The 111,809-nt window shown below is 66.7% G+C and carries 105 protein-coding genes and 1 other RNA gene (1 of these 106 running past the window's edge); 43 read left to right on the top strand and 63 right to left on the bottom strand.

Going from position 1 to position 111,809, the window contains the following annotated elements; all coding sequences use genetic code 11:
• The 10 genes from ACSQ3P_RS27035 to rimP form a co-directional block, all read right to left on the bottom strand.
• On the bottom strand, positions 1–2,320 hold the 5' portion of the coding sequence (locus ACSQ3P_RS27035) for a methyl-accepting chemotaxis protein (protein ID WP_436168548.1). 203 nt of this gene lie to the left of the window's left edge; only the first 2,320 of its 2,523 coding nucleotides appear in the window; its start codon is at positions 2,318–2,320; the stop codon falls past the left edge of the window.
• Between the two features lie 204 nt (positions 2,321–2,524).
• Positions 2,525–3,367, bottom strand: coding sequence for a carbohydrate ABC transporter permease (locus tag ACSQ3P_RS27030; RefSeq protein ID WP_436168547.1), 843 nt, complete (start codon positions 3,365–3,367; stop codon positions 2,525–2,527).
• Positions 3,364–4,287: a carbohydrate ABC transporter permease gene (locus tag ACSQ3P_RS27025; RefSeq protein WP_436168546.1), complete on the bottom strand. Its 924-nt coding sequence runs from the start codon at positions 4,285–4,287 to the stop codon at positions 3,364–3,366. The genes ACSQ3P_RS27030 and ACSQ3P_RS27025 overlap by 4 nt, the downstream gene beginning before the upstream one ends.
• A 7-nt stretch (positions 4,288–4,294) precedes the next feature.
• Positions 4,295–5,551 carry an extracellular solute-binding protein gene (locus ACSQ3P_RS27020; RefSeq protein ID WP_436168545.1) on the bottom strand — a complete coding sequence of 419 codons (1,257 nt, stop codon included), beginning with the start codon at positions 5,549–5,551 and terminating at the stop codon, positions 4,295–4,297.
• Positions 5,552–5,744: 193 nt separating this feature from the next.
• A complete protein-coding gene (gene truB / locus ACSQ3P_RS27015) occupies positions 5,745–6,704 on the bottom strand; it encodes a tRNA pseudouridine(55) synthase TruB (RefSeq protein WP_436168544.1) in 960 nt (319 codons plus the stop codon).
• Positions 6,697–7,146, bottom strand: a complete 450-nt coding sequence (rbfA, locus tag ACSQ3P_RS27010; protein WP_436168543.1) for a 30S ribosome-binding factor RbfA — start codon at positions 7,144–7,146, stop codon at positions 6,697–6,699. Before rbfA ends, truB begins: the two co-directional genes overlap by 8 nt.
• A 155-nt stretch (positions 7,147–7,301) precedes the next feature.
• Positions 7,302–10,163, bottom strand: coding sequence for a translation initiation factor IF-2 (infB, locus tag ACSQ3P_RS27005; RefSeq protein WP_436168542.1), 2,862 nt, complete (start codon positions 10,161–10,163; stop codon positions 7,302–7,304).
• Positions 10,160–10,870 carry an RNA-binding protein gene (locus tag ACSQ3P_RS27000; RefSeq protein ID WP_436168541.1) on the bottom strand — a complete coding sequence of 237 codons (711 nt, stop codon included), beginning with the start codon at positions 10,868–10,870 and terminating at the stop codon, positions 10,160–10,162. The genes infB and ACSQ3P_RS27000 overlap by 4 nt, the downstream gene beginning before the upstream one ends.
• A 32-nt stretch (positions 10,871–10,902) precedes the next feature.
• On the bottom strand, positions 10,903–12,498 hold the full coding sequence (nusA, locus tag ACSQ3P_RS26995; protein ID WP_436168540.1) for a transcription termination factor NusA: 1,596 nt from the start codon (positions 12,496–12,498) through the stop codon (positions 10,903–10,905).
• Between the two features lie 5 nt (positions 12,499–12,503).
• Positions 12,504–13,187, bottom strand: coding sequence for a ribosome maturation factor RimP (rimP, locus tag ACSQ3P_RS26990; RefSeq protein ID WP_436168539.1), 684 nt, complete (start codon positions 13,185–13,187; stop codon positions 12,504–12,506).
• Between the two features lie 371 nt (positions 13,188–13,558).
• Here rimP and ACSQ3P_RS26985 point away from each other — a divergent pair, with 371 nt between their 5' ends.
• Positions 13,559–14,647, top strand: a complete 1,089-nt coding sequence (locus ACSQ3P_RS26985) for a DUF2336 domain-containing protein (protein ID WP_436168538.1) — start codon at positions 13,559–13,561, stop codon at positions 14,645–14,647.
• Here the strand turns inward: ACSQ3P_RS26985 and trmB are convergent.
• From trmB to hslV, 17 genes are all read right to left on the bottom strand, one after another.
• Positions 14,622–15,314 (bottom strand): tRNA (guanine(46)-N(7))-methyltransferase TrmB, encoded by a 693-nt coding sequence (gene trmB / locus ACSQ3P_RS26980; RefSeq protein WP_436168537.1) that lies wholly within the window; start codon positions 15,312–15,314, stop codon positions 14,622–14,624. The two genes, ACSQ3P_RS26985 and trmB, sit on opposite strands and share 26 nt — an antisense overlap.
• 264 nt (positions 15,315–15,578) lie before the next feature.
• Positions 15,579–16,784 (bottom strand): methionine adenosyltransferase, encoded by a 1,206-nt coding sequence (gene metK, locus ACSQ3P_RS26975; protein WP_436168536.1) that lies wholly within the window; start codon positions 16,782–16,784, stop codon positions 15,579–15,581.
• Positions 16,785–16,945: 161 nt separating this feature from the next.
• The gene (locus tag ACSQ3P_RS26970; protein ID WP_092172562.1) at positions 16,946–17,359 is read right to left on the bottom strand and encodes a helix-turn-helix domain-containing protein; all 414 of its coding nucleotides are present in this window, start codon (positions 17,357–17,359) and stop codon (positions 16,946–16,948) included.
• 131 nt (positions 17,360–17,490) lie between these two features.
• On the bottom strand, positions 17,491–19,086 hold the full coding sequence (lnt, locus tag ACSQ3P_RS26965) for an apolipoprotein N-acyltransferase (protein WP_436168535.1): 1,596 nt from the start codon (positions 19,084–19,086) through the stop codon (positions 17,491–17,493).
• A complete protein-coding gene (locus tag ACSQ3P_RS26960; RefSeq protein ID WP_436168639.1) occupies positions 19,086–20,078 on the bottom strand; it encodes a hemolysin family protein in 993 nt (330 codons plus the stop codon). The genes lnt and ACSQ3P_RS26960 overlap by 1 nt, the downstream gene beginning before the upstream one ends.
• Positions 20,072–20,641 (bottom strand): rRNA maturation RNase YbeY, encoded by a 570-nt coding sequence (gene ybeY, locus ACSQ3P_RS26955; RefSeq protein ID WP_436168534.1) that lies wholly within the window; start codon positions 20,639–20,641, stop codon positions 20,072–20,074. The genes ACSQ3P_RS26960 and ybeY overlap by 7 nt, the downstream gene beginning before the upstream one ends.
• On the bottom strand, positions 20,638–21,726 hold the full coding sequence (locus ACSQ3P_RS26950; protein ID WP_436168638.1) for a PhoH family protein: 1,089 nt from the start codon (positions 21,724–21,726) through the stop codon (positions 20,638–20,640). Before ACSQ3P_RS26950 ends, ybeY begins: the two co-directional genes overlap by 4 nt.
• A 249-nt stretch (positions 21,727–21,975) precedes the next feature.
• A complete protein-coding gene (gene miaB, locus ACSQ3P_RS26945) occupies positions 21,976–23,346 on the bottom strand; it encodes a tRNA (N6-isopentenyl adenosine(37)-C2)-methylthiotransferase MiaB (protein ID WP_436168533.1) in 1,371 nt (456 codons plus the stop codon).
• 125 nt (positions 23,347–23,471) lie between these two features.
• Positions 23,472–24,275 carry a lysophospholipid acyltransferase family protein gene (locus ACSQ3P_RS26940; RefSeq protein ID WP_436168532.1) on the bottom strand — a complete coding sequence of 268 codons (804 nt, stop codon included), beginning with the start codon at positions 24,273–24,275 and terminating at the stop codon, positions 23,472–23,474.
• A 16-nt stretch (positions 24,276–24,291) separates the two neighbouring features.
• Complete coding sequence (locus tag ACSQ3P_RS26935; protein ID WP_436168531.1) at positions 24,292–24,804, bottom strand: GNAT family N-acetyltransferase; 513 nt, start codon at positions 24,802–24,804, stop codon at positions 24,292–24,294.
• 26 nt (positions 24,805–24,830) lie between these two features.
• Entirely contained in the window at positions 24,831–25,514 is a 684-nt protein-coding gene (gene tsaB, locus ACSQ3P_RS26930; RefSeq protein WP_436168530.1) for a tRNA (adenosine(37)-N6)-threonylcarbamoyltransferase complex dimerization subunit type 1 TsaB, read from the bottom strand.
• Positions 25,515–25,648: 134 nt separating this feature from the next.
• On the bottom strand, positions 25,649–26,209 hold the full coding sequence (locus ACSQ3P_RS26925; protein ID WP_069689120.1) for a NifU family protein: 561 nt from the start codon (positions 26,207–26,209) through the stop codon (positions 25,649–25,651).
• 133 nt (positions 26,210–26,342) lie between these two features.
• On the bottom strand, positions 26,343–26,837 hold the full coding sequence (locus ACSQ3P_RS26920; protein WP_069689121.1) for a universal stress protein: 495 nt from the start codon (positions 26,835–26,837) through the stop codon (positions 26,343–26,345).
• Positions 26,838–27,038: 201 nt separating this feature from the next.
• Positions 27,039–28,085, bottom strand: a complete 1,047-nt coding sequence (gene trpS, locus ACSQ3P_RS26915) for a tryptophan--tRNA ligase (protein ID WP_436168637.1) — start codon at positions 28,083–28,085, stop codon at positions 27,039–27,041.
• A gap of 47 nt (positions 28,086–28,132) precedes the next feature.
• On the bottom strand, positions 28,133–29,734 hold the full coding sequence (gene murJ, locus ACSQ3P_RS26910; protein ID WP_436168529.1) for a murein biosynthesis integral membrane protein MurJ: 1,602 nt from the start codon (positions 29,732–29,734) through the stop codon (positions 28,133–28,135).
• On the bottom strand, positions 29,734–31,044 hold the full coding sequence (gene hslU / locus ACSQ3P_RS26905; protein ID WP_436168528.1) for an ATP-dependent protease ATPase subunit HslU: 1,311 nt from the start codon (positions 31,042–31,044) through the stop codon (positions 29,734–29,736). Before hslU ends, murJ begins: the two co-directional genes overlap by 1 nt.
• A 22-nt stretch (positions 31,045–31,066) precedes the next feature.
• A complete protein-coding gene (hslV, locus tag ACSQ3P_RS26900; protein ID WP_436168527.1) occupies positions 31,067–31,636 on the bottom strand; it encodes an ATP-dependent protease subunit HslV in 570 nt (189 codons plus the stop codon).
• Between the two features lie 42 nt (positions 31,637–31,678).
• Between hslV and ACSQ3P_RS26895 the strand changes: the two genes are divergently transcribed.
• The 5 genes from ACSQ3P_RS26895 to hisA all read left to right on the top strand — a co-directional run bounded on the left by ACSQ3P_RS26895 (position 31,679) and on the right by hisA (position 34,726).
• Complete coding sequence (locus ACSQ3P_RS26895) at positions 31,679–32,134, top strand: hypothetical protein (protein WP_436168526.1); 456 nt, start codon at positions 31,679–31,681, stop codon at positions 32,132–32,134.
• A 112-nt stretch (positions 32,135–32,246) separates the two neighbouring features.
• Complete coding sequence (hisB, locus tag ACSQ3P_RS26890) at positions 32,247–32,834, top strand: imidazoleglycerol-phosphate dehydratase HisB (protein ID WP_436168525.1); 588 nt, start codon at positions 32,247–32,249, stop codon at positions 32,832–32,834.
• Positions 32,835–32,844: 10 nt separating this feature from the next.
• Entirely contained in the window at positions 32,845–33,330 is a 486-nt protein-coding gene (locus tag ACSQ3P_RS26885) for a DUF2628 domain-containing protein (RefSeq protein ID WP_436168524.1), read from the top strand.
• Positions 33,327–33,983, top strand: coding sequence for an imidazole glycerol phosphate synthase subunit HisH (gene hisH, locus ACSQ3P_RS26880; RefSeq protein ID WP_436168523.1), 657 nt, complete (start codon positions 33,327–33,329; stop codon positions 33,981–33,983). Before ACSQ3P_RS26885 ends, hisH begins: the two co-directional genes overlap by 4 nt.
• Positions 33,971–34,726, top strand: coding sequence for a 1-(5-phosphoribosyl)-5-[(5-phosphoribosylamino)methylideneamino]imidazole-4-carboxamide isomerase (gene hisA / locus ACSQ3P_RS26875; protein ID WP_436168522.1), 756 nt, complete (start codon positions 33,971–33,973; stop codon positions 34,724–34,726). The genes hisH and hisA overlap by 13 nt, the downstream gene beginning before the upstream one ends.
• Before the next feature lie 27 nt (positions 34,727–34,753).
• Here hisA and ACSQ3P_RS26870 read toward each other — a convergent pair whose 3' ends face one another.
• Positions 34,754–35,605, bottom strand: coding sequence for a transporter substrate-binding domain-containing protein (locus ACSQ3P_RS26870; protein WP_436168521.1), 852 nt, complete (start codon positions 35,603–35,605; stop codon positions 34,754–34,756).
• A 152-nt stretch (positions 35,606–35,757) separates the two neighbouring features.
• On the opposite strand from ACSQ3P_RS26870, the gene hisF reads away from it, so the two are divergent.
• The 7 genes from hisF to ACSQ3P_RS26835 all read left to right on the top strand — a co-directional run bounded on the left by hisF (position 35,758) and on the right by ACSQ3P_RS26835 (position 41,051).
• Positions 35,758–36,522, top strand: coding sequence for an imidazole glycerol phosphate synthase subunit HisF (gene hisF / locus ACSQ3P_RS26865; protein WP_310155466.1), 765 nt, complete (start codon positions 35,758–35,760; stop codon positions 36,520–36,522).
• A 4-nt stretch (positions 36,523–36,526) separates the two neighbouring features.
• Positions 36,527–36,847, top strand: coding sequence for a phosphoribosyl-ATP diphosphatase (locus ACSQ3P_RS26860; protein ID WP_069689130.1), 321 nt, complete (start codon positions 36,527–36,529; stop codon positions 36,845–36,847).
• A 54-nt stretch (positions 36,848–36,901) separates the two neighbouring features.
• On the top strand, positions 36,902–37,876 hold the full coding sequence (coaA, locus tag ACSQ3P_RS26855) for a type I pantothenate kinase (protein WP_436168520.1): 975 nt from the start codon (positions 36,902–36,904) through the stop codon (positions 37,874–37,876).
• 7 nt (positions 37,877–37,883) lie between these two features.
• Entirely contained in the window at positions 37,884–38,411 is a 528-nt protein-coding gene (locus ACSQ3P_RS26850) for a DUF1697 domain-containing protein (protein ID WP_436168519.1), read from the top strand.
• A 143-nt stretch (positions 38,412–38,554) separates the two neighbouring features.
• Positions 38,555–39,010 (top strand): YqaA family protein, encoded by a 456-nt coding sequence (locus tag ACSQ3P_RS26845; protein WP_436168518.1) that lies wholly within the window; start codon positions 38,555–38,557, stop codon positions 39,008–39,010.
• 157 nt (positions 39,011–39,167) lie between these two features.
• Positions 39,168–39,518, top strand: a complete 351-nt coding sequence (locus ACSQ3P_RS26840; RefSeq protein WP_092172631.1) for a RidA family protein — start codon at positions 39,168–39,170, stop codon at positions 39,516–39,518.
• 210 nt (positions 39,519–39,728) lie between these two features.
• Complete coding sequence (locus ACSQ3P_RS26835) at positions 39,729–41,051, top strand: hypothetical protein (RefSeq protein WP_436168517.1); 1,323 nt, start codon at positions 39,729–39,731, stop codon at positions 41,049–41,051.
• Between the two features lies 1 nt (position 41,052).
• On the opposite strand, the gene ACSQ3P_RS26830 is transcribed toward ACSQ3P_RS26835, so the two are convergent.
• Positions 41,053–42,204, bottom strand: coding sequence for an aminotransferase (locus ACSQ3P_RS26830; protein WP_436168636.1), 1,152 nt, complete (start codon positions 42,202–42,204; stop codon positions 41,053–41,055).
• Between the two features lie 369 nt (positions 42,205–42,573).
• On the opposite strand from ACSQ3P_RS26830, the gene ACSQ3P_RS26825 reads away from it, so the two are divergent.
• The 3 genes from ACSQ3P_RS26825 to ACSQ3P_RS26815 all read left to right on the top strand — a co-directional run bounded on the left by ACSQ3P_RS26825 (position 42,574) and on the right by ACSQ3P_RS26815 (position 46,847).
• Positions 42,574–44,052, top strand: coding sequence for a cobyric acid synthase (locus ACSQ3P_RS26825; protein ID WP_436168516.1), 1,479 nt, complete (start codon positions 42,574–42,576; stop codon positions 44,050–44,052).
• A 176-nt stretch (positions 44,053–44,228) separates the two neighbouring features.
• Positions 44,229–44,825, top strand: coding sequence for a TetR/AcrR family transcriptional regulator (locus ACSQ3P_RS26820; RefSeq protein ID WP_436168515.1), 597 nt, complete (start codon positions 44,229–44,231; stop codon positions 44,823–44,825).
• A gap of 60 nt (positions 44,826–44,885) precedes the next feature.
• Complete coding sequence (locus ACSQ3P_RS26815) at positions 44,886–46,847, top strand: SDR family NAD(P)-dependent oxidoreductase (RefSeq protein WP_436168514.1); 1,962 nt, start codon at positions 44,886–44,888, stop codon at positions 46,845–46,847.
• On the opposite strand, the gene ACSQ3P_RS26810 is transcribed toward ACSQ3P_RS26815, so the two are convergent.
• Both ACSQ3P_RS26810 and ACSQ3P_RS26805 read right to left on the bottom strand, forming a co-directional pair.
• Entirely contained in the window at positions 46,774–47,700 is a 927-nt protein-coding gene (locus tag ACSQ3P_RS26810) for an NAD-dependent epimerase/dehydratase family protein (RefSeq protein ID WP_436168513.1), read from the bottom strand. The genes ACSQ3P_RS26815 and ACSQ3P_RS26810 overlap by 74 nt on opposite strands.
• On the bottom strand, positions 47,693–48,718 hold the full coding sequence (locus ACSQ3P_RS26805; RefSeq protein WP_436168512.1) for an MraY family glycosyltransferase: 1,026 nt from the start codon (positions 48,716–48,718) through the stop codon (positions 47,693–47,695). Before ACSQ3P_RS26805 ends, ACSQ3P_RS26810 begins: the two co-directional genes overlap by 8 nt.
• 308 nt (positions 48,719–49,026) lie before the next feature.
• On the opposite strand from ACSQ3P_RS26805, the gene ACSQ3P_RS26800 reads away from it, so the two are divergent.
• Entirely contained in the window at positions 49,027–49,488 is a 462-nt protein-coding gene (locus ACSQ3P_RS26800; protein WP_436168511.1) for an MmcB family DNA repair protein, read from the top strand.
• Here ACSQ3P_RS26800 and ACSQ3P_RS26795 read toward each other — a convergent pair.
• Positions 49,485–50,459, bottom strand: a complete 975-nt coding sequence (locus tag ACSQ3P_RS26795) for a LysR family transcriptional regulator (protein ID WP_436168510.1) — start codon at positions 50,457–50,459, stop codon at positions 49,485–49,487. The genes ACSQ3P_RS26800 and ACSQ3P_RS26795 overlap by 4 nt on opposite strands.
• A gap of 99 nt (positions 50,460–50,558) precedes the next feature.
• Here ACSQ3P_RS26795 and ACSQ3P_RS26790 point away from each other — a divergent pair, with 99 nt between their 5' ends.
• Together ACSQ3P_RS26790 and ACSQ3P_RS26785 are read left to right on the top strand one after the other, a co-directional pair.
• Positions 50,559–51,728: an MFS transporter gene (locus ACSQ3P_RS26790; RefSeq protein WP_436168509.1), complete on the top strand. Its 1,170-nt coding sequence runs from the start codon at positions 50,559–50,561 to the stop codon at positions 51,726–51,728.
• Positions 51,729–51,745: 17 nt separating this feature from the next.
• Positions 51,746–52,780: an aldo/keto reductase gene (locus ACSQ3P_RS26785; RefSeq protein ID WP_436168508.1), complete on the top strand. Its 1,035-nt coding sequence runs from the start codon at positions 51,746–51,748 to the stop codon at positions 52,778–52,780.
• A gap of 24 nt (positions 52,781–52,804) precedes the next feature.
• Here ACSQ3P_RS26785 and ACSQ3P_RS26780 read toward each other — a convergent pair whose 3' ends face one another.
• Together ACSQ3P_RS26780 and ACSQ3P_RS26775 are read right to left on the bottom strand one after the other, a co-directional pair.
• Positions 52,805–53,371, bottom strand: coding sequence for an ActR/PrrA/RegA family redox response regulator transcription factor (locus ACSQ3P_RS26780; RefSeq protein ID WP_436168507.1), 567 nt, complete (start codon positions 53,369–53,371; stop codon positions 52,805–52,807).
• An 81-nt stretch (positions 53,372–53,452) separates the two neighbouring features.
• Complete coding sequence (locus ACSQ3P_RS26775; protein ID WP_436168506.1) at positions 53,453–54,805, bottom strand: ActS/PrrB/RegB family redox-sensitive histidine kinase; 1,353 nt, start codon at positions 54,803–54,805, stop codon at positions 53,453–53,455.
• A 190-nt stretch (positions 54,806–54,995) separates the two neighbouring features.
• Here ACSQ3P_RS26775 and ACSQ3P_RS26770 point away from each other — a divergent pair, with 190 nt between their 5' ends.
• A complete protein-coding gene (locus ACSQ3P_RS26770) occupies positions 54,996–56,297 on the top strand; it encodes a polyhydroxyalkanoate depolymerase (protein ID WP_436168505.1) in 1,302 nt (433 codons plus the stop codon).
• Positions 56,298–56,318: 21 nt separating this feature from the next.
• Here the strand turns inward: ACSQ3P_RS26770 and ACSQ3P_RS26765 are convergent, their stop codons facing one another.
• Both ACSQ3P_RS26765 and ACSQ3P_RS26760 read right to left on the bottom strand, forming a co-directional pair.
• Positions 56,319–56,717, bottom strand: coding sequence for a type II toxin-antitoxin system VapC family toxin (locus tag ACSQ3P_RS26765; RefSeq protein ID WP_436168504.1), 399 nt, complete (start codon positions 56,715–56,717; stop codon positions 56,319–56,321).
• Positions 56,717–56,956, bottom strand: a complete 240-nt coding sequence (locus tag ACSQ3P_RS26760; RefSeq protein WP_436168503.1) for a type II toxin-antitoxin system VapB family antitoxin — start codon at positions 56,954–56,956, stop codon at positions 56,717–56,719. The genes ACSQ3P_RS26765 and ACSQ3P_RS26760 overlap by 1 nt, the downstream gene beginning before the upstream one ends.
• 247 nt (positions 56,957–57,203) lie before the next feature.
• Between ACSQ3P_RS26760 and ACSQ3P_RS26755 the strand changes: the two genes are divergently transcribed.
• The 3 genes from ACSQ3P_RS26755 to ACSQ3P_RS26745 all read left to right on the top strand — a co-directional run bounded on the left by ACSQ3P_RS26755 (position 57,204) and on the right by ACSQ3P_RS26745 (position 59,939).
• Positions 57,204–57,944 (top strand): M48 family metallopeptidase, encoded by a 741-nt coding sequence (locus tag ACSQ3P_RS26755; RefSeq protein ID WP_436168502.1) that lies wholly within the window; start codon positions 57,204–57,206, stop codon positions 57,942–57,944.
• Position 57,945: 1 nt separating this feature from the next.
• A complete protein-coding gene (locus tag ACSQ3P_RS26750; RefSeq protein ID WP_436168501.1) occupies positions 57,946–58,671 on the top strand; it encodes a hypothetical protein in 726 nt (241 codons plus the stop codon).
• 71 nt (positions 58,672–58,742) lie between these two features.
• A complete protein-coding gene (locus tag ACSQ3P_RS26745) occupies positions 58,743–59,939 on the top strand; it encodes a multidrug effflux MFS transporter (protein WP_436168500.1) in 1,197 nt (398 codons plus the stop codon).
• A 7-nt stretch (positions 59,940–59,946) separates the two neighbouring features.
• Here ACSQ3P_RS26745 and ACSQ3P_RS26740 read toward each other — a convergent pair whose 3' ends face one another.
• Positions 59,947–62,106, bottom strand: a complete 2,160-nt coding sequence (locus ACSQ3P_RS26740) for a transglycosylase domain-containing protein (RefSeq protein WP_436168499.1) — start codon at positions 62,104–62,106, stop codon at positions 59,947–59,949.
• Between the two features lie 312 nt (positions 62,107–62,418).
• Between ACSQ3P_RS26740 and ACSQ3P_RS26735 the strand changes: the two genes are divergently transcribed.
• A complete protein-coding gene (locus ACSQ3P_RS26735) occupies positions 62,419–62,817 on the top strand; it encodes a DoxX family protein (RefSeq protein ID WP_436168498.1) in 399 nt (132 codons plus the stop codon).
• 88 nt (positions 62,818–62,905) lie between these two features.
• Here the strand turns inward: ACSQ3P_RS26735 and trxA are convergent, their stop codons facing one another.
• From trxA to ahcY, 7 genes are all read right to left on the bottom strand, one after another.
• Positions 62,906–63,226, bottom strand: coding sequence for a thioredoxin (trxA, locus tag ACSQ3P_RS26730; protein WP_069689150.1), 321 nt, complete (start codon positions 63,224–63,226; stop codon positions 62,906–62,908).
• Positions 63,227–63,334: 108 nt separating this feature from the next.
• Entirely contained in the window at positions 63,335–66,817 is a 3,483-nt protein-coding gene (gene addA / locus ACSQ3P_RS26725) for a double-strand break repair helicase AddA (RefSeq protein WP_436168497.1), read from the bottom strand.
• Positions 66,814–69,921, bottom strand: a complete 3,108-nt coding sequence (addB, locus tag ACSQ3P_RS26720; protein ID WP_436168496.1) for a double-strand break repair protein AddB — start codon at positions 69,919–69,921, stop codon at positions 66,814–66,816. Before addB ends, addA begins: the two co-directional genes overlap by 4 nt.
• Entirely contained in the window at positions 69,914–70,657 is a 744-nt protein-coding gene (locus ACSQ3P_RS26715) for a nucleotidyltransferase family protein (RefSeq protein WP_436168495.1), read from the bottom strand. The genes addB and ACSQ3P_RS26715 overlap by 8 nt, the downstream gene beginning before the upstream one ends.
• Before the next feature lie 84 nt (positions 70,658–70,741).
• A complete protein-coding gene (gene tsaE, locus ACSQ3P_RS26710) occupies positions 70,742–72,286 on the bottom strand; it encodes a tRNA (adenosine(37)-N6)-threonylcarbamoyltransferase complex ATPase subunit type 1 TsaE (RefSeq protein WP_436168494.1) in 1,545 nt (514 codons plus the stop codon).
• On the bottom strand, positions 72,283–74,763 hold the full coding sequence (locus ACSQ3P_RS26705) for an ATP-binding protein (protein ID WP_436168493.1): 2,481 nt from the start codon (positions 74,761–74,763) through the stop codon (positions 72,283–72,285). The genes tsaE and ACSQ3P_RS26705 overlap by 4 nt, the downstream gene beginning before the upstream one ends.
• Positions 74,764–75,166: 403 nt before the next feature.
• Positions 75,167–76,567: an adenosylhomocysteinase gene (gene ahcY, locus ACSQ3P_RS26700; RefSeq protein ID WP_069689155.1), complete on the bottom strand. Its 1,401-nt coding sequence runs from the start codon at positions 76,565–76,567 to the stop codon at positions 75,167–75,169.
• Between the two features lie 228 nt (positions 76,568–76,795).
• Between ahcY and ACSQ3P_RS26695 the strand changes: the two genes are divergently transcribed.
• Positions 76,796–78,145 (top strand): hydantoinase/carbamoylase family amidase, encoded by a 1,350-nt coding sequence (locus ACSQ3P_RS26695; RefSeq protein ID WP_436168492.1) that lies wholly within the window; start codon positions 76,796–76,798, stop codon positions 78,143–78,145.
• Positions 78,146–78,152: 7 nt separating this feature from the next.
• Here ACSQ3P_RS26695 and ACSQ3P_RS26690 read toward each other — a convergent pair whose 3' ends face one another.
• The 5 genes from ACSQ3P_RS26690 to ACSQ3P_RS26670 form a co-directional block, all read right to left on the bottom strand.
• Positions 78,153–78,500, bottom strand: a complete 348-nt coding sequence (locus tag ACSQ3P_RS26690) for an HPr family phosphocarrier protein (protein ID WP_436168491.1) — start codon at positions 78,498–78,500, stop codon at positions 78,153–78,155.
• 11 nt (positions 78,501–78,511) lie between these two features.
• Complete coding sequence (locus tag ACSQ3P_RS26685; protein WP_069689157.1) at positions 78,512–78,913, bottom strand: PTS sugar transporter subunit IIA; 402 nt, start codon at positions 78,911–78,913, stop codon at positions 78,512–78,514.
• A gap of 110 nt (positions 78,914–79,023) precedes the next feature.
• Positions 79,024–79,515 (bottom strand): HPr kinase/phosphorylase, encoded by a 492-nt coding sequence (locus ACSQ3P_RS26680; RefSeq protein ID WP_436168490.1) that lies wholly within the window; start codon positions 79,513–79,515, stop codon positions 79,024–79,026.
• A gap of 5 nt (positions 79,516–79,520) precedes the next feature.
• On the bottom strand, positions 79,521–81,320 hold the full coding sequence (locus ACSQ3P_RS26675; protein ID WP_436168489.1) for a stimulus-sensing domain-containing protein: 1,800 nt from the start codon (positions 81,318–81,320) through the stop codon (positions 79,521–79,523).
• A gap of 183 nt (positions 81,321–81,503) precedes the next feature.
• Complete coding sequence (locus ACSQ3P_RS26670) at positions 81,504–82,205, bottom strand: response regulator transcription factor (protein ID WP_069689160.1); 702 nt, start codon at positions 82,203–82,205, stop codon at positions 81,504–81,506.
• Positions 82,206–82,345: 140 nt separating this feature from the next.
• Here ACSQ3P_RS26670 and ACSQ3P_RS26665 point away from each other — a divergent pair, with 140 nt between their 5' ends.
• The 3 genes from ACSQ3P_RS26665 (at position 82,346) to ACSQ3P_RS26655 (ending at position 86,064) form a co-directional block, all read left to right on the top strand.
• Positions 82,346–83,197 carry a HugZ family protein gene (locus tag ACSQ3P_RS26665; protein ID WP_436168488.1) on the top strand — a complete coding sequence of 284 codons (852 nt, stop codon included), beginning with the start codon at positions 82,346–82,348 and terminating at the stop codon, positions 83,195–83,197.
• A gap of 184 nt (positions 83,198–83,381) precedes the next feature.
• A complete protein-coding gene (locus ACSQ3P_RS26660) occupies positions 83,382–85,016 on the top strand; it encodes a phosphoenolpyruvate carboxykinase (RefSeq protein ID WP_436168487.1) in 1,635 nt (544 codons plus the stop codon).
• 37 nt (positions 85,017–85,053) lie between these two features.
• Positions 85,054–86,064 (top strand): Lnb N-terminal periplasmic domain-containing protein, encoded by a 1,011-nt coding sequence (locus ACSQ3P_RS26655; RefSeq protein WP_436168486.1) that lies wholly within the window; start codon positions 85,054–85,056, stop codon positions 86,062–86,064.
• Between the two features lie 229 nt (positions 86,065–86,293).
• On the opposite strand, the gene ACSQ3P_RS26650 is transcribed toward ACSQ3P_RS26655, so the two are convergent.
• A complete protein-coding gene (locus tag ACSQ3P_RS26650; protein WP_436168485.1) occupies positions 86,294–87,067 on the bottom strand; it encodes an enoyl-CoA hydratase in 774 nt (257 codons plus the stop codon).
• A 177-nt stretch (positions 87,068–87,244) separates the two neighbouring features.
• Between ACSQ3P_RS26650 and ACSQ3P_RS26645 the strand changes: the two genes are divergently transcribed.
• A complete protein-coding gene (locus tag ACSQ3P_RS26645; RefSeq protein ID WP_436168484.1) occupies positions 87,245–87,670 on the top strand; it encodes a GFA family protein in 426 nt (141 codons plus the stop codon).
• On the opposite strand, the gene mutM is transcribed toward ACSQ3P_RS26645, so the two are convergent.
• The gene (gene mutM, locus ACSQ3P_RS26640; protein ID WP_436168483.1) at positions 87,671–88,561 is read right to left on the bottom strand and encodes a bifunctional DNA-formamidopyrimidine glycosylase/DNA-(apurinic or apyrimidinic site) lyase; all 891 of its coding nucleotides are present in this window, start codon (positions 88,559–88,561) and stop codon (positions 87,671–87,673) included.
• A gap of 97 nt (positions 88,562–88,658) precedes the next feature.
• On the opposite strand from mutM, the gene ubiE reads away from it, so the two are divergent.
• Together ubiE and ubiB are read left to right on the top strand one after the other, a co-directional pair.
• Positions 88,659–89,420 carry a bifunctional demethylmenaquinone methyltransferase/2-methoxy-6-polyprenyl-1,4-benzoquinol methylase UbiE gene (gene ubiE, locus ACSQ3P_RS26635; protein WP_436168482.1) on the top strand — a complete coding sequence of 254 codons (762 nt, stop codon included), beginning with the start codon at positions 88,659–88,661 and terminating at the stop codon, positions 89,418–89,420.
• A gap of 136 nt (positions 89,421–89,556) precedes the next feature.
• Positions 89,557–91,113, top strand: coding sequence for a 2-polyprenylphenol 6-hydroxylase (gene ubiB / locus ACSQ3P_RS26630; RefSeq protein WP_436168635.1), 1,557 nt, complete (start codon positions 89,557–89,559; stop codon positions 91,111–91,113).
• A 178-nt stretch (positions 91,114–91,291) separates the two neighbouring features.
• Here the strand turns inward: ubiB and ACSQ3P_RS26625 are convergent, their stop codons facing one another.
• The 4 genes from ACSQ3P_RS26625 to ACSQ3P_RS26610 form a co-directional block, all read right to left on the bottom strand.
• Positions 91,292–91,723 (bottom strand): VOC family protein, encoded by a 432-nt coding sequence (locus ACSQ3P_RS26625; protein ID WP_436168481.1) that lies wholly within the window; start codon positions 91,721–91,723, stop codon positions 91,292–91,294.
• Positions 91,724–91,761: 38 nt separating this feature from the next.
• Entirely contained in the window at positions 91,762–92,244 is a 483-nt protein-coding gene (locus ACSQ3P_RS26620) for a DUF1579 domain-containing protein (protein ID WP_436168480.1), read from the bottom strand.
• Positions 92,245–92,306: 62 nt separating this feature from the next.
• Positions 92,307–92,867, bottom strand: coding sequence for an SRPBCC family protein (locus tag ACSQ3P_RS26615; RefSeq protein ID WP_436168479.1), 561 nt, complete (start codon positions 92,865–92,867; stop codon positions 92,307–92,309).
• Positions 92,868–92,963: 96 nt separating this feature from the next.
• Positions 92,964–93,311, bottom strand: coding sequence for an ArsR/SmtB family transcription factor (locus tag ACSQ3P_RS26610; RefSeq protein ID WP_436168478.1), 348 nt, complete (start codon positions 93,309–93,311; stop codon positions 92,964–92,966).
• A gap of 168 nt (positions 93,312–93,479) precedes the next feature.
• Here ACSQ3P_RS26610 and ACSQ3P_RS26605 point away from each other — a divergent pair, with 168 nt between their 5' ends.
• The 6 genes from ACSQ3P_RS26605 (at position 93,480) to ACSQ3P_RS26580 (ending at position 99,007) form a co-directional block, all read left to right on the top strand.
• A complete protein-coding gene (locus ACSQ3P_RS26605) occupies positions 93,480–94,934 on the top strand; it encodes an AMP nucleosidase (protein ID WP_436168477.1) in 1,455 nt (484 codons plus the stop codon).
• A gap of 329 nt (positions 94,935–95,263) precedes the next feature.
• Positions 95,264–96,544 carry a phosphopantothenoylcysteine decarboxylase domain-containing protein gene (locus tag ACSQ3P_RS26600; protein WP_436168476.1) on the top strand — a complete coding sequence of 427 codons (1,281 nt, stop codon included), beginning with the start codon at positions 95,264–95,266 and terminating at the stop codon, positions 96,542–96,544.
• 2 nt (positions 96,545–96,546) lie between these two features.
• Positions 96,547–97,038: a dUTP diphosphatase gene (dut, locus tag ACSQ3P_RS26595; protein WP_436168475.1), complete on the top strand. Its 492-nt coding sequence runs from the start codon at positions 96,547–96,549 to the stop codon at positions 97,036–97,038.
• The gene (locus ACSQ3P_RS26590) at positions 97,035–97,487 is read left to right on the top strand and encodes an RrF2 family transcriptional regulator (RefSeq protein WP_436168474.1); all 453 of its coding nucleotides are present in this window, start codon (positions 97,035–97,037) and stop codon (positions 97,485–97,487) included. Before dut ends, ACSQ3P_RS26590 begins: the two co-directional genes overlap by 4 nt.
• An 84-nt stretch (positions 97,488–97,571) precedes the next feature.
• Complete coding sequence (cysK, locus tag ACSQ3P_RS26585; protein WP_310155616.1) at positions 97,572–98,558, top strand: cysteine synthase A; 987 nt, start codon at positions 97,572–97,574, stop codon at positions 98,556–98,558.
• Positions 98,555–99,007, top strand: a complete 453-nt coding sequence (locus ACSQ3P_RS26580) for a GNAT family N-acetyltransferase (RefSeq protein WP_436168473.1) — start codon at positions 98,555–98,557, stop codon at positions 99,005–99,007. The genes cysK and ACSQ3P_RS26580 overlap by 4 nt, the downstream gene beginning before the upstream one ends.
• A 113-nt stretch (positions 99,008–99,120) precedes the next feature.
• Here the strand turns inward: ACSQ3P_RS26580 and ACSQ3P_RS26575 are convergent, their stop codons facing one another.
• From ACSQ3P_RS26575 to ACSQ3P_RS26565, 3 genes are read right to left on the bottom strand one after another with little or no spacing between them, the layout of a single operon-like run.
• Complete coding sequence (locus ACSQ3P_RS26575; RefSeq protein ID WP_436168472.1) at positions 99,121–100,086, bottom strand: VOC family protein; 966 nt, start codon at positions 100,084–100,086, stop codon at positions 99,121–99,123.
• A 29-nt stretch (positions 100,087–100,115) separates the two neighbouring features.
• Positions 100,116–101,357 (bottom strand): NAD(P)/FAD-dependent oxidoreductase, encoded by a 1,242-nt coding sequence (locus tag ACSQ3P_RS26570; RefSeq protein WP_436168471.1) that lies wholly within the window; start codon positions 101,355–101,357, stop codon positions 100,116–100,118.
• Positions 101,358–101,362: 5 nt separating this feature from the next.
• Complete coding sequence (locus ACSQ3P_RS26565) at positions 101,363–102,412, bottom strand: YihY/virulence factor BrkB family protein (protein WP_436168470.1); 1,050 nt, start codon at positions 102,410–102,412, stop codon at positions 101,363–101,365.
• A 286-nt stretch (positions 102,413–102,698) separates the two neighbouring features.
• On the opposite strand from ACSQ3P_RS26565, the gene ACSQ3P_RS26560 reads away from it, so the two are divergent.
• A complete protein-coding gene (locus tag ACSQ3P_RS26560; RefSeq protein ID WP_436168469.1) occupies positions 102,699–103,394 on the top strand; it encodes an outer membrane protein in 696 nt (231 codons plus the stop codon).
• Positions 103,395–103,416: 22 nt separating this feature from the next.
• Here the strand turns inward: ACSQ3P_RS26560 and recR are convergent, their stop codons facing one another.
• From recR to ffs, 4 genes are all read right to left on the bottom strand, one after another.
• Positions 103,417–104,022: a recombination mediator RecR gene (recR, locus tag ACSQ3P_RS26555; RefSeq protein ID WP_310155637.1), complete on the bottom strand. Its 606-nt coding sequence runs from the start codon at positions 104,020–104,022 to the stop codon at positions 103,417–103,419.
• Between the two features lie 13 nt (positions 104,023–104,035).
• Positions 104,036–104,356 carry a YbaB/EbfC family nucleoid-associated protein gene (locus ACSQ3P_RS26550; protein WP_092172811.1) on the bottom strand — a complete coding sequence of 107 codons (321 nt, stop codon included), beginning with the start codon at positions 104,354–104,356 and terminating at the stop codon, positions 104,036–104,038.
• Between the two features lie 52 nt (positions 104,357–104,408).
• Positions 104,409–106,259 (bottom strand): DNA polymerase III subunit gamma/tau, encoded by a 1,851-nt coding sequence (locus ACSQ3P_RS26545; RefSeq protein ID WP_436168468.1) that lies wholly within the window; start codon positions 106,257–106,259, stop codon positions 104,409–104,411.
• Between the two features lie 119 nt (positions 106,260–106,378).
• Positions 106,379–106,475, bottom strand: an RNA gene (ffs, locus tag ACSQ3P_RS26540) — signal recognition particle sRNA small type.
• Positions 106,476–106,778: 303 nt separating this feature from the next.
• Between ffs and rpmH the strand changes: the two genes are divergently transcribed.
• From rpmH to yihA, 5 genes are all read left to right on the top strand, one after another.
• Entirely contained in the window at positions 106,779–106,913 is a 135-nt protein-coding gene (gene rpmH, locus ACSQ3P_RS26535; RefSeq protein ID WP_067253664.1) for a 50S ribosomal protein L34, read from the top strand.
• A 55-nt stretch (positions 106,914–106,968) separates the two neighbouring features.
• A complete protein-coding gene (rnpA, locus tag ACSQ3P_RS26530; RefSeq protein WP_436168467.1) occupies positions 106,969–107,397 on the top strand; it encodes a ribonuclease P protein component in 429 nt (142 codons plus the stop codon).
• Between the two features lie 38 nt (positions 107,398–107,435).
• Positions 107,436–109,322 (top strand): membrane protein insertase YidC, encoded by a 1,887-nt coding sequence (gene yidC, locus ACSQ3P_RS26525; RefSeq protein ID WP_436168634.1) that lies wholly within the window; start codon positions 107,436–107,438, stop codon positions 109,320–109,322.
• A 78-nt stretch (positions 109,323–109,400) separates the two neighbouring features.
• Positions 109,401–110,033, top strand: coding sequence for a CatB-related O-acetyltransferase (locus tag ACSQ3P_RS26520; protein WP_436168466.1), 633 nt, complete (start codon positions 109,401–109,403; stop codon positions 110,031–110,033).
• 26 nt (positions 110,034–110,059) lie between these two features.
• Positions 110,060–110,725, top strand: a complete 666-nt coding sequence (yihA, locus tag ACSQ3P_RS26515) for a ribosome biogenesis GTP-binding protein YihA/YsxC (RefSeq protein ID WP_069689186.1) — start codon at positions 110,060–110,062, stop codon at positions 110,723–110,725.
• 24 nt (positions 110,726–110,749) lie between these two features.
• On the opposite strand, the gene ACSQ3P_RS26510 is transcribed toward yihA, so the two are convergent.
• Positions 110,750–111,490 carry a hypothetical protein gene (locus ACSQ3P_RS26510; RefSeq protein ID WP_436168465.1) on the bottom strand — a complete coding sequence of 247 codons (741 nt, stop codon included), beginning with the start codon at positions 111,488–111,490 and terminating at the stop codon, positions 110,750–110,752.
• Positions 111,491–111,809: the final 319 nt, after the last annotated feature.

Genomic DNA, 111,809 nt, shown 5'->3' with positions numbered 1-111,809 from the left:
CGCCCTCAGGCCCCGTCCTGAAGGCGGCGACGAGGTCGTTGAGCTGGACGATGCGGCCCGAGAGCGAACCGGCCGAGGCCGCGCTCTGTTCGGCGAGCGCCGCATTGGCCTGCGTCATCTCGTCGAGATGGGCGACAGCCTGGCTCATCTCGTCGATGCCGTTGGCCTGCTCGCCCGAGGCCGCCGAGATCTCGGCGATGGTGGCCGCGACCTTTTGCGAGGCGGCCAGGATCTGGGTCAGGGCGTCGCCGGCCTGGCGGACCAGCGTGACGCCCGCGCCGACCTCCATGTTGGAGGAGGAGATCAGCCCGGAGATGTCCTTGGCGGCAGCACCCGAGCGCTGCGCCAGGGTGCGCACCTCCGAGGCCACCACGGCAAAGCCCTTGCCGGCATCGCCGGCGCGCGCCGCCTCCACCGCTGCGTTCAACGCCAGGAGATTGGTCTGGAAGGCGATGTCGTCGATCACCCGGATGATGTCGGAGATCTTCTGCGAGGCGCTCTCGATGCGCGCCATTGCAGCGACCGCTTCGGTCGCGATCGTGCCGCCCGACTGCGCCGCCTGCATCGCCTCGGTCGCGATCGCGGCGGCGTTCTTCGAGGCCTGGGCCGAGGCCTTCACCGAGGCTGCGAGCTCCTCGGTCGTGGCGGCGGTCTCCTCCAGCGAGGAGGCCTGCTCTTCCGTGCGCTTCGACAGGTCATCGGCGCCCATGGTGATCTCGCGGGCGGCCAAGCCCACATCCGCAGAGGTCGTCTGGATCGTGCGCACCGTCGAGGACAGGCGATCCACCGTCTCGTTGATCGCGCCCTTGAGCTCGGCGAACTTGCCGCGATAGGCGGTCTCGATCCGGGAGGTCAGGTCGCCGCCCGCCACCGCCTGCAAAGCGGCCGCGAATTCGGATGTGGCGCTGTCGACCACGGCATTGATCTCGTTGATGCCGGCGACGAGCTTCTGCATCTGCTCGTCGGCATGCTCGATCTGCAGCCGCGCCGAGAAATCCCCCGACGCCGCAGCTGCGACCACATCGCCGACATCGGAGACCACAGCCTCCATCGACTGCGCCCGCGCCAGGCGAGCCGCCGAGGCTGCGCGCTCCGATTGCTCGAGCTCGCGCATCTTGACCAGATTTTCCTGGAAGACCGACAAGGCGCTCGCCATCGCCCCGATCTCGTCCTTATGGCTGATCCGCGGCAGCGCGACATCGAGATCGCCCTTCGCCAGCTGCGTCATCGCCGTCGTCATCTGCGCGAGCGGAGTGGTGACGCGCGAGCGCACCACGACATATCCGAAGATGGCGATCAGCAGGCTGACGAGCAGAACGGCGCCATATTTCAGGAGTTCGGCAAAGGCCTGATCTGCGGTTGCATTCGCTCCCGCAATGGCCTGGTCCAGCGCCGTGCTGGCGACGGCCGCGATGGTTTCGAGCGCGGGCACGATCTCGCCGCGCCATTGGTCGACCGACATGCTGGGCTTGCTGCCGGAGGTCGCTTGCGCGACGAGCTTTTCGCGCATCTCCCTGACCGGGCCGGAGAAATAGGTGGCTTGGCCCTTGACGATGGCGGCCTTGATCACCGGGTCGGTCTGGGCGGTGTCGGCCATGTCGCGCAGGGCTTGCCAGCTTGCCAGCGCGCTGGCGTCATTGTTCAACAGGATGCGCGTCTCCTTCGCATCGAAGGGTCGCTGCTGCGCTGTGATCGTGCTGACCATGACGCCGGATGTGCCGGCATAGGTGCGTGTCACCCAGGAGAGCGCGCGAGCGACCACGAGTTCGGTCAGAGCCGGATTGAGCGCGCGAATCTCGCTGTCGACGGCCAATGACGTCTTGTCGAGGCTGACCAGCAGCTTCTCGCCGACAGTGAGGATGCGCTCGGGCATCTGCTTGTCGCGGCCCTCGACCGGCAGTTTGAGCTCGCTCTCGACACTCTCGCGCAGCTTGCGGTTCTCGTCATAGATGGCGGCGAGGTCGCGCTGGAACGGGGCGAGAGCCGGGCGGTTCGAAGCGGTCAGTACCGAATTCGCCTGTGCGATGGCGTCGTCGACTTGCTTGCGCCGCTGCTGGTAGGTGGCGATCGAGGACTGGTTCTTGTCGCTCGGCAGGATGACGGCGCTCTGCATCGAGGCGCGCTCGAGCCGGAAGGCGCCCAGCGCATCGAACAGGTTCCGGTTCAATCCCGCCAGCCCGACAACCTGCTGGGACACGCCGTAGCGCTTGTAGGAGGACCAGATTTCCTGGAGCGTCAGGCCGCCGGTCGTCAGCGCCATCGCGCAGATCAGGCCGATCAGGATATGCCTGATCGACAGGTTCGAAGTCGACAATGTCATGCGCGGCCCCAGCTCGCCCCGGCCGCGCGCGCTTTCTGCCGCACGGCAACTGGATCAAATTGCCGCAGAAGCCTTGAAATTGTGTTTACGCTTGATTTACCAACCTATGCGTGCAGGTGATTCCAAACGAATTCACAGGTTGAAGACGTAGTGTGGCACCAGCTCGCCGTTGTCGACCGAGCCCGTCGCGATCAGCACGCCGGCCTATTTCACGACGCCCTGCGTCATCCCGGCGATGAATTGGCGCGATAGCACGATGTAGACCAGCGTGATCGGCAGCGCCGCGATGGTGAGCCCGGCGAACAGCATGCCCCAGTCGGTCGCGTATTCGCCGATGAATGTGGTCAGGCCCTGTGGCAGCGTCTTGCGCGCATCGCTCTGGATGAAGATCAGCGGGAAGAAAAAATCGTTCCAGACCGGCACGGCGTTGTGGATGCCCGCGATCACCAGGGGCGGCTTGCACAAGGGCAGCATGACCGACCACATGATGCGCGGCTCGGAAGCACCGTCGATGCGGGCGGCGTCCTCGAGTTCGCCCGGTAAGGTGCGCAGGAAGCCCGTCATGATGAAGACGGTCGATGGCAGCCCCATCGCGACATAGATCAGGATCAGCGAGAGCCGTGAATCGATCAGCCCGAGCCCGTTCATCTGGACGAAGAGCGGGATGATCGCGAGTTTCAGGGGCAGCATCAGCCCGGCGAGGAAGATCAGGAAGATCGGCGTCGCCAGCGCAAACCGGTAGCGTGCGATCGCATAGGCCGCCATCGTCCCCAGTATCAGGATCAGCGCGACCGAGACGCCCGTGACCAGGATCGAATTGCCGAGATAGCGCAGGAAATTGGCTTCCTCGACGATACGGACGAAATTGTCGACATTGCTGAAATCGGGCGGCGCGAAGGGCCTGGCGAAGATCTCCGCCGTCGGCTTGAAGGCGGCGAACACCATGATCACGATCGGGTAGAGCATCAACGCCGAGTTCAGGATCAGCACGAGCTGGACCATGCCGGCGCTGGCAAGATCGCCGGGACGAGCGAGCCAGCGCGTCACAGCACGATCTCGCGTCGGCGCAGACGGATCGTTGCCGCCGTCGCGACGGCCGCCATGAACAGGAAGAGCAGTGTCGCCAAGGCCGAACCATGGCCAAAATCCTGAACGCTGGCACTCTGGTTGCCGAAGGCGAGGCGGTAGAACACGAGGCCGAGCACATCTGTCGAACCGAAGGGCGAACCTTCGAGACCGGTCATCAGATAGGGCAGCTCGAACCAGTTGAAGGCGCCGATGAAGAGCAGGGTGAAGGTCACCGTCGCGCTTGGCGCCGCCAGCGGCCAGACGATGCGGCGCAGAACCTGGATCTGGCTCGCTCCATCGAGTTCGGCGCTTTCCAGGACTTCGCGCGGAATGCGCTGCATGCCCGCAAGGAAGACCAGCGTCGGGAAGCCGATCCAGTGCCAGGCATTGGCGAAGATCAGGGCGGCAAGCGCGGTGCGGCTGTCGCCCAGCCAAGGCAGAGCGAGGTTGCCCAGCCCGGCCGCGTTCAGCGCGCCGTTCACCGCGCCGAAATTCGGATGAAGCAGCAGCTTCCACAGGAAGGCGACGATCACGCTCGACAGGATGACCGGCAAGAAGACCGCGACCCGGTGAAAGCGAAAGCCGAAGGGCTCGCGGTGCAAGAACCAGGCGAGCAGGAAACCGCCGCCGTTCTGGACCACGAGCAGGGCCGCCAGCACGATCAGGTTGTGCCCGAAGGCGCGCATGATCGGCTGCGCGTAATGCGGCTTCGTGAACAGGTCGACGAAATTTTCAAGCCCGACGAAGGCCTCGCGCGACAGGCCATGCCAGGAGAAGAAGGCGTAAGAGAACGCTGACAGGATCGGATAGACCACGAACACCGCCATCACCGCCAGAGGCGGCGTGACGAGGAACGTCACCCAGACCCGGTGGCGGGTGGCCGAACCCATATCCGGCATGACTCAGCTATTTCTTGAACGGCGCATAATAGGTCGCGATGCCCTTGGTGATCTCGGCGCCGACTTCGGCGGGCGTCGTCTGCCCGGCGAGCATCTTCTGCACGCCTGCTTGCAACAGCACCGAGCCGGAGGGCTCCTGGTAGCGGAAATGCACCAGCATGAGGTACGACATCGCGCTTTCGTTGAGCTTCATCACCTGCTGCACCGCCGGTGCGTCAGCTTTGACGCCCTTGATCGGCGAGACGTTCTGCAGGGTGCCGCTCAGCATCGTCCCGAACTCTGGCGTGCCGAGCCAGCGCACCAGCTTCAGCGCCGCCTCCTTCTTGTCTGTCCTGGCGTTCACGGCATAGCCGCCATCGTAGAAAACGGCGACAAGCGACGGCTCGCCAGTCTTGGCGGGCGGGGAGGCGAAGACGCCAAGCTTGAGGCGTGGATTCTGTTTCTGAAAGGCCGCGACCTCGTAGGAGCCGCCGGCAAACATCGCCGCGCTGCCGGCGGCGAAGAGCTGCTGCGACGAGGCGTAATCGATGCCGGAGAAATTCGGCGCGAAATAGTCCTTGAGCTCGTTCAACTTGGTCAGCGCGCCGACGAAGCGCGGATCGGTGAAATCCGCCTTGCCCGAAAGCAGGTCGGCCTCGAACCCCTTGCCGAGCAGGGATGAGAGCAGCGCCTGAACGATGGTCTCGTTCTGCCAGGCTGTGGCGGTGCCGTTGGCGAACGGCGTCACACCCTTGGCCTTGAGCGCCTTGCACAGGGCCACGAGTTCGTCCCAGCTTCCAGGCGGGGTGACGCCGTGTTTGGCGAAGAGTTCGGTGTTGTAGACCACGAGCATGGTCTGCGAGGCGAAGGGCAGCGCGTAGACCTTGCCGTCGGCACGCAGGCTCTCGGCCGCCAACGCCGAATCGGGGAAATTGGCGGTTTCGGGCGCGTTGGCCTTGTCGAGCGCCATCAGATAACCGGGCTTGGCGATGCTCTCGAGATTGCCATAGGCCCGCACCTGCATCACATCGGGCCCACGCCCTCCCGCCAGCGCCGTCGACAGGATGGTCTGGTAGTTGGCGGGCTCGAAGCCCTCGAATCTGACCTTGATGCCGGGATTGGCTTTTTCGAACGCCTGGAAGAACGTCTGATAGGCTGCGCGATCCTCCTGACGCCAGGTCCAGAAGGTCAGCTCCGTCTGCGCGGCGGCGATGCCGGAGAATCCGCCGACAAGTGCGACAGCGGCCCCGGCGGCGATGCTGAGGCGGCGAGTGATCGCGATCATGGTTTTCGTCCCCTGACGTCGGGCCGCATCTGGTCGCGCAGCGCCGGCTCTATGGTCTCTAACAGGTCTGCCCGCTCCAATCTATTTTGGCCGCTCGGCCGATGCAATCGCGATTCAGAGTGGAGTGCAATAAGACCAGTTCGAGACCACAGGCGCCGCCAGGAATGCAACGCCGCCAGAAAATGACCGGAAACTACAGGTTGAAGACGCGATGCGGCACCAGCTCGCCATTGTCGATCGAGCCGGTCGCGATCAGCACGCCGCCCGAGGTCGCGTAGACGGCCTGCGCTTCGACCGGTGCGTCGCGCCCGCGCAGCAGCACGCTCTGGCCGCGCTTCAGGCGCAACGCCGCGTCGCGATGGACGACGATCTCAGGAATCAGCGACAGCGCGGTCTTCACCGGCAGGAGCGCGGCGGTCGCCGCCTCCGGGCTCTCACGCAGGCTCTCGACGCTGGCAGCATCTGCGACGCTGAACGGGCCGACACGGGTGCGCCGGAGATGGGCGACATGCCCCAGGCAGCCGAGCGCCAGGCCGAGATCGCGTGCGATCGCTCGCACATAAGTGCCCTTGCCGCATTCGGCCTCGAAGGTCGTGGTCTCGGCGCTGTGGCTGACGATGCGCAGCGCATCGATCTCGACGGGCCGCGCCTGCAGCGTCACCTCCTCGCCCTCCCGGGCGAGATCATAGGCACGCTCGCCAGCGATCTTGATGGCGGAGTATTTCGGCGGCACCTGCTGGATCGTGCCGGTGAAGCGCGGCAGCAGCGCGGTGATCGCGGCTTCCTCCGGACGGGTTTCCGAGGTGGCGATGACCTTACCCTCGGTATCGTCGGTGTCGGTCTGAGTGCCCCAGGCGACGGTGAACTGATAGGCCTTGCGCCCGTCCATGACGAAGGGAACGGTCTTGGTCGCTTCGCCCAGCGCGATCGGCAGCAGGCCCGAGGCGAGCGGATCGAGCGTACCGGCATGGCCGGCCTTCTTGGCGGAGAAAGCACGCTTCACCACGCTGACGGCATGGGTCGAGGTCATGCCGACGGGCTTGTCGAGCACGACCCAGCCATGCACGTCGCGCTTTTTCGGGCGCGGCGCGAAGCTGCGAGCTTCATCCTGCGCCGGCAGGGCGGCGTCTTCGGCAGCGGCGACCTCACTCATCGTCCTGCCCTCCCTCGTCCTGGTTCGGGTGGTCCTGCTGGATCCGCAGCGGCTGCTTCAGGATGTCCCGGCGCACCTTGTCGGAATAAAGCAGCGCATCGACGCGCTCGGCCTCGGCGAAGCTCTCATCCTGCAGGAAGCGGACATCGGGCGCATATTTCAGGTTCACGCGATGGGCGATCTCGCCGCGGATATAGCGCTTATGATCGGTCAGCGCCTTGAGCACCGGCTTCACGTCGCCGCCGCCGAGCGGCATGATGAAGCAGGTCGCGAGCTTCAGATCGGTTGAAAGGCGCACCTCGGGCACGGTGATGACGTGCTTGGCGAGTACATCGTCGTGGATGTCGCCGCGCGCGAGCAACTCGGCGATGGCATGGCGGATCAATTCGCCGATGCGCAACTGCCGCTGCGAGGGGCCGGAAGGTTTTGCTGGTCTTGCCATGGTTCTCGTTCTCCGGGATCGGACCGGATTAAACGTCATGGCCGGGCTTGACCCGGCCATCTCTTGAAGGATGAGGCGCTGGATGGCGCTCTTTTCGTCACGAGATGGTCGGGACAAGCCCGGCCATGACGCGCTTCCTTGGGGAAGCGGACGCTTTACAGCGTCCGCTTGATCTCCTCGACGCGGTAGCACTCGATGACGTCGCCCGGGCGCATGTCCTGGTAGTTCTCGAAGGACATGCCGCATTCCTGGCCGGCCACGACTTCCTTGGCGTCGTCCTTGAAGCGCTTGAGCTGGGCGAGCTTGCCCTCGTGAACCACGACATTGTCGCGGATCAGGCGGACATTGGCGCCGCGCTCGATCGTGCCGTCGGTGACGCGGCAGCCGGCGATCTTGCCGACCTTCGAGACCGCGAAGATCTCGAGGATCTGGGCATTGCCGAGCATGGTTTCGCGCAGGGTCGGAGCGAGCAGGCCCGACATCGCAGCCTTAACGTCATCCACGAGGTTGTAGATGATGTTGTAGTAGCGGATTTCGACGCCGGCCCGTTCGGCCGCCTCGCGCGCTTCCTTATGGGCGCGCACGTTGAAGCCGATCACGGCAGCGCCCGAAGCCTGGGCCAGCGTGATGTCGGATTCGGTGATACCGCCGACGCCCGACTGCAGCACGCGGGCGCGCACCTCGTCGTTGCCGACCTTCTCAAGCGTGCCGACGATGGCCTCGACCGAGCCCTGCACGTCGCCCTTGACGACGAGCGGGAACTCCTTGCGGCCGGCGCCTTCCTTGAGGTCGCGCATCATGTCGGCGAGCGAACGGCCCGCCGCCGAGCCGCCGCCACGCGCGGCGATGCGGTCGCGCTTCTGGCGCTCGCGGTAATCGGTGATCTCGCGGGCGCGGGCCTCGGATTCGACCACCGCAACGCGGTCGCCGGCCTCGGGCGTGCCGTTGAAGCCGAGCACCTCGACGGGAAGCGAAGGGGGGGCTTCCTTGATATGAGCCCCGGTGTCGCCGATCAGGGCACGCACGCGGCCCCATTCCGAACCCGCCACGACGATGTCGCCGGTGCGCAGCGTGCCGCGCTGGACGAGAACGGTCGCGACCGGGCCACGGCCGCGATCGAGCTTGGCCTCGATCACGGTGCCTTCGGCCGGCCGGTCGGGATTGGCCTTGAGATCGAGCAGTTCGGCCTGCAGCGCGATCGCCTCGAGCAGCTTGTCGAGATTCTTGCCGGTCTTGGCCGAGACCTCGATTTCCAGCGTCTCGCCGCCCAGCGTCTCGACCTGGATCTCGTATTGCAGCAGCTCGGAGCGGACCCGCTCGGGGCTGGCGTCGGCCTTGTCGATCTTGTTGATCGCCACGATCAGCGGCACGCCGGCCGCCTTGGCGTGATTGATGGCCTCGACCGTCTGCGGCATGACGCCGTCATCGGCCGCGACCACGAGCACGACGACGTCGGTGACCTTGGCGCCGCGGGCGCGCATCGCCGTGAAGGCGGCGTGACCGGGCGTGTCGATGAAGGTGACCTGTGCGCCCGACGGCGTCTTCACCTGATAGGCGCCGATATGCTGGGTGATGCCGCCGGCTTCGCCGGTGACGACATGCGTCTGGCGGATCGCGTCGAGCAGCGAGGTCTTGCCGTGGTCGACATGGCCCATGATGGTGACGACGGCCGGGCGTGGGAGAAGCGTGTCCTCGGGATCAGCTATGTCGAACAGGCCGCCTTCGACGTCGGAATCGGCGACGCGCTTGACGGTGTGACCCATTTCCTCGGCGACGAGCTGGGCCGTGTCGGCGTCGATCACATCGGTGATCTTGTGCATCGCGCCCTGCTTCATCAGCAGGCGGATGACATCGACGCCACGCTCGGTCATGCGGTTGGCGAGTTCCTGGATGGTGATCGTCTCGGGAACGATCACCTCGCGCATCACGCGCTCCTTGGCGACGTCCGAGGCGCGGTGCCCGGTCATGCGCTGGACACGACGACGGAAGGCCGCGACCGAGCGCGTGCGCTCGTCATCGCCGCCGGTTGCGGTCGACAGCGTCAGGCGGCCACGCGGCTTCTCGCCGACCTTGGGAGTTTTTGGCGCGGGCACGGGTGCGCCACGCGGCGGACCGCCGGCAAAGCCGCCGGGACGACGGAACGCGGGACGCGCCTCGGCGTCATCGGGACGGCTGCGCGGCGCTGCCGTGGAGGGCGCCTGGCGCGTGGGCCGGGTGATGGCTGGCTCGGCCGGTGCAGTCGTATCGACCGGGCGCGGCGGGCGCGGGGTGTCGAGGCGCGGCGGACGCGAATCCAGACGGGGCGGGCGAGCACCGATATCGCGCATCGGTGTACGCGGGGCGAAATCGGGACGCGGCCCGGAAGGAGCCGGACGGGGCGCCTGGGCGTAAGCAGGCGCCGGGGCTGCCGGCGCAGCCGCCGGGCTGTCGCCTTGCGGAGCGGGCGCGGCGTCACGCGGCGGCTGGGGGGCTGCCGGACGCGGAGCCTGCTGCTCGTCATGCATGCGCTGGCGGGCAGCGCTTTCGGCGCGACGCTTGTGATCGTCTTCCTGGCGGCGACGCTCTTCTTCCTCACGCTGGCGGGCGAGGGCGGCTTCGCGCTCCTGGCGTTCGCGTTCGATCACGGCGGCGCGCTGACGCGCTTCATCCTCGGCGATGCGGCGCGCTTCCGCTTCACGGTCGCGCGAGTCGGAGAGTGCGCGCTGGCGCGCGTCCTTCTCGTCTTCCGAGAGCGTGCGCAGCAGCATGCTGCCGGCGGGCCGCGTGACGGGAGTAGGCGCCGGAGGAACCGGGCGCGGCGCAGCCTGCTGGACCTGAGGCTGAGGGGCGCGCGCGATCGGCGCCTCCTTGATCTCGGGGCCGCCTGCGCGTCGCTTGACCTCGACGACGACCTGCTTCGAGCGCCCATGCGAGAAGCTCTGCCGGACAGTGCTCTGTTCGACAGGACGCTTCAACGTCAGGGTCTTCGGGGGGCTGACCGTCAAGGTCTTATCGCCCGGGGTCTTGGTATCGCTCATTCCGCGTTCGGTCCTGCCGGTTCGGTCGTTTGTTCGTCTAAGGGGTCGGAGTGCGCCGGGTGGTCAGGCTCCGTCGCACCGACATCGTCCGTCCTGTAGCGGACGAGCCGACGCCAGCGGAAGAGGAAACCCTCGGCCGCCGGACCCGGAGCAAGCGCCGCATGTATCACATGTGCCCGCCCCAACGCCAATTCCAAATCCGTTGCCGCAAAAATTGCGACGACGGGTGTCTTTCGTGCCTTCAGGCCAGCGCCTTCACGGGCAATTTCGGCCCGCTTCATAGCTTGTCCGATCTTGCGGCGGCCATCCTCGGCGCCGTCGCTGGCTTCGATCACCGCTGCACAGCGGCCAGATCCGATCACGGCCTCGACCTTGGCGAAGCCGCTCGAGACCAGCCCGGCCTTGTTGGCCATCGCCAGGGCCTGCAGCGCATCGCGCAGCATCAGGCTATCGATCATCGCGACCAGATCGGCCGGCACGGTGATCTTCGCCTTGAGCGATCGCTCGAAGGCCTTGCGCTTCACCGCCTCGGTGACGGTCTTGGCGCTCAGGCTCGTCCAGACGCCTCGTCCCGGCAGCTTGCGCCGCAGGTCTGGCGTCAGGACCCCGTCGGGCCCGACCACGAAGCGGATCAGGTCGTCGGGCGATTTCACCGCCCGGCTCACGACGCAGCTGCGCTCTGGGCCGTCCTTCCGCGTCTCGCTCATCGAGACAGCCCGTTGCATCTGCGCGATCCGGCTCAGGCCTCGGCCGATTCTTCCGCGGCGTCCGCCTCGGTCTCTTCGGCAGGGGCCTCGATCCAGCCGGCCTTGACGCGCGCGGCCATGATCATGGCCTCGGCATCCTGGCGGGACAGATCATAGCCGTCGAGATAGCCGGCATGGCGGGTGGTTTCGCCATCCTTGCGCTCGGTCCAGCCAACCAGATCATCGGTGGCGCAGCCGGCGAGGTCCTCGACGTTCTTCACGTCGTTCTCGCCGAGCGCAACCATCATGGAGGTGGTGATGCCCTCGACCTCGCGCAAGTCGTCGGAGACGCCGAGCGCGCGGCGCTTCTCGTCGAACTCGGCTTCGATCGTGGCGAGATACTCCTGCGCGCGCGCCTGGATCTCGGCGGCGGTGTCCTCGTCGAAGCCTTCGATCGCGGCGAGCTCGGAGGGCTCGACATAGGCGACCTCCTCGACCGTGCGGAAGCCTTCCGAAGCCAGGAGCTGGCCGACCGTCTCGTCGACGTTCAGCGCGTTCATGAAGATCTCGGTGCGCTGCAGGAACTCCTTCTGGCGGCGCTCGGATTCCTCGGCCTCGGTCAGGATGTCGATGTCCCAGCCGGTGAGCTGCGAGGCGAGGCGGACGTTCTGGCCGCGACGGCCGATGGCGAGCGAGAGCTGCTCGTCGGGCACCACGACCTCGATCTTGTCGGCCTCCTCGTCGAGCACGACCTTGGCGACTTCCGCCGGCTGCAGGGCGTTGACGACGAAGGTCGCGATATCGGGCGACCACGGGATGATGTCGATCTTCTCGCCCTGGAGCTCGCCGACGACGGCCTGGACGCGCGAGCCGCGCATGCCGACGCAGGCGCCGACCGGGTCGATCGAGGAATCACGGCTGATCACGGCGATCTTGGCGCGGGAACCGGGGTCGCGAGCGACGGCCTTCACCTCGACGATGCCGTCATAGATCTCCGGCACTTCCTGGCCGAAGAGCTTGGCCATGAACTGCGGATGGGTGCGCGACAGGAAGATCTGCGGGCCGCGCGGCTCGCGGCGCACGTCGTAGACATAGGCGCGGGCACGGTCGCCGACCTTGAAGGTCTCGCGCGGGATCATCTCGTCGCGGCGGATGATCGCCTCGCCACGGCCGAGATCGACGAAGACATTGCCGTATTCGACGCGCTTGACCGCGCCGTTGACGATCTCGCCGATGCGATCCTTGTATTCGTCGTACTGACGGTCACGCTCGGCCTCGCGCACCTTCTGCACGATGACCTGCTTGGCCGATTGCGCGGCGATGCGGCCGAAATCGAAGGGCGGCAGCGGATCGGCGATGACGTCGCCGACCTGGGCTGCCGGATTATGGCGCTTGGCCTCGTCGACGGTGATTTCGGTCGCGCCGTTCTCGACGAGGTCGACGACCTGGAGATGGCGGGCCAGCCGGAGCTCGCCGGTCTTGGTGTTGATCTCGGCATGAACGTCGGTCTCGGCGCCGTAGCGCGAGCGCGCGGCCTTGGCGATCGCATCCTGCATCGCATCGACGACGATCTGCCGGTCGATCGATTTCTCGCGGGCGACCGCGTCGGCGATCTGCAGCAGTTCGAGCCTGTTGGCGCTGACGACCATGGCGCTCACTCCTCTTCCGTTGTGTCCTGCGGAGCCTGTCCGGGCTTCTTGCCCGGGCGCGGACCCAGCGATTTTCCCATGCCCTTCTTCGGGCTGGCGATCTCTTCGGCCGGCGGCATCTCGGGCGGCAGGCCCGATTTGCCGCGGCGCAGCGATTCCGTCACGAGCGCGTCGGTCAGCACGAGGCGGGCCTCGGCGATCAGCGACATCGGAATGGCGACGTCGCGCTCCTCTTCCGATTTCGCATCGTCGCGAGCGAGCAGGGCATTGCCGCCAGCCACGCCGCGCAAGATGCCGCGGAAGCGCTTGCGGCCGGCGACGACAGCTTCTGTATCGATCTTGGCGAGATGCCCGGCCCAGCGCGCGAAATCGCTCGCCCGCACCAGCGGCCGGTCGATTCCCGGCGAAGACACCTCAAGATGATAGGCGACCTGCACGGGATCATCAACGTCGAGCGCCGGCGAGACGGCCTGGCTGACGGCCTCGCAGCCCTCGACATTCATGGTGCCGTCGGGCCGCTCGGCCATGATCTGGACCGTGCAGCCGTTCTGGCCGGTAACGCGCACGCGCACCAACCTGTAGCCGAGATCGATGATCGCCGGCTCGACAATGGCCGCCACGCGCGCCGCCACGCCGCTTTCGACGACGAGGCGTGCCTCCTGCTCGGTGCTTGCTGTGGTCTCGTTCATACCTTGGCCGCCTGCATGGAGCTGAATGTCATCGGGCTCCAAACCAACTCATTGGACCATGACGTCGCCCGAAAACCGGTTTCCGCTCTATCGCTGACGCGGGTCTTCGGTGCGGCATCATGCTCTGGCCCCGGCAGGGCTTCGGCCAATAAAAAAGAGCGGGCCGGCAGGCCCGCTCTTGATCATCGGCTGATACCGAAACCAGAGCTGTTAGACGCTATTTAGTCTGGCTCGCCAACGCATGCAAGGTCTGGATCGATTGCGGGCCGGGATCGATCGATCCAGGAAGTCGCGCTTTCTCCGTTCACGCTAACCGGCTGGTCATTCTTCTTGCCGATAGTGCGGCCGCAGACGTTGCGTGAGGATGCTGCATGAGTTCGGTGAGTGCGCTGTTGCGCGATCTTGAAGCGACGATGACGCGTGGGTCGACTGACGACCGCACTCAGATTCTGGCTCGCCTGACCGACCTTTTCCTCAGCACTGCTGCGGGCATGGAAGAGGACCAGGTCAGCATTTTCGACGTGGTGATCGGCCGGCTTTCGCGCGCCATCGAGGTCCGGGCCCGTATCGAATTGTCGGAGCGGCTCGCTCCCATTCCCAATGCGCCGAGCGGCGTCGTGCGCCAGCTCGCGCTCGACGACATCGCCGTCGCCAGACCGGTGCTGATCGCCTCAAAACGTCTCACCGACCAGGATCTGGTCGCTGTCTCCGCTGCCAAGGGTCGCGATCACATGCTCGCCATCACCGAGCGGCCCGATCTCGGCGAGCCGGTTACGGATTTCCTGATTCTGCGCGGTGGCCGCGTCGTCACCCATGCGGTGGCGGCAAACCAGACCGCGCGCTTCTCACGTCATGGCATGGGCGTGCTGGTGATGCGGGCCGTCCAGGACGATGCGCTCCAGGCGACTTTGGGCTCGCGCAGCGACATTCCGGCCGAATTGCTCGATCAGCTCCTGGTCGCCGCCAAGAATTCGGCGCGCCGCCGCCTCACGGCGACGCTGGAGCCCTCGCTTGCCGGCGCGGTCGACATGGCCGTCGAGCGCGGTGCTCAGGCGATCGTCGCCGAGGCGCAGATGAGTGACGGCTACGCCAAGATCAACGCGGCCCTGATCGAGATCAACCGGCTCCACGAAGCCGGCCAGCTCGACGAGGCCAAGCTGGTCGAATTCGCGGCTGCGGGCGCCTTGGAGCATGCGATGTGCGCCGTTGCGGCGCTGGCGCAGCTTGGCCTGCCGGCGACCGAGCAGATCATCTTGGGTACGGACCGTGACGCCGTGCTCCTGGTCGGCCGTGCTCTCGGCTGGTCCTGGGAGACCACGCGCGCGCTGATCGGCCTGCGCAAGGATCTCGGCAAGTCGGAGGTCGCGATCGAGCGCGCCCGTCAGAGCTTCCGCACCTTGAACACGACGACCGCCCAGCGCGTGCTCGGCTTCCTCAGGATGCGCGACGCACAGCCGTAAGGTAGCTCGGCACGCGGCCCGCCGCGACGGCCTTCGCCTCGTAGCGCGTGCGGATCCAGCCGGGATAAGGCTTGCGCCAATCATCGGCGCGCTCATCCGTCCAGTCGAAATCGGGCGAGCGGGCGAGCCGCGCCAGCGTCCAGCCGACATAATCGTCGATGTCGCTGGCGAAGCGGAAGCGCCCGCCCGGGCGCAGACAGTGGGCGAACAGGCCAAGTGTGCGTTCGGAGACGAAACGCCGCTTGCGCTGGCGCCGCTTCGGCCAGGGATCGGGATAGAGCAGGTCGATCGCATCGAGCCCACCGGCCGGCAGGCGCGGCAGCATCAGCGCAGCGTCGCCGTCCCAAAGCCGGATATTGGTCAGCCCTTCCCGCTCGATGACGGCGAGGAACTTCGCCATCCCGTTGATGAAGGGCTCGACGCCGATGAAGCCGATCTGAGGGCTCTCGCGCATCCGCGACAGCAGATGCTCGCCGCCGCCGAAGCCGATCTCGAGCCGAACCGCCGTCACGGGCTGCGGAAACAGCGCCGCCAGATCGGTGATCTCGCCATCAGGCAGGCGCAGACGCGGCAATACGCCCTCGATCATCGCATTCTGGCCTTCGCGCAGGGCCTTGCCTTTGCGACGGCCGAAGAAGGCGCGGTCAGGATCGAAATCGTCGGTCATCATCATGTCTTTGGTACAAAGAGGTTCTTCAAAGGAAATACGGCGTCATTCCGGGCGCAGCCCCCGGGTCCGATCCTTGATCGGCTCAAGGATAAACTCCGCGTAGACCCGGAATCCATCATCGAGCGCGGCCTTCGATGGATTCCGGATCTACGCCGCTAGCGCGGCTTGTCCGGAATGACGGCGCGTTTCTAGCGCGATCTATCAAAAGAAAAAGGCCGGAGCCAAGGCTCCGGCCTGATGCAATTCAGTCGAAACCGTCGCTCAGGCGACGGCCTTCTTCAGCGCATCGACCAGATCGGTCTTCTCCCAGGAGAAGCTGCCGTCGCGGCCGGCCTTGCGGCCGAAATGGCCGTAAGCGGCGGACTTGGCATAGATCGGCTTGTTCAACGCAAGATGCGTGCGGATGCCGCGCGGGGTCAGGTCCATGACCTCGCCCAGAACAGCCTCCAGCTTCGCCTCGTCGACTTTACCGGTGCCGTGCAGGTCGACATAGATCGAGAGCGGCTTGGCGACGCCGATGGCGTAGGAGAGCTGGATCGTGCAGCGATCTGCGAGCCTGGCGGCGACGACGTTCTTGGCCAGATAGCGCGCGGCATAGGCCGCCGAACGGTCGACCTTGGTCGGGTCCTTGCCCGAGAAAGCGCCGCCGCCATGGGGAGCGGCTCCGCCATAGGTGTCGACGATGATCTTGCGGCCGGTCAGGCCGGCGTCGCCGTCGGGGCCGCCGATGACGAACTTGCCGGTCGGGTTGACGTGCCAGACGGTCTCCTTGGAGATCCAGCCTTCGGGCAGCGTCTCGCGGATATAGGGCTCGACGATCTTGCGGACGTCGGCCGAGGTCAGGCTCTCGTCGATATGCTGGGTCGAGAGCACGATCTGGGTGACGCCGACCGGCTTGCCGTTCTCGTACTTGACCGTGACCTGGCTCTTGGCGTCGGGACCGAGCTTGGCGGCGGAGCCTTCCTTGGCGTGGCGGGCCTTGGCCAGCACTTCGAGGATCTTGTGGGCGTAATAGATCGGCGCCGGCATCAGCTCGGGCGTCTCGCGGCAGGCATAGCCGAACATGATGCCCTGGTCGCCCGCGCCTTCATCCTTGTTGCCGTTGGCGTCGACGCCTTGAGCGATGTCGGCCGACTGGGCGTGCAGCAGCACGTCGATCTTGCACTTCTTCCAGTGGAAGCCGTCCTGCTCGTAGCCGATCGCCTTGATCGCCTTGCGCGCCGCCGACTTGACCTTGCTCTTCATCGCCTTCTCGTCGAGCGAGGTGCGGACCTCGCCGGCGATGACGACGCGGTTGGTGGTCGCCAGAGTCTCGCAGGCGACGCGCACCTGGGCCGAGTCCATGCCGGCTTTCGCCGCTTCCTTGAAGAACAGGTCGACGACCTCGTCGGAAATCCGGTCGCAGATCTTGTCGGGGTGGCCTTCACCGACGGATTCGCTGGTGAACAGGTAATTCTGGCGTGACACGGTCAGATAACCCTTCGAATGGGGTTGGCGAATGACCGGCGTGACGACACGATCGGCCCACGAAAACGGCCACCCTCTTTGCAGCGGGCGCGTTCGCCGTCAAGCCGGAAATCCGTTTTTCGGGAGCCGTGTTCGTCAGGACGAACAAAAAGAGAGCTAGATCACGCGATTCCGCTGTCTTCTTCCGCCAGCGCCTCGACGAGATCGACAATGCGCCGTCGCACCCGCCCGCTCTTGATGCGCACGAAAGCCTTTGTCAGCTGCACGCCTTCGCTGGTCGCCATGAAGTCGGAGACATAGGCTGTCGAGGCGGCATCGGAGAAGCCGCCCGCCGGCATGTCGCCGGTCGGGGCTCCGTCGAAGAAGAAGGAGACCGGCACGTCCAGCATCTTGGCGATCTGCTGCAAGCGGCTGGCGCTGATGCGGTTCGAGCCTTTTTCGTATTTCTGGACCTGCTGGAAGGTCAGTCCGAGACCCTCGCCGAGCCTCTCCTGGCTGACTCCAGCGAGCATTCGGCGCATCCGGACACGGCTTCCGACATGGCGGTCGATCGGGTTGGGCACTTTTTTGATCATGAATCGACCACCCTCGGGTCAGTTTTCTTGGAAATCTATCATCCGGCAGGCATGAATTTATTTTAGCAATTTATATGCTTCCAGCGGGAACAGCCATCCCTTTCGCAGGAAAAAAGTTCCAGATGGGATGATCAACCCGCTCGAACCCGCGCAAGCAGCAAGAACAGCGCAATGAGCCCCACTAAAGCGGCATCTCCGAATTGTGCATAGAGCGTAACGGGAGCTGCTTGCGGCAAGTTTGCATCGAGAACACCCTGTGTGCCTAGGGGCAAGCTGGCTGTGATGCGGCCATAACCATCGATCACCGCCGAGATTCCGGTATTGGCGACACGTACCAGCGGCAGCCCTTCCTCGATGGCGCGCATCCTCGCCTGGGCCAGGTGCTGGTAAGGTCCGCTGGTCTGGCCGAACCAGCCGTCATTGGTCAGGTTGAGCATCAGGCCTGGGCGCGGGCCCTGCTGCGGCATGACCTCACCGGGGAAGATCGCCTCGTAGCAGAGCAGCGGCGCGACCGCGGGCAGGCCGCGGATCGAGAGCGGAGTGTGCCGCGTGCCTGCCGCGAAGCCGCCGGGAATCGAGACGAATTCCGACAGCCCGACACTGCGGATCAAGCGTTCCAGGACCGGCGGCAGATACTCGCCGAAGGGCACGAGATGGACCTTGTCGTAGCTCGAGACGATCACACCTTCGTCGTTCACGACCTGCACCGAATTGAAGATCGGCGGCCGGCTTTCGCCGGGCAGCGCCTCGCCTGCCCGCGCCGCGCCGGTGATCAGCGTCGTGTTCGGCGGCAAGGCCGCGGCGATGCGCGCGAGCGCCTGGGGCGAGCGGCCGAGCAGGAAGGGAAAGGCCGATTCCGGCCAGATCAAATGCGTGACGTCCTGCACGCCGAGCGTCGAGGGGCTCGTCGCCCGGTCGCTGAGCGCGAGATATTCGTTCAGAATCGCCTCGCCGTTACGGGCGTTGAACTTGGCGTCCTGCGCCAGGTTCGGCTGCATCAACCGCAGCTTCACGCCGGCAACCACGGGCGCCGCCGCGTTCGGGACGTGCCAGGCGCCAAAGCCGATGAGAGCGGCAAGCGTCAAGACGGAGAGGATCGGCGCGCGCCAGCGCCTCACGCCGGCCTCGGCCGTGCCGAGGGTCGCAGGCGCCGCGCCGATCGCGACCGCCAGCAGCGTCAATCCATAGAGCCCGCCGAGCGCGGTGAATTGCGCGATGAAGCCCTGGCCGGCCAGCATCATGCCGTAGACGTTCCAGGGAAAGCCGGTCAGCACATGGCCGCGCAGCCATTCGCTGACGGTCAGCGCCACGGCGAGCATGAGGATGCGTCCCGCCCCGGCCGGCCAGAGCAGCCGTGCGCAGCCGAAGGCCACTGCCGGGAACAGGGCGAGAAAGGCCGGCAGGGCGACGACACCGAGCGGCATCGCCCAGGCGAATTTATCGGCCTCCACCAGGAAGGCCGCGCCCAGCCACCAGAGGCCGGCGAGAAAGAAGCCGAAGCCCCACCACCAGCCCGCCGCGAAGGCCGCCCTGAAGCGGCTCGACGCTGTGGCGCCGACGGCTCCGTCGATCAGCCAGACGGCGACGGTCATGGGCACGACGATCAGCGGCCAGAGATCGAGCGGGGGCAGGGCGAGCGCGCCGCTGGCGCCCGTAACGAGCGCGATCAGGCGCTTGCGCCATCCCCAGGAGAGGATGATCCCGTCGGCCAGCGCAGAGAGCCGCATCAGCCGGCTTCCGCCTGCGGCGCCGTATCGGGGGCCGCCGTGCTGCGCCGGAGAATGCTGAGCCGCTTGATTCGGCGAGGATCGGCCTCGATGATCTCGAAGGACAGGCCTTCCGGCCCCTCGATCGTCTCGCCCTGCGCCGGTACGCGGCCGGCCAGCGTCACGATCAGCCCGCCCAGCGTGTCGATCTCCTCGGCGACTTCCGTATCCGAGAGATCGATGCCGGTCGCATCCTTGAGTTCGTTGAGCGTTGCGCGCGCATCGGCGGTGAAGCGGTCCTGGCCCGTGGCGGCGATCGCGGGAGCTTCGTCGAGATCGTGCTCGTCCTCGATGTCGCCGACGACGATCTCGACGAGATCCTCCATCGAGACCAGCCCGTCCGTTCCGCCATACTCGTCGATCACGAGGGCGATATGCGTCCGTGTCGCCTGCATCTTCACGAGCAGGTCGACCGCGGGCATCGAGGGCGGGACATAGAGCACGGGGCGCAGGATCTTCGCACTCGCCAGCGTGGTCGAGAGGTCGACCGCGGCGAGATTGTGCAGCGCCGGCTCCGACAGGCCAGGGCTCGGCTCGGACTTGCCCTGTTCGGCGATGAATTCCAGGAAGTCGCGGATATGGACCATGCCGCGCGGGTCATCGAGCGAATCGTCGAAGACCGGCAGGCGCGAATGGCCCGCCGTCCGAAACAGCGCCAGCAATTCGTCCAGCGTCGCATCGGCGGGGACGGCGATGATATCGGCGCGCGGCACCATCACGTCGCCGACGCGGCGCTCGCGCAGGCTGAGCACATTGGAGAGCATCACGCGCTCCTGCGCGCTCAGATCGGCCGATTGGCCGCTGTCGCGGTCCTGCGCCAGCGCTTCGGTGATATCCTCGCGGATCGTCGCGCCGCTGCGCATGCCGAGCCGTTCGAGGAACTGGCCAAGCCAATGGGAGAGGCCACGACCGGTGGCGTCTGTCTGGGTAGATCGACTGTCGTCGCTCATGATGCTGTGGAGAGAACCGGGGTTGGGGCGAGCGGCTCTGAGTCCGCATAGGGGTCGGCGATGCCGAGCCGGGCGAGCGCCGCGATCTCGAGCGCTTCCATCCGTTCGGCCTGCGCTGGTGTTTCGTGATCCTCGCCGAGCAGGTGCAGCAGGCCGTGTATCACAAGATGGCTGACATGGTCGCCGAAATCCTTGCCCTCGTCCTGCGCCTCGCGGGCAATCGTCTCATAGGCCAGGACGATGTCGCCGAGAACCGGGCTGCCAGCGATCCGCTCAGGCGGCGCGGCCGGAAATGAGAGAACATTGGTTGGCTTGTCGAAGCCGCGCCAGTCGCGGTTGACCACGCGGATGCGCTTATCATCGGTCATCAGCAGGCTGAGCTCGGCGCCTTCGAGCGGCGTGATAGGCGCAACGGCGAGCGCGGCCTGCGTCGCATCCGCCACGCGCTGGCGCAGATCGGCAAGCTCGCGCCAGCGTTTCGCCTGGATCCTCAGCGCCAGGGTCAACTCCGGCGCGGGCCTGTCAGCATGCGGCGCCGAGCGCCGCATGCGAGGTCGGTCGTTCATCGCGGCCGCTCCCGCGACAAGGTGCGCTTCAGGCCCTCGGTATCGTCTTCGATCGGGGGCTGGGGCTCGAGTGCGCGCAGCCGCTCCTCGCGTTCCTCGCGCTCACGCCGGGCCGCGCCCTCATAGGCCATGACGATGCGGCGCACGAGATCGTGACGGACGACGTCGCCCTCCTCGAACTTGGCATAGCCGACGCCCTCGACGCCTGAGAGCAGCTTGACGGCCTCGATCAGGCCCGAGCGCTGGCCCGGCGGCAGGTCGATCTGGGTCGGGTCGCCGGTGATGATCATGCGCGAGCCCTCGCCGAGGCGGGTCAGGAACATCTTCATCTGGACCGAGGTCGCGTTCTGGGCCTCGTCGAGCAGCACGACGGCGTTGGTCAGCGTGCGTCCGCGCATGAAGGCGAGCGGCGCGATCTCGATCATGCCGGTCTGCAGGGCGCGCTCGACATGGCGGGCCTCCATGAAGTCGTTCAGCGCGTCGTAGATCGGCCGCAGGTAAGGGTCGACCTTCTCGCGCATGTCGCCGGGCAGGAAGCCGAGCCGCTCGCCGGCCTCGACAGCCGGGCGCGACAGCACCATGCGCTCGACCACACCCTGCTCGATCAGCGAGACGGCATGGCCGACGGCGAGCCAGGTCTTGCCGGTGCCGGCCGGGCCTTCGGCGAGGACGAGTTCGTTGCGCTTGAGCTGGCGCAGATAGGCGTCCTGCGCAGCATTGCGGGCGCGCACCGGTCCGCGCTTGCGCGTCACGATCGCGTCAAAAGAGGCCTTGCCGGCGTCGGCGGCCGGGAAGAAGGAGCGTTGCACATTGCTCTCCTCGATCGCGCCATCGACCTCACCGAGGGTGACGGAAGCGCCGGCCTTGGCCCGCGTATAAAGCGTCTTCAGCACGCGCCCGGCCTGTTCGGCGGTCTCGCGCGGGCCCCTGATGGTGGCGTGGTTGCCGTTGGGGCTGATCACGACGCCGAGACGCCGCTCCAGATGCGCGAGATTCTGGTCGTAATCGCCGAAGACAAGGCTCGCCAGCCGGTTGTCATCGAAGGAGAGCAGGACCTCGGTGGCGGGCAATCCGTCGCGCGTCAGGGTCTCGACGCGTGCCGGCGTCGTCTCACGCCGTGGGCCTCGTTCCGGTCTCGGGGTCACCTGGTCAGCCTGTGCCAATAGCGTCGTCTCCCTGGCGAGTGGGCCGGCCGGACAGGAGCGTGAGGCCGGGTCGTCTTGCAATGAGCCGTCTTGCAACGCGTCGTCCTGCAACATAACCGAACGCAACAATCTCAGTCTGATGACAGGCGCTGCCCTGCCTCAAGAAAATCGGGTCGAACCGGGTCGCGTTCAAGCCGCCAGTCCCTTTCTCGGAACCTCGTCCGGCCCGGCCTTGCGGCCAAACAGCGAGTTGGACCCCGCCCGCTCGATCACCACCTGAACCTTGTCGCCGATCTGATTCGACTCAGTCTCGATCTGCACAGCCTGAAGGTAGGGGGTTTTTCCCGCAAGCTGTCTGGGGTGGCGGCCCACACGTTCCAGCAGCACCTCGACGGTGCGCCCCACCATGGCGTGGTTGAAAGCCTGGCGGTGGTGCTCGATGCGCTCCTGCAGGCGCAGCAGGCGCTCGCTCATCACCTCGGGCGCGACCTGCTCGCCGAGATCGGCGGCGGGCGTGCCGGGGCGCGGCGAATATTTGAAGGAATAGCTCGAGGCGAAGCCGATCTCGTCGACGAGGCGCAGCGTGTCCTCGAAATCGCTGTCGCTCTCGCCGGGAAAGCCGACGATGAAGTCCGAGGACAAGGCGATGTCGGGTCGCGCCGCCCGGATGCGCTCGATCAGGCGGCGGTACTCGTCGGCGGTATGCTTGCGGTTCATCGCCGCCAGAATCCGGTCGGAGCCCGCCTGCACCGGCAAATGCAGGAAGGGCATCAGCTGCGGCAGGTCGCGATGGGCGGCGATCAGATCGTCGGCCATGTCGCGCGGATGGCTCGTGGTGTAGCGGATGCGGCCGATGCCGGGCACCTCGGCGACGCGCTGCATCAAGCGCGCCAGGCCCCAGACGGCACCGCCGGGGCCTTCGCCGTGATAGGCGTTGACGTTCTGGCCGATCAGCGTGACGTCCTGCACGCCCGAGGCCGCCAATCGCTCGATTTCGGTCATGATCTGCGCGACAGGCCGCGAGAATTCCGCGCCGCGCGTATAGGGCACGACGCAGAAGGCGCAGAACTTGTCGCAGCCTTCCTGCACGGTGACGAAGGCCGAGATACCGCGCTGGCGGATCGCCTTGGGCGTGGGCGCCGGCAAATGTCCGAATTTGTCGTCGATCGGCAGGTCGGTATCGACGGTGCGCCGGCTCGCGGCCTCCGCCAGCAGGGCCGGCAGGCGGTGATAGGCCTGCGGGCCGACGACGAGATCGACGGCCGGCTGCCGGCGTTGGATCTCCGCACCTTCCGCCTGCGCGACGCAGCCGGCCACGACGATCTTCGTGTGCTGTCCGTTGGCCTTCTGCGCGACCTTCAGATCGCGCAGCTTGCCGAGCTCGGTATAGACCTTCTGCACGGCGCGGTCGCGGATATGGCAGGTGTTGAGCAGGATCAGGTCCGCGCCTTCGGGCGTCGCGGTCTCCTCATAGCCTTGTTCGCTCAGGATATCGGCCATGCGCTGCCCGTCATAGACGTTCATCTGGCAGCCGAAGGACTTGATGTGGACTTTCTTCATCGTGGCGGGTCGGGTCTCCAAACCGTCTCCTTACTCCTGATTGCGTCGCGAGGAAATGACCATGCTCCAGGAGGCGCTGATCAGCAAAGCAACAACCGAGCCAGATGGCTCGTCGCCATCGCCGGTCAGGCGCCCTGCCGCCCGGTGACAGCGTCGCGCCGCGCCTGGCGGATCGCGGCCTCGGCCAGTCGCGTCGCCTCCTTGCGCGAGGTCCTGGCGCCCATAGCGATCGGCGCGCCCCAGACGAGTTCGACATCGATCGTACCCGCATCGAGCACGGCCTTGAGATGCGGCGCCAAATCCTCGTCGCCATACCAGGCGAGCGCGGTGCGCTCGGCCCGGCCGCCGGCCAGGCCGTGGAAGCCGGTATAGGTGATCGTCAGCGGATAGACCGGGATGTCGCGGCCCTCGCTTTTGCCGAGCGCCTCATGCGCCGCCCCCAGCAGGGAGGAGCGCAAGGGCAGGATGCGCGTGCCGTCGCCCGTCGTCCCCTCCGCAAAGAGCACGATCGATTCGCCAGCCGCGAGCCGCGCACCCATTTCCGCCGCCACATCGGCGGTGGCGCCGCGGCGCATCCGGTCGATGAAGACGGTGCGTTGCAGCTTTGCCAGGAAGCCGATCACCGGCCAGCCCGCGACCTCGCTCTTGGCCACGAAGGACAAGGGCCGCAAAGCCCCGATCACCGCGATGTCGAGCCAGGAGACATGGCTGGCGACGATCAGCCCCGCCGCCCCGGGCGGCGGCGGTGTGCCCCTGACGCGGCGATGCACGCCGAGGCAGCGGCAGGTGAGGCGGTGGAACAGGCGCGGAATCGTGGCGCCATGGCGGGGCCCGAGCCGCATCGCGACGAGCTGCGCCGGCAGGAGCAGGAGCGCGCACGCGGCGAGCGCGGTGAGCCTCAGGGTCGCGCCGGGGCGAAGTCCGTTCATGCGCGGGCGGCCTCGGTCACGCGAGATCGAGCCGCATCGTCACCGCGCCGGTGCGGCTGCCGTCGCTCTTGGCGTAGTAATTCTTGCGCCGGCCGACCTCACGAAAACCGAAATGGCGGTAGAGCTGTTCGGCCGGCAAGTTGCCGTCCTCGACCTCCAGATAGACATGCTGGACGCCGCTGGCGGCGAGCTGGCCGAGATGGGCGTGGAGCAGCGCCCGCCCGAGTCCGTCGCGGCGATGGGCGCGCCCCACCACGATGCTGAGGATTTCGGCCTCGTCGGCCGCCTTGCGCGAGATCACGAAGCCGGCGGGGTGGGGGCTGTTCCCCGCGAAGACGCCTTCGGAGATGATCGCGGGATCGGCGAGCAGCGCGGCGCATTCGCCGGGTTCCCAGCCACGCGCGAAGCCGCCCTGGTGGTGCAGCGCCGCGACATGGCGCGCATGGCGCACGTCGAGGCGGCCGGTACGGGCCGGGGCCGATTCGGGGTGGAGCAATCTGCGCAGCCAGTCCATGGCGCTTGATGGCACAGACTGAACCGCTGGCAAGTGCTGATTCAGCGCCGCGGCAGCCGAGCGCGATCCTGCGGCGTCGTTTCCGGCGCCTTGAGGTAGAGCGGGCGCGGCGGTGCATCCTCGGGATCGGCGATCATTCCGAGCCGCGCGACCCAGGTCACGTCGGGCGCCCTGCTCTCGTCGAGCACCAAGGCATCGAGCCCAATCGCCCAGGCTTCATTGGCGACCGCCATCGCGGCCGAACCGATCAGGCTGACGGGCCCCGCCCCGATGGCGCGGGCGGCGTCGCGGTGGTTGACCTGACGCAGCGAGACCAATGGCTTGCCTTGCGAACTTAGCGCCTGGAACCAGACCTGGCCGTGTTTGGCATCGAGTGCAGCCGCGATCACCCGCCCGGATTCGCGCCCGATCAAGGGGGCTGCGGTCGCGGCCAGCGTGGTGACGCCAATCGCCGGGATGCCGGCCGCGAGCGCAATGGCGCGGGCCGCGCTGATGCCGACACGCAGGCCGGTATAGCTGCCCGGACCGACGGTGACGGCGACGCGGTCGAGCGAGGCGAAGCCGCCCTCTACCGCCTTCATGACGCGCTCGACCAGCGGCATCAGCGCCTCGGCATGGCCGCGCTCCATCGCGATTTGCTCGATCGCCAGCGGCTCAGCCTGGCCGGCTTCCAGCACGCAGGCGGAACAGGCGCCGAGCGCGGTGTCGATCGCGAGGATGCGCATCGGTGTCTTTTGCCGTTTCTAGCTTCATAAATCGAGGAACTGCGCCGTCATCCCGGACAAGCGGCGAAGCCGCGGAGATCCGGGCTGACGGCGCGAATCGTTGTGCCGACAGTGCAAGAGCAATGGAATTCCGTTCAGACCGCCTCGACCTCGCGCACATCCGGCAGGAAGTGGCGCAGCAGGTTCTGGATGCCGTGCTTCAGCGTCGCGGTCGAGGAGGGGCAACCCGAGCAGGAACCCTTCATGGCGAGATAGACCGTGCCGTCCTTGAACCCGCGGAAGGTGATGTCGCCGCCATCGCCGGCCACCGCCGGGCGGATCCGGGTCTCGAGCAGATCCTTGATCGTCTCGACCGTCTTGGCGTCCTCGGGTGCGAAGAACTCGCCCTCTTCGATGACATCCGCTTCCGAGCCGTTCGCGAGCACCGGCGCGCCCGACATGAAATGCTCCATGATCGCGCCCAGGATGGCGGGCTTGAGATGGGGCCATTCGCCGTCGGATTTGGTCACGGTGATGAAATCGGAGCCGAGGAAGACGCCGGAGACGCCGTTCACGCCGAACAGGCGCTGGGCCAGCGGTGAGCGCTCGGCTTGCTCGGAATCACGCAGTTCGAGCGTTCCGTCCGGCATCACGGTGCGGCCGGGCAGAAATTTCAGCGTGGCGGGATTGGGTGTTGCTTCGGTCTGGATGAACATGGCTAACCTCCGGCGCCGGCAGGTCAAGGCCGCCGTTCCTGCCCCCGATATAAGCCCGGCGTTGGAATCATTCCAGCAGGAAGCGCGCGTTTCGTCATGGTCGGGCTCGTCCCGGCCATCCACGCTTCCTTCGTCACGCCAGCGCGTCGATCTCCTCATCCTCCAGAAAGCCCGGCACGATGGCGACCGGGATCGGGAAGGTGCCGGCGGATTTGCCGGCAAGCGCGCTGACGAGAGGGCCCGGGCCGTCGCGCCCTGTGCCGGCGGCGAGCACGAGCAGGGAGATGTCCTCGTCCGCTTCGATCAGCTTGACCACCTCGTCGGCCTTCACGCCGGTGCGCACGACCTTTTCGGGCTCGAGCCCGGCGAGCGTCCGCACGGCGTTCGCCGCCGCGTCGATCAGCGCCTCGGCCTGCGCCTCGGCTTCGGCCTGCATCACCTCGCCGACGCCAAGCCAGGTCTCATGCTCGGGCGGCGTGACCACGCCGAGCAGCACGATCGAGGCGCCGACGCGGGCGCAGCGCCGCGCCGCGAAGCGCACCGCCTTGGCGCATTCCGCGCTGTCGTCGACCACCGCGAGGAATTTCGGGCGATGGCCCGCTTCATAGGACCGTCGTCGCTTGACCATTGGGATGACCTGTCGCCGCTTCGAGAATTGGGGCGCCTCGGATCGTTTCGATCCAAGGCGTGTGACCGGCTCTCACTCAAAACAGAGGCGGACGATTCACGGTTCGGGATGTGTCGTCCCGAACCGATCGCGCGCCAGGAGCCGGCATGGTGAACCGCGCCGCAGCGTCAGCGCAAGCCCACCGAGGTTGCAGCGGAAAACTCAGCGCCGGACGAAGCCGATTATGTCCTTGACGTCGGCCAGGATCGGCGCGGCGATGGCTTGCGCGCGCTCCGCCCCATTGCCGAGAATCGCGTCGATATGGGTGGGTTCGGCGAGCAGACGGCGCATTTCGCCGGCGATGGGCGCGAGCTTGGCGACGGCGAGATCGACCAGCGCCGCCTTGAAGCCGGAGAACTGCCCGCCGCCGAACTGGCTCAGCACCTGCGCCTTGGTGACGCCTTCGAGCCCGGCATAGATGCCGACGAGGTTCTCGGCCTCGGGCCGGCCCTCCAGCCCCTTTTCCTCGGAAGGCAGCGCCTCCGCATCGGTCTTCGCCTTGCGCACCTTCTGGGCGATGGTCTCGGCATCGTCGGTCAGGTTGATCCGCGAATAGTCGGACGGATCGGATTTCGACATCTTCTTGGTGCCGTCGCGCAGGCTCATGACGCGCGGCGCCGGGCCCTGCGTCATCGGTTCGGGCAGCGGAAAGAAGCCGAGATTGCCAGTGCCAAGATTCCGCTCCGCGATCTCAGTCGCAAAGTCGTTGTTGAACTTCTGGGCGATGTCGCGTGTCAGCTCGAGATGCTGCTTCTGGTCCTCGCCGACGGGCACATGCGTAGCCTTGTAGAGCAGGATGTCGGCCGCCATCAGGCTCGGATAGGCGTAAAGACCGAGCGAGGCGTTCTCGCGGTCCTTGCCGGCCTTCTCCTTGAACTGGGTCATGCGGTTCATCCAGCCCAGCCGCGCGACGCAATTGCAGATCCAGGCAAGCTCGGCATGGCCGGCGACCTGGCTCTGGTTGAAGATGATGCTTTTCTTGGTGTCGATGCCGGCCGCGACATAAGCCGCGGTGACCTCGCGGATCGCCCGCTTCAGGTCGGCTGGGTCCTGCCACATGGTGATCGCGTGCATGTCGACGACGCAATAGATGCATTCATGCGTCTGCTGCATCGCGACCCAGTTGGTCAGCGCGCCCAAATAATTGCCGAGATGCAGCGTCGAAGTCGGCTGCATGCCTGAGAAGACGCGCTGGTGAAAGGTCGCCATCGGGCGCTCCGTGATCACGAACGAGGAAAAGGAGGGGGGCTTCTGGCTCATGCCCGCCGCTTGCGCAAGTAGCGCGGCAAGGGGAAGGCGCCAAAGGCGCCCAGAAGCAGGCCGGCAGCGCCATAGGAAAAGGCTCCCCCAGTGCACAGAGCCGCCAGCCCAGCGACGCGCCAGAGCATCGATTGCGTCGGCGCCAGCCTGGCGGCGAGCAGGGATGAGAGAACCAGCAGAACGCCCAGCATGATGGCGCTAGCCGCAAGGCTGGCGGCGATGGGACGCAGATTGGCAATGCTGGGGCGCCAGATTCCGTCACGCAGCAGCGCCATGCCAAGCAGCACCGCCTGCGCCAGGAAAGCCAGGCTCGCCGCGCAGGCCGCCATCTGGGCGGCGTTGCCGTTTCCGGCCAAGGCATAGCCGGCAAGCGCCGCGACAAGGACGGCGAGACACCCCGCCAGCAAGGGCAGGCGCGGCGTCTGACGGGCGAAATAGACCTGTCCGAAGACCTTCGCGACGACGGCGAAGGGCAGGCCGAGCGCAAAGCCTGCGAGCGCGGCAGCGGTGCGGGCGCGATCCTCCGCGCCGAAGCGGCCATGCTCGAACAGCACGGAGACGATCGGCTCCGCCAGCACGAAAAGTGCGAGCGCCGCCGGCAGCGCCAGCGCGAGGCCGAGCGCCAGCGCCTGTCCGAGCCGGGCGTCCGGCCCGCTCGTCTTCGCCGAATCAGCCATTTCGGACAAGACGACGGTGCCCATCGCCACGCCGACGAAGCCGAGCGGCAGCTGGAAGACGCGGTCGGCATAGTACAGCGCGGCGACCGAGCCCGGCTCGGCGGAGGCGATCTGTGTCGCCACCAGCAGTACGAGCTGCGCTGCCGAGGCCGCCAGCAGGGTCGCGCCGCCGGTCCGGACCAGCCGTGCCATCTCAGGTGACCAGCGCAGGCTCGGGCGCGCAAGCCCGGTCTTGTGCAGGGCAAACATCTTGCGCAGGGCGAACAGGATCAGGCCGAGATGGGCGAGCCCGGTCAGGCTGACCAGAGCGGCTTGCGACTGCGCTGCAAGCTCGGCTTCCAGGCCGCGCCCCAGCGAGACCATGAGGAAGCCGACCAGGAGCGCGTTCATCAGCGCGGGCGCGAGCGCGGCCAGCGTGAAGCGTTTCTCCGCGTTGAGCACTGCCGCCAGCATGGCGGCCAGCGTCGTCAGCAGCAGGAAAGGCAGCATCAGCCTGGTGTAATGCGCGGCGAGCGCGAGCGTCTGCGGCTCCTCCGCGAAGCCGCCGGCCAAGCCCAGCACGACCCAGGGCGCAAAGATTTCGCCGAGCACGACCAGGCCAAGCAGCAGCAGGCCGAGATATCCGGCCGCCTCACCGGTGAACCGCCTGGCCGCCTCCTCTCCGCGCTCCGCCTTGATGGCGAGATAGAGCGGCACGAAGGGCGCGTTCAGCCCGCCTTCGCCGAGAACGCGCCGCACCAGATTGGGCAGGCGCAGCGCGGCGAGAAAGGCGTCAGCCACCGGGCCTGCGCCCAATAACCTTGCGATCAGCACGTCGCGGGCGAAGCCGAGCAGGCGCGACAGGATCGTCGCCGTGCCGACGACGGCCGAATCGCGGGCGAGACGGGATGATTCCGGCGCGCCCTCCGCCGGCTTCTGCATCAGAGGATGAACCGGCTCAGATCGGCGTTCTTCGCGAGATCGCCGATGCGCGCCTCGACATAGGCTCCGTCGATGGTGACCGTGTCGCCGGAGCGGTCGGGCGCGGTGAAGGAGATCTCGTCGAGAATGCGCTCGATCACGGTTTGCAGGCGCCGCGCGCCGATGTTCTCGACCGTCGAATTCACATCCACCGCGATGCGCGCGATCGCGTCGATCGCGTCGGGTGTGAAGTGGATGGTGACCTCCTCGGTCGCCATCAGCGCCACCGTCTGCTTGATCAGGCTCGCCTCCGTCTCGGTCAGGATGCGCTTGAAATCCTCGACGTCGAGCGGGTGCAGTTCGACGCGGATCGGCAAGCGGCCCTGCAATTCCGGCAGCAGGTCGGAGGGCCGTGAGACGTGGAAGGCGCCCGACGCGATGAACAGGATATGGTCGCTCTTCACCGCGCCATGCTTGGTTGCGACCGTCGTGCCTTCGATCAGCGGCAAGAGGTCGCGCTGCACGCCCTCGCGCGAAACGTCGGCCCCGCTTTTGCCCTCACGGGAGCAGATCTTGTCGATCTCGTCGAGGAAGACGATGCCGTTATTCTCGACCTCGCGGATCGCGGCCTGCACGATCGCCTCCTGGTCGATCAGCTTGTCGCTCTCCTCGGTCAGGAGCGGGCCATAGGCGTCCTTGACCAGCACGCGCCTCGGCTTGCCCTTCTGGCCGAAGGCCTTTCCGAACATGTCGCTGAGATTGATCGCGCCGATCGAGGCGCCCGGCATGCCGGGAAGCTCGAACATCGGCGCGGCAGCGCCGCCGCCCGATGCGATCTCGACCTCGATCTCCTTCTCGTCGAGCTCGTTGGCGCGCAGCTTGCGGCGGAAGCTGTCGCGCGTGGCGGGGCTCGCGGTCGAGCCGACCAGCGCGTCGAGCACGCGCTCCTCGGCGGCGATATGGGCTTTTGCCTGCACGTCCTTGCGCCGGCTCTCGCGCACCAGCCCGATCGCGACCTCGACGAGATCGCGCACGATCGATTCGACATCGCGGCCGACATAGCCGACCTCGGTGAACTTGGTCGCTTCGACCTTGAGGAAGGGCGCGCCGGCGAGCTTGGCGAGGCGGCGCGCGATCTCGGTCTTGCCGCAGCCGGTCGGCCCGATCATCAGGATGTTCTTAGGCGAAACCTCCTCGCGCAGCGGCCCTTCGAGCTGCTGCCGGCGCCAGCGATTGCGCAGCGCGATGGCGACAGCGCGCTTGGCGTCATTCTGGCCGACGATGAAACGGTCGAGTTCGGAGACGATCTCGCGGGGAGAGAAGGAAGTCATTTGCTGTCCGTAAATCAGGCCGTCAGACGGCGTCCAGCGTCTCGATGACGAGGCTGTGGTTGGTGTAGACGCAGATGTCGCCGGCGATCTTCATCGCCTTGCGCACGATCGTCTCGGCATCCGGTTCGATATCGATCAGCGCGCGCGCGGCCGAGAGCGCATAATTGCCGCCGGAGCCGATTGCCATTACCGAGCCGTGCTCGCTCGTCTCCGGCTCCAGCACGTCGCCCGTGCCCGAGATCAGGAGCGAGACCTCCTTGTCGGCGACAAGCAGCATCGCCTCCAGCCGGCGCAGATAGCGGTCGGTGCGCCAGTCCTTGGCGAGCTCGACGCAGGCGCGCAGCAGCTGGGTCGGGTATTGCTCGAGCTTCGTCTCCAAGCGCTCGAACAGCGTGAACGCGTCGGCTGTGGCTCCCGCGAAGCCCGCGATCACCGCGCCCTTGGCGAGGCGGCGCACTTTTTTCGCGTTGCCTTTCATGATGGTCTGGCCGAGCGAGACCTGGCCGTCGCCGCCGATCACGACCTTGCCGCCCTTGCGCACCATCAAGATGGTGGTGGCGTGCATCACGGGGGCGTTGCTAGCGTCTGACATTGCGATTCGGTCTCGGCCTCAGGACAAGTGGAAGCCGCCAACATGTTCAGGCTGGAGCCCGGTATCAAGAGCAACCCGGTGAAACGCTGGAATCTGCCTGAGCGCGTCTTCTTCGCCTGCGGCGCCTGTCACATCCTCGCCCATGCTTTCCTCGATGCGTATCCCGATCATGGTTTCAGTGCCGTTTGGATCAGACCAGCGGCAGGATTCACCGGCAACCACGTCTTCGTCACGAACGGTAAGACGGCTTTCGATTTTCACGGCTATCGCTGCGAGGAGACGTTGCTCGCCCATCATTGGGCCAAGGGACGGCGCTGGTGGCCGGGCTGGGACGGCACCCTGGTCTCTTTGCCGCAGGACGTGCTGATCTCGAATGCGAAATCGAAAACCTATGACGGGCTGTGGCTACGCGAACCCGGCCAGTTCCTCCATGATGCGATGCCGCGCGCGAACGCGTTCCTGGCGAGGTTCGGTGCGCCTCCCGCGAAGGCTCAATGACGCGTTGAGGCCCGCAGGTGGCGCGTGCATTAATCCCGCGGCGGGATCGCGATGGCCTTCCCGCCGCCCGACTGCTAAAGCGACGCCAAATCCGTAAACACCAGAGGTCAGCATGCGTTCTGGCGAAGTGAAGCGCCGCACCAACGAGACCGACATCGCGGTCAAGCTCGTGCTTGACGGCACGGGCAAGGCTGAGATTGCGACCGGCGTCGGCTTCTTCGACCATATGCTCGACCTGTTCGCCCGCCATTCGCTGATCGACACCAGCGTCACCGTGAAGGGCGACACCCATATCGACGATCACCATTCGGTCGAGGATGCCGGCATCGCAATGGGCGAGGCGCTCAAAGCAGCGCTCGGCGACAAGAAGGGCATCCGCCGCTATGCCGACGTGCATCTGCCGATGGACGAGACGCTGACCCGCGTCGCGGTCGACGTCTCCGGCCGGCCCTTCCTCGTCTTCCGTACGCAGTTCAAGGCGGAGAAGATCGGCAGCTTCGACACCGAACTGGTGCGCGAGTTCTTCCAGGCTTTCGCGATGAATGCCGGCATCACGCTGCATGTCGAGACGCTTTATGGCGACAACGCCCATCATATCGCCGAGAGCTGCTTCAAGGGCCTGGCGCGCGCCTTGCGGCAGGCGCTCGAGGTCGATCCGCGCGAGGGCGGCCGCGTGCCCTCGACCAAGGGCGCTCTCTGAGGAGACGACGATGGCGTTCTATACCGTGATGATCCCGCCGCCAGGCTCCGGCGGCCCGCGCGAGGAGATCGAGCAGGCGCGCCTGCTGCCGGAGACGTTTACCTGGTCGGCCTTCGTGCTGGGCGGGTTCTGGCTGCTGTTCAACCGGCTCTGGCTGGCGACTGCCGTTTTCGCATTGCTCTGGGGCGCGCTGTTCTATGTGCAGAGCCGCTTCGGCCTCAGCACCGGCGCGCTGATCCTGGCGCATTGGGCGCTGGCGCTGTTCCTCGGCTTCGAGGGCCAGAACCTGATCGCCCGCAAGCTCGCGCGCCAGGGCTGGCGGCTGGCCGATGTCGTCGAGGCGCGAGGACTGCCCGAGGCCGAGCGGCGCTATTTCGAGCGCGCCTTGGCCGGCGAGGTCGTGCCGCCGCGCGCGGCCCCTGTTGCACCCGCACGCCAGCAGCCCGCAGCCTCGCTGCCGATCATCGGCCTGTTCCCGGAGGCGCGGGGCCGATGAGCCAGCTCGTCACCATCATCGACTACGGCTCGGGCAATCTGCACTCGGCCGCCAAGGCTTTCGAGCGGGCGGCGAGCGAGTCCGGGCTCAGTTCGACCATCCGCGTCACCAGCGACACCGCCGAGGTGCGCCGAGCCGATCGCATCGTGCTGCCTGGTGTCGGCGCCTTCGCCGATTGCCGGCGCGGGCTCGATGCCGTGCCGGGCATGGTCGAAACCCTCGAGGAGGTCGTCCGCCAGAAGCAGCGGCCTTTCCTGGGCATCTGCGTCGGCATGCAGCTTCTGGCCTCGCGTGGGCTCGAATACACCGTGACGCAGGGCCTTGGCTGGATTCCGGGCGATGTCGCGCTGATCGTGCCCGACGATGACAGCCTCAAGATCCCGCATATGGGCTGGAACACCCTGCACAAGCAGGATGAGCATGCGCTGCTCGACGGCATCGAGACCGGGCCGGAAGGGCTGCATGCCTATTTCGTGCACTCCTATGCGCTGACGCCCGAGCGGCCGCAGGATGTGCTGGCGCTGACCGAGCATGGCGGCCCCGTCACCGCGATGGTGGCGCGCGGCAACGTTGCCGGCACGCAGTTCCATCCCGAGAAGAGCCAGAAGCTCGGCTTGAAGCTGATCGCCAATTTCCTCAGGTGGACGCCGTGATTCTCTTTCCCGCCATCGATCTCAAGGATGGCCAGTGCGTCCGCCTCAAACAGGGCGACATGGGCCAGGCTACCGTCTTCAATGACGATCCCGCTGCTCAAGGAGCCGCTTTCGAGGCCCAGGGCTTCCAGTGGCTGCATGTCGTGGATCTCGACGGCGCCTTCGCCGGCAAGCCGATGAATGCGGCCGCTGTCGAGGCGATCCTCGCCCGCGTCGCCTTCCCGGTGCAGCTCGGCGGTGGCATCCGCGACATGGCGACTGTCGAGGGCTGGCTGAAGAAGGGCGTGCGCCGCGTCATCATCGGCACGGCCGCGGTGCGCGACCCCGGCTTCGTCAAAGCGGCGGCAAAGGCCTTTCCGGGCAAGGTCGCGGTCGGCATCGATGCGCGCGACGGTTATGTCGCAGTCGAGGGCTGGGCCGAGACCTCGGCGCTGGCGGCGGATGATCTCGGCCGCCGCTTCGAGGATGCCGGCGTCGCGGCGATCGTCTACACTGACATCGCGCGTGACGGCATGCTCCAGGGCATCAATTGGGACGGCACCATCGCGCTGGCGAACGCCTTGACGATTCCCGTCATCGCCTCGGGCGGGCTTGCCTCCATGGCCGACATCGAGCGGCTCTGTGCGCCCGATGCGGCAATCCTGGAGGGCGCGATTACGGGCCGGGCGCTCTATGACGGGCGGATCGACCCGGCTGCGGCGCTGGCGCGGCTGGCGAAGGCCGGAAGCGAGACGGCGGCCTGAGCCGCCGACTACTGCCGGTTTTATCCCTCACTTCACGAACTGGTTGTAGATCCCGGCGAATTCGCCGGTCGCCTTGGCCAGATGCAGCCATTGGTCGACGAAGGCCTTGAAGGTCGCGTCGCCGCGCGGGAGCATGTAGCCCATCTCGCCATATTGCAGTGGCTCGTCGGGATTGACGGCGCACAAGCCCGGCTTGGCCTTCTCCTGGACCTTGGTCTCGATCGATTCCGAGATCATCAGATCGGCTCGGCCGGCCAGGATCTCGTCGAAGATGGTGACGTTGTCGGGGTAGACGCGGATGTCGGCCTTCTTGAAATTCGCCCGCACGAAACGCTCATTGGTGCCGCCGGGATTGACCACGACACGGGTCTCCGGCTTGTCGATGTCGGCGATTGTCTGGAACTTCGCCTTGTCAGCGCAGCGCACGATCGGCGCCTTGCCGTTGATGAGGTAAGGCGCGGAGAAGAAGACCTTCTTCTGTCGGTCGAGCGTCACCGAAATGCCGCCCATGGCGACGTCGCATTTTCCTGCCCCCATATCGGTCAGGAGATCGGACCATTTCGTCTGGACGAACTTGGCCTCGACGCCGAGCGCCTTGGCGAGCGATTTCGCCAGCTCGATGTCGATGCCCTCATAGCTGCCGTCCTTGGCCAGCGTGAACGGCTTGTAGTCGCCGGTGGTGCAGACCTGCAGCGCGCCGCGGCTTTGGATGGCGTCGAGCTGGCTCGCCGGGGTCTGGGCAAGCGCGGCTGCGCCGAGGCCGAGCCCGACAGCAAGGCCAAGCCCGATAGCAAGGCCAAGTCTGACAGTGAGGCCAAGTCTGACAGTGAGGCCTTCCGCCGTCAGCTTCAGGCCCTTGAATGTCGTGGTGAGCGTCATGGAAATCCCTCTGTTCTTGCTTATGGCGGGCAGGAGAGCAGGGAACGCGCCGCCGATCAATCCGGGCTCCTTGCGGGCTGTGTTTGCGTGCCGGGCGGCCGCGGCGCTATATGCGCTCGATTATCCGATTTCGCCTTGGCCCAGCAGCACTGATGACCCTGAAAACCCGCATCATCCCCTGCCTCGACGTCAAGGACGGCCGCGTCGTCAAGGGCGTGAAGTTTCTCGATCTCGTCGATGCCGGCGATCCGGTCGAAGCCGCCAAGGCCTATGACGCGGCGGGCGCCGACGAGCTCTGTTTTCTCGACATCACGGCCAGCCATGAGGATCGCGGCATCCTGTTCGATGTCGTGACGCGCACGGCCGAGGCCTGCTTCATGCCGCTGACGGTGGGCGGTGGCGTGCGCAAGGTCGAGGATATCCGGGCGCTGCTGCTGGCGGGGGCCGACAAGGTCTCGATCAACACGGCGGCCGTGACCAATCGCAGTTTCGTCAAGGAGGCGGCGGAAAAGTTCGGCGGCCAATGCGTCGTCGTCGCCATCGACGCCAAGCAGGTTTCGCCCGGCCGCTGGGAGATCTTCACCCATGGCGGGCGCAACGCCACGGGGCTCGAGGCTGTCGCCTTCGCCCGCGAGGTCGTCTCATTGGGCGCCGGCGAACTGCTCGTCACTTCGATGGACCGCGACGGCACCAAATCGGGCTATGACCTCGGCCTGACCGAGCGCATCGCCGATGCCGTCTCGGTTCCCGTGATCGCCTCGGGTGGCGTCGGCGATCTCGACGATCTCGTGGCAGGCGTGCGGGATGGCCATGCCAGCGCGGTGCTCGCGGCCTCGATCTTCCATTTCGGCACCTACACGATCCAGCAGGCCAAGGACCACATGGCGGCGGCGGGTCTGGCGATGCGGCTGGATTGAGCTGATGAGCGCTTTCACCCTCGCGGACCTCGAACGCATCATCGCCGAGCGGGCGAAAGCCTCGCCCGAGGAATCCTGGACGGCGAAGCTCATCGCCGCCGGTCCTGAGCGCGCTGCAAAAAAGCTCGGAGAGGAGGCGGTGGAGGCCGTCATCGCCGCCGTGAAGGGCGATCGCGACGAGCTGATCGCCGAAAGCGCCGATCTGCTCTATCATCTGTTAGTCGTGCTTTTGTCGCGCGATGTTGCATTGCGGGACGTGTTGAGCCAGCTTGAGGCTCGCACGGTGCGCTCCGGTCTGGCGGAGAAGGCCGCGCGGTCCCGTTGAGAAGCCGAGGCTAGTCCTGCGTTGAACCTCGAAGCCTGGAATGCGGGTCGCCTCATGGACCAGCGTCTGATCCCCGCCCCGGCCGATCCCGAGCTGGGCTCGCCCTATCGCAGCTTCACGCGCGATGAATGGGCGCACTTGCGCGCCGACACGCCGCTGACGCTGTCGGTTGACGACCTGACCAAGCTGCAATCGATCAACGACCCGATCTCGCTGGACGAGATCGTGGCGATCTATCTGCCATTGTCGCGCCTGCTCTCGCTTTATGTCGCGGCCACGCAAGGCCTGTTCAAGGCGACGCAGCGCTTCCTGATGGCCGAGGCCGAGGTCAAGGTTCCCTATATCATCGGCGTCGCCGGCTCGGTCGCGGTCGGCAAGTCGACCACGGCGCGCGTGTTGAAGGCGCTGCTCTCGCGCTGGCCCAACACGCCCAAGGTCGAGCTCGTCACCACTGACGGCTTCCTTTTGCCCAATGCCGAATTGGAGCGGCGCGGGCTGATGCAGCGCAAGGGGTTTCCCGAAAGCTATGACGGCTCGGCGATCCTGCGCTTCCTCTCCGACGTCAAGGCCGGCAAGCCCTCGGTTTCCGCCCCGGTCTATTCGCACCTGGTCTATGACGTGATGCCGGGCGAGGAGGTCACGGTCGAGCGGCCCGATATCCTGATCCTGGAAGGCCTGAACGTTCTGCAGCCGAGCCGCATGCCCAAGGACGGCAAAGTCATCCCCTTCGTCTCGGATTATTTCGACTTCTCGGTCTATCTCGACGCCGATGAGGACGATCTGCACCGCTGGTACGTCAACCGCTTCATGACCCTGCGCCAGACCGCCTTCCGCGATCCGCGCTCCTTCTTCCGCAAATATGCCGAGATCGACGAGGACGAGGCGCTTTCGATTGCGGAGAAGCTCTGGAGCGGCATCAACCTGCCGAATCTGCAGGAGAACATCCTGCCGACCCGCCAGCGCGCCAGCCTGATCCTGACCAAGGGCGCGAGCCACCGCATCCAGCAAGTGGCGCTGCGGCGGCTGTAGCGCCGCCATGACGACCTATGTCGCCCTCCTGCACTCGATTGTGCTCGGCCCCGGCAAGCGGCTGGTGATGGCGGATCTGAAGGCTATGGTGGCGGCGCTCGGCTTTGGCGATACGCGCAGCTGGGTCGCCACCGGCAATCTGATCTTCGAGGGCGACGATGCGCCCCTCCCAGCGATTGAGAGCCGATTGGAAGCGGCTTTCCGCACGCGTTTTGGCAAGCATGTCGATATCATCCTGCGCACGGCGCAGGCCTGGCGGCGGCTTGCCGCCCAAAATCCCTTCCCGGAAGGGAACGGCGCCGATATCGGCATCCGCGTCATGCGAAGCCCACTCGGCCCGGACGCCTTGTCCATGCTCGGCAGGATCGCCACGCCCGGTATTGGGCTCGCCCTTGCGGACGGCGATTTATGGATCGATTTCGGCGGCAAACCGAGCGAGACCAAGCTGCTCTCGCATCTGACGACCAAAAAACTCGGCATCGGCACGTTGCGCAACGCCAACACCGTCAATGCGCTTGCCGCGATGCTGGACTGATGCCCCGGCCAGCGAGAGCGTTTTCGAGCGAAGTGGGTACCGGTTCGCGTGAAGAAAACGCGTTAAGACAAAGATCGAGAGCAATTGAACGATCCAACTCGATCGGAAATTGCTCTCGTTTTGCGCGATAGGAATCTGTAGCGGTGCTGGAGCAGCTCGATCTTTCCGCTCTCGGTCTGATGGCGGGCGCGGCCTTCGTGGCCGCGACGCTGCTGCCGGCGCAGTCGGAGATTGTCTTCGTCGGGCTGCTGGCGGCCAAATCCGTCGATCCGCTGGCCCTGTTCCTGGTCGCGAGTCTCGCCAACACGGCTGGCTCTGTCGTCAACTGGTGGCTCGGCCGCGTGATCGCCCATGGCGGCGTCGAGCGCCTGCCGGCAAGGCTGCGGCCTGATCCGGAAAAGTTTGCCAAAGCGCAGCGCGGGTTCGCGCGCTTCGGCTGGCCGTCCCTGCTCTTCGCCTGGCTGCCTGTCCTGGGTGATCCACTGACATTCGTGGCGGGTACGCTGAACTATCCGCTCGGGCGTTTCATCGGGCTCGTGCTCCTCGGCAAGGCCGCGCGTTACGGCGCGCTCTGGGCCGGCTGGACGACGCTGGCCTGACGGCATCGTCCGAATGCGAAAAACGGGATCGATTCCAGGAGTTGAGAGCATCGCTCACGCGAAAAACCGGTTCCCAGTTTTTCGCATCCTGCTCTAGCGTTTGCGAAAGCCTCCGGCTCGGGCTACCAGCAAGCGCCCTTTTTCAGGAGACAAGAGCATGAGCATTCAGCGCATCGGCGTCGGCCCCCGCATGTCCAAGGCCGTCGTTCACGGCGACACCGTCTATCTCGCCGGTCAGGTTGCCGACAAGGCGGCCGGCAAGAGCGTCGCCGAACAGACCTCCGAGATCCTCGGTATCATCGATTCGCTGCTGGCCGAGGCCGGGACCGATAAGACGAAGCTGCTGATGGTCAACATCTGGCTTGCCGACATGGCGACCTTCGCCGAGATGAACGGCGTCTGGGACAAGTGGATCGTTGCGGGCGCGACACCGGGCCGCGCCACGGTCGAGGCCAAGCTCGCCGCGCCGCAGTTCACGGTCGAGATCGCGGTCATCGCGGCGAAGTAAGGCGTTAGAGCATTGCGCGAAAAAGTGGTTACCGGTTTTTCGCAAGAGCAATGCTCTCAACTCCTGGAATCGATCACGTTTTTCGCATTCGGACGTCTCCGTCCGAATGCGACGTGATCGAGCGCCAAGCCGGGACGGGAGGCAGCCATTAGTCAGTCCGAGGAGCTTGCGCCGCTCCTGGCGCGCGTCGCCGGGCGATACGGCCTGCCGATGGTGGTGCTGCCGGCCATGGTCGCCGATTGGCTCCGTCGTCCCGGCTCTGCGCCTCCCGGGGAGGCGCTGCTGGAGCGCAGGGCGGTGGATTTCCTCGCTTTGGCGGGCCGGCTTGGCACGCCGCTCGGCGACAAGGAAACCCGTCGCCTGCGCAGCGAGGCGGCGTCTGCGCTCGCAGACGGACGCTTCGCCGACGCAGATAAAGCGCTTGCTCAAGCTGAACTCCATTCGATTGGAGGCGCGAGCGATCTCTCGACGCTGCCGGTCGAGCAGCGGCTCCGGATCGGCGAGAATCGCGCCGACCGAGCCGGAATCAGCTTCCTGCGAACGACGCCGGACGCCTATCGCGAGGCCGCTGGCCGCTATGGCGAGGCTTCCGCCCTGATCGGCCTTGCCGATATCGACCGCAGCCGCGCTGTCGCGCTCGCCCAGGCGAAGGCGCTGGCGCGGCTCAGCGAGGATTTCGGTGGGCGCGACGGCTATGATGCCGCCGTGACCGTGCTGCACCGTTTGCTTGAAGGGCTCGACAGCCTGGAGGATACGGTTGCTTTTGCCGGCGCTCAGGACGCGCTGGCCGCCACACTTGAAGCTCTCGCCGAGATTGCCGGCATGGAAGATCTCCGCGTCGAGGCGCTCGCGCGCTGCCGGGCGGGGGTGGAGCACCTCCACCGCGACGAAGCGCCGCTTCTCTGGCACGCGCTGACGGTCCGCTTCGGGCGGCTCGCCGTCACGCTCGGCGAAGCGCGCGAGGACGATGCGCTGCTGGAGGAGGCGGTCACGGCGCTCGCCGCCGTCCTCGCCGTCTGGGATCGCAATCGCGACGAAGCGCGCTGGCTCGAGGCCGAGCACATGATCTCGCGCGCCCGCGCTGCGCTCGGCGGACGCCGTAACGACCTCGCTCTGCTCGAGCGTGCCTTCAACGGTTTCAACCGGGTCGCCAAGGCGGTTGACCGCGCCCGGGAGCCTTTGCGCTGGGCCGAACTGCAGGACCAGATGGGCGGCGTGCTTGTCGCCATGGGCGAGCGCTACCGCGAGCCGGTCGTATTCGAGGAGGCGATCGCGGTCTTCGCCGCAGCTCTTGAGGAGCGTCGGCGCGAGAGCGTGCCGCTGCTCTGGGCGACGAGTTCAGCCAATCAGGCGCTGCCGATGATGCGGCTCGCAGAACGACGCAAGGACGCGGCTCTCGCCAGGCAGGCCTTGACGCAGATCGCCGTCGCCATCGAGGCCATGCGCTCGGCCGGCTTTGCCGCCAATGCCAAGCATCTCGAGGCGCGCCTGATCAAGGCCGGCGCGCTGGTCGAGGCGCTGAACAAGGCTTAGATCAGGCCGCTTTTCGCCAATCGGCCAGCCGCTCCAGCGCAGCGTCCAGGGTCGAATCATGCTTGGCGAAGCAGAAGCGCACCACGGTCTTGACCGCTCCTTCCGCATAGAAGGCGCTGACCGGAATCGCCGCGACACCGTTTTCCATGACCAGGCGCTGGCAGAAGGCGACATCGTCGCTCTCCCCCAGCGCGCCGATGTCGACATTCAGGAAATAGGTGCCGACGCTGGGCAGGACGTTGAAGCCAAGCCCCGTCAGGCCGGCGGCGAAACGGTCGCGCGAGCGCTGGAAATCGGCGCGCATGCCTTCGAAATAGGAATCATCCTTGCCGAGTCCGTAGGCGACGGCGGCCTGCAGGTTCGGCGGCGTGGTGAAGGTGATGTATTGATGCGCCTTGGCCAGCACCCGCATCAGGTTCGGCGCCGCCATCACCATCCCGACCTTCCAGCCGGTCAGCGAGAAGATCTTGCCGGCCGAGGAGATCTTCACCGTGCGCTCGCGCATGCCTGGCCGCGACAGCATCGGCTTGTGCCTGTGGCCGTCGAAGACGACATGCTCCCAGACCTCGTCGCAGATCGCGACCGCATCGAACCGGACGCAGAAAGCGGCGAGCAGATCGAGATCGGCCTCGCTGAAGATCGTCGCGGTCGGGTTCAGCGGGTTGTTGAACAGCACGACGCGAGTCTTCGGTGAGAACGCCTTGGCGAGCGCCTCTTCGCTCAGCCCGAAGGCCGGCGGCGTCAGCGTCACGAATTTCGGAATGCCGCCGGCGCGGCGCACCAGTGGCACATAGGCGTCGTACATCGGCTCGAACAGCACGACTTCGTCGCCCGGCGTGATCAGAGCCATCAGCGCGCCGGCGATCGCCTCGGTTGCGCCCGAGGTCACCATCACCTCGGCGTCAGGGTCGAGATCGAGCCCCTGCCAGCGCTTGAAATGGGTTGCGACGGATTGGCGCAGCTCGGGCAGGCCCATCATCGGCGGATACTGGTTCCAGCCATTGATGACGGCATCGGCCGCCTTGCGCCGGACGTCCTCCGGGCCGGGGTCATCGGGAAAGCCCTGGCCGAGATTGACGGCGCCGGTCTCGCGCGCGAGCCGCGACATCACCTCGAAAACGCTGGTCTGCAGGGCGGAGAAGATCGGGTTCATCGTCATCGGGCCGGCTCGAGCGAAGCTATTCTGGGCGAAAGCAGGCAGGGCCTCTACCATGCCATGGGCCGCAGCGCATCCCGGATGGTCGATCGAGGATTCGTCGGATTTGGCCTAGCGGAATATGGAATGATGAATGTTGACATTCGTCAGCGATCAATGCTTATCTGTTCAAGCCGGTTCACGACGGGCGCCCGCGGCGGCTTCGCCCCTTTGACGTTGCGGGATATTGGCGTGAACCGGTGACCCCCCTTTCGCACCGCGTCTTCAGAGCCTGCTCCGACTACGGCTCGCAGCTTTCGGCGGTGGTGCGGATATGATGCCGAAAACCGGCTCCCCCTTTGCGCGGGCATGCTCTAATCACAGCGCATGAGCTTAGCGCGCACCCCCGCAATCATGATCCTGGGCACCGGCTCCAATGTCGGGAAATCCCTGATCGTCGCGGGGCTTTGCCGCCTCTTCACCGATCGCGGGCTGAAGGTCGCGCCATTCAAGCCGCAGAACATGTCCAACAATGCGGCGGCGACGCCGGGCGGCGAGATCGGCCGCGCCCAGGCCCTGCAGGCCCGCGCCGCCCGCATCGCGCCCCATGTCGACATGAACCCGGTGCTGCTCAAGCCCGAAAGCGAGACCGGCAGCCAGATCGTGCTGCAGGGGCGTGTCGCCGGCCATCTGGCCTCTGGCGATTATGCCAGGCGCGGCGACTTCCTGCCCCAGGTGCTGGAGAGCTTCGAGCGATTATGCGCCAGGGCCGACCTGGTCATCGTCGAAGGCGCGGGCTCGCCGGCCGAGACCAATCTGCGCGCACGCGACATCGCCAATCTCGGCTTCGCCCGCGCTGCCAACGTGCCTGCGATCCTGATCGGCGACATCGATCGCGGCGGCGTCATCGCCAGCCTCATCGGCACGCATGCGGTGCTGGAGGAGGCCGATGGCGCCATGATCCGGGCCTTCGCCATCAACCGCTTCCGTGGTGACGCCAGCCTGTTTCGCGCCGGCGTCGAGACGATCCAGGCCGCGACCGGCTGGCCCTGCCTGGGCGTCGTGCCCTGGTTCGCGGAAGCCGCGAGGCTGCCGGCGGAGGACGGGCTCGACCTGCGCTCGGGCGCGCGCAAGCCCGGCGTCGGCCTGAAGATCGCGGTTCCGGTGATGCCGGGCATCGCCAATTTCGACGATCTCGATCCGCTGAAGTCCGAGCCCGGCGTCGATCTCGCTTTGATCCGGCGCGGCGAGGCACTGCCCGGCGATGCCGATCTTGTCATCCTGCCCGGCTCCAAGACGACGCTGCGCGATCTCGCCGTTCTGCGCAGCGAGGGCTGGGATATCGACATCCTGGCGCATCGGCGGCGTGGCGGGCATGTGCTGGGCCTGTGCGGCGGCTATCAGATGCTGGGCCGTGTCGTGCGCGATCCGCTGGGCCTGGAGGGGCCGGCCGGGGAGGCTGCGGGGCTGGGCCTGCTCGATGTCGAGACGGTGCTTGATCGCGAAAAGACCGTGCGCGAGGTTGATATCGCTCATGCGGCGAGTGGGGCCGCTGGTCGCGCCTATGAGATCCATCTCGGCAGCACCCAGGGCGCCGATACCATAAGGGCGCCGTTTTACGTCGGTCCCCGCGCGGAGGGCGCGGCAAGTCAGGATGGCCGCGTCGTCGGCACCTATCTGCATGGCGTCTTCTCGGCCGATCCCGTCCGTACGGCCTGGCTTGCGGCGATTGGCGGCGTTGCCTCTGAATTCTCCTACGAGGCCGATGTCGAGGCCACGCTCGATCGGCTGGCGGCCCATCTCGCGGCCCATCTCGATGTCGAGGCGCTTTTGGCGCTGGCGCGGCAGAGGGCCGGATTCGCCTGAGCCGGATGCAATCGCCCGCTGTCCGGCTTGGGCGCGATCGGCAGCAAGAATGTGCAATCGGCACCTTGCACAAATCGGCTAAAGTCTTTATCTGTCATGAAGTTGACGAATGATGAAATTCGTCATACCAACAAATTCCGAAGACTGCCTGCCAATCAGCACATCGGACAACCGCGTTGAGCCATCCTGAACGCGATACGAGGCAAACCATCGTCGACACGGCCGAGCGCTTCTTTCGCGACATCGGCTACCAGAAGACGACGGTCGCCGACATCGCCAAATCGCTGCGCATGAGCCCGGCCAACGTCTATCGCTTTTTCGATTCGAAGAAGTCGATCAACGAGGCGGTGCTGGCGCGCTACAAGGGCGAGCATGAGGCGGCGCTGGCTGAAATCGCGGCCCAGGACCGGCCGGTGACTGACCGCCTGCGCGACATGCTGCAGACCTCCTACCGCATCAACCAGGCCCGCTATGCCGACCAGCAGCGCATGCATGAGATGGTCTGTGCGGCGATGGAGGAGAGCTGGGACGCGATCCTGGGCCATATCGCCCGGTTCGATGCCTTGATGTGCAAGGTCGTCGCGGAGGGCGTCGAGAGCGGAGCGTTCCGGAAGGTCGATCCCGGTGAGGCCACCCGCTGCATCCGCACGGCGATGATCCGCTTTCATCACCCGCTGCTGATGTCGCAATGCTCGCGCATGCCGGGGCCCAGCATCGACGAGATGATCGACTTCATCATGGCCGCGCTGGAGCCGCCGGTCGGCGCCGCTTGAGCTGCTCCGGCCTTCGCTTGCGTTGACAAGCCCTCCGGGGAGCGGGATACCCCGCCTGCCATGGCCTCTTTCTCCAAACAGAATCTCAAGAAGCTCGCCGTCATCGTCCATGATCTCGTGGTCACGGCGCTGGCGATCTGGCTCGTCTTCGTCATCCGTTTCGAGAACTGGCAGCTCGCCGAGCATCTCAGGCACCTGCCGCGCGGCCTGCCGTTCTTCGTCGCCTATGCCGGGCTGGTCTACTGGTTCTTCTCGCTCTACCGCTCGAAATGGCGCTTCGCCTCGCTGCCGGACCTGTCGAACATCGTCAAGGCGGTCTCGATCCTGAGCCTGACCCTGCTCGTGGTCGACTATGTCCTGGTCGCGCCGAACCTCTATGGCACGTTCTTCTTCGGCAAGATCACGATCGCGCTCTACTGGCTGGTGCAGAACGCGCTGCTCGGCGGCCCCAGGCTCGCCTATCGCTATTTCAAATACTCCCGCTCCAAGCACTTGGCGCAGCGCGGCCAGACCCTGCCGGCGCTGCTGCTTGGGCGCGGCGTCGAGGTCGAGATGGTGATCCGCGCCATGGAGGCCGGCACCATGCGCAATCTGCGGCCGGCCGGTATCCTGTCGCCGCGCGCGGATGATCTCGGCCAGTCGATCCGCGGCGTTCCGGTGCTGGGCCTGCTGGCGGAGATCGAGACGGTGGCACTGGACGCCGCCGAGCGCGGCGAGCCCTTCCGCCGCATTGTCGCAACCGCGAGCGCGCTGGTTCCCGAAGCCGAGCCCGATAAATGGCTGGCGCGCACGCGCAAGCTCGCCTTGCCGATTTCGCGCGTCGACAGCCTGGGCGAGGGCATGCGCGACACCGAGCTCGCACCGCTCGAGATCGAGGATCTGCTGGTTCGCCCCACGGTCACGATCGATCGCGAGCGGCTGGGCTCCTTCCTGAAGGGCAAGCGCGTGCTGGTCACCGGCGGCGGCGGCTCGATCGGTTCCGAGATCTGCTTGCGTTGCGCCGCCTTCGGTGCCGCCGAACTGCTGATCGTCGAGAGCTCGGAGCCTGCGCTCTTCCAGATCACCGAGGAGCTCATCGCCCAGGGTCACCAGACCGTGGTCAACGGCGCGCTGGCCGATGTACGCGACCGCGCCCGCATCACGCCGCTCTTCACCTCCTTCGCGCCCGACATCGTCATCCACGCGGCGGCGCTGAAGCATGTGCCCTATCTGGAAGCCGACTGGACGGAAGGCATCAAGACCAACATCTTCGGCTCGGTGAATGTGACGGACGCCGCCATCGCGGCCGGCGCCAAGATCTTCGTGCTGATCTCGACCGACAAGGCGATCGAACCCGTCTCGATGCTGGGCGCGACCAAGCGTTTCGCCGAGATGTATGTCCAGTCGCGCGATGCCGAGTTCGTCGCGGCCGCTGCCGGCATGCGGCTGGTCGCCGTGCGCTTCGGCAATGTGCTGGGCTCGGTCGGCTCGGTCGTGCCGAAATTCAAGGCGCAGATCGAGCGCGGCGGGCCGGTGACGGTGACCGATCCGGAGATGATCCGCTATTTCATGACGATCCGCGAGGCTTGCGATCTCGTCCTGACCGCCGCCTCGCATGCGCGCGGCGACGAGCCCGAGGCCGAGCGCGCCGCGGTCTACATCCTCAAGATGGGCCAGCCCGTCAAAATCATGGACCTGGCCGAGCGCATGATCCGGCTGGCCGGCTATGAGCCCGGCATCGATATCGAGATCGCGGTTACCGGCGTCAGGCCGGGCGAGCGCCTCAACGAAATCCTGTTCGCACGCGACGAGCCCAAGGCCGAGACCGGTCTCGACGGCGTCATGGCGGCCAAGCCGATCTTCGCCGGGCGTTCGCGCATGCAGGGCTGGCTGGCGCGGCTCGAAGTCGGCATCAAGAACGACGAGCGCGCCGCCGCCGAGGCCATCCTCGACGAGGCGATTCCCGACTTCAGGCTGCGGGCGAAGCCGCAAGCCGGGCCAGAGCTGCCGGTGTCGCGACCCGTGGCCGCCAACCGGCCCTGAGCAGAGCGTCCGGCGCGGCAACGAGTCCGCCGCTCAGCTTGGCGAAGGCGTCCTGCTTGCCGGCAAGACGGGCGGCAAGGCCGAGCCACCGTGCGGGCACGGGAATCAGTCCGGGTTTGCGTTCCAGGCCCGCCCGCATCGCCGTGATGATCTCCGCGACGCTGATCGGCTCGGGATCCGAGACGATATAGCTCCTGCGGGACGGGCAGGCCGGCGTCAGTGCGAACAGGATCGCTTCGGTCAGGTTCTCCACCGCCAGCAGCGAGCGCGGCGCGTTGAGCCCGCCCAGCGGCAGGGGCAAGGGCAGGCGGGCGAGCCTGAGCAGCGCCGCCATATTGGCCTTCACGCCCGGCCCGTAGATCAAGACCGGGCGCAGGCTGACCCAGTCGAGATCGAGCGCGGCCAGCCCCTGCTCGGCGGCGAGCTTGGAGCGGCCATAGGCGTCGTCGGGTTCCGGGCTGTCGTCGTCGCGCAGGGCTACGCCGTCGAAAGCCCCGCTCAGCGCCTTGATCGAGGAGAGATAGATGAAGCGCGCGATGCCTGCTCGCCTGGCGGCTTCAGCGAGATCCAGCGTCGCCTGCGTGTTGATCTGCCGATAGAGCGCCTCTTCGAGGCCGGGGCCGGCATGGGCGAGCCCGGCCATGTGGACGACATGGTCGACGCCTTCCAGCGCGGCGCGCCAGTCGATGGGCGCGCTCATTTCGCCCGTTACGACGGTCTCGATGCCGGGCGGGGCCGTGGTGGCCCGGCGCTGTGTCAGCCGCAGGCGATAGCCCGCATCGCGCAGCGCCGCGACGACATGTGGCCCGACGAAGCCGCTCGCGCCGGTCACGAGGATGCGCGCCTCAGCCATGGGCGGCCTTCGGGCGTGAAAAGGCGCGAAGGAGAGCCGCGGTCAGCAGCAGCGCCACCGCAAGGCAGGCGAGTTGCCCCCAGAGGCCGGGGATACGCAGGCTGAGCGCAGCCAATGCGATCAGGATCAGGTTCAGGACGGCGATGCGCGTGACGATCCCGAGCACGCTGAAGCCGTTCGTGGTCGCCTGCTGGTAGAGATGCGAGCGATGCGCCTCCCAGATTTTTTCGCCACGCGCCAATCGGCGCAGCAGCGTCAGGGTGGCGTCGCAGAGATGGTAGAGCGGCAGGATCAGCGCCGCCGCGAAAGCGCCGGTTCCGGCGAGCCGGTAGAGCAGATAGGCCGTGAGCAGGCCGATCGGCAGCGAGCCGACATCGCCAAGGAAGAGCCGGGCGCGGGGCTTGTTGAAGGGCGCGAAGCCGATCAGCCCGCCGCAGAGCGCCGCCGCCAGCCAGCCGCTGCCCAGATCGAGCGCGCCCGCCTGTCCAGCCAGCGCCAGGGCGCCGGTCAGGGGCACGATGCCGGCGATGGTGATCCAGTCGATCCCGTCCATGAAGTTGACGAGATTGACGAACCAGACGCCGGCCAGCAGCGCCAGCGCTCGCTCTAGCGCGAGCGGCATCAGAGCGGGAAACAGCCGCAGGCCCGGTGCAGCATAGACGACGACGAGCCCGACGCAGGCTGCTTGCAGCGCGAGCCGCAGGCTTGCCGGCAACGGCCGGATATCGTCCCAGGCGCCGACGACGGCGAGCAGGATCGCAGCAGCGCCGACCAGCAGGAGCTCGTTTTGCCCCCCGGCCGGGAGTGGGCCGAACAGAAGGCCGGGCCCGAGCGCCAGGAAAGCTCCGGCCAGGACCGCGATCCCGCCGCCTTGCGGCGTCGGGATGCTGTGGCTGGAGCGTGCATTGGGGCGCGCCAGCGCATAGCGCGTGAGCAGCGGTCGCAAGGCGACGCAAAGCACGGCCGACATGGCGGCCGCAGCAATCAGGATCAGGAGGGGGGCGAGAAAGCTGTCCAAGGCGGCGGCACCATAAGCAAGTCGAGGCAAATGCCTAGAGGGGATGATCTCGCTTGGAACCATCACCCGTCATTCCGGACAAGCCGCGTCAGCGGCGCCGATCTGGAATCCATCGTAGAGCCAGATCCGTCAAAGGATTGGCCCTCCGATCGATTCCGGGTCTCCACGGAGTTTATCCTTGGGCCGATCAAAGATCGGACCCGGGGGCTGCGCCCGGAATGACGGCGCGTTTCCGGGGCTTGTCGCGAGACCGTTGCTGAAAGAAAATTCGACTTGCCGTACCGGGCACAAACAGGGAACATGTCGTCATGCCCCTGACCGACGCCCGCCTGAACCCGCCACCGACGCGGCCCGACATCACCCGCGCCGTCTGCCGTGGCGCGGGCCGGCATCTGCGCGAGCGCGGCTACGCCATCGTCAAGGAGATGACCTTCGCCAATGGCCGGCGCGGCGACATCGTCGCGCTCTCGCCGTCGGGTGAATTGCTCGTGGTCGAGGTCAAATCCGGGATCGAGGATTACCGCGTCGACGGCAAATGGCCCGATTATCGCGACTATTGCGACGGCTTCCTCTTCGCGGTCGCGCCGGAATTCCCGCGCGAGATCCTGCCTGAGGATGTCGGGCTGATCGTCGCCGACGCCTATGGCGGCGAGATGCTGCGCGACGCGCCCCGCCACCCGCTCAGCGGCTCCAGGCGCAAGGCGCTGACCATCGCCTTCGCCAAGCTGGCGGCTGGACGATTGGCGCTGCTGGAGGATCCAGGCCTCTAGACGAGGCTCGATTCGGCGGCTTTTGCCACGCGGGGTGGGCGTTTGGCTTCTGCGGCCTCTGGCGGCGTCGTCAGGTCCACTGTTTCGACCAGGAAATCGATGAAGGCGCGCACGCGGGCCGGCAAGCGGCCGCCATGGCCGACATAGACCGCGTTGATCTCTTCGACATCGCCGGGATTGAAATCCTCCAGCACCGGCACGAGGCGGCCGGCCGCGACGTCTTGGCCGATATGGAAGAGCGAGAGCCGCGCCAGCCCCTGCCCGCTCAAGGCGAGCTGCCGCGCGCTTTCGCCGTCGCCGACCGAGACGCGGCCATGGGCCGGGACGGAGAGGCGCTTGCCGTCGAGACGGAACGGCCATTCGTCGCAATGGCGGGCGAAATTGAAGGTGATCAGGTCGTGCTGTGGGAGATCGGCGATGCTCCGGGGCGCCGGGTGGCGGGTGAGGTAATCGGGCGAGGCGACGATCGCCATCGCGGCGGCGCCGAGCTTGCGCGCCACGAGCTGCGAGGGGCGCATCGGACCGACCCGGATCGCGACATCGGCGCGCTCGTCCATCAGGTCGATGACCTGGTCGGTGATGGTGATGTCGAGCTGCACGCCGGGATGGGCGGCCATGAAGCGCGGCGCGAGCGGCAGCAGGTAATGTCGGCCGAAGGGCACGTTCGAATTCACCCGCAAGCGTCCGCGCGGAATCTGGCAGGCGGCGACAGAGCGCTCGGCCTCGTCGAGATCGGCCAGCACGCGCAACGCCCCGGCGTGAAAGGTCGCGCCCTCGTCGGTGAGCTGGAGCTTGCGGGTCGAGCGGATGATCAAGCGCACGCCGAGCCGCGCCTCGAGCCGCGCCATCAGCTTGCTCACCGCCGAGGGCGTCATCCGCAGGGAGCGCGCCGCCGGCGAGAAGCCGCCGAGTTCAACGACCCGCGCGAACACCTCCATTTCGCCGGAGCGGTTGATGTCTGGCCGCGGCATGATGACTTCACCTCACAAATCAATGTCCTGACAGCAATCTAATTCATAAGCATGCGAACGGCCATATCCCTGCCTCCTCACCAATCGTGGAAGGCCGTCATGCCCGTCGCACTCTATGCCCTCACTGTTGGCGCCTTCGGTATCGGCGTCACCGAATTCGTTATCATGGGCCTGCTGCTGCAGGTCTCGGGTGATCTCGGCATTTCGATCCCGACAGCTGGTCTGCTGATGACCGGCTATGCGCTCGGTGTCTTCGTCGGCGCGCCGATCCTGACGATTGCGACCCGCGGCCTGCCGCGCAAGACGACCCTGCTCGTCCTGATGGCGATCTTCACCCTTGGCAATCTCGCCTGCGCGCTTAGCCCCAGCTTCGGCTGGCTGATGGCCGCGCGCATCGTCACGGCGCTGGCGCATGGCACCTTCTTCGGCGTCGGCTCGGTCGTCGCGACCGGGCTTGTCGCGCCGGAGCGCAAGGCATCGGCCATCGCCGTGATGTTCACCGGCTTGACGCTGGCGACCTTGCTCGGCGTGCCCTTCGGCTCCTGGCTCGGCCTGGCCTATGGCTGGCGCGCGACCTTCTGGGCGGTGACCGCGATCGGCGTCCTGGCTTTCGTCATCCTGGCGCTGTTCGTGCCCAAGGCTCGCGAGACCGTGCCGCTGGCGCCGCTCTCGGAGGAGTTTGCGGTGCTGTCCCGGCCGCAGGTCCAGCTCGGCCTGCTGATCACCGTGCTCGGCTTCGGCGGGGTCTTTGCGGTCTTCACCTATATCCAGCCGCTGCTGGTCGAACTCGCCGGCTATAGCCAGGAGGCGGTCTCGCCGATCCTGCTGGTCTTCGGGGCCGGCCTCGTCGTCGGCAATCTGCTCGGCGGCCGCTGGGCCGATCGCAGCCTCTCGCCGGCCCTGATCGGCACGCTGCTGCTGCTGACGCTGGTGATGGTCGCAGCCGGCTTCGCCCTCCACAGCAAGATCGGCGCTGTCGTCGCGGCCTTCGCGCTGGGAGCGGCCGCCTTCGCCACGGTCGCGCCGCTGCAGATGCGGGTGCTGCAGCAGGCCGGCGGCGCGGGCCAGGGGCTGGCGTCGAGCCTCAATATCGCCGCCTTCAACCTCGGCAATGCCTTCGGCGCCTGGCTCGGCGGCTTCGTCATCAGCCATGGCCCGGGGCTGCCCGGCATCGCGCCGATCGCCGCGCTGGTGCCGCTGGCGGCGCTTGGCCTCGCCGCCTGGAGCCTCGCCATCGAACGGCGCAGCGCCCGCGTCGCGACCATCTGACTCACAGGAGAAACCTCATGGATTATCGACAGCTCGGCGCATCCGGCCTGAAAGTCCCCGCCCTCAGCTTCGGCTGCGGTACCTTTGGCGGCGAGGGGCCGCTCTTCAGCGCCTGGGGCGACACCGACGTCGCGCAGGCCAGGCGCCTCGTCGACATCTGCCTGGAGGCGGGCGTCACGCTCTTCGACACGGCCGATGTCTATTCCAGCGGCGCGTCGGAGACGATCCTGGGCGAGGCGCTGGAGGGCCGGCGCAATCAGGCGCTGATCTCGACCAAGCTCGGCCTGCCATTGGGCGACGGCCCCTCGCAGGCAGGCACCTCGCGTCTGCGCCTGATCGCGGGCGTCGAGGCGGCGCTGAAGCGCCTGCGCACCGACCGTATCGACCTGCTGCAACTCCATGCTTTCGACGCCGCCACGCCGGTCGAGGAGGTCTTGAGCGCGCTCGATGCGCTCGTGAGGGACGGCAAGCTGCTCTATGTCGGCGCTTCCAATTTCTCCGGCTGGCAATTGATGAAGTCGCTCGCCGCCGCCGACCGCCATGGCTGGCCGCGTTATGTCGCCCATCAGGTCTATTATTCGCTGGTCGGGCGCGACTATGAATGGGAACTGATGCCGCTCGGGCTCGACCAGAAGGTCGGCGCGATGGTCTGGAGTCCGCTCGGCTGGGGCCGCCTGACCGGCAAGCTCCGCCGTGGCCAACCGCTTCCCGCCAGCAGCCGCCTGCATGAAAGCGCCGATTTCGGCCCGCCGGTCGATGATGAGCGGCTCTACGCCATCGTCGATGTGCTGGATGCGCTCGCAGAGGAGACCGGCAAGACCGTGCCGCAGATCGCGCTGAACTGGCTGCTACGCCGCCCGAGCGTCTCCAGCGTCATCATCGGCGCGCGCAACGAGGAGCAGCTGCGCCAGAATCTCGGCGCCGTCGGCTGGAATCTGACGCGCGAGCAGGTCGCGCGGCTCGATGCGGCGAGCGCGGTGACGCCGGCCTACCCGCATTATCCCTATTGGCGCGAAGGCGGATTCAAGCGGATCAACCCGCCGCCGGTCTAAAATGCCCTGTAGCGCGCGTCCGCTCTATCGCGGCGCGCGCTTCGCCAGGATGCGCTGCAAGGTGCGCCGGTGCATGCCGAGACGGCGCGCCGTCTCCGAGACATTGCGGCTGCACAATTCATAGACGCGCTGAATATGCTCCCAACGCACCCGGTCGGCCGACATCGGGTTTTCCGGTGGCATCGGGCGGGCATTGCGTGAGGCGGCCAAGGCCGAATGGATCTCGTCGGCGTCGGCGGGCTTGGCGAGGAAGTCGAAGGCGCCGAGCTTCACGGCGCTGACGGCGGTCGCGATATTGCCATAGCCGGTCAGCACGATGCCGCGCGCGTCGGGCCTGCGTTCTTTCAACCGCGCGATCACATCGAGTCCGTTGCCGTCGGCGAGGCGCAGATCGATCACGGCGAAGGCCGGGGCGGCTTCTTCGACGGCGGCAAGCCCGGCCGAGACGCTTTCAGCGGTCCGCACCAGATAGCCGCGTCCCTCCATGGCGCGCGCCAGCCGGGTCAGGAACGGCTTGTCGTCATCGACCAGCAGCAGGGACATGTCCGCCACGGTTTCGGTCGGGGCGGCTTCGCTCAGCACATCTTGCATCGGAACTCTCCTTCCGCCGGGCCTGTCCCGACGGAATTGTAGCGCGGTTGCCGCCGCTGCGCATCCGGCAGGGGGAGCGGGTCAGCCAGCCTTATGTAGGGCCGAAGCGTCCGGGTTTGTAGCCCCTTGCGGACGCAGGCCGGCCTCGAATACAGCTCTGAGCCAGCTGATCCTGATCGAGGCGCCGCTTGCAGGTGCGGGCAGATTCGAGAACTCGATGGCCGCCCCGCCGCGCTCGAGCAGCGTCTTGGCGATGAAGAGGCCCAGGCCCAGCCCGCCGCCGGCGCGATTCTCGCCCGCCCCACGGGTGAGGTAGGGTTCGCCTGCGCGCATCAGCACGTCAGGTGGAAAGCCCGGCCCGTCATCGGCGATGATCAGCGTGACCTGGTTGTCGTCCCAGCGCGCCGTAATGGTCACGGCCGCCTGGGCAAAATCGACCGCGTTGTCGACGATGTTGCCCAGGCCATAGATCATGCCGGGGTTGCGGCGGCAGATGGGTTCGGGCTTCTCGCCCTGCATCGTGATCTCGAAGGGCATGCCGAAGGGGCGTTGCGGCCCGGCCGCTTCCTCGATCAGCAGGCGAAGCGAGAGCTCGTCCAGAGGACCGCCATCGTCGTCCTGCAGCGAGGTGAGCTTGCCGAGGATGCCGCGGCAGCGCTCGACCTGTTCGCGCAGCAGCGCGATGTCCTCGGCCATTTCGCCTTCCGCCGGCGCCAGGCGCGAGAGCTCGCGTGCCACCAGCGCGATCGTGGCGAGCGGCGTGCCGAGCTCATGGGCGGCGGCGGCGGCGAGCCCGTCGAGCTGCGAGAGATGCTGTTCGCGCGCCAGCACGAGCTCGGTGGCGGTGAGCGCATCGGAGAGGTCGCGCGCCTCCTTGGCGACCCGCCAGGCATAGATGCCGGTAAACCCCAAGCCCAGCACGAGCGCGATCCAGTTTCCGGCCTGGTAATAGGGCGGCAGCACCGGGCGGCCCTCGCCGGCCCAGGGCAGCGGCAGATGCGCGAAGCTGAGCCCTGTCGCGAGCGCTACGCCAAGCATGCCGAGCAGCAAGGTGCGCTGCGGCGGCAGCGCTGTCGCCGAGATCATCACCGGCGCGAGGAAAAGGATCGAGAACGGGTTCTGCAGCCCGCCGGTGAGGTAGAGCAGCGCGGCAAGCTGGATGATGTCGAAGGCCAGCAACGCGGTCGCAGCGCCCGCCGTCAGGCGGTGGCTGAGCGGAAAGCGGATGCGCAGCGCGATATTGAGCCAGGCCGAGACGGCGATGACGGCGAAGCACCAGCCGAAGGGCAAGACGAAGCCGAGCCCGAAATGCACGCCCGCCACGGCCAGGCTCTGGCCCGAGATCGCGAGCCAGCGCAGCCTGACCAGCGTGTCGAGACGCAAATGCCGGCTCGACCGGGCGAGCGCCGACTCCAGGAAATCGGGGGGCGTCACGGCTGTGTTCCGGACGCGGGCCAGTGCGGCATCGTCAGCAATATCCTGTGGCAGATCGGCATCGCAGCGAAATCTTAGTCTTTAGCCGGGTTGTATGAGAACAAATACCACCTACGGTGCGTTCCCTGTTGCGGCGCATCATGAATCGTCGCCGCGACCGAAAGACCGATTTCGCATGTACGGGGCCGCCATGTCGTTTGCCTACCATGCCTTCGAAGCTGTGCACATGATGGTGAGCCCCGCGCGCGGACTCTCCGACGCGATGCAGCTCGCTTTCAAGAACCCGGCCAATCCGCTGAGCTACACGCCGTTTGGGCGCACCATCGCCGCGTCCTGCGAATTGTTCGAGCGCAGCACGCGTCGCTATGGCAAGCCTGCCTTTGGCCTGGCCGAGACCACGATCAACGGCGTCAAGGTCGCGGTCGAGGAGCGCATCGTCTGGGAACGGCCCTTCTGCAGGCTGATTCATTTCGACCGCAAGATCGAGGGCCGCCGCAAGCCGCAGCCCAAGGTGCTGCTGGTCGCGCCGATGTCGGGCCACTACGCCACGCTGCTGCGCGGCACGGTCGAGGCCTTCCTGCCCGGCCATGAGGTCTACATCACCGATTGGGTCGATGCTCGCCATGTGCCGCTCTCGGCCGGCCGCTTCGATCTCGACGACTATATCGACTACGTCATCGCCATGCTGCAGATGCTCGGCTCCGACACGCATGTCATGGCCGTCTGCCAGCCTTCCGTGCCGGTGCTCGCCGCGATCGCCCGCATGGAAGCGGAGAACGACCCTTGCGCCCCGCGCTCGATGACGCTGATGGGCGGGCCGATCGACACGCGCCGCTCGCCGACCGAGGTCAACAAGCTCGCGATGGATCGCGGCATCGACTGGTTCCGCAACAACTGCATCACCACCGTACCCTTTCCGAACCAGGGTTTCTTCCGCGCCGTCTATCCCGGCTTCCTGCAGCTCTCGGGCTTCATGGCGATGAATCTCGATCGGCATGTCACCGCCCATTACGACATGTTCAAACATCTGATTCGGGGCGACGGCGACTCCGCCGAGAAGCATCGCGATTTCTACGATGAGTACATGGCGGTGATGGACCTGACCGCCGAGTTCTATCTCCAGACAGTCGAGACCGTCTTCGTCGAGCATGCCTTGCCCAAGGGCACGATGATGCATCGCGACAAGCCGGTCGATTGCACGGCCATCCGCCGCGTCGCGCTGATGACGGTCGAGGGTGAGAAGGACGACATCTCCGGCGTCGGCCAGACCCAGGCCGCCCATGATCTCTGCGCCAATATCCCCGCCGACAAGCGCGTCCACTACCTTCAGATGGGCGTCGGCCATTATGGCGTCTTCAACGGCTCGCGCTTCCGTTCCGAGATCGCCCCGCGCATCTCGGACTTCATGGTCAGCCTCGACATGGATGCGGCCAAGATTCGGCGCGATGCGAGCGCGGTCGAGGCTCGCAAGGCGCTGAAGATCGCGAGCTGATCTTTTGGCGGAAACGGTCTTTCAGGCTACCTGAATGTCGGTCTGAGAAAAGTCGTTGCCCTTGAACAGCAGGGGAACGCGGTAGGCTTGGGCGCAGGCATAGGACATACAGTCGGCGAGATTGAGCTGGGCCGGATGGCCGCGGCCCTTGCCGAACGCCGCGAAGGCAGCCACGGCCTTTTTGGCGATGCTGCCATTGATCGGAACGATTGAAATTCGGGCCTCGTCCAAAACCAGCTGGATGCGGATCTCCGCCTCGATCGGATCGACTTTGAGCAAGCTCGACAGCCGCATCGCCGCTTCAAGAATGACAAGCCCCGAGGTGTAGCGATGGGGCGCGGCCGAGAGCTTTAGGGCGAAGCCATCCGCCTCCGGCTCGTCGGCCAGGATCGCGACGATGACCGACGTATCGACGAACATCAATGGCCCCACATCGCGTCGATTTCGTCCTTCGTCATGGCGCGGCCGCCCGGCTCGCCCTTGGCCGCGAGTTCGGCCGCGATCCGTTTCAGCCGAGCGGCCAGCGGCTCTTTCTCAGTCTCGCGGCGCAATTCTCCCTCGAGCGCTTGAATCACGGCCTCGGTCATCGTCACTTTGCGCTTGCGAGCGAGCTGCTGGGCGAGCTCGCGAGCGCGATCGTCGCGGATTTGCAGGGTCATGCGGGTGTCTTCCGAAACCTGTATGGACATTCATATCAATACGCCATGTCGCTGTCATCAATACAAATGGGGCTGGGCGCATGTCGCGACGTCCGTAGCATCCGCTTCGCGCCGCACAGGCGAGGAGCCGAAAGCCCTCCATCTCTCACCAAAAAGCCGGCCGGCGTGACCATGTTCACCGACCGTTCGCCCTTAGAGTGTTTTCGCCTCTTCCGCAAAGCTTGCGAATCCGGCACCATTCCGCGCGATGCGGCTCTCCCTGTTCAAGCGGCAGCCCGATCCCGACAAGATCGAGGTTCCCCATGCCGGCACGACCTATCCGGTCGTGGTCAAGCGGCGGGCGAGTGCGCGCCGCATGACCTTGCGCGTCTCGCAGGCGACGGGCGAGATCACGCTGACCTTGCCTGAACGCGCCGATTTCGCCACGGGCCGGCTGTTCGCCGAGAAGCATGGCGGCTGGATCGCGGCGCGTCTCGCCAAGCGGCCGCTATCGGTTCCGTTCGAGCCCGGCCAGAGCATCCCCTATCGCGGGGTGCCGCACCGCATCGTGCATTGGTCGAAGGTGCGCGGCGTCACCCATGCGACGACCGACAAGGATGGCACGGCGATCATCGCGGTGGCGGGGGAGGCGGTGCATGTGCCTCGCCGCGTCAAGGATTTCCTGCGCCGCGCCGCGCTTGACGATCTCGAGCGCGCCGTCAGGACGCACACGGCGACGCTCGGCATCCCGGCGCGCAAGATCACCATCCGCGACACCACCAGCCGCTGGGGCTCGTGCTCGTCCAAGGGCCATCTGAACTTCTCCTGGCGCCTGATCCTGGCGCCGCCGCTGGTGCTCGACTATCTCGCTGCCCATGAGGTCGCCCATCTCAAGGAGATGAACCATTCGCACCGCTTCTGGGCCCTGACCCACAAGCTCTGCCCGCGCACGGAAGAGGCGGAAGTCTGGCTCAAGCGCCATGGCGCGGGGCTGCACGGCTTCGGCTGATATGGGCACTGGGAAGCCTTCGAACACGACGTTCGTCATTCTGCTGACACGCTACGTCGCCGTGCTTGCCGGCGCATTCCTCGTTTTCTTCGGTAGCCTTGCAGCCTGCTCGAGCGCGTTCGAACGCAACAGCTTCCGATATCGCCTGACCGTCGAAATCGAGACACCGGAGGGGCCAAAGCTGGGTTCCGGTGTCGTCGAGATCGCCGAAAAACGGAGCTGGCTGGGCACAGCGCGAACCTTCGCCAAAGGTGAGGCGGTTGTCGTGGACCTTGGTGCGCAAGGTCTTCTAGCTGTGCTCCTGAGTGGGCGGGAGGGGCCTGCTTGGGGTTTTACCGATGCGACACGGATCGCTTTTCAGAATTTTGCGGACGATCCATCATCGGCTCGCGGTTTTGAAGATGTTCGACGGGAGATCAAGCGCTACGCGTTCGGTCGCTTCGAAAAGGAACTTGGGCTCGCGCAGTTGCCTGCAATGGTCCGGATTCGTGATGCGAGCGATCCGTCGACGATCACGCGGGTAGACCCGCTGAATTTCGAAGCGGCTTTCAATTCCATGGCATCGTTCAAACGAGCAACCCTCGAAACCACGCGTGATGCCGTCACCTCCAACCCGGTGTGGAAGAACTGGCTGGTCGGAGAGGAGCCGGATAGCGGACGCGTGCTGAAGCGCGACGACAAGGGAATGGCACTGGTCCTTGTCCGGCGTTCGGATTTCGTGCGCTGACGCCGAACCTCGACTCCATGGCGAGCCAAGCCTAGACAACAGCACCCTGATGAGCGAGCGCTGCCGCCTTGATGAAACTCCGTCCCGATACGCTGGCGATGACCGCCGTCCTCGCCATGCTGACGGCGCTTGGGCCGCTCTCGACCGATTTCTACCTGCCGTCGCTGCCCGAGATCGTGCGGGTGATGGAAACGGATGTCGCAGGCGCGCAGGCGACCTTGTCCTCCTTCCTCTTCGGCTATGCCGGCGGTCAGATCATCTGGGGTCCGCTCTCCGACCGGCTCGGCCGCAAGCCCATCCTGCTCGCAGGGCTGGCCCTCTTCCTGCTGGCGACGCTCGCCTGTGCGCTCGCGCCTTCGATCGGGGCCTTGACGGCGGCGCGCGCCGTCCAGGCCTTCGGCGCCTCCGGTCCGATCGTGCTCGGCCGCGCCATGGTGCGCGATCTCTATGAGGGGCCGCGCGCCGGCCGCGAAATGGCGCGCATGGGTATGATCATGGGGCTGGTGCCGGCGGTCGCGCCGGTCCTGGGCGGCGTCTTGCAGGACGCCTTCGGCTGGCGCTCGACCTTCGTCGCCTCGCTCGTCTTCGCGCTCGGCCTCGCCGCGACGATCATTCTCGTCATGCCCGAGACGCTCAGGGCGCGCACGCCCGGCGCGCTCTCCATCCCCGCGATCTTCCGCGGCTTCGGCGTGCTGCTGCAGAACCGCGCCTTTCGCGTCTATGTCGGCTTGACCGCGCTGGCCTATGCCGGGCTCTTCGCCTTCATTTCAGGCTCGTCCTTCGTGCTGATCGGCGTCTACGGCCTGTCGCCGGTGCAGTACGGCCTGTCCTTCGGCTTCGGCGTCCTCGGCTTCATCGGCGGCACCATCCTCGCCCAGCGCCTCGTCGGCTCGCGCGGGCTGGACGGCGTCATCGCGATCGGCGTGGCCTGTCTCGCCGGCGGTGGCGTGGCGATGCTGATCTGCGTCGCGGCCGGTTTCGGCGGGCCGTTCGGCGTGGTCGTGCCGATGGCGCTCTATGCCTGCGGCGTCGGGCTGACCATGCCGCAGTCGCAGGCCTCGGCGATGATGCCGTTCCCCGACAGGGCGGGCGCGGCCTCGTCCTTCAACGGGCTCTGCCAGATGCTGCTTTCGGCCTGTGTCGGGCTTCTCGTCGGCCATGCCCTGCAAGGCACGGCGCTGCCGCTGCCGCTGGTGATGTCGGCGCTCGGTGTCGCCGCGCTGGTGCTGTTCAAGGCGAGCACGGCGATCCGCGCCAGCAAGGCCTGACCGGCTATCAGCCGCCGAACAGCTTCTGCAGCAGGTTCTTCTCCTGCGGCGCCGGCGGCACCCAGCTGCGTTCGCTGTCGGCCGTCTGCGTATTGGCCGGCGGCCGCGCGGCCGCGACCGGCGCGCCATTGTCGAAGATCGATTTCGGCCCGCTGCGCCAGAGCCCGCCCGGCAGCGGCGCAGGCTGCATGCCGGCATGGGCGGCCTTCATGTACTTGCCCCAGATCTCGGCCGGCAGCCCGCCGCCGGCGACCCGCTTCATCTGGCTGTTGTCGTCATTGCCGAGCCAGACGGCGGTGACGAGGCGGGCGGTGAAGCCGACGAACCAGGCGTCGCGGAAATCCTGCGTCGTGCCCGATTTGCCGCCGACCTCCCAGCCGGGAATGTTGGCCTTGGTGCCGCTGCCGCTGATCATGACCTCATGGAACATGGTGTTCATCATCGAGAGCGTCTGCGGCTGCACCACGGCGCCGAAACCTGAGCCCTTGCGGGCATAGATCACCTTGCCGGAGGCCGATTTCACCTCGCGGATGACATAGGGCAGCACCGATTGCCCGCCATTGGCGAAGGTGGCATAGGCCGTCGTCAACTCCACCGGCGTGACCTCGGAGGTGCCCAGCGCCAGCGAAAAATTGGGCTGCAGGCTGGACGAGATGCCGAGGCGCTGCGCCGTGCGGACCACCTCCTTCGGCGTCACCTCCTGGATGAGCCGGGCGGCGATGGTGTTGAGCGAATGGGCGAAGGCGGTCTGCAGCGTCACCGGGCCGCGATAGCTCCGGGAATAGTTCTCCGGCTCCCAGCCTTTGATCGAGACCGGCGAATCGTCGCGGATCGTGTCCGGCGTCAGGCCTTGCTCCAGCGCGGTCAGATAGACGAAGGGCTTGAAGGACGAACCCGGCTGACGCTTGGCGGCGGTGGCGCGGTTGAACTGGCTCTTGGTGTAGTCGCGTCCGCCGATCAGCGCCCGCAGCGCGCCGTCCGGCGCCATCGAGACGACCGCGCCCTGGCTGACGCTGAGTTTGGCGCCTTGCGCCGCCAGCGCCTCGACCAGCGTCGTCTCGGCCGAGGCCTGCAGCTTGGTGTCGATCGTCGTCAGCACGGTGACGTCGCCTTCGACCCCCCCAATGAAGTCGTCGAGCACATCCATCACATAATCGGCCGCATAGTTCACCGACCCGGCGCCGCTGCGTTCCGGCACCTCGGCAGGCGCAGTCAGCGCCGTCTTGGCGGCAGACTGCGAGATGAAGCCCTGATCGGCCATCGCCGCGATCACGAGCTGCGCCCGCTTTTCGGCGGCGTCCGGGTTGCGGTTGGGCGCGAGCCGCGAGGGCGCCTGCACGAGGCCAGCCAGCATCGCGGCCTCCGCGATCGTCACCGAGCGCGCCGATTTGTTGAAATAGCGCTGCGCCGCAGCCTCGACGCCATAGGCGCCCGAACCGAAATAGACGCGGTTGAGGTAGAGTTCGAGAATCTGGTTCTTGGAGTAGGTCCGCTCCAGCCACAGCGCCAGGATCGCCTCCTGGATCTTGCGCGCGGCGGTGCGTTCCTGGGTCAGGAACAGGTTCTTGGCGAGCTGCTGCGTCAGCGTCGAACCGCCCTGCACGCCGCCGCTGCGGCGCAGGTTATTGACCATGGCGCGGGCCAGGCCGATGGGATCGATGCCGAAATGCTCGTAGAAGCGCCGGTCCTCGATCGCCACGAAGGCCTTGGGCAGATAGGGCGGCACCTCGCCGATGGTGATGGTGCGCCCGCCGGTCTCGCCGCGATTGGCGAGCAAGGTGCCGTCGGCGGCGAGGATCGCGATATTGGGCGGTCGCTTCGGCACGGTGAGCTGGTTGATCGGCGGCAATTGCGCGGCGTGATAGGCGATCAGCCCGCCCAGCCCGATGGCGCACCAGAGGCCGAGCACCATGGTCCAGTAGAACAGGCCGCCGAGCAGCGAGCGGCCTTTGCGCTTGCGCCGCCGGCCGCCACCGCCATTGCCGCCACCGCTGCGCTTGTCGCGTCGCGGGGCTTCGCGCCGCTCGTCATAACGGGCGGGCGCGCGGTTGCCGCGCCCAGGGCGATCATCGTCGGACAGACGCATGTCGAAATCGTCGCGGCTTTCGTCGCGGCCGCGTTCGAATGACGGCTCGCGCCGTTCGCCCCGTCTCGTCCTGTCGCTCATTCCGCCCCGTTCAAGCCTGTCGGCACATTCTCAAAAAGGTAAAGCTGCCCTCGCGTCAAACAGGAGTGAAACATGGCGCTTTTAAGGGGTGGTTAAGCCTGGGGCAGACGGGGATGCGTCGCAGCGTCACGCGAACGTGAAGATGTTGCAATCATGCAAGCCTGTATCGCCGCGCGGAGAATATTGCGCCGCCTGCGACAATCTGCCTATCAAGCGCAAAATAAGCCTTCGGGTGGTGATGCCTCGATCGATTCTCCGCGGGTCGACGAAGATTCAGTGTCGAAATCGCAAGCTGTACAGAAAGAGAGATACATGCAGGCCCTCAACTCCCTCCAGCGCTACTCCCCTCAGATGCTCGGATTGCTGCGCATCGTCACGGCGTTGATCTTCATTGCCCATGGCACGCAGAAGCTCTTCGGCTTCCCCGTGGCGCCGGCCAGCGGCCTTCCGGCCGCCTTCACGCTGTTCTGGTTCGGCGCGATCCTCGAGACTTTTGGCGGTCTGCTGCTGCTGGTCGGCTTCCTGACCCGCCCCGTCGCCTTCATCCTCGCGGGCGAGATGGCCTACGCCTACTGGATGATGCACGCACCCCGGAGCTTCTACCCGATCATGAACGGCGGCGACGCCGCGATCCTCTACTGCTTCATCTTCCTCTATCTCTTCGTCGCCGGCGCCGGCGCTTTGAGCGTCGATAACCGCAGCAAGGCCTGATCGAGCCGGCCTCGGCCTTTGATGCAACGAAAAAGCCCGCCTTCCCCCAGGGAAAGGCGGGCTTCTTTTATTGGATTGGGCGAAACGTTCAGACGGAGCCGGCGATCCAGCGCGACAGGTCGCTCTTGGGGGCGGCGCCAACCTTCTGCGAGGCCAGCTTGCCGTCCTTGAACAGCATCAGGGTCGGAATCGAGCGGATGCCGAACTGGGCGGGGATCGCCTGGTTCTCATCGACGTTCATCTTCACGATCTTGACCTTGCCGTTCATCTCGCCGGCGATTTCCTCGAGCGCCGGGCCGATCATGCGGCAGGGACCGCACCATTCCGCCCAGAAATCCACCACGACCGGCTCGGAGGACTTCAGGACATCCGCCTCGAAGCTCGCATCGGTCACTTTGGTCGTCGCCATGGCTTGGTCGCCTTTCACAATCTGTTTGGCAGCAGCGCTGCATTCGCGGTGAAGCTATGAATGCGCAAGGCCCGGGTCAAGGCACGGTCGCAGGCCCTTGAAGCAAGGCTAACCTGCTATTTTCGCCGGATCTGCCATTCTTGCCAGGACAGCGTCGAGATCATGCGCGTCCGGCTCGAGCGTCGTCAGCGTCGCGGTGTAGATCGCCAGCGCCCGCACGCGGCGGCCGGGATAGATCGCCTCGACAAGCGCACGATAGACCGCAAGCTGCGCCAGCGTCGTGGGCGGGATCGCGGCCGCATTCGCGGGGGGCCGCGCCGTGGTCTTGAAATCGGCGATCAGGACTTCATCCTGCGTCACCGCAAGCCGGTCTATCTGGCCTGACACCGAGCGCCGGGAACCATCCGCCAGCGCGATCGCGCCGGTGACCGGCACCTCGGCGAGCGAGCCTTCAGCGAACAGCGCGGCCAGCGCCGGCTCGCGCAGCAAGGCAAGCGCCGCCGTGACGATCCGCGCGCGCCGCTCCGTTGGCAGGCCGCCGCCGCGCGTCGCCGCCAGCGCCTGTGCGGCCGCCTCGCGTCGTGCGGCTTCGATTTCGGGCAGGATCTGCAGCAGCAGATGCGCCAACCGGCCGGCGCTCGCGGCCTGGGCCAGGAAGGGTCCGTCGCCCGGCCGCTCAGTGCCGTCGGCGGCAGAGAGGGCGCTCGACGGCTTCAAGGGCGGCGCGGGTTCGTGCTCACGCGGCGCGGGGCGGCCGAACCAGGGGGGTATCTCGATCGCGCCAGGCGCGTCCAGCGCTTTGGCGGGCGCGGCGGCGCGCGGCACGGAAACGCGGAAACGCTGGATCACGCCCTGGCCGTCGGGCGCGGCAATGTCCCGCAGGCCCTGTTCGGAGGCGGCGAGCCCGGCTGCGACCATCGCATACCAGCTGCCCTCGGGCGCTTCACCCTTGGGCTGCGCGCCGCAGACGATCAGGCGGTCCTCTGCCCGCGTCAGCGCCACATAAAGCAGGCGGTGGTGCTCCTCGACCATCTGCTGCACGACCAGCGCCTTGGCGGCCCGCGTCGCCTCCGCATCCTCCGCGCCGGCCGGCGGCCAGAGCGGCACAGGCAGGCCGCGTGGCGCGTCGACGGCGAGGATCTTGGGCAAACGCTTAGCGCCGGGTTCGGGCGCGAGATCGGCCAGGATGACGATCTTCGCCTCCAGCCCCTTGGCGCCGTGCACGGTCATGACGCGGACCTCTCCGGCGCTGGCGGAGAGGTCGCGTTTCACATCGGCCGCCGTGCCGGAAATATGCTGCAGGAAACCGGCGAGCGAAGGGCCATGGCGGCGCTCATGGTCGAGCGCCGCGTTGAGGAAGGCATCGAGTGCGTCGCCGGCCTCGGCTCCCAGATGCGCCAAGGCGAGATTGCGCCCGCCGCGGGGGCCGAGCAGCCCGGCGAAGAAGCGGAACGGCCCGGAGCGCCCGGCCTCCTCGGCCAGAGCGACCAGCTTGTGCTCGACCGCCGCATAGCGCGGCTCGCTCGCGCCGGCCTCTCGCAGCGCCTCGCGCAGCGAACCGGCACGCTCGGGCGCCAGGCGCAGCAGGTCGTCGTCGTCGAGCCCGATCAACGGCGTCTTCAATGCGGTTGCGAGCGTGAGGTCGTCATCGGGCAGCAGCAGCGTCCGCCCGAGCACGATCAGATCCTCGACCGCCGGGTGGTCGGCGAGTGTCAGGCGGTCGCGGCCGGTGACGGGCACGCCCTCGTCCTTCAGCGCCTTGACGATCGTCTCGAACAGCGCCCCGCGCTGGCGCAGCAGGATCATCACGTCGCCCGGCGCGAAGGGGTGGCCGAGATCGTCCTGCCCGGACCGCTTCCAGCGGCCGAGCACGCCGGCGATGCGGGAGGCCAGCTTGACGATGCCGCTGCGCCGCTCGGCCGCGTCGACCGGGGTCGTCCAGGCGTCGGGCGGCTCGCCCTGGTCATTGGCGCAGAGCGGCCAGAGGTCGACGCAGCCGGGGTCGTTGCGGCGCACCGTGTCATGCGTCTCGGGTCGCTGAGCACCGTCGAAGACCAGGCCGCGCGCATGGTCGGGCGCGGCGAAGACCGCATCGACCGCTTGCATGATGTCGCTGGTCGAACGGAAGGAGGTGTTGAGGCTGACCGGCTCGAAACGCTGCCCGGCCTCTTGGATGCGTCGGCCGAGCCGCTGGCGCTCGTCACCGAAAGCCTTCGGCATCGCGCCCTGGAAGCCGTAGATCGACTGCTTCTCGTCGCCGACGACGAAGACGGTGCGTGGCTTGAGCGCGTCCTCGCCTGCGCCGAGACCGGTGCTGAACTCCTCGGCGAGCTTGCCCAGGATCGCCCATTGCGCCTCGCTGGTGTCCTGCGCCTCGTCGAGCAGGATGTGGTCGATGCCGGCGTCGAGCTTGTAGAGCACCCAGGTCGCCTCGACGCGGGAGAGCAGCGAGCGTGTCTTGGCGATCAGGTCGTCATAGTCGAGCAGTGAGCGCTCGCTCTTCAGGCGTTGATAGGAGGCGAGCATCCGCGTCACCAGCAGCGCCAAGGCATGGCTGCGGTCGCGAATGGCGATGGCGTTGAGCTGGTCGCTCGCCGCGAGCACGCCGGCTGCAAGGCTTTCCAGCACCGAGAGCAGATCCGGCTCGAATTCGGATTTGCCCTTGCCGCGGATATTGGCGTTGATGCTGCCGGCCTCGGTGATGAAGCCGCGCCGGCACTGGGCGACCGGGTCGCCGTCGCCTTGTCCGGCGAGCAGCGTGCGCAGATTCGCGGCGAAAAGCTGCCGCGTCGCGCTGCCTGCTTCAAGCCCGGCGATCAGGCGCGGCAGCCCGCCCATCCCGGCGAGCGTCCGGCGGAAGGAGGCCTGCACCTCCTCGGCGGTCAGATCGGGCGCGATGCGCAGGAAGGCCGCCATGCCGTTGCGCATCTGGCCGGCGTCTCGTGCCCGCCCTTGCGCATCGCTGAACAAGGCGCGCTGGCGCAGCGCCTCCTGCATCATCGCATCGAATGTGTCCTGCGCCGCCTGCCGGGCGAGCAGGTCGAGCGCCTTGGCCTCCGCGCCTTCCGGGTCGGCTGCGACCAGCGTCAGCAAGGCGCGCCGCGCATCGCGCAGCATCTCGGCCTGGGCCAGATCATCCGCGACCTCGAAGCGCGGCGGCACATTCGCCTCGAAGGGGGCCGATTGCAGCACCCGCGTGCAGAAGGCGTGAATGGTCTCGATCTTCAGGCCGCCCGGCGTCTCCAGCGCCTGCGCGAAGAGCCGTCGAGCCGTTGCCCGCTGGTCCGGGGAGGAGGTTTTCCCGGTCAGCGCCGTGAGCAGCTCCGTCAGGCCGTCGTCGGGCATGGTCGCCCATTCCGACAGCGCCTTGAAGATGCGGTTCGCCATATTGGCGGCGGCCGCCTTGGTATAGGTGATGCAGAGCATGCGGCCGGGCTCGACGCCGTCGAGCAGCAATCGCAGCACCCGGTTGACCAGCACATAGGTCTTGCCCGAGCCGGCATTGGCCGAGACCCAGGCGCTGAGGCGAGGGTTGGCGGCGAGCGCCTGCCTTTGCTGTGTCAGCGGCGGAATCTGGGGTGCCGACCTCATGCCTCGCCCCCCTCATCCTCGCTGGAGGCGGCCGACCATTCCTTGACGCGGGCGAGCTGGTCATAGGGGCTGGCATATTTGATGTAGTCGGGCGCGCGCCGCGAGACGAAGGCTTCGCGCCCGCTGCGGAGCGCGTCGAGATGCTGCAGCAGGCGCTCCAGATGGCGCGCGGCGACATCGGCCAAAGGCTCGCCGTCGAAATCGAGCGGCTTGTCCTTGGCCCAGGCCTTCGGATCATGATGCAGCTTGAGATAGAGCAGCGCCTCGACCGGCGTCGGGCCGATCAGGTCGCGGAAGCCGGCGCGGGCCGCGAGCTCCGCTTCCAGCGTCAATTGCGGCGCGAAGCCCTTCTCGACCTGCGCCTTGCTCGGCGGCGCCCCGGTCTTGAAGTCGATGATCCTGAGCTTCGGCTCATGCGTCACCTCGATGCGGTCGGCCCGGCCGCTCAATCGCAGTTCGGCGCCGTCGGCGAGCGTGAAGGCGAAGCCCGTGCCGCGTTCGACGGCGACGCGCGCCAATGTCCCGCGCCGCCTCTCCTCCCAGGCGATGAAATGATCCGCCGTGAGCAGGAAGCGCGGCCACCAGAAGGCGCGCACCTCCGGAGTATCAGTGAAATCCTCGAACAGCCGGTCTGCGATGGCGATCAGGCGGCCGAGCGCATCGGCCGGCAATTGCTCGGGATAAGTCTGCGCGAAGGTCGCGACGATGTCGTGCAGCAGGCTGCCGCGATCGGCGGCTGTGGGATCCTCGATCAAGGGGTCGAGCGCGTCGAGCTTCAGGATCTTGCGGGCGTGGATCTGATAGGGGTCGCGATAGAGCGTCTCGACATCGGTGACGCTGAGCGAAAGCGGCTGGAGATGCCGCGCCGGCTTCGGCGCGGGCCGTCCCGTCGGCCGCACTGGCGCGGGCGCGCTGAGCTGGTCGGCCAGAGCGATCAATCGGTTACCGGCCGCGCTCGCCTGGCTCCAGAGCGGTGGCGGCGTCACCGCTTTCAGCCGCAGCCAGAAGCGCGAGGCGATGGTCTCGGATTCGCCGGCCTTGCGCGCCCGCGTCAGGGTCACCTGCCTTGCCATCAGCGCCTGGACGAAGTCATGCGCGGTCTGGCCGATCCTCCGCTCCGGCTGCGACAGCTTGAGCTCGGTCCGCATCGGCCGGTTGATGAAGGAATCCGTCTTCGTCTCCGGCGGCCAGACCAGCTCGTTCAGCCCGCCGAGCACGATATGGTCGGCTTCGAGCAGGCGGGCTTCGAGCAGGCCCCAGATTTTGACGCGCGGATGGCCGCCGCCCGACCGCCTGACCACGCGCTCCGCCAGCAGCCCGTCGAGGATCGCGATGAAATCCTGTGCCCGCCCGCCTGCGGGCATGTCGGCTTCCGCACCGGCGAGATCGTCGAAGAGCCCGGCCAGCGCCTCGCCATCCGCGCCCGTGAAGGCGAGCGTGTTTCCGTCCGGGCCGCGGGCAAAAGCCTCGATCGCGGATCTCGCCGCGGCAGTGGTGGCGGCGAGCGAGGCGTCCGGTGCCTGCCATGTGTCGATCAATGGGCCGAGCGCCGCACAGAGCGCGTCGAGGAGCTGAGCGGCAGCGGCCTGATCCTCGGGCTTGAGCCGCCGGCGCGGGCCCGGCGCATGCGATTCCAGCTTGAGCCCCTCCAGGCCGGCCAGGGCAATGCGCAGCCCGTCCAGCCCCTTGGCCACTGAGACGCCGCGCCAGCTGCCGATCTCCAGCGCGGCCGCCCCGCGCGCAACGGCCTCGGGCGTCTGCCCCAACCGGCAGAGCGGATGCGCCAGCAGGGCGACCAGGCTCGCCGGGCTCGCCTGCGTCAAAGCGGCCTCCAGGATCAATCGCAGCAGCGCCCCGGCCGGCCAGCGCGCCAGCGGCAGGCCGGCGGAATCGTCGATCTCGATGCCCCAGCGCCGCAGCTCGACGCCGACACGCTCGGCCAGCCCGCGATCGGGCGTGATCAAAGCCGCCTGCCGGCCCGACTCCTCGAGCGTCTCGCGCAAGGCGATAGCGACTGCCAGCGCCTCCTCGCGCTCGGCCGAGGCCTCGACGATGCGCAGGTCGCGAAAACCGGCTTCGGAACTCGCAACGCTGATGCGATCCCCCAGATCGGCCCAGGCGTCGGTCACCGAGGCTGGCAGCAGGGCCTCGCGCAGCAGGATCTCCCGGCTGGCGCGGCTGGCGTCGGGCTCGGCCAATGAGCGGACATCAGCGCGGGTGGCTTCGAGAATCTGCATGAGATGATGCAGCGCCGCCTGCGGATGCGACGGTGCAGGCTCGGTCTCGATCGCGCTCCAGGCTGTTTCCGGCAAGGCGAGATCGAGGCCCGGCAGCACGACCGCGCCGTTCGGCAGGCGCGCGATGGCTGCGAGCAGCCGTGCCGTCGCCGGGATCGTGCCGGTCGAGCCTGCGGCGATGATCGGCCCCGTCGCGCCGCCGGCGAGCAATCGCTCCCGCTCGACCGCGAGCATGGCGTTGCGGAAGGCGGCCGGGTCGCAGGCGTTGCGCTCGGCCAGGATCGCCGGCCAGGCCTCGCCCAGGATCGCCAGGAAGCTGGCGTTGAGCTGCCAGATCTTGTCGAAGCGCGTCGCATCCAGCGTCCGGAGCCGCTCGACCGGGACGCCCTCGGTCTGCAATTGGTCGAGCAGCGCGGCGAGGTCGCCGGCAAGCCCGTAAGCCTCGGCGAGCGTGGCCGGGACAAGCGAGGGCTCGGCTGGATCAAGCTTGAGATGGCTGCGATTGGCTGATTTGCCCCAGGCGTCGACCAGCCGCGTCAACAGCATGCGCCTGACCAGCGGGTCGATCGGCGCGACGCGTTCATCCGTCCAGGCGCCGGCGCCGATCAGGGCAGTCTCGGCCTCGTCGACATCGCCGAGTGGTACGATCCGCGGCAGCAGCAGCGGTTGGCCTCCGAGCTTGTCCGAAAGACTGGCGGCGAAGGCCCGCGCGGCCCGGCGTGTCGGCAGATAGAGCGTCGCGCGCGCCATCGCGGCGGGATCGTCGGGGTCGTGGATCCTGCCGAAGCGGCCATCCAGCATCGCCTGCGCCAGCACCTCCAGAAAGGGTGCGCCAGCGGGAATGCTGAAGAGGTTGAGTTCAGGCATCGAGCGCCTGCGCCGCCGCGAAGGCGGCTTCGGCGGGCGCGATTTCATGCGGCGCGCCGACATGCAGCCATTGCCCCTCGAGCATATGGCCAAAGAGCCGGCCCGCGGCGATGGCGCGGTCGAACAGCAGGTTGAGCGAGAACGGCCCGTCCGGGGTCCTGGCGAAGAATGGCGAGGTCAGCACGGCGACACCCGCAAAGATATAAGGGGCGCTGGCGGCCTCGCCCCGCCGCGTCAACCGTCCATCGTCGTCGCGGAAGAAATCGCCCTTGCCGCCGGCGCCCACGCTGGTTTCGCGCTGGGCGAGGAGGAGCAGCATGTCCATGCGCGCCGGATCCCAGGCTTGTGCCATCGCCGCGAAGTTGGAGATGCCGGTCTCGCTCCAGAGCGAATCCGAATTGACGCTGAAGAACGGCCCATTGCCCAGCAGCGGCAGCGCCTTCTTGGTGCCGCCTCCCGTCTCCAGCAGCGCGGCCCGCTCATCGGAGATCACGATCCGGGGGCTCGTTCTCCCCACGACATGCGTCTCGATCTGTCCGGCGAGGTGGTGGACATTGACGACCACCTCCTCGACCCCGGCCTCGGCCAGCCGGTCGAGCGCATGATCGAGCATCGCCTTGCCGCCGATCCTGATCAGCGGCTTGGGCAGCGTATCGGTGATCGGCCGCATGCGCTGGCCCAGCCCGGCCGCCAGAACCATGGCCCGGCGGATTGGTGGCGATGCGGCTTCCGTCACGCGAATCTCCTGAGCGGGGCGAATCTGCGCGATCCATAGCGCGTCATGGCCGGGCTTGTCCCGAACATGACGCGCGAGCTGAATTCAATCTGCCGCAAACAGCTTCGGCAGATGCGCCTGATACCAGCCCTTGAGCTCTTCGAGCGCGGGATGCTCGAGATTGCGGCGCAGATAGGCTTCGATGCGCGGGAGGTGCTCTAGATAGGCGGGCTTGCCGTCGCGCCGGTCGAGCCGGGCGAAGATGCCGGCGATCTTGGTGTTGCGTTGCGCGCCGAGGATCGCATAGGCGCGGGCGAAGCCGGCGAGGTCGAAAGCGGGATCGTCGCCGCGCCGTACCGCGCCATAGGCCGCGAGCAGTCGCAGCTCCAGGGCGGCAGGCACATCGACGCGCGCATCCTGGCCCAATGAGACGAGGTCATAGGCCGGGTGCCCGAGCACCGCGTCCTGGAAATCGATCAATCCGAGCTGGGCAAGCCCCTGGCGCTTCGGCAGCCAGATCAGGTTGGGCGAATGGAAATCCCGCAAGGTCCAGGTCGAGGGCGCTTCCAGGATTTCGTCGAAGAGCCGGCCCCAGATTCGCCCGAACTCGGCCTGCGTCACCGCCGGCAGCGTCACGCCGGCGATATGGGGCGCATACCATTCCAGGATCAGCTCGGTCTCGATCGCCAGCGCACCGCGGTCGTAATCGGGCACGATATGGTCGCGGCCCTCGGTGACGGGCAGGATCGTCGGCAAGGTATGGCGGTGCAAATCGGCGAGCAGGCGGGCCGCAGCCTCGTAGCGCTCCGGGATCGGGCCGTCCGTGTCGAGCACGCCCTCCTCGCCGAGATCCTCGATCAGCAGCAGCCCGGTCGAGAGATCCTGGGCCAGGATTTCCGGCGCGGAATAGCCCAGCGAATGCAGACCGCGATCCATCGCCACGAAGGCGTCGATGGTCTCGGCCAGATGCGCGATGGCGCTGTAGGGCTTGCCTTGCCGGATGGCGGGGCCGTCCGGACGCGGCGGCGAGATCATCAGGATCGCGCTTTCGCCATTGCTGCGCATCAAGCGCTCATAGGCGCGGCTGGAGGCATCGCCTTGCATGAAGTCGCGTTGCGCGTCGCCCCAGCCGGCATCGTCGAGCATATGCCGCGTCGCGATCGCGATGCTGAGCCGCTGCCGCCAGAGCACGCCGCCGGCAAGCGTCGCGATGCGGCCCGTCTCGGGATTTCTCGGATCGACGTCGAGCACGATGTCGAGCCGGCGTCCGGCGGGCAGCCGCGTGCCGGCGCGGTCGGGCCACTCGACCAGGGTGACGATGCGCTCGAGATCCTCGATCAGCCCGATATCGTCGAGCTCGTCGGGTGAACGGACGCGGTAGAGATCGGCATGGAGCACGGGGCCGCGCGGCGTGTCGTAGCTCTGCACCAGGGTGAAGGTCGGGCTCGGCGCTTCCAGGGCCGGATCGCCGGCGAGTTCGCGCAGGATCGCCCGCGCCAATGCCGATTTCCCGGCACCGAGATGGCCCGACAGCGCGACGATGTCGCCCGGCTTCAGGATGGCGGCGAGATCGGCCGCCAGCCGGGCGGTTGCCGCCTCATCGACCAGCAGGAGCCGATGCGCGCCGCTTTTCGCCAACTCCTCGCTCATTCCGCCGCATCCGAAAGCGGCAGGCCCTCGGACGGGAACACGGCGGTCACCTGCGTGCCGCGCCCAGGCGTCGAATCGAGCTCGACGCGCCCGCCATGCAGTTCGACGATCGAGCGCACGATCGAGAGGCCCAGGCCGACGCCGCGATGGTTGGAGCCGAGCGAATGGCTCTCGAAGCGGTCGAACACCTTCTCCTTCACCTCGGCGGGAATGCCGCGGCCCTGATCGCTGACGGTGATGCGGACATGGCCGCCGCTGCGCGCTGCGCTGACCGTGATGGTCTGACCCGGCGAGGAGAAGCCGATCGCATTCGAAATCAGGTTGAACAGCACCTGGCGCAGCCGTTTGCCGTCGGCGCGCAACGGCCCCGTCTGCGGAGCGATCTCGACCTGCAGCTTCATCTTGCTGTCGGTCAATCGGTCGTGCAGCCCCGCCGCGGCCTCGGCGATGGTCTCGGCGACGTCGACCTCGTTCAGCTCCAGCGTCAGCGCGCCGTTGTCGATCGTGGCGAGATCCAGGATGTCGTTGATGATCGCAAGCAGCGCGCCCGAGGAGCGCACGATATGGGAGGTGTAGTCGCGCTGCTTTTCGTTCAGCGCGCCGATCGCCTCGGTTCCCAGCAACTGGGCGAAGCCGATGATGTTGGTCAATGGCGAGCGCAGCTCATAGGAGACATGGTGGACGAAGTCCTCGCGCAGGCGAGAGACCTTCTCTAGCGCTTCGTTCTTCTCGGTTAGGGCGCGTTCGACGTTCACGCTCGCGGTCACGTCGGCAAACGAGATCAGGGTCGCGCCGTCCGGCAGCGGCGCCGCGGCGCAATCGAGCACCGAGCCGTCGCGCCGCTCCATCCGGCAGCCATAATCCTCGCGCGCATCGCGCACGCCGGTGATGACGCTGTGCAGCTCGCTCCAGACCTCGTCTTGCGGAAAGAGCGGCCGGCACAGCCTGACGATCTCGTCGATATGGGGCGCGGCGCCGGCAATGTCGGGCTGAATCCGCCAGGCCTGGGCGAAGGCCGGATTGGAGAGCTTGAGTCGCCCGTCCGAGCCGAACACGGCGACGCCCTCGCGCAACGAATCCAGCGTCTCGCGCTGGGTGCGGGAGAGTGCGTTGAAGCGCGATTCCAGCGTGAAGCGCTCGGTCACGTCGTCGAGCAGATAGGTCACGCCGCCCTGCGGATTGGGGCTGGCGACGACATGGATGGTGCGCCCATCGGGCAGATACCACCAATCCTCGATGGCGCGTGTCGCGGTATAGGCGGCCTGCACGCTGGCTTTCCAGCTGCGGTAATCACCGAGTTCGGGCAGGCGGCGCTCGGCCCGGAGCCGGTCGAGGATCTCGCTGTCGCTCGGCTGGCCGTCGAGGAAGCCGGCATCGAGCGACCAGAGCGTGTCGAAACCGGAGTTGCGGTAGACCAGATGCTGCGTGGCGTCGAACACCGCGACCGCCGTCTTCAAACGGTCGAGCGTGCGCACATGGGCGTCCATCTGGCGCTGCAGATCGGTCCGCACAGCCTCCAATTCGCTCATATCGGTCGCGATGCCGGCAAAGCCCACAGGCGTCGGCAGTTCGAGGATGTCGAGCGTCCGGCGTTGCCCGGCGACGACGGCCGGCGCTCGCATCGAGAAGATGCGTCCCTCGCGCCTGGCCTTGGCCGCGGCTTCGCGCTCGCCCCGGTCGAGCAGTTCGAGGCCGCTCTTGGTCGCTTCTGGGCCGTCAGTGGCCTCCACGGCGCGGGCATAGGCGGCGTTGCACCAGGTCAGGCGCCCGTCCGCTGCGCGCGTCCAGGCCGGCTGCTGCAGGCCTGCCAGCAAGGCGATCAGGGCGGAATGATCGGAAGAGAGGCGCTCCAGGTCGCCGCGCAACGTCATGACCTGGGCACGTTCGCCGGTGACCTCGCGGAAGCGGATCACCGCGCGCCCGGCGACGGGACGGCCCTCGACATCGATATAGGGACCGGTCTTGGCGCGCAGCGTGAAGCCAAAAGCCTCGCCGCGCTCTTTCAGCGCATCCGTGGCGAGCTCCAGTTTCTTGGCCTCGACCGGGGGGGCCCAGGCGCCATAGGCCAGCGCCAGTGTCGCGCCTGGCGCGCCGAGGAAGCCGCTGTCGCCTTCGAATATCGGCTGGGCGTCGCGCCCGCTCCAGCTGACCACGACCTGCGGATCGGCGGCGAGCAAGGCGGCAAGGCGGTCCTGATGGCCACGCGCGGCCTCGAGCTCGCTCGCCATCTCGGTTTCGCGGCGCTGCCAGCGTCCCCGTTCGCGCACATAGACCAGCGAGGTCGTCGCGGCGAAGACGGTGAGGCCGATGAGCAAGAGCGACAGGCTGCCTGTGCTCAGCGTCTCCGTGCGCAGCGGGGTGAGCCAGTCGGCCTGGGCGAATGTCGCGGTCGGGGCCTGCGCGACGGCGAGGCCGGGAAGAACCGCGTGGCCGCGCCAACCGCCGCCGCTTCGTTTCTGTCGCCTCGACCGTCTCATCCTGCGTCCGTTATCGTTGAAGGCGGCGGGTAGCCTGCCTGGCCACCCAAGCACGCTCGGAATCGGGCTTGAGGCCGGTCGCTACGCCGTCCTCCTGGACCCGACGCAACGCCTGCCACCACGCCAACCACATCAGAGCGTCGATCCGGCCCATGCAAAGGGGCGGGCCCGAATCAGCCCCACTCTAATCGTCCGTAGACTCCGGCAGGAAGTGCTTAATGGATGGTAAATCGGGCGAATTTCGAAATCGCGCCACAGATTTCCAACGATCGTCAATCAGTAGACGATAGATCGCATTGAGTTACTATTAGTAGTAGTTTTAGCCAGGCTCGTGCCTGTTCCAAAAAAGAAAAAAGGCCCGGCGATTGCGCCGGGCCTGATCCGATTTTGCCGATACCGACTGTCAGTAGCGGTAGAGTTCCGGCTTGAACGGGCCGGTCGGCGCCAGGCCGAGATACTTGGCCTGGGCGTCGTTGAGCACGGTGAGCTTGGCTCCGACCTTGGCCAGATGCAGCGCCGCGACCTTCTCGTCGAGATGCTTGGGCAAGGTGTAGACCTTGTTCTCGTATTTGGCGTGGTGGTTCCAGAGCTCGACCTGGGCCAGCGTCTGGTTCGAGAACGAGCAGGACATCACGAAGGAGGGGTGCCCGGTCGCGTTGCCGAGATTCACCAGGCGGCCTTCCGAGAGCAGGATGATGCGCTTGCCGTCGGGGAACTCGACCTCGTCGACCTGCGGCTTGACGTTGTCCCATTTGAAGTTCTTCAGGCCGGCGACCTGAATCTCCGAGTCGAAATGGCCGATATTGCAGACGATGGCGCGGTGCTTCATCGCGCGCATGTGGTCGACGGTGATCACGTCGAGATTGCCGGTGGCAGTCACGAAGATGTCGGCGCGCGGGGCGGCCTCCTCCATGGTGACGACCTCGTAGCCCTCCATCGCCGCCTGCAGCGCGCAGATCGGGTCGATTTCGGTGACGAGCACGCGGCAGCCGGCCTGGCGCAGCGAGGCGGATGAGCCCTTGCCGACGTCGCCATAGCCGCAGACGACCGCGACCTTGCCTGACATCATCACGTCGGTGCCGCGGCGGATGGCGTCGACCAGCGACTCGCGGCAGCCATAGAGGTTGTCGAACTTCGACTTGGTGACGGAGTCGTTGACGTTGATCGCCGGGAACGGCATGCGGCCGGCCTTGGCCAGCTCGTAGAGGCGGTGCACGCCGGTGGTGGTCTCTTCCGAGACGCCCTTGATCGCGGCACGCGTCTTGGTGAACCAGCCCGGATTGGCCTTGAGCTCGCGCTTGATCAGCTTGAAGAAGATGGTCTCTTCCTCATTGCCCGGCTTGTCGAGGAACTCGGCCTTGCCGGCCTCGGCCTCGGCACCGAGGATGATCAGCATGGTCAGGTCGCCGCCATCGTCCAGGATCATGTTGGGCGTGCCGCCATCGCCCCAGGTCGCGGTCTTGAGGACGTATTCCCAATACTCTTCCAGCGTCTCGCCCTTGATGGCGAAGACCGGCACGCCGGTCGCGGCGATCGCGGCGGCGGCATGGTCCTGGGTCGAGAAGATGTTGCAGGACGACCAGCGCACATCGGCGCCGAGTTCCGTCAGCGTCTCGATCAGCACGGCGGTCTGGATCGTCATGTGCAGGCAGCCGGCGATGCGCGCGCCCTTGAGCGGGTTCTTGCCCTTGTGCTCGGCGCGAATTGCCATCAGGCCCGGCATCTCGTCCTGGGCCATGTTGATTTCCTTGCGGCCGTATTCCGCGAGGCTGATGTCCTTGACGATGTAATCGGTCTTCGACACGGGGCTGCTCCACTGCTGGTTCTAGAATGACGGGCGGGTCTTTAGCAGCGCGGACGGCGGAGCGCAATCAAAGATATAAAGATGTCTTTATGTCCCTGATCTGTTCGGGGACGAGAGTCGGCAGCGCAGGCCGATCCTGTTGGCCGGCGCTTTGCTGGGTTAGGAGGAGATGGCAGGGGTGGCGCCGGGTTTTTGCGCGACGCTTGCGACGCCACTTCGGAGACAGCCTTGTCCGCCAACGCAGCAGCTTTTCAGCCTTGCCCCTTGCTCGACGCTGCCGTCATCGCCCGTGAGGCCTTCTCCGTCTCGATCCTTGATGCTCTGCGCGCCCGGAGCTTGGACGGGCCGGGCGTGACCCGAACCTCCTACATGGCGGGCGAACAGGCAGCGCATGATCTGATCGCCGATCTGGCGCACGGGCTGGGCCTTGCGGTCTCAGTCGATGCGGCGGGCAATCTGTCGGCGCGGTTCGCCGGCAGGCATCCGGAGCGTCCGGCCTGGATCACTGGCTCGCATCTGGACTCGGTGCGCCAGGGCGGCAATTTCGACGGAGCGGCCGGGGTCATCGCCGGATTGATCGCGATCGCGGCGATGATCGACGCCGGGCTCCAGCCGGATTGCGACATCGTCCTGATGGCGTTCAGGGCGGAGGAGAGCAGCGCCTGGTTCGTCGGGCGCCATGGCGGCCATTTCGGCAGCCGCGCCGCGCTTGGCCTGCTCTGGGAGGGCGAACTCGACAGCGCGATCCATGTCGCCACCGGCCGTTCGCTGCGCGCGATGATGACCGAGGCCGGCTTCGATGCGGCCCGCATCGCGGCCGGGCCACCGCTCCTGAACCCGGCCGATATCGCGGGCTATATCGAACTGCATATCGAGCAGGGGCCGATTCTGGAGAATCGCGCGCTTCCCGTCGGCATCGTCACCGGCATCCGCGGCGCCTATCGCGCCCGCACGGCGAGGGCGCTCGGCGCCTACTCGCATTCGGGGGCCGTTCCGCATGAGTACCGCCAGGACGCCGTCTTCGCGACCGCCGATCTGGTGATGGCGCTGGACAGCGAGTGGAGCCGCCGCCGTGGTGCGGGGGAGGATCTCGTGGTCACGGTCGGGAAATTCTCGACCGAGGCGGAATTGCACTCGATCACCAAGGTGCCGGGCCAGGTCGATTTCGCGATCGACATCCGCAGCCAGGACGTGGCGGTGCTCGACGGCATGGAAGCTTTTCTGCGCGCGAGCGCCCGTGACATCGCGGCCCGGCGCGGTGTCTCCTTCGGGCTCGACCCGTTCGACCGGTCGACACCCGCCTTGATGGATGCCGGGCTGGTCGCGGCGCTTCAGGCCAGCGCGAGCGGGTTGTCGATCCCGTTCCTGACCATGGCGAGCGGCGGCGGGCACGATGCCCAGGATTTCGCCGATGCCGGCATTCCCGCCGCGATGATCTTCGTGCGCAACGACAAGGGCAGCCACAACCCGGCCGAGGCCATGGCGATCGCCGATTTCATGCAGGCGACGCGTGTGCTGGCGAATGTCCTGCGCGCGATGACGATGCCTGGATCGGCCCAGGCATGCCCGATCGGTTGATGGCGAACTACTCGCCCTCGCCGAACTTGTCGGCCACCAGCGCTTCCAGCGCCTTCAGCGCCTCTTCCGCCTCGCGCCCCTTCGCCACCACGGTGATGGTCGAGCCGATGCCGGCTCCCAGCGTCAGGATGCCCATGATCGAGGTCGCACCGACCGTCTCGCCGCAGCGGGTCACGGTGATGTCGGCGTCGAAATTCGAGGCGCATTGCACGAATTTCGCCGTGGCGCGGGCGTGCAGCCCCTTCTTGTTGACGATCGGCAATTCGCAATAGAGCGAGCCGGTCGGGATTACGGGCTCTGGGCAGTCGCAATCCTCGTCGTCTTGCCGCTCATCCACCTGGCTGCTCGTCTTCATCTGGTCAGCGCCTATTTGCCGGCCAGAACGCGGCTGGCGACGGTGATGTATTTCCGCCCGGCATCCTGCGCGCTGGTCACGGCCTCGTCGAGGCTCTTTTCCTCGCGTACGCTGGCGAGCTTGATCAGCATCGGCAGGTTGACGCCGGCGACGACGTCGATGCGGCCGGGCTCCATCACCGAGATGGCAAGATTCGAGGGCGTGCCGCCGAACATGTCGGTCAGCACGATGACGCCCCGGCCGGTTTCGACCTCCTCGACGGCCGCGATGATGTCGCGGCGTCGACCCTCCATGTCGTCATCGGGGGCGATGGCGATGGTGGCGAGGTTTTTCTGGGGGCCGACGACGTGTTCGAGCGCGGCGCGGAATTCCGTCGCCAAATGCCCATGCGTCACGAGGACGAGTCCGATCATTCACTATGGCGCCTGGAGAGCGCGCGTGGCGCCCGGACAAGGTCGCGGTTTATGCGGCAGGTGCGAGATATGCGCAAGCCGGCGCGCTTAAAACTTGTCGAAATCCCGACTTAAGGCTGATCCAGAAACAGTTTTAAGGCTGCTAGGACCAGCCTTTCATCGCCGGAACGGCCCGCCAGCCGGAGGCGCGGCAGGTCGATGCCCGCCAGACGGTCGATCAGATCCTCCGGTTCAGGCATCCGCGCCGGTTCCTCCGCGAGCAGATCGACGATCAACCGGACCTGGACCGCCGGCAGATGGGGCTCCGGCGTCAGGCCGAGCCCGCGCCGCTCGACGAGCCCTTCCAGCGGTGCGACCGGGCGGGCGAGCAGGCGGCCGGCATGGCTGGCGATCTCAGTGCGATCATCGGCCACCAGCCTGGCGAAGGATCCCGCTTGCGTCGCGGCCGCAATCAGCGCCAGCGCCAATGTCGATTTGCCCGAACCGGACGGGCCGCGGATGAGAATGCCGGCCTCGCCGATCGCGATGGTGCTGGCATGGATGCGGCTGGCAGGGCTGCCGCTGGCAGGGTTATGACTGGACTGCTCGCTCGTCGCGCTCATCTGCTTCAGGCCGCCAGCGGCACGGCCGGCAGCCGGACGATGAAGCGGGCGCCGATGCGCGGCTGTTCGCCGTCCCCATCAGCCGGGCCGAGGCGGTTCTCGGCCCGGATCGAGCCGCGATGAGCCTCGACGATCTGGCGCGAGATCGAAAGGCCCAGGCCCGAATTCTGGCCGAAACCCTCATTGGGCCGGTCGGTGTAGAAGCGCTCGAAGACGCGCTCCAGCGCATGTGGCTCGATGCCGGGGCCGTCATCCTCGACCGTGATCAGCACGTCGGCCCCTTCGCGCGACAGCGTGACGCGCACCGGCTTGTCGGCCGGCGAGAAGGAGCGGGCATTGTCGATCAGGTTGACCAGAACCTGGCCCAGCCGTGAATCATGGCCCATCACCAGGAAGCCGTCGCGCCCGCCGGGCCGCTGGCCGCGCCGCTCGGTCTTGAGCTCGATGCCGGCGCGCGCCTCATGGCGGGTCTCGTTCTGCACCGAGACGACCGCATCGAGGACCTGCCCGATATCGACCGGGGCGGCGTCGTTGCGGGCGAGTTCGGCGTCGAGCCGCGAGGCATCGGAAATATCCGAGATCAGGCGGTCGAGCCGGCGCACATCATGCTGGATCACTGCGAGCAGCCGGCCGCGCGACTCGTTGGATTTGGCGCGCGGCAGCGTCTCGACGGCACTGCGCAGCGAGGTCAGCGGGTTCTTCAATTCATGGGCGACGTCGGCGGCAAAACTCTCGATCGCCTCGATCCGGCTGTAGAGCGCCTTGGTCATCTCCCGCAGCGAGCCCGAGAGATGGCCGATCTCGTCATGCCGGCCGGCGAAATCGGGGATCTGTTCGCGCGATTTGACGCCCTTGCGGACGCGCTGCGCCGCCTCGGCGAGCTTGCGGATCGGCTCCGCGATGGTGCCGGCGAGCAGCACCGAGAGCACGATCATCACGCCGGCGGCCACCGTGAAGACCTGGAGGATCGCGTAACGCTCGGAGGCGATGATGGCGTCGATGTCGCCGCCCTGCGTCGAGAGCAGCAGCACGCCCTTCAGCGCGCGGAAGCGCTGTACCGGCACGGCGACGGAGACGATGGTCTGCCCGCGCGTGTTGACGCGTACGACGCTGGCCGGGGTGCCGTTCAGCGCGCGCGCCACCTCGGGATAGGACTTGCCGTTGGCGTTTTCGAAATCGTCATAGGTCGGAACGTCGGCCCGGCCGAGCCGGTTGCGCAGCATGTTCCAGGTGCGCTCCAGCAAGGGCGGCTCGTCGGGCTCGCCGACGCGCGGCAGATCGAGCCGGAGCACGTCGCCACGCGAATAGAGATTGCGCGAATCCAGCGTCAGCAGCCCGTCCTTGTCGTAGACCCGCGCCCGCGTCTTGGTCGGCGTCACCAGCCGCCGCAGCAGCGGCGCGACCTTTTCGGGGTTGATCGAGAAATCGAGCGGGTCCTCGGGGATGCCGGCGCTCTCGCCCGCCTGCAACTGGAGCAGCTTGTCGGGGTCGATGGTGATGGTGTCGGTCTCGACCGTCGCCGAAGCCGAGATCGCGCCGGCGATGATCTCGCCTTGCGTTAGCAGGCTCTGCACCCGCGATTCGATCAGCCCCTCGCGGAATTGGTTGAGATAGAGGAAGCCGAGCAGCAGCGCGACGAGCCCTGCCAGGTTGAGGACGACGATGCGCCGCGTCAGGCTGGAGGCGGCGCGGGAAGAGATGGCGCGCAGGCTGCGCCGGCCGAACACGGCTAGACGCTTGCGCAGCATGGGCGCGAAGCGCTGCGCGCGGATTACAATCCTGCGTTCGTCGTCGACCGTCGCCATAGGCCTCAAGCGCCCTGCTTTTCCTGAGCAGCCTAGCCCAAAGCCTTCGCCCTGGGGAGCGTTTCGGGGAAACGCGCCGCGAGGGACGGTTCAGTGAGCGTTTCCGCTGCGAAGTGGCGCATCGGCGAAGACGCCGCTTCACGGCGCCCCGGGACGAGGGCTGAAAAGCCCGTCCCCCGATGCTCAGCTTTCCTTGAAGCGATAACCGACGCCATACAAGGTCTCGATCATGTCGAAATCGACATCGACCTGATTGAACTTCTTGCGCAGGCGCTTGATGTGGCTGTCGATCGTGCGGTCGTCGACATAGACCTCGTCGTCATAGGCCGCGTCCATCAAGGCGTTGCGGCTCTTCACCACGCCCGGGCGCTGCGCCAGCGATTGCAGGATCAGGAACTCGGTCACGGTCAGCGTCACCGGCTCGTTCTTCCAGGTGCAGGTGTGGCGCTCCGGGTCCATGCGCAGCAGGCCGCGCTCCAGCGCCTTGGCATCCTCGGGGCGGGCAGGCGCGCCGACATCCTTGGCGCCGGCGCGGCGCAGGATCGCCTTGACGCGCTCGACCAGGAGCCGCTGCGAGAAGGGTTTGCGGATGAAGTCGTCCGCGCCCATCTTCAGCCCGAAGAGCTCGTCGATCTCCTCGTCCTTCGAGGTCAGGAAGATCACCGGCAGGTCGGACTTCTGGCGCAACCGGCGCAGCAGCTCCATCCCATCCATGCGCGGCATCTTGATGTCGAAGATCGCCAGATCCGGTGGGTTCTGCTTCAGCCCGTCGAGCGCCGAGGCGCCGTCGGTATAGGTCATGATCCGGTAGCCCTCGGCTTCGAGCGCGATGGACACCGAAGTCAGGATGTTGCGGTCGTCATCGACCAGCGCAATTGTTGGCATAAGTTTTACGTCTCTTGGCCGCGTTGCAATAAATGGGTCCACTCTCGCGAGAGAGCGGCCAAACCGTGGCTGCAATCTAGCGATGGCGTGACAGTTCCGCTACCGTCATCAGAATAAGGCCGGAAAGGCGAAGAGGTTCCGTGGTGCAAGACCCCGTCAGGCGGAATCCAGACCCCGTCAGGTCGAATCCAGACCCCGTCAGGTCGAATAACGAGCCCGTCGAACCGAGCGAGAACCCTGCCCGAACGACCAATCCAATCAGGCCGACCGACGAGACGGCGCGCGGACTGGCGCGAAATCTCTTGCGTAGCGCGCGCTTCGGCTCGCTCGCGACCTTGGGTCAGGACGGCCACCCGGCCGCGACGCTGACGAGCCTGGCCACCGACAGCGACGGCACGCCGCTGATCCTGGTCTCGGCACTTTCGGCCCATACCGGCAACCTGATCGCCGATCCGCGCGCCTCGCTCCTGATCGCGCCGGGCGGCAAGGGCGATCCGCTGGCCCATGCCCGCATCACACTCAAGCTCAGAGCACGGCGCATCGCGCGCGAGACGGAGGACGGCCTGCGCATCCGCCGCCGCTTCCTGGCGCGCCAGCCCAAGGCCGCACTTTATGCCGATTTCGGCGATTTCTCGTTCTTTGCCCTCGGTATTGAAGCTGCCAGCCTGAATGGCGGTTTCGGCAAGGCCTATGAATTGGGGCCGGCGGATATCCTGAGCGAACCGACCCGGGCGCAGGCCCTGGCCGAGATCGAGGAGGATGCGGTCGCGCATATGAATGCCGACCATGCCGACGCGCTCAAGCTCTATGCGCGGGTGCTGCTGGGAGCGCGCGACGGGGCCTGGCGGGCGACCGGGATCGATCCGGATGGGCTCGATCTCGCGCTCGGCGATGCCGTGCTGCGGCTCGAATTTCCCGCGCCTGTGGATGGTCCGGCGAGTTTGCGAAAGATATTGGCGGAGCTTGCTGCAAAGGCCCGCGCCGAAGCTTGAACCGGGTTTACCATTCCGGGCTATTTTAAACGATTTAAAGAATTTTCTTGGTTTGTGGGCCTTTTCGATGGGTTGAGCCGGCGGCATCATGGGCCTAAAGAGCCTGCCACTTAAATTTTTAAGTCCGCCTCGTCTGTGCGACGATCTCTGGTCGCGCATCTTTAAAACAGCGCTTTTGCCTTGAATGGCAGGCCTCGGGAGTATCCCAGTGGAAACCATTGGTCAGTTCAACGCAGCTCACGGCGCCGAAACCTTCGGCTTCCGCAAGCTGAAATCCCTGTCCTGGAACCTGCAGGCGCCGCAGCTCTACGAGCAGGCCCTGAAGCGCGGCGAAGCCGGGCTGGCCGCAGGCGGCGCGCTCTGCGCCGACACCGGCACGCATACCGGGCGCTCGCCCAAGGACAAGTTCGTCGTGCGTGACGCCACGACCGAAGGCACGGTCTGGTGGGAGAACAACGGCGCGATGTCGCCGGAGCATTTCGAGGCGCTGCTGGCCGATTTCCTCAAGCATGCCGAGGGCAAGGAGCTCTTCGCGCAGGACCTTTATGGCGGCGCCGACCCGGTGCACCGCGTCAAGGCGCGCGTCTTTACCGAATTCGCCTGGCATTCGCTGTTCATCCGCAACCTCCTGATCCGCCCCGAGCTCGAGGAGATCGCCGGTTACGTGCCGGAGCTGACGATCGTCGACCTGCCGAGCTTCAAGGCCGATCCCAAGCGCCATGGCTGCCGCTCCGAGACCGTGATCGCGATCGATTTCACCCGCAAGATCGTGCTGATCGGCGGCTCGGCCTATGCCGGCGAGATGAAGAAGTCGGTCTTCACCTATCTGAACTACACGCTGCCGGCCAAGGGCGTCGTGCCGATGCACTGCTCGGCCAATGTCGGCTCCAAGGACGATTCGGCGATCTTCTTCGGTTTGTCGGGCACCGGCAAGACCACGCTTTCGGCAGATCCCGACCGCACGCTGATCGGCGATGACGAGCATGGCTGGTCGAAGAACGGCATCTTCAACTTCGAAGGTGGCTGCTACGCCAAGACGATCAAGCTCTCGGCCGAGGCCGAACCGCAGATCTTCGCCGCCTCGCAACGCTTCGGCACGGTGCTCGAGAATGTCGTGCTCGACCCGTTCACCCGCGTCGTCGATTTCGACGACCAGAGCAAGACCGAGAACACCCGCTCGGCCTATCCGCTCGACTTCATCCCGAACGCCTCGCGCACCGGTCGCGCCGGCGTGCCGAAGAACATCGTCATGCTGACGGCGGACGCCTTCGGCGTGATGCCGCCGATCGCCAAGCTGACGCCGGCGGAGGCGATGTACCACTTCCTCTCCGGCTACACCGCCAAGGTCGCCGGCACCGAGCGCGGCCTCACCGGCGTCGAGCCGGAGTTCTCGACCTGCTTCGGCTCGCCTTTCCTGCCGCGCCACCCGTCGGAATACGCCAATCTGCTGCGTGACTTCATTGCCAAGCACCATGTCGATTGCTGGCTGGTCAACACCGGCTGGACCGGCGGCAAATACGGCGTCGGCCGGCGCATGCCGATCCGTGTCACCCGCCGCCTGCTGACCTCGGCGCTGGACGGTTCGCTCAACCGCGCCGATTTCCGCCGCGATCCCTATTTCGGCTTCGCGGTGCCGACTTCGGTGCCCGGTGTCGAGCCGCACATCCTGTATCCGGTCAAGACCTGGCAGGATAAGGCCGAATTCGCCGAGACGGCCAAGCGGCTGGTTGGCATGTTCCGCGAGAACTTCAAGCGCTTCGAGGGCCATGTCGACGATGCGGTCAAGGCCGCGGCGCCGGTGAATTCCTTGGCGGCGTGAGCGCCTCCCGCTTCATCTGTGATATGGGAAGGCGGCGATGAGCCGCCTTCTTCTTGTCACTGCCCAACTCCTGGCCACCTTGATCGTCGTCGGTGCGACGGCATGGGGCTCCGGTCTCCTGCTGTTTCGCCTGACCGGTGCGGTCGCGACGCTGGCCGCCATCGGCTTCGGCCTTGCCGGTCTTGCTGGTGCAATCGGGATCTGGACCGGCGCGGCGCGCCTGCCGCTCTCCTTCGCGGTGCTGTTTCTCGGCCTGCTCGGCTGGTGGAACGGCATGGCGCCGTCGCACGACCGGGACTGGATTCCCGAACTCGCCAAGCTGCCGCAGATCGCGCGCGAGGGCGAGACGATCACCGTCCGCAATCTGCGCGATTTCCGCTGGCGCACGGAAGCCGATTATGACCAGCGCTGGGAGACGCGCAGCTACGATCTGACCAAGATCGAGGGCGCGGACCTGTTCCTGTCCTATTGGTCGGGCGAGGCGATCGCCCATCTCCTGGTCAGCTTCACCTTCAAGGATTCGGTGCCGCTGACCTTCTCGATCGAGGTCAGGCGCGAGAAGGGCGAGGAGTGGTCCTCGCTCGCCGGCTTCTTCCGCACCTATGAAATGGCCTATGTCGCCGCCGACGAGCGCGACATCGTCGGCCTGCGCAGCCATGCCCGCAAGGAGGATGTCCGCCTGTTCCGGCTGGCCGCCACGCCGAGCCAGGCACGCGATGTGCTCCTGGCCTATATCGCCGACGTCAACCGGCTGGCTTCGAGCCCGCGCTGGTACAACACGCTGACCACGAACTGCACGACGGTGGTCTACCATCTCGTCGGCTCTGTCGCGCCGGGATGGACTTTTTCGCTGCCGCTCGACCCGCGCGTGCTGCTATCCGGCTATCTGCCGGGTTATCTGCAGCGCATCGGCGCGGTCAGGACCGACATTCCACTCGACCAGCTGGTCCGGCAGGGGCGGATCAGCGAGCGGGCGCGGATCCTGACGCTCGATGATCCGGAGTTTTCGAAAAAGATCCGCGAAGGCGTGCCAGCCGGGCGGCCATAGGCCTGGAAGCGCGCCGTCAGGCTCGGGCCTGACCCGAGCACCTCTTGCCGGAGATGCCCAGGGTTTATCCTTGGACCGATCGAAGATCGGACCCGAGGACTGCGTCTCAGAGCATTTTCGAGCGAAGTGGATACCGGTTCGCGTGAAGAAAATGCGATAAAACAAGGAGGCAGAGCATGTCCGCGATTCGGAGAAACGCGGACATGCTCGAGAACGACGGAAAGCGGTCTCACCTATTCTGGAAATCGGGCTTCCGCTTCTCGATGAAGGCGGTCATGCCCTCTTTCTGGTCATGCGTCGCGAAGAGCGAGGAGAACACCCGGCGCTCGAAGCGCAGGCCTTCGCTCAGCGCCACCTCGAAGGCGCGGTTGACCGCCTCCTTCGCCATCACCACCGAAGGAAGCGACTTGGCAGCGATGCTGTCGGCCGCCTTCATCGTCTCGGCCATGAGATCGGCCAAGGGCACGATGCGGGCGACGAGGCCGGCGCGCTCGGCCTCGTTCACGTCCATCATCCGCCCAGTCAGGATGAGATCCATGGCTTTCGCCTTGCCGATCGCCTTGGTCAGGCGCTGCGTGCCGCCGGCTCCGGGAATGACCCCGAGATTGATCTCGGGCTGGCCGAATTTGGCGTTGTCGGCGGCGATGATGAAGTCGCACATCATGGCGAGCTCGCAGCCACCGCCGAGCGCAAAGCCCGCAACCGCCGCGATGATCGGCTTGTGGCGCTGGCCGATGCGGTCCCAATCGGCGAATTTGTCGTCGAGATAGGTGCCGGGGAAGGTCCGGCCTTGCATCTCCTTGATGTCGGCGCCGGCGGCAAAGGCCTTCTCCGAGCCGGTCAAGACGATGCAGCCGATACCGCCATCCTTCTCGAAGCCGTCGATGGCCGCGTTGACCTCGTCGATGAGCTGGCCGTTCAGCGCGTTCAGCGCCTGCGGCCGGTTCAGCGTGACGACGCCGACCTTGCCCTTCACCTCGACGAGAATGGTCTCATAAGCCATGGCGGCCTCCCGGATGCTTCGTTGGGCCACGTTTAGCGGGCGGGAGGAGCGCGGTCCATGCGAGGGAGCGCACGCCGACATGAGCGCTCCCGTGACCAGACCTTGCCGTCGCGGGCCGGATCACCTTCACTCGCCCCGTCTCGCACTCGCCCCGTCTTGCAGGAGGAGGGCACCACCATGACCGAGCCCGTTACCGGCCGTTGCTTCTGCGGCTCCATACGCTTCCGCTTCAATCAGCCGCCGGTGGCGAAGCGCGCCTGCTGGTGCCGCGACTGCCAGTATCTCTCGGCCGGCAACGCCTCGATCAACCTGATCTTCCCGCTCGCGAGCCGCGAATTGGAGGGCGAGGTCTGCGACTATGTCAGCCTCTCCGACGGCGGCAACACGATGCGCCGCAGCTTCTGCCCGCATTGCGGCACGCCCCTGTTCAGCGCCTCGTCATCGCGGCCGGATATGGTCGTGGTACGTGCCGGCGCCCTCGACGACCGCGAGCTTGGCAAGCCTGAGGGGTTCATCTGGACCGCGTCCGCACCGTCCTGGGGCCTGACCGACACCGACGTGCCGTCCTGTCCGAACCAGCCGCCTCCCATTGCCGCCCGCTGATCAGCGCTGCGGCTGGCAGCTTTCGCAATAGAAGGTCGAGCGGCCCGACTGCACCAGCCGCTTGACCACAGAGCCGCAGCCCGGCGTCACGCAGGCATCGCCCTCGCGGTCATAGACGCGAAACCGGTGCTGGAAATAGCCGAGCGAGCCGTCGGCATGGGCGAAGTCGCGCAGCGTCGAGCCGCCGGAGATGATCGCCTCTTCCAGGACCTCGCGGATGATCTGGGCCAGCGCATGCGCCGCCGGGCGCGGACGGCCCGTCGCAGTCGCGATCGAACCGGCCTCGGCTTCGGGATGGAGCCCGGCGCGGAACAGCGCCTCGCAGACATAGATGTTGCCAAGCCCCGCGACGAGGCGCTGGTCGAGCAGGGCCGCCTTCAGCGGCGCGAATTTCCCGGCAAAAAGCTTGGCCAGCGTCTCGCCCGAGAGCTCATTGCCCAATGGCTCGATGCCCATGCCGGCGAAATGCCTGGAGGCGGCGAGATCGGCACGCGGCACGAGGTCCATGAAGCCGAAGCGGCGGACATCGTTATAGGTGACGCGCGCGCCGGAGCCGAGATGGAAGACGACATGGTCGTGCTGCAGGTGCCGGCCAATCTCGTTGTAATAGGCGCCAGGCTCGGTCGGCGGCGTGCCGGGCGCCTCCACCACGAAGCGCCCGCTCATGCCCAGATGCATGATCAGCGCCTGACCGTCATCGAGATCGACGATCAGATATTTGGCGCGCCGCGACAGGGCCTCGACCTTGCGGCCGGTCAGGCGGGCGACGAAGCGATCGGGCAAGGGAAAGCGCAGATCGGGCCGGTTCTGCTCGACGCGCGCGAAAACCTGCCCCAGCATGGCGGGCTCCAGCCCACGACGAACGGTTTCGACCTCGGGAAGTTCGGGCATTCCAGTCCACTCTCAAGCCTGCGTCGAGACGGGCCGCGACAAGCCCCGCTCGTTTCGCTATTCATCGCCTCACCAGAACACAAGAGCAGCCCGCGCCGTGACAGCAGCCTCCGACACCACCCATTTCGGTTTTGAGACAGTGCCGCTCGCCGAGAAGCAGGCCAAGGTCGACGACGTCTTCCACAAGGTCGCCAGCCGCTACGATCTGATGAACGATCTGATGTCGGCGGGCCTGCACCGGCTCTGGAAGGATGCGCTGATCACGACGCTGAAGCCAGCGAAGGATCGGCCCTTCCACCATCTCGACGTGGCCGGCGGCACCGGCGACGTCGCCTTCCAGGTGCTCGACGCCGGCGGACCGCAGACCGACGTCACCGTACTCGATATCAATGCGCAGATGCTGAGCGTTGGTCGCGACCGGGCGCAGAAGCGTTTTCCCGATGACGATCGCATCCGCTTCGTCCAGGGCAATGCCGAGGAGCTCGGCCTGCCCGACAACCATTTCGACGCCTATACGATCGCCTTCGGTATCCGGAACGTGCCGCGCATCGACAAGGCGCTGTCCGAGGCTTTTCGCGTGCTCAAGCGCGGCGGCCGATTCCTCTGCCTCGAATTCAGCCATGTCGACGTGCCGCTGCTCGACAAGGTCTACGAGGCCTATTCCTTCAACGTCATACCGCCGATGGGGCGGATGGTGACGGGCGAGGCCGAGCCCTACCAGTATCTCGTCGAATCGATCCGCAAATTCCCCAAGCCGCAGAGCTTCGCCGGCATGATCGAGGATGCCGGCTTCCGGCGGGCGAAGTTCACGCCGATGACCGGCGGGGTCGTGGCGCTGCATTCCGGCTGGAAGCTGTGAGGATGCAGCTTCCGTCATGGTCGGCCTTGTGCCGGCCATCCACGTCTTGCGACGCGGATTCTTGCGATGCGGCTGAAGGGAAGAAGACGTGGGTGCTCGGGACAAGCCCGAGCATGACGTCAAGGTTCGCGCGCGCATGATCACCGCCATCGCTCATCTCGCCCGTTCCGCACGGGTCGGCTTCGTGCTGGCCCGCGAAGGCGCCCTTGCCCTCGTCGATCCCTCGGTCCTGCCGCCTTTGGCGCGCGCCGCGATCCGGCTCGGGCGCTTGATCGAACGCAAGGGCGCCGGCTCCTCGGCGACGCGGCTGGCAGCGGCGCTGACGCGGCTTGGCCCCTCCTATGTCAAGTTCGGCCAGTTCCTGGCGACACGGCCGGATGTTGTCGGCATGAAGATCGCCGAGGATCTCTCGGCTCTGCAGGACCGGATGGCCCCGTTCCCGATGGAACAGGCGCGTGCCGCGATCGAGGCCGCCCATGGCCAGCCCGTCGAGGCGATCTTCGCCGAATTCGGGCCGCCCGTCGCCGCCGCCTCGATCGCGCAGGTGCATCGGGCCCGGTTGAAGGATGGCTCGGAGGTCGCGGTCAAGGTGCTGCGGCCCGGCATCCGTGACCGCTTCCACCGCGACCTCGCAGCGATGCGCTTCGGCGCGGAGATGGCGGAACGGCGCTCCGCCGAGGCGCGCCGCTTACGCATGTCGGGCGTGGTCGAGACGCTGGCGCGCTCCGTGACGATGGAGATGGATCTCAGGCTGGAGGCCGCCGCCCTCTCTGAATTCGCCGAGAACACCAAGGACGATGCCGATTTCCGCGTGCCGGCGCCGGATTGGCAGCTCACCGCGCGCGAAATGCTGGTCGATGAATGGATCGACGGCATCCGGCTCTCCGACATCGAAGGCTTGCGGGCCGCCGGACATGATCTGCAGGTGCTCAGCCGCACCGTCATCCAGTCCTTCCTGAAGCATGCGATCCGCGACGGCTTCTTCCATGCCGACATGCATCCGGGGAACCTGTTCGTCGACTCGGCAGGGCGGCTGGTCGCCGTCGATGGCGGCATCATGGGCCGGCTCGGGCTGAAGGAGCGGCGCTTCCTCGCCGAAATCCTGCTCGGCTTCATCACCCGCGACTATACCCGCGTGGCGGAGGTGCATTTCGAGGCTGGCTATGTACCGGGTCACCACGCCGTTGCCGATTTCGCCCAGGCGATCCGTGCGGTTGGCGAGCCGATCCACGACAAGAGCGCCGACCAGATCTCGATGGCGAAGGTCCTGACCCTGCTCTTCGAGATCACCGGCCTGTTCGACATGGTGACGCGCACAGAGCTCGTGATGCTGCAGAAGACCATGGTGGTGGTTGAAGGAGTAGCCCGCACGCTCGATCCGCATCTCGACATGTGGACCACGGCCGAGCCCGTGGTGCGCGACTGGATCACCCGCAATCTCGGGCCGCTGGGCAAGATCGAGGATGTCGGGCGCGGGGTGCGCTCGCTCGCCTTCAGCCTCGCCAGCCTGCCCGAAACGGTCGGCCGGGCTGAGCGCGTGCTCGGCCAGCTTGAAAACGCCTCGCGGCACGGCTTTACGCTGGATGAGCGCAGCATCGAGGCGATCGGCCGGGCCGAAGCCCAGCGCAACCGCTGGGGCAATTGGGCGCTCTGGCTGATCGCGGGCCTGATCGCCTATGCGGTGCTGGGATAGTTCAACGAACACGACGACGCCGTCATTCCGGACGCAGCCCCCGGGTCCGATCTTCGATCGGCCCAAGGAATAAACCCCGCGGAGATCCGGAATCCATCGGAGAGCGCAACGCCCTATGATGGATTCCGGATCGGCGCCGCTTACAGCGGCTTGTCCGGAATGACGGCGAGGATGTGAATTAGCCCGTCACACAGGCCTGCGCCGGCTCGGCGCCGATCATCCAATGCGTGCCGAAACGATCCTGCAGCATGCCGAAGCGCGGCGCCCAGAAGGTCTCCTCCAACGGCATCTTGATGCGCGCGCCGTCGGACAGCGCCGCGAAGATGCGCTCGGCCTCGGCGACCTCCTTGACGTTGACGGAAACCGAGACGCTCTGCATCGGCCCCTCGCTGCGGTCGGGTGGAGCGTCGGACGCCATCAGCATCTGGCCGCCATCGAGCTGGAGGCAGGCATGCATGATCTTGGGAACCCAGTCGGGGGCGACCTGGCTCTCGGCCGGCGTGCCCTTATGGCTCATCATGGCGATGATCTTGCCACCGAATATCTTTTCATAGGCGGTGAAGGCTTCCTCGCAATTGCCGGGGAAGAAGAGATAGGGGGCGATCTTCATGAGACCTGTCCTTGCATCGTGAGGGGATAAGGCCGCGCTCAGCCGGTCCGGCGGAAATGGGCGGTCATGAATTCGGTCCAGCCGCCGTTTCCATCGGGCACGGACGAGGTCAGGGTGCGGTGATCGGGGCTGACGATGGTCATGACGTCGCGATAGGCCGAGAGCGAGCCGTCACCGCTCATGCTGGGTCCCTCGCTGTCCAGCAACAGGGCCGTGCCGGTTTCGTCGAGGGCTCCGTCATAGAGCCATTGATGGGTCATCATCGAACCGATGAAGCTGCCGACAAAGCGGCCCTTGGCCGGGTCGAAGCCGAGCGTCATCAGCGTCCTCCCGGTGCAGCCGTCGGGCATCTCGCCCTGGCCTTCGCCGAGCGTCCAGAGCCCGCCCAGCGATCGCACGCTTTCCTTGCCCTTGAATTTCTGGCGCGGCTGGTCGGGGCCCATGGCGCAATCCATCTCCGAGGCCCACTCGCCGACGAGCTCCGCGAGCCACTCATGCTCCTTCTGGGGGTCTGCTTTCATGGGGTACCTCCTCTCTGGCTTTTCGGCTTGGGTTTTTTGGCTTGGGTTTTCTCGATTTGCGGTCAGGCGGGGCGCTCGGCCTGCGCCTTGAGGCTGGCGAGGCCGGCTTCGAAATCGCCGCCGACCATCCGGTCCATGTTGAAGAAGACATGGATGATCTTGGCGAAGAACGGGGTCGGCCCCGTCATCGTCCAGGTCACATGTGTTGCAGAACCTTGCGTCGCCGTTCCCTGCGGCTGCAGCGCGAAGACGACGTCATTATGAGCCTCGAAGGGCTTGATGAAGTCGAGCTTGAGCCCGACCTTGCTTGATGGCTCGGCGGTGACGATCTCCATGCTGCCTTCGCCGACATTCTTGTCGCCGACCCAGGCATAGATTGAGCCCTTGCCGGCCTCGGGCCCGCTGAAGCTGCGCTTCAGGTTGGGATCCTTCTTCTCCCAGGGCGACCAGGCGCCCCAGGCCCTGAAATCCGCGATCAGCGGGTAGATGCGCTCGGGCGGCGCATTGATGGCGATGGCACGCTGGACCTGGAAGGTGTCTGGCTTCATCGCGGCGAGGATCAGCACCACGACGATGCCGGTGGCGAGGATCGCCAGCAAGCTGAGAAGAACGGTCTTGAGCATGGGTTTTCCTCGTTTGACGCCGCCACGCGGCTCTTGCTCTTTGGTTTCAACGCGTTTTCTTCACGCGAGCCGATGCCCGCTTCGTTCGAAACCGCGTTACGGTTGAACGTCCCCGGCCGGCGCTGCCTGCATCTCGCGCAGCACCTCCTCCAATCGTCCCAGGCTCTGGTCCCAAAAACGGCTGTAGTGTTCCAGCCACTCCGAGACCTCGCGCAGCGGGCCGGGATCGAGCCGGCAGGGCCGCCATTGCGCCTCGCGGCCTCGTGTGATCAGCCCGGCCCGCTCCAGCACCTTGAGATGCTTGGAGACGGCCGGCAGGCTCATCGCGAAGGGCTCGGCCAGCTCCGTAACCGAGGTTTCGCCCAGCGACAGCCGCGCCAGGATCGCGCGCCGCGTCGGATCGGCAAGGGCGGACAGGGTGAGGCTGAGCGGGTCGCTCGACATTGAATTAAACCGATGAGTTAATTAACTTGACGGTTTATTATCGCCGCGCCGTTTTGCTGTCAAGCGGGCAGCGCCACGCTCCAGCCGGCCTGCATGGGATCCATCCCTGTTGTCAGCAGGGCTGTCGCACAGCTAGAAGCTCGACCGAACGAGAGGTACGTTCGCTCCATGACATTCGAGACCGCTGCCACGCCAGACGCCGCCGTCGACCGGCTGGAGCTGCTCTATGCGGACGCGAAGGCGGCGTTGCGCGGCGACCTGCAGCGTTTCTTCGATACGGGCGAGGCGCCGACGGCCGAGGAGCGCGCGCGCTATCGCTACCCGCTGCTGCGCGTCACCTACGAGCCCTCGAAGCTGCCCGCCGCGACGCGGCGCGGTTTCGCCAAATTCGCAGCGCCCGGCATCTATTCGACCACGGTGACGCAGCCGGCCGAATTCCGCACCTATCTGCTCGACCAATTGCAGCCGCTCGTCGCGGAATATGGCGCGACGATTGAGACCGGCGTGAGCCATCAGGAGATCCCCTACCCCTATGCGCTCGAAGGCGGCGATGAGCTCGGGCGCGGCAAGGTCACGGCCGCGGAGCTTGCGCGGCATTTCCCGACGCCGCTGCTCTCGCTGGTCGGTGACGAGATCGCCGACGGCACCTTCGACATCGTCGAGGGCGAGCCGCGCCCGCTTTCGCTGTTCGATGCAGTGCGGGTCGACTACTCGCTGCGGCGGCTGGTGCACTACACCGGCACCGACTGGCGCGCCGTACAGCCCTGGGTGCTGCTGACCAACTACCACCGCTATGTCGACCAGTTCGTGCGGCTGGCGTTGGCCGAAATCGAAGCCGGCACGGCCGAAGCCCTGGTGACGCCGGGCGGTGTGCGGATCGAGCGCGACGGTATCGACGTTTCAGCAGCCGAGCGGGTGATGTCGGCGCCCTGGCATCGCTTCCAGATGCCGGCCTATCATTTGATCCGCAGCAAGGGCGACGGCGTGACGCTGGTCAATATCGGCGTCGGCCCCTCCAACGCCAAGAACATCACCGACCACCTTGCGGTGCTCAGGCCCAATTGCTGGCTGATGGTCGGCCATTGCGGCGGCCTGCGCCAGACGCAGATCATCGGCGACTATGTCCTGGCCCATGCCTATCTCCGGCAGGACGGCATCCTGGACGAGCTGGTGCCGCCCGACATCCCGATCCCGGCCCTGGCCGAGGTCCAGGTCGCCCTGCAGCAGGCTGCGGCCGAAGTCACGGGCGAGCGCGGCGACCGCTTGAAGAACCGCCTGCGCACCGGCACCGTCGTGACGCAGGACGACCGCAACTGGGAACTGCGCTGGACCAAGGAGCGCCGCCGCATCAACCTCTCGCGCGCCATCGCGGTCGACATGGAATCGGGCACGATCGCAGCGCAAGGCTACCGCCTGCGCGTGCCCTACGGCACCTTGCTCTGCGTCTCCGACAAGCCTCTGCATGGCGAGATCAAATTGCCCGGCGCGGCGAACGCCTTCTATGAGCGCGCCGTCGGCGAGCATCTCAAGATCGGGCTCGCGGCGCTGGAGAAGCTCAAGGAAGCGGGCTCGACCATTCACTCGCGCAAACTCAGGAGCTTCGACGAGCCGCCGTTTAGGTGAGGTATGGAAACGCGGGGAACCCCTGCCCCTCTCACTGAACCCGGGTATACCCGGGTTCAGTGAGAGGGGCAGGGGTGAGGTGTAGGCCCCTGGACCAGTTGCGTGGAAGCCTCACAGCGTGGCAGCGGTTGGCGCACGGCCAAAATGTCAAACGGCCTACCCCTCACCCTGCCCTCTCCCTCCAATCTCGGGCCTGCCCGAGATTGGCAGCTAGAGTGGCCCAAGTCGGAAACATCTGACTTGGGTTGGAGAGGGTTCCCCGCGCCCCCATGACATCCTGGCTTTTTCGATGCTAGGTGAAGGGCATCCCGGCTCAGGAACCTCCGCCCTTGTCCGCATCCCGCTCCGTTCTCCTGATCATCGGCGGCGGCATCGCCGCCTATAAATGCCTGGAGCTGATCCGGCGCTTGAAGGATCACGGCATCGCCTCGCGCTGCATCCTGACCAAGGCGGGCGAGGCGTTCGTCACGCCGCTCTCCGTCTCGTCGCTGGCCGGCGAGCGCTGCTTCACCGATCTGTTCTCGCTGACCGACGAAGCCGATATCGGCCATATCGCGCTGTCGCGCTCGACCGACCTCATCGTCGTCGCGCCCGCGACCGCCGATCTCATCGCCAAGATGGCGACGGGGCTCGCCAATGACCTGGCCTCGACCGCACTGCTCGCCACCGACAAGCGCATCCTGATCGCGCCTGCGATGAATCCCAGGATGTGGGAGCATCCGGCGACGCGGCGCAACATGGCGCAGCTCGAAAAGGACGGCGTGCTCGTCGTCGGGCCCAATTCCGGCGCCATGGCCGAGCGCGGCGAGAACGGGCCGGGCCGCATGGCCGAACCGCTCGAGATCCTGGCCGCGATCGAGCGCGCTTTGGCCGGCGATATGGCGGCGCAACCGCGTGCGATCGGCTTCCTCGGCCGCACGCCGGGAGGCACGGCAATCGCGCAGAAGCCGCTCGCCGGGAAACATGTGCTCGTGACCTCGGGGCCGACGCATGAGCCGATCGACCCGGTGCGCTACATCGCCAACCGCTCCTCGGGCAAGCAGGGTCATGCTATCGCGGCCGCGGCCGCCGCCGCTGGCGCAAGCGTGACGCTGGTTTCCGGCCCCGTCGGCCTGCCCGACCCCGACGGCGTTACCACGATCCATGTCGAATCCGCCCGCGAGATGCTGGCGGCGACCGAGGCGGCGCTGCCCGCCGACATCGCGGTCTTCGCGGCAGCCGTCGCCGATTGGCGCGTGGCGGACGCAGCACCGGAGAAGATGAAGAAGGGCACCAGTGGGACGCCGGCCCTGGCGCTGGTCGAGAACCCCGACATCCTGGCGACCGTCGCTCACCGCAAGACGGGCCGGCCGGCGCTCGTCGTCGGCTTCGCGGCGGAGACCGAAAACGTCATCGACTATGCCCGCGCCAAGCTCGCGAGGAAAGGCTGCGACCTGATCGTCGCCAATGATGTCGGCGGCACCGGCGTGATGGGCGGCGATTCCAACACCGTCCATCTCGTCACCCGCGACGGCGTCGAGACCTGGCCGACTCTGGCGAAGGAGGAGGTCGCGAGCCGCCTGATCGCGCATCTCGCCGGGCTGACGGGCGTCTCGAAGGCGGGAGCCTAGGCATGGTCACGATCCCCGTATGCCGCGTCGGGCATGGCGCCGGGCTACCGCTGCCAGCCTATGAAAGCGCGGGCGCGGCCGGGCTCGATCTGCGCGCGGCGCTGGAAGAGGGCGGCGCACTCGTCATGGCGCCCGGCGAGCGCATCGCGGTCCCCACCGGCCTTGCCCTGCAACTGCCGACGGGTTTCGAGGCGCAGGTACGCCCGCGCTCGGGATTGGCGTTGAGGCATGGCATCACCCTGCTCAATTCGCCAGGCACGGTCGACAGCGACTATCGCGGCGAGGTCACGGCCATCCTGATCAATCTCGGCCAGGAGCCTTTCACGATCCGCCGTGGCGACCGCATCGCGCAATTGGTGATCGCACCGGTCACGCAGGCCCATCTCGTCGAGACGACAATTCTGGACGAAACCGCGCGCGGTGCCGGCGGCTTCGGCTCGACCGGCGTCTCGGACACGCCCAAATCGGACACGGTCAAGGGAGCCGTCGCGTGAACCTGCTCTCGCGCCGCAGCCTGCTCGCCATCGCGGCGGTGGTCGATATCGCCTTGCATGCGCGGCCCTCGCCGGTCGCGGCCAAAATGCTGGCGGCGCGGCATGACCTGCCGCCGCGCCATCTTGAGACGCTGCTGCAGGCGCTGGTCCGGGTCGGCATCCTAAAGGGCGTTCGTGGCCCACGCGGCGGCTATGAGCTGGCGCGCGAACGCCGCCGGATCACCGCCGGCGAGATCGCGCGCGCGGCGATGCAGGAGGCTGGCGAGGATGGACTCGGGCCCTTGCCGCAATCGCGCCTGATCGACCTCGTGGTCGGTCCGCAGGTGGAACGAGCCTCGCAGGCCTTTCTCTCGACACTGGATGGAGTCACCGTGGAGGAGCTGTGCCAGCAGGCGGAGCGAAACGCTGCCTTTGACGGGGCAAGCGCGACTACTGATTTCACAATCTGAATTTGTATATATTGCCTATCATCGACATGGACTGTGAATTGAATTAGCGTCGCCATCAATCACGATCATTCCCAGGAGGACCCCATGACCGAGGCAGTGCGCACGCTCCACCCCGCTCCGAGCAAGGCCCCAGGCCGCGGCCGGGTCTATGAGTCGATCACCGACACCATCGGCGACACCCCCCTGGTCAAGCTCAACCGCTTGCCGGCCGAGCGCGGCGTCAAGGCGACGATCCTGGCCAAGCTCGAATTCTTCAACCCGATCTCCAGCGTCAAGGACCGCATCGGCGTCAACATGGTCGATGCGCTGGAGGCCTCCGGCGCGTTGAAGCCGGGCGGCACGCTGATCGAACCGACCTCGGGCAATACCGGCATCGCGCTCGCCTTTGTCGCCGCCGCGCGCGGCTATCGCCTGATCCTGGTGATGCCGGAGACGATGTCGCTGGAGCGCCGCAAGATGCTGGCGCTGCTCGGCGCCGAGCTCGTGCTGACGCCCGGTCCCGGCGGCATGCGCGGCGCTGTTGCCCGGGCCGAGGAGCTCAAGGCGGAGATTCCAGGCTCGATCATCCCGCAGCAATTCGAGAATCCGCATAATCCGGAGATCCATCGCAAGACGACCGCCGAGGAGATCTGGAACGACACTGACGGCAAGGTCGACATCTTCATCTCCGGCGTCGGCACGGGCGGCACCATCACCGGCGTCGGCCAGGTGCTCAAGGCGCGCAAGCCCGGCGTGAAGATCATTGCGGTCGAGCCCGAGGATTCGCCGGTGCTGTCGGGTGGCGCGCCCGGCCCGCATAAGATCCAGGGCATCGGCGCCGGCTTCGTGCCGGGCATCCTTGACCGCTCGGTGATCGACGAGGTCGTTACCGTCGGCAATCAGACCTCCTTCGAGACGGCGCGCGCACTTGCCAAGAGCGAGGGCATTCCCGCTGGCATCTCGTCGGGGGCCGCGGTGGCCGCGGCGCTCGAAGTCGGCGCGCGGCCGGAGAACGCCGGCAAGACCATCGTCGTGATCATCCCCTCCTTCGCCGAGCGCTATATTTCGAGCGCCTTGTTCGAGGGTCTGTGACGCCGGCCTCGATTCAGATCGTCCGCGTCAGCGCTGCGCTGCCGGACGGTTTCGAGGCCTTGCGGCACGAGGCGGCCGGGGAGGATTACGCCTTCCTCGACCGGCTGACCGATGAGGTCGCGCGCGGCGACTATGCCGGCGATGCCGACTTGCCTGTTCTCTTCGCAGCCTTTGCGGAGGGTGAATTGGCGGGGCTGGGCGGCCTCACGCCCGACCCTTACGACCCGGAGCCGGACCTCGCCCGGCTGCGTCATGTCTATGTGCGTCCCGCCTGGCGCCGCCATGGCGTCGGGCGCGCCATCGCCGCGGCTCTGATCCAGCAGGGTTTTGCCGTGGCGGCGCGGCTCTCTTTGCGCGCGGCGGATGACCGCGCCGCCGCCTTCTGGGATGCGGAAGGTTTCCGGCGCGATCTCGGCGGCGCAACGCGCACACATCTGCTGGAGCGCTGACTCCTAGAGCAATTTCCAATCCCATTGGATTGTTCAATTGCTCCAGATCTTTGTTTTAACGCATTTTCTTCACGCGAACCGGTATCCACTTCGCTCGAAAATGCTCTGGCCGCTCAGCGACGCAGCACGAGCCTGTTGCCCCAGGGATCGGCGATCGAGGGGCCCTTGGCATCCTCGCTGCCGCCGGCAGCCAGGATACGCTGGCGCATCGTCTCGAAATCCCCGGCATCGCGAGCCACCAGCTCGAAAAAGCCGAGCCCCGCTTCGCCCTCGCCACGTGCGCCGGCGCCGCGGCTGTTCCAGATATTGCCGGCGATGTGGTGGTGATAACCGCCGCTGGAGAGGAAGCTCGCGCCGGGATAGCGCACCATCAGGTCGAAGCCGAGCTTGCCGGCGTAGAAGGCCTCGGCCTCAGCCGTATCCCCGACGCGCAGATGGATATGGCCCATGCGCGTGCCGCTCGGCATGCCGGCATAGGGGCCAGCCTGCGCTTCGTTCAGCAGCGCCTGCAGATCGAGCCGCTCGGTCGCCATCTTGATCGCACCGTCGCGGCGCGGCCAATCGGCACGCGGGCGGTCGCGATAGATCTCGATGCCGTTGCCCTCGGGGTCCGACAGATAGAGCGCCTCGCTGACGAGATGATCGGAAGCGCCTTCGAGCTTGATGCGCGCATTGGCGGCATGGCCGACCCAGTTGGCCAGAGCGCCGCGCGAGGGCAGCAGGATGGCGAGGTGGAACAGGCCTGCCGGCGAGGTCGGGCGCTCGGCGCCCTCCTCCAGTCGTACCAGGACCTCGCCATCGACGCCGAGCGTGGCGAGACCCGGCTCCTGATGGATCAGGGCAAGGCCGATCGCGTCACGATAGAACGCCGTCAGCTTCGCCAGGTCGTGAACCCGCAGCGCCACCGCGCCGATATGGAAGGGCGCATCCAGCGCTTCGAGCCGGATGGGCGAAGCGGATTTAGAATCCTGGACCGCGAGCATGGCAGCCTCCGAAAATGAGCCGGCCTTCACTGGCCGCGTGACCCGGAAGATGGCGATCTTCGCCCGCCTTGTCGCCCCTGGCGGGGGCAAGCTCATGATTGCAGCCGCGCAATCGCGGGCGGGGCTCAGGGCTTGGTCGGGTCGCGCCGGTCGATCGCGAAATGCTGGAACCATGGCGCTTCCACCCCGCCGATGAGCGAGGCGAGCATGCGCGAGGCGAGGAAGCTGAAGGTGATGCCGTTGCCGCCATAGCCATAGGCTGCGAGCATGCGCGCCTGCCCGGGCACTCGCCCGATCAATGGCAACCCGTCCGAAGTCTGCCCGAAGGCGCCCGACCAGGCATGGCCAAGCGTCGCCTCGGTCTGCGGCAGGAGAGCCTTGAGCTTGCCGAGCAAGGCTTCTGTCTTCTGCGGCCCCAGCCGCTCGCGCAGCTCGGGATCCTCGGTCTTCTCATCCTCGCCGCCGAGCACGATGCGACCATCGCTCGTCGTGCGGCAGTAGATATAGTCCTGCGAAGCCTCCCAGATGAGCGCAGGGCCGGGCCAGAGCGCCGCCGGCGGCTGCGGCAGGGTTGCGATCGCCCAGCTCGAGGCGGTTCGGTGCAGGTCGCTCGTCACGCAAGTGGGCATCACATAGCCCGTCGCAAGCACGACATGGCCGGCTTCGACGGTGCGGCCGCCAGCGAGCTTGACGGCGGCCGCTTGCGAGTTGCTTTCGAAAGCAACCGCCTCGTCCCGGATCAAGCGCGCCCCGCGCCCGGCTGCCCGCGCCAGCAAGGCGTGGCACAGGCTGAGCGGATCGGCCTCGGCGGAGCCCGGCGAGACGAGCGCGGCCGCCCGGTCGAAGCCGAAGGCGCCGAGCAGCGTCGCGTGGTCGAGCAGAGCGCCGGGAAGCCCGGCCCGCTCGCGCAGGATATGCTCGTCCCTAAGCTCGCGCGGGCCGACCTCGCCGGCCGCGAGATAGACCGTGTCGCGCGGGACGAAGGCCGCGCCGAGTTCCAGCTGCGCGACCAGCTCGCCCAGGCCGGCCACGGCGCGGAAGCTGCGGCGATAGACATCGGCGGCGCGGTCGAAGCCGTAAAGCTCCGCCAGCCGGCGCAGTGGCAGGTCGATCTCCCATTGTAGCATGGCTGTGCTTGCAGCCGTGCTGCCAAAACCCTCCCGCTCGCGATCGATCACGACGACCCTGTGGCCGAAGGCGGTGAGATGCTCCGCCGCCATCGCGCCGGTGATGCCGCCGCCGACGATCGCGATGTCGCACTGGATATCCGTTTCCAGCTCTTCGCTGGCTGGGCGCGCCGGGCCAGCGAGCCATGGGCCGCGACCGCTGCGCAGATCGTCCTGACGGGTGGTGTCGGGATCGAGCATCCGCCTCAATCCGCCGTCGGTTCGCCAACCGAATCGGCCATGGTCGCGCCGCGCTGGCCCAGCGGCTTCGGGTTGCCCATGGTGGTGTCGTGCGCGGTCTGGTGTTCAAGCTCGGCGTTGAATTCGGCCCCGGCGAGTACGATCACTGCCGAAAGCCAGAGCCAGGTCATGAACACCACGACGGTCGCAAGCGACCCATAGGTCGCGGTGTAGTTGCCGAGCGTTCCGACATACCAGGAAAAGGCCCAGGATGCGGCGGCCCAGAGCAAGGCCGCACCGACCGCGCCGGGCATCACCCAGGCGAAGCGCGCCGGGTGCCGGCTCGGGCCGATCCAGTAGAGACAGGCGATGGAGAGCGTCGCGACGACCAGGAAGAACGGCCAGCGCACCAGCCGCAACAGCCGTTCCACTTCATAGGCGAAGGGGAACAGCGCGGTCACGACAGGCACGGAGGCGATCACGATCAGCGCCGCCGTCAGCAGCACCACGCCGCTGATCGTTGTCAGCAGCGACAGGGCGTTGAGCTTGAGGAAGCTGCGCTTCTCGCGTTCGCGATAGATGATGTTGAGTGCATCGAAAATCGCCTTCACGGCGGCGTTCGCGCTCCAGAAGGCGACGAGGACGCTGATCAGGACGGTGAGCGACAGGGCCGAGGAACTCTGCCCGGCAAGCCGCATGGCCTGTTCATGGATCAGGTCGCGCGCGGCCTGCGGAAAGACGATGGTGAGGCCGTCGAGCTGCTCGGCGATGGTCGAGGGATCGGTGAAGGAGCGGTAGATCGTCACCAGGAGCGAGAGCGCCGGCACCAGCGACAGCAAGGTGTAGAAGGCGACCGCGCCGGCAAGCGAGGCCAGCCGGTTGTCGGCGACATTGCTGGAAAAGCGCAGCAGCACGTCCTTCCAGCCGAGCCAGGTCATCTCCAGCGGGGACGAGGCTGCGCGCCCGCGTGCGGCGTCCCGCGAGGCCCGCGTGAAGCGCCGCGACACCGCGCCAAAGGCATAGCCCAGAGCCACGGCCGCGCTGGCCAACCCGGCAATGCGTTTCAGGAAGGCCATCGGCTGATCGTCTCCACCGCCAGGACGTTTCCACCGCCAGGACGACAGCGTAGCTGCAACAACGCAGCGCAACGCTTGTTCCGTATCAGCGCCCGACATGGCGGCTCGGACATGGCGGCTCGGACATGGCGGCTTAGTTGATTGTTAACCTTAACGCTTTCTTCTGTTCAAGGACCGGCGCGCGTGACGAATGCGCGGAAAGGCTCGGATGCTCCGGAAGGGCCGCGCTGCAAGGTGCGGGGCCTGAGCCCTGAGTCCCAGATGTCGTTTGAGAGTTGAGATCGTGATGAGAACGCCGCTGAAACCCGCGTTGGCTGCCCTGCTGATCCTGACCGGCGGCGGCGCCATGGCTGCCGATCTGTCCTCGGGTAAGCAATTGCCGCCCGCGCCGGCCTTGCCGAGCTTCTACTCCTGGACCGGCTTCTATCTCGGCGCGCAGGGCGGCTACTCCTGGGGTTCGGACAAGATCAGGCAGCTCTCCGCCACCGGGCTGGGCTATGCCGGCGCCTTCCGTGATACGCCCGGAAGCGCGCTCGGCGGCGGGCAGGCCGGCCTGAACGTCCAGTTCGACTCGATCGTGCTCGGCCTCGAAGGCGATCTCGAAGCCTTGCAGGAGCGCGGCAGCTTCAGCCTCGGACGTAGCCAGCGCGACTGGCAGGCCTCGCTGCGCGGCCGCATCGGCTACGCCTTCGACACCGTGATGATCTACGGCACGGGCGGCGCGGCCTTCACCGAGTTCAATCTCCGATCCTACGATCCCGCCTCCGGTCTCAGCGGGAGCACGCAGGTTTCCAGGGCCGGCTGGACGCTGGGCGGCGGCGTGAACTACGCCTTGACCGGCAACCTGATCCTGGGCGCGGAATACCGCTACACCGATTACGGCAAGTTCGACCCCACTGCCCGGAACACCGCGCTGGGCCTCGCCGGCGAGCAGGAGGCGAAGACGCATACCGTGCGGGCGAGCCTCGCCTACAAGTTCTGAGCGGGCGTCGTCCGGAGGTGCCCTAGAAACCTGTACGCTGCCTAATCGCAGCGGCGAGCGTGCCGTCGTCGAGATAGTCGAGCTCGCCGCCGACCGGCACGCCATGGGCGAGCTTGGTCACCTTGACCGGCAGATGGGCCAGAAGGTCGGTGACGAAATGCGCCGTGGTCTGGCCGTCGACCGTGGCGTTGAGCGCCAGGATGATTTCCTTGACCGCCGGATCGGAGGCGCGCGCCACCAGCGCCTCGAGCGTCAGATGCTCGGGCCTGACGCCGTCCAGCGCCGACAGAATGCCGCCCAGCACGTGATAACGCCCCTGGACCGCGCCTGAGCGCTCCAGCGCCCAGAGATCGGCGATATCGGCGACCACCACGATCTGCCCATCGTCGCGGCGCGGGTCGCGGCAGAGCGAGCAAGGGTCGGAGGTATCGATGTTGCCGCAGCTCGAGCAGACGACGATGCGCTCGCGGGCGACCGCCATGGCTTCCGAGAGCGGGCCCAGCAATTGCTCGCGCTTCTTGACGAGGTGCAGCGCGGCGCGCCGGGCCGAACGCGGCCCCAGCCCCGGCAATTTGGCCAGGAGCTGGATCAGGCGTTCGATCTCGGGACCGGCGATGGCGCGGGACATGCGGGGCTGAAGCTCAGAACAGCTTCATGCCGGGCGGGATCGGCAGGCCTTTGGTGATCTCGGCCATGCGCTCTTGCATCACCCGCTCGGAGCGGCTGCGCGCATCGCTGCAGGCGGCGACGATCAGGTCCTCCAGGATCTCGCGCTCATCGGCGAGCATCAAAGCGGGGTCGATCTTCACAGCCTTGACCGCGCCCTTGGCCGTCATGGTGACGCTCACCATGCCGCCGCCGGCCGCGCCCTCGACCTCGATCGTGTCGAGCTCGGCCTGAACATCGGCCATCTTCTGCTGCATCTGCTGCGCCTGCTTCATCAGGCCCATCATGTCGCGCATGGTCGCTTCTCCCGTAGTCCCTAACAGCCTCTGGAAACCGGATATCGGAAAATCAGAAATCGATGCCGTCGAAATCCGGCTCGCTATCGTCGAAGAGCGGCTCGGCCTCGGGCAGATAATCATCCTCGGAGGACGCCGCGGCAGGCGTCTCGGAGGCCGCGGCGCGGGGATCGCGGACATCGACGATGCGCGCGCCCGGAAAGCGCTCGAGCACCGCCTTGACCGCCGGATGCGAGGCCGCATCGCTTTCGCGCCGGTCCTTCTCGGCCTCGGTCTGCTCGCGCAGGGTCGCGCCACCCTCGGCGGTGACGACCGCCACCATCCAGGTCTGGCCGGTCCATTCCTTGAGCTTGCGCGAAAGGTCGGTGGCAAGCGTGCGCGATGCGCCCGAGGTCACGGAGAACTCGATCCGGCCGGGCTCGAAGCGCACCGGGCGGACATCGCGCTCTAGCGCGATCTTGAGCGTGATGTCGCGATGCTGCGAGGCGAGCGCCACGACATCCTCCAGCGAAGCCACCTGCACGAGCGGCTGGGCCATGGCGCGCGGGGCAGCCATGGGAGCCGGCATCGGGTTGGCGCTGGCGAGCACCGGCCGCGCGGCCAGCGCCGTGTTGCCGCCACCCGAGGGCGGGCGCGGCGCGGAGGAGGGCGCGCCATTGCCGCCGGACATGGCTCCGGAGCCGTCGCGCAGCATCCGCAGGGCTTCATCCGGCGTCGGCAGATCGGCGGCATGGGCGAGGCGCACCAGCACCATCTCGGCTGCCATGACCGGCCTGTCGGCCTGCTTCACCTCACTGATGCCCTTGAGCAGCAATTGCCAGGTCCGGGCCAGCACGCGGATCGACAGGCGCTGGGCGAAATCGCCGCCGCGCAGGCGCTCGGCCTGGTTCAGCGTGTTGTCCTTCAACGCCTCGGGCACGAGCTTGAGGCGCGTCACCAGATGGGTAAATTCTGCGAGATCGGTCAGCACCACGACGGGATCGGCGCCGGCGTCATACTGCGCCCGGAGTTCGCCGAGCGCGGCGGCGATGTCGCCCTTCATCACCATCTCGAACAGGTCGATGATGCGAGCCCGGTCAGCGAGGCCGAGCATGGAGCGGACATCGTCGAGCATGATCTGGCCCGCCGCATGGGCGATGGCCTGATCGAGGATCGAGAGCGAATCGCGCACCGAGCCCTCGGCCGCGCGCGCAATCGCCGCCAGCGCCTCGTCATCGGCGTCGACGCCCTCGGCCTTGCAGATGCCCGAGAGGTGCGACACCAGCAGGCTCGCATCGACACGGCGCAGGTCGAAGCGCTGGCAGCGCGACAGCACGGTCACCGGAACCTTGCGAATCTCGGTCGTCGCGAAGATGAAGCGCGCATGCGGCGGCGGCTCCTCCAGCGTCTTCAGGAAGGCGTTGAAGGCACCGGCCGAGAGCATGTGCACCTCGTCGATGATGTAGACCTTGTAGCGGGCCGAGACCGGCGCGTAGCGCACCGCGTCGTTAATCTGGCGGACATTGTCGACGCCGTTATTGGAGGCGGCGTCGATCTCCATCACGTCGATATGCCGGCCCTCGATGATGTCCTTGCAGTGGATGCCGAAACGCGTGAGGTCGGTCGTGGGCGCGCCGCCGCCATCCTCGGTCTGGTAGTTCAACGCGCGCGCCAGGATGCGGGCGGTCGTGGTCTTGCCGACGCCGCGCACGCCGGTGAGCATCCAGGCTTGGGGAATGCGGCCGGCGCTGAAGGCGTTGGTGAGCGTGCGCACCATCGCGTCCTGGCCGATCAGGTCGCCGAAATGGGCGGGGCGGTATTTGCGGGCCAGCACGCGGTAAGGCGTCGGCGCAGCCGCAGGCGCCGGGTCGAAGCCGGCAAAGCCAGGTTCGTCTGAGAAGGCGGCGTCGGTCTCGTCGGTCATCAGACTGCTTTCGCCAATCGCGAGGCGACGGTCAACGCTTAGTCTTGTCGCGGATGGCCTGAGGAGCGTCGCACATGGTGCAATCGCGCCGCCAGGCCGCATGCCGATCGCGCGCATGAGGTGGGAGGCTGGACGAAGACCCGTTCGGTCTCGTTAGGGCTGCTTCCTTCCGGACCTGACCCGGTTGGCGAGTGAGACGTCCCTCGCCAACCTCCCGGGCGCTATATCGGGGATGTCGCGCCCGAGCGCAAGCCTGCCTGTCGCTGTTCCCGGCTCAAGTCGGCCTGGGCCGTAATGACCGCCTCGCCCTTCGCCAAGGACGAAGGGTCGCAGGCCGGCGCGCTCAAACCGGGCATGCGGCCGGGCATTCGGCATTGACTTGGACGGAGCCATCCGCCATAAGCCCGCCACTTGCGCAGCCTTGTAGGCGGCGCAGAACCTTTTGCATGACAGGCTCGCATGGTCACGCTTCCCGAGGGAAGCCGCGACCGCCGGGCTACAAGGCCCCGGAGACGGATCGTGAAGAGAACTTATCAACCCAGCAAGCTGGTTCGCAAGCGTCGCCACGGCTATCGCGCCCGCATGGCGACTGCCGGCGGCCGCAAGGTCATCGCAGCTCGCCGCGCCCACGGCCGCAAGAAGCTTTCGGCCTGAGCTGCCGGCGCGTGAGCCTCGCGCGCCTTCTTGTCTGGAAGACTGGCCAATCGCCATGCGCCTCGCCCGTCTGACCCAACGCAAGCAATTCCTGGCGGCGGCCGAGCACGGCCGCCGTTTTCGTTCGTCGGTCCTTACGGTGCAGGTGCGCGACGCTGCCGAGGAGGCGGGCCGCGACGGCTTGCGCCTCGGGCTGACCGCCTCGCGCAAGGTCGGCAACGCCGTCAAGCGCAACCGCATCCGCCGCCGCCTGCGCGCCGCCGCCGAGCTCGCGCTCGGCGCCCAGGCCGGGCGGGCCTGCGATGTCGTGATCATCGCGCGCACTGAAACGCTGAGCGCCGGCTTCGAGGCCCTGGTCGCCGATCTCTCGATCGCGCTCGACCGCGCCCGTCCGGCCAAGCCCCCTGCGGCCAGATCCGGCCGCAAGCCCCCGCAAGACCAGCGACGCGCGCCCGATAGCGGCAGCGCGACCGCCAAACCTTAAGCCCCGTTGGGCGTCAGCGAGATTTGTTTCCGATCATGATGAAAGAAGACAACCGCAACCTGCTTCTGGCGATCGCGCTCTCCGTGGTCGTGCTGCTCGGCTGGCAGTTCTTCTACGGCGTGCCGCAGATGGAGAAGCAGAAGCAGGTCGCGCAGCAGAACCAGCAGGCGCAATCCACGCCCGCCGGCTCGCCCGCCACGACGCCCGCGCCCTCGACCGTGCCCGGCCAGCCTGCCGGCACAGCCGCTCCGGCCGGCGTGCCCGCGACACTGGCCTCCGAGACCCGCGAACAGGCGCTCGCCCGCAGCCCGCGCGTCCGCATCGAGACGGCCAAGATCGCCGGTTCGATCGCGCTCACCGGCGCGCGCATCGACGACGTCTCGCTCAAGGCCTATCGTGAGACGGTCGACCCCAACAGCGCCATCATCGTCCTGCTCTCGCCGCTCGGCGGGCCCAACGCCTATTATTCCGATTTCGGCTGGGTGGCCTCTCCCGGCGCCGCCGTGTCGCTGCCCAACGCCTCGACCCTCTGGACCGCCGATGGGCCGGTGCTGCGGTCCGGCACGCCGCTGACGCTGTCCTGGGACAATGGCCAGGGCCTGCTGTTCAAGCGCGTCATCACCATCGACGACAACGCCATGTTCACGATCAACGATCAGGTCGAGAACAAGGGCGGCGCGGCCGTCTCGCTCTTCCCCTATGGCCAGGTCGTGCGCCAGGGCAAGCCGGCGACGCTGGGCTATTACGTCCTGCATGAGGGCCTGATCGGCAATCTCGGCGAGCAGGGCCTGCAGGAATACACCTACGACAAGATCGACAAGGAGCCGCTGCTCTCGCCCGGCGCCAACGGCAAGGTCTGGAAGGATGCCGTCGGCGGCTTCGTCGGCATCACCGACAAATATTGGGCCGCGGCAGTCGCCCCCGACCAGGCGCGCAAATATGAAGGCCGCTACTCCTCGGTCCAGACCGGGTCGCAGCGCACCTATCAGGCTGATTTTCTCGGCGAGGCCGTCACCGTCGCGCCGGGCGCGAGCGCGGCGAGCCAGGCGCGTCTCTTCGCCGGCGCCAAGGAAGTCGCAGCGATCGACGGCTATGAGAAAAACCTCGGCATCAAGCGCTTCGAACTGCTGATCGACTGGGGCTGGTTCTACTTCATCACCAAGCCGATGTTTTTCGTGATGGACTGGATCTACAAGCATGTCGGCAATTTCGGCATCGCGATCCTGGGCGTCACGCTGCTGCTGAAGGGCCTGTTCTTCCCGCTCGCGAGCAAATCCTACGCCTCGATGGCGAAGATGAAGGCCGTGCAGCCGGAGATGGTCGCGATCCGCGAGCGCTATGCGGACGACAAGATGAAGCAGCAGCAGGCGCTGATGGAGCTGTACAAGACGCAGAAGATCAACCCGATCGCCGGCTGCTGGCCGGTGCTGCTGCAGATCCCGGTGTTCTTCGCGCTCTACAAGATCCTGTTCATCACCATCGAGATGCGGCATGCGCCGTTCTTCGGCTGGATCAAGGATCTGGCCGCGCCGGATCCGACCTCGATCGTCAACCTGTTCGGACTCCTGCCCTTCGCCTCGCCGGCCTTCCTGCATATCGGCGCCTGGCCAATCTTCATGGGCATCACGATGTTCGTCCAGATGAAGATGAACCCGGAGCCGCCGGACCCGGTGCAGAAGATGATGTTCACCTGGATGCCGGTGTTCTTCACCTTCCTGCTCGGCTCGTTCCCGGCCGGCCTGGTGATCTACTGGAGCTGGAACAACCTGCTCTCGGTGACCCAGCAGGGCTACATCATGAAAAAGAACGGCGCCAAGATCGAGCTGTTCGACAACATCAAGGGCCTGTTCGGCAAGAAGCCGCCGGCGGCGACAGCCACCGCGGTCGCGGCTCCCACCAAGCCGGCCAACAGCAACAAGAAGTAAGGCGGCGACCACTCAGCCGCCGCTCCAGATCCGTCATCCCGGTTGACCTGCGGTCGCCGGGGTGACGAGGAGGTCGCGATGCCCCTCCCCGATCCCCTGACCCGCCATCCCATTCCCGGCTGGAAAGGCACGGCCTTTCTCAAGGCGATCGTCGACAATCCGCTGATCCTGGTCGGTGACTACAGCTATTACGACGACTCGCGCGGGCCCGAGCATTTCGTCGCGCGCTGCGTGCGCTATCATTTCGACTTCATCGGCGACCGCTTGATCATCGGCAAATTCGTCGCGATCGCGCAAGCCGCGCAGTTCATCATGAACGGCGCCAACCATCCGATGGGTGGCTTCTCGACCTTTCCCTTCGGCATGTTCGGCTTCGAGAATGCGCCCGACTATACCCGTGAAAACACCGGCTTTCGCGGCGACACCGTCATCGGCAACGATGTCTGGATCGGCCGCGAGGCCGTGATCATGCCCGGCGTCACCATCGGCGACGGCGCCATCATAGGCACGCGGGCACAGGTCGCGCGCGACGTGCCGCCCTATGCCGTCGTCGTCGGCAATCCCGGACGCGTCGTGAAGATGCGCTTCGCACCCGAGATCGTGGCGCAGCTGCTTGCCATCCGCTGGTGGGATTGGGAGCCTGAGACAATCGCGCGCAATATCGGCGTCATCGCCTCGGCTGACATCGACGCGCTGCGCGCGGCCGTGTAGGCAAGGACGATGAGTAGACAAGCACGATGACGACGAGCCTGACCACGCCTTATGGCGACGATGAGATCGAAAGCGCGCGCAAGCTGTTCGAGGGCCCCTGGGACTTCGTCTGGGCCTCGACCCATGTCGACGACCTGCCGCCCATGGTCGGCCAGGAGATCGCCTTCGCCGGACGCTCAAACGTCGGCAAGTCGAGCCTGATCAATGCGGTCACCCGCCGCAACGCGCTGGCGCGGACCTCGCATACGCCCGGCCGCACCCAGCAGCTCAATTTCTTCCGCCAGGTCGGTGCCGATGAGCGCCTGACCATCGTCGACATGCCGGGCTATGGCTATGCCGCCGTCGGCCGGGCCAAGGTCGCGGCCTGGACCAATCTGATCCATGAATATCTGCGCGGGCGCTCCAATCTGATGCGCGTCTATGTGCTGATCGACGCCCGGCACGGCATCAAGGATGTCGACGGCGCGGTGCTGGAGACGCTCGACAAGGCCGCAGTCTCCTACCAGGTCGTGCTGACCAAGGGCGACGCGCTCAAGAAGGCCGATCAGCAGTTCATGATCGAGGCGACCTATGACGAGATCAAGCGCCGCCCGGCCGCCTTCCCCGAGGTGCTGCTGACCTCCAGCGAAAGCGGTCTCGGCATCCCCGAACTGCGCGCAGCCGTGGGCCGCGTGCTGGCGGAGCGGGAATAGCGAGCGGTTCCGGCTTATCGCGTTCTACAGCTCAAAATGGATATGGTCGTCATGTCGGGCCGCTCGGCAGCCCTGAAACCGCAGCTTGGGTAAGTCGACGTTAAATCGTTCTTGCAGATGCGGCTCGACGAAGATCTTGCGGACACGCTGATCCTGAGAAAGCCAGTCTATCGCCGCGCGAATGCGCTGCGGCTCTGGTTGGAGATCCGCCATCAGAGGCTGCAGCCAGGTCAGGTCCCACCGCAGCGTCAACCAGCGCGGCGGGCAATCGGTCGGTCCCTGTTCAAAGGCGAAGTAGCCGACCGGCGACCGCGTTGCGCTTGGAACGTAGGATTGGCCGCTCTTGTAGTAGAAAGCCAAATCTAGTTTGCGCCCGTCATCGTGGGAGAGATGGGGAAGAAGCGGGAAGCCGTTCAAAAAAGGGAAATTTGCGTCGAGGATCAGCGTGACAGTGCCGGGAAACTGTTTGGCGAGATGCGCGGCAAGGTCCTTGGCGGTATCGCGCAGCTCAGGCGTCACATATTGCCGATTAAGGACACAGTAGAACCAAGACTGCACCCTCATCGAGCCATCCGCGCCACAGGAAAGCGGCACGCGCCCAAAGACCGGCGCGATCCAGAGGCTTGCAATTGAAAGACTGATATAGGCGAGTGCGAAAGTCAGAAGCCTGAGCCGAAAGTTCAGCGCAAACAGCCAAGCCAGCCCACCGACCTGCGTGAGCAGCGTGAGAAGCGCAGCGAATGCAAGGTTGAGCGCCAAGCGCACGATAAGTCTCCCCCCCATCGTCAAAACGCACGACACTGGTTTCACTCTTCCGCAACAGCCCATAACGCGGGACCTTGAGGGGATAGCCTATTGCCCGACCACCGCAAGGGATCGACGGCCAGCCTCCTGCTCGTCACCTCGGTCGCTTCACCATGTCACGCCAGGTCCGGCTTGACCCGGACATCTCTTCATCGCTTCTCCGTCCGGAGATGCTCGGGTCAGGCCCACGGGTGTCCGGTTTAAATTAGTAGACGTTGTGCATGGCGTTGATTCTACTTGTTTCCAAGCACTTGCCGGTGTTTTGGACACGAGACAGGAC

Origin of the sequence: Allobosea sp. LjRoot9 (assembly GCF_964252745.1) — a bacterium.
Classification (GTDB): domain Bacteria; phylum Pseudomonadota; class Alphaproteobacteria; order Rhizobiales; family Beijerinckiaceae; genus Allobosea.
The sequence above is the reverse complement of the archived record's forward strand: the minus strand, read 5'-3'. Positions and strand labels throughout refer to the sequence as shown.

Coding starts and splice junctions, on each gene's coding strand:
- ACSQ3P_RS27025 (WP_436168546.1), bottom strand. CDS start 4,287: ATGCCGGATATGGGTTCGGCCACCCGCCACCGGGTCTGGGTGACGTTC.
- ACSQ3P_RS27020 (WP_436168545.1), bottom strand. CDS start 5,551: ATGATCGCGATCACTCGCCGCCTCAGCATCGCCGCCGGGGCCGCTGTC.
- truB (WP_436168544.1), bottom strand. CDS start 6,704: ATGAGTGAGGTCGCCGCTGCCGAAGACGCCGCCCTGCCGGCGCAGGAT.
- rbfA (WP_436168543.1), bottom strand. CDS start 7,146: ATGGCAAGACCAGCAAAACCTTCCGGCCCCTCGCAGCGGCAGTTGCGC.
- infB (WP_436168542.1), bottom strand. CDS start 10,163: ATGAGCGATACCAAGACCCCGGGCGATAAGACCTTGACGGTCAGCCCC.
- ACSQ3P_RS27000 (WP_436168541.1), bottom strand. CDS start 10,870: ATGAGCGAGACGCGGAAGGACGGCCCAGAGCGCAGCTGCGTCGTGAGC.
- nusA (WP_436168540.1), bottom strand. CDS start 12,498: ATGGTCGTCAGCGCCAACAGGCTCGAACTGCTGCAGATCGCCGACGCG.
- rimP (WP_436168539.1), bottom strand. CDS start 13,187: ATGAACGAGACCACAGCAAGCACCGAGCAGGAGGCACGCCTCGTCGTC.
- ACSQ3P_RS26985 (WP_436168538.1), top strand. CDS start 13,559: ATGAGTTCGGTGAGTGCGCTGTTGCGCGATCTTGAAGCGACGATGACG.
- trmB (WP_436168537.1), bottom strand. CDS start 15,314: ATGACCGACGATTTCGATCCTGACCGCGCCTTCTTCGGCCGTCGCAAA.
- ACSQ3P_RS26970 (WP_092172562.1), bottom strand. CDS start 17,359: ATGATCAAAAAAGTGCCCAACCCGATCGACCGCCATGTCGGAAGCCGT.
- lnt (WP_436168535.1), bottom strand. CDS start 19,086: ATGCGGCTCTCTGCGCTGGCCGACGGGATCATCCTCTCCTGGGGATGG.
- ybeY (WP_436168534.1), bottom strand. CDS start 20,641: ATGAACGACCGACCTCGCATGCGGCGCTCGGCGCCGCATGCTGACAGG.
- miaB (WP_436168533.1), bottom strand. CDS start 23,346: ATGAAGAAAGTCCACATCAAGTCCTTCGGCTGCCAGATGAACGTCTAT.
- ACSQ3P_RS26940 (WP_436168532.1), bottom strand. CDS start 24,275: ATGAACGGACTTCGCCCCGGCGCGACCCTGAGGCTCACCGCGCTCGCC.
- tsaB (WP_436168530.1), bottom strand. CDS start 25,514: ATGCGCATCCTCGCGATCGACACCGCGCTCGGCGCCTGTTCCGCCTGC.
- ACSQ3P_RS26925 (WP_069689120.1), bottom strand. CDS start 26,209: ATGTTCATCCAGACCGAAGCAACACCCAATCCCGCCACGCTGAAATTT.
- ACSQ3P_RS26920 (WP_069689121.1), bottom strand. CDS start 26,837: ATGGTCAAGCGACGACGGTCCTATGAAGCGGGCCATCGCCCGAAATTC.
- trpS (WP_436168637.1), bottom strand. CDS start 28,085: ATGGCGACCTTTCACCAGCGCGTCTTCTCAGGCATGCAGCCGACTTCG.
- murJ (WP_436168529.1), bottom strand. CDS start 29,734: ATGCAGAAGCCGGCGGAGGGCGCGCCGGAATCATCCCGTCTCGCCCGC.
- hslU (WP_436168528.1), bottom strand. CDS start 31,044: ATGACTTCCTTCTCTCCCCGCGAGATCGTCTCCGAACTCGACCGTTTC.
- hslV (WP_436168527.1), bottom strand. CDS start 31,636: ATGTCAGACGCTAGCAACGCCCCCGTGATGCACGCCACCACCATCTTG.
- ACSQ3P_RS26895 (WP_436168526.1), top strand. CDS start 31,679: ATGTTCAGGCTGGAGCCCGGTATCAAGAGCAACCCGGTGAAACGCTGG.
- hisB (WP_436168525.1), top strand. CDS start 32,247: ATGCGTTCTGGCGAAGTGAAGCGCCGCACCAACGAGACCGACATCGCG.
- ACSQ3P_RS26885 (WP_436168524.1), top strand. CDS start 32,845: ATGGCGTTCTATACCGTGATGATCCCGCCGCCAGGCTCCGGCGGCCCG.
- hisH (WP_436168523.1), top strand. CDS start 33,327: ATGAGCCAGCTCGTCACCATCATCGACTACGGCTCGGGCAATCTGCAC.
- ACSQ3P_RS26870 (WP_436168521.1), bottom strand. CDS start 35,605: ATGACGCTCACCACGACATTCAAGGGCCTGAAGCTGACGGCGGAAGGC.
- hisF (WP_310155466.1), top strand. CDS start 35,758: ATGACCCTGAAAACCCGCATCATCCCCTGCCTCGACGTCAAGGACGGC.
- ACSQ3P_RS26860 (WP_069689130.1), top strand. CDS start 36,527: ATGAGCGCTTTCACCCTCGCGGACCTCGAACGCATCATCGCCGAGCGG.
- coaA (WP_436168520.1), top strand. CDS start 36,902: ATGGACCAGCGTCTGATCCCCGCCCCGGCCGATCCCGAGCTGGGCTCG.
- ACSQ3P_RS26850 (WP_436168519.1), top strand. CDS start 37,884: ATGACGACCTATGTCGCCCTCCTGCACTCGATTGTGCTCGGCCCCGGC.
- ACSQ3P_RS26840 (WP_092172631.1), top strand. CDS start 39,168: ATGAGCATTCAGCGCATCGGCGTCGGCCCCCGCATGTCCAAGGCCGTC.
- ACSQ3P_RS26835 (WP_436168517.1), top strand. CDS start 39,729: ATGGTGGTGCTGCCGGCCATGGTCGCCGATTGGCTCCGTCGTCCCGGC.
- ACSQ3P_RS26830 (WP_436168636.1), bottom strand. CDS start 42,204: ATGAACCCGATCTTCTCCGCCCTGCAGACCAGCGTTTTCGAGGTGATG.
- ACSQ3P_RS26825 (WP_436168516.1), top strand. CDS start 42,574: ATGAGCTTAGCGCGCACCCCCGCAATCATGATCCTGGGCACCGGCTCC.
- ACSQ3P_RS26815 (WP_436168514.1), top strand. CDS start 44,886: ATGGCCTCTTTCTCCAAACAGAATCTCAAGAAGCTCGCCGTCATCGTC.
- ACSQ3P_RS26810 (WP_436168513.1), bottom strand. CDS start 47,700: ATGGCTGAGGCGCGCATCCTCGTGACCGGCGCGAGCGGCTTCGTCGGG.
- ACSQ3P_RS26800 (WP_436168511.1), top strand. CDS start 49,027: ATGCCCCTGACCGACGCCCGCCTGAACCCGCCACCGACGCGGCCCGAC.
- ACSQ3P_RS26795 (WP_436168510.1), bottom strand. CDS start 50,459: ATGCCGCGGCCAGACATCAACCGCTCCGGCGAAATGGAGGTGTTCGCG.
- ACSQ3P_RS26790 (WP_436168509.1), top strand. CDS start 50,559: ATGCCCGTCGCACTCTATGCCCTCACTGTTGGCGCCTTCGGTATCGGC.
- ACSQ3P_RS26785 (WP_436168508.1), top strand. CDS start 51,746: ATGGATTATCGACAGCTCGGCGCATCCGGCCTGAAAGTCCCCGCCCTC.
- ACSQ3P_RS26780 (WP_436168507.1), bottom strand. CDS start 53,371: ATGCAAGATGTGCTGAGCGAAGCCGCCCCGACCGAAACCGTGGCGGAC.
- ACSQ3P_RS26770 (WP_436168505.1), top strand. CDS start 54,996: ATGTCGTTTGCCTACCATGCCTTCGAAGCTGTGCACATGATGGTGAGC.
- ACSQ3P_RS26765 (WP_436168504.1), bottom strand. CDS start 56,717: ATGTTCGTCGATACGTCGGTCATCGTCGCGATCCTGGCCGACGAGCCG.
- ACSQ3P_RS26760 (WP_436168503.1), bottom strand. CDS start 56,956: ATGACCCTGCAAATCCGCGACGATCGCGCTCGCGAGCTCGCCCAGCAG.
- ACSQ3P_RS26755 (WP_436168502.1), top strand. CDS start 57,204: ATGCGGCTCTCCCTGTTCAAGCGGCAGCCCGATCCCGACAAGATCGAG.
- ACSQ3P_RS26750 (WP_436168501.1), top strand. CDS start 57,946: ATGGGCACTGGGAAGCCTTCGAACACGACGTTCGTCATTCTGCTGACA.
- ACSQ3P_RS26745 (WP_436168500.1), top strand. CDS start 58,743: ATGAAACTCCGTCCCGATACGCTGGCGATGACCGCCGTCCTCGCCATG.
- ACSQ3P_RS26740 (WP_436168499.1), bottom strand. CDS start 62,106: ATGAGCGACAGGACGAGACGGGGCGAACGGCGCGAGCCGTCATTCGAA.
- ACSQ3P_RS26735 (WP_436168498.1), top strand. CDS start 62,419: ATGCAGGCCCTCAACTCCCTCCAGCGCTACTCCCCTCAGATGCTCGGA.
- trxA (WP_069689150.1), bottom strand. CDS start 63,226: ATGGCGACGACCAAAGTGACCGATGCGAGCTTCGAGGCGGATGTCCTG.
- addA (WP_436168497.1), bottom strand. CDS start 66,817: ATGAGGTCGGCACCCCAGATTCCGCCGCTGACACAGCAAAGGCAGGCG.
- addB (WP_436168496.1), bottom strand. CDS start 69,921: ATGCCTGAACTCAACCTCTTCAGCATTCCCGCTGGCGCACCCTTTCTG.
- tsaE (WP_436168494.1), bottom strand. CDS start 72,286: ATGAGCGAGGAGTTGGCGAAAAGCGGCGCGCATCGGCTCCTGCTGGTC.
- ACSQ3P_RS26705 (WP_436168493.1), bottom strand. CDS start 74,763: ATGAGACGGTCGAGGCGACAGAAACGAAGCGGCGGCGGTTGGCGCGGC.
- ACSQ3P_RS26690 (WP_436168491.1), bottom strand. CDS start 78,500: ATGAAGACGAGCAGCCAGGTGGATGAGCGGCAAGACGACGAGGATTGC.
- ACSQ3P_RS26685 (WP_069689157.1), bottom strand. CDS start 78,913: ATGATCGGACTCGTCCTCGTGACGCATGGGCATTTGGCGACGGAATTC.
- ACSQ3P_RS26680 (WP_436168490.1), bottom strand. CDS start 79,515: ATGAGCGCGACGAGCGAGCAGTCCAGTCATAACCCTGCCAGCGGCAGC.
- ACSQ3P_RS26675 (WP_436168489.1), bottom strand. CDS start 81,320: ATGGCGACGGTCGACGACGAACGCAGGATTGTAATCCGCGCGCAGCGC.
- ACSQ3P_RS26670 (WP_069689160.1), bottom strand. CDS start 82,205: ATGCCAACAATTGCGCTGGTCGATGACGACCGCAACATCCTGACTTCG.
- ACSQ3P_RS26660 (WP_436168487.1), top strand. CDS start 83,382: ATGGCAGGCCTCGGGAGTATCCCAGTGGAAACCATTGGTCAGTTCAAC.
- ACSQ3P_RS26655 (WP_436168486.1), top strand. CDS start 85,054: ATGAGCCGCCTTCTTCTTGTCACTGCCCAACTCCTGGCCACCTTGATC.
- ACSQ3P_RS26650 (WP_436168485.1), bottom strand. CDS start 87,067: ATGGCTTATGAGACCATTCTCGTCGAGGTGAAGGGCAAGGTCGGCGTC.
- ACSQ3P_RS26645 (WP_436168484.1), top strand. CDS start 87,245: ATGACCGAGCCCGTTACCGGCCGTTGCTTCTGCGGCTCCATACGCTTC.
- mutM (WP_436168483.1), bottom strand. CDS start 88,561: ATGCCCGAACTTCCCGAGGTCGAAACCGTTCGTCGTGGGCTGGAGCCC.
- ubiB (WP_436168635.1), top strand. CDS start 89,557: ATGATCACCGCCATCGCTCATCTCGCCCGTTCCGCACGGGTCGGCTTC.
- ACSQ3P_RS26625 (WP_436168481.1), bottom strand. CDS start 91,723: ATGAAGATCGCCCCCTATCTCTTCTTCCCCGGCAATTGCGAGGAAGCC.
- ACSQ3P_RS26620 (WP_436168480.1), bottom strand. CDS start 92,244: ATGAAAGCAGACCCCCAGAAGGAGCATGAGTGGCTCGCGGAGCTCGTC.
- ACSQ3P_RS26615 (WP_436168479.1), bottom strand. CDS start 92,867: ATGCTCAAGACCGTTCTTCTCAGCTTGCTGGCGATCCTCGCCACCGGC.
- ACSQ3P_RS26610 (WP_436168478.1), bottom strand. CDS start 93,311: ATGTCGAGCGACCCGCTCAGCCTCACCCTGTCCGCCCTTGCCGATCCG.
- ACSQ3P_RS26605 (WP_436168477.1), top strand. CDS start 93,480: ATGACATTCGAGACCGCTGCCACGCCAGACGCCGCCGTCGACCGGCTG.
- dut (WP_436168475.1), top strand. CDS start 96,547: ATGGTCACGATCCCCGTATGCCGCGTCGGGCATGGCGCCGGGCTACCG.
- cysK (WP_310155616.1), top strand. CDS start 97,572: ATGACCGAGGCAGTGCGCACGCTCCACCCCGCTCCGAGCAAGGCCCCA.
- ACSQ3P_RS26575 (WP_436168472.1), bottom strand. CDS start 100,086: ATGAGCTTGCCCCCGCCAGGGGCGACAAGGCGGGCGAAGATCGCCATC.
- ACSQ3P_RS26570 (WP_436168471.1), bottom strand. CDS start 101,357: ATGCTCGATCCCGACACCACCCGTCAGGACGATCTGCGCAGCGGTCGC.
- ACSQ3P_RS26565 (WP_436168470.1), bottom strand. CDS start 102,412: ATGGCCTTCCTGAAACGCATTGCCGGGTTGGCCAGCGCGGCCGTGGCT.
- ACSQ3P_RS26560 (WP_436168469.1), top strand. CDS start 102,699: ATGAGAACGCCGCTGAAACCCGCGTTGGCTGCCCTGCTGATCCTGACC.
- recR (WP_310155637.1), bottom strand. CDS start 104,022: ATGTCCCGCGCCATCGCCGGTCCCGAGATCGAACGCCTGATCCAGCTC.
- ACSQ3P_RS26550 (WP_092172811.1), bottom strand. CDS start 104,356: ATGCGCGACATGATGGGCCTGATGAAGCAGGCGCAGCAGATGCAGCAG.
- ACSQ3P_RS26545 (WP_436168468.1), bottom strand. CDS start 106,259: ATGACCGACGAGACCGACGCCGCCTTCTCAGACGAACCTGGCTTTGCC.
- rnpA (WP_436168467.1), top strand. CDS start 106,969: ATGCGCCTCGCCCGTCTGACCCAACGCAAGCAATTCCTGGCGGCGGCC.
- yidC (WP_436168634.1), top strand. CDS start 107,436: ATGAAAGAAGACAACCGCAACCTGCTTCTGGCGATCGCGCTCTCCGTG.
- ACSQ3P_RS26520 (WP_436168466.1), top strand. CDS start 109,401: ATGCCCCTCCCCGATCCCCTGACCCGCCATCCCATTCCCGGCTGGAAA.
- yihA (WP_069689186.1), top strand. CDS start 110,060: ATGACGACGAGCCTGACCACGCCTTATGGCGACGATGAGATCGAAAGC.